101 protein-coding genes, 1 other RNA gene and 1 other annotated feature (2 of these 103 cut by a window edge) are annotated in these 115,343 nt (G+C 53.6%); of the genes, 54 read left to right on the forward strand and 48 right to left on the reverse strand.

All coding sequences use genetic code 11. The features are described from left to right. Window positions 1-236: the beginning of an AI-2E family transporter gene (locus J9880_RS02080; RefSeq protein WP_232770021.1), read on the reverse strand. It extends 829 nt beyond the left edge of the window; the window shows 236 of its 1,065 coding nt (coding positions 1-236); the start codon lies at window positions 234-236; its stop codon lies beyond the left edge, outside the window. Between the two features lie 260 nt (window positions 237-496). Here J9880_RS02080 and bepA point away from each other — a divergent pair, with 260 nt between their 5' ends. Together bepA and arsC are read left to right on the forward strand one after the other, a co-directional pair. After that, complete coding sequence (gene bepA, locus J9880_RS02085) at window positions 497-2,026, forward strand: beta-barrel assembly-enhancing protease (protein ID WP_195816804.1); 1,530 nt, start codon at window positions 497-499, stop codon at window positions 2,024-2,026. Window positions 2,027-2,054: 28 nt separating this feature from the next. Next, window positions 2,055-2,411 carry an arsenate reductase (glutaredoxin) gene (gene arsC, locus J9880_RS02090; RefSeq protein ID WP_131692675.1) on the forward strand — a complete coding sequence of 119 codons (357 nt, stop codon included), beginning with the start codon at window positions 2,055-2,057 and terminating at the stop codon, window positions 2,409-2,411. A gap of 50 nt (window positions 2,412-2,461) precedes the next feature. Here arsC and hda read toward each other — a convergent pair whose 3' ends face one another. The 3 genes from hda to upp form a co-directional block, all read right to left on the reverse strand. Continuing rightward, a complete protein-coding gene (gene hda, locus J9880_RS02095; RefSeq protein ID WP_013576559.1) occupies window positions 2,462-3,169 on the reverse strand; it encodes a DnaA inactivator Hda in 708 nt (235 codons plus the stop codon). 176 nt (window positions 3,170-3,345) lie between these two features. Then, window positions 3,346-4,638, reverse strand: coding sequence for a uracil permease (uraA, locus tag J9880_RS02100; protein WP_095925027.1), 1,293 nt, complete (start codon window positions 4,636-4,638; stop codon window positions 3,346-3,348). A gap of 202 nt (window positions 4,639-4,840) precedes the next feature. Beyond that, window positions 4,841-5,467 carry a uracil phosphoribosyltransferase gene (gene upp, locus J9880_RS02105; RefSeq protein ID WP_095925026.1) on the reverse strand — a complete coding sequence of 209 codons (627 nt, stop codon included), beginning with the start codon at window positions 5,465-5,467 and terminating at the stop codon, window positions 4,841-4,843. 340 nt (window positions 5,468-5,807) lie between these two features. On the opposite strand from upp, the gene purM reads away from it, so the two are divergent. The 5 genes from purM to ppx all read left to right on the forward strand — a co-directional run bounded on the left by purM (window position 5,808) and on the right by ppx (window position 12,275). After that, window positions 5,808-6,845, forward strand: coding sequence for a phosphoribosylformylglycinamidine cyclo-ligase (gene purM / locus J9880_RS02110; protein ID WP_095925025.1), 1,038 nt, complete (start codon window positions 5,808-5,810; stop codon window positions 6,843-6,845). 38 nt (window positions 6,846-6,883) lie between these two features. Further along, window positions 6,884-7,522, forward strand: a complete 639-nt coding sequence (gene purN, locus J9880_RS02115; protein ID WP_232770022.1) for a phosphoribosylglycinamide formyltransferase — start codon at window positions 6,884-6,886, stop codon at window positions 7,520-7,522. A gap of 220 nt (window positions 7,523-7,742) precedes the next feature. Further along, window positions 7,743-8,318 carry a spermidine N1-acetyltransferase gene (speG, locus tag J9880_RS02120; RefSeq protein ID WP_095925023.1) on the forward strand — a complete coding sequence of 192 codons (576 nt, stop codon included), beginning with the start codon at window positions 7,743-7,745 and terminating at the stop codon, window positions 8,316-8,318. Between the two features lie 320 nt (window positions 8,319-8,638). Further along, on the forward strand, window positions 8,639-10,708 hold the full coding sequence (gene ppk1 / locus J9880_RS02125) for a polyphosphate kinase 1 (RefSeq protein WP_095925022.1): 2,070 nt from the start codon (window positions 8,639-8,641) through the stop codon (window positions 10,706-10,708). Between the two features lie 22 nt (window positions 10,709-10,730). Beyond that, window positions 10,731-12,275 (forward strand): exopolyphosphatase, encoded by a 1,545-nt coding sequence (ppx, locus tag J9880_RS02130; protein WP_119826719.1) that lies wholly within the window; start codon window positions 10,731-10,733, stop codon window positions 12,273-12,275. 75 nt (window positions 12,276-12,350) lie between these two features. On the opposite strand, the gene J9880_RS02135 is transcribed toward ppx, so the two are convergent. Then, entirely contained in the window at window positions 12,351-14,582 is a 2,232-nt protein-coding gene (locus J9880_RS02135; protein ID WP_232770023.1) for a sensor domain-containing phosphodiesterase, read from the reverse strand. Window positions 14,583-15,012: 430 nt separating this feature from the next. Between J9880_RS02135 and J9880_RS02140 the strand changes: the two genes are divergently transcribed. The 3 genes from J9880_RS02140 (at window position 15,013) to J9880_RS02150 (ending at window position 19,091) form a co-directional block, all read left to right on the forward strand. Continuing rightward, complete coding sequence (locus J9880_RS02140) at window positions 15,013-15,207, forward strand: YfgG family protein (RefSeq protein WP_408637214.1); 195 nt, start codon at window positions 15,013-15,015, stop codon at window positions 15,205-15,207. 9 nt (window positions 15,208-15,216) lie between these two features. Then, the gene (mgtE, locus tag J9880_RS02145; RefSeq protein WP_119826721.1) at window positions 15,217-16,656 is read left to right on the forward strand and encodes a magnesium transporter; all 1,440 of its coding nucleotides are present in this window, start codon (window positions 15,217-15,219) and stop codon (window positions 16,654-16,656) included. 209 nt (window positions 16,657-16,865) lie between these two features. After that, complete coding sequence (locus J9880_RS02150) at window positions 16,866-19,091, forward strand: diguanylate cyclase (RefSeq protein WP_131692678.1); 2,226 nt, start codon at window positions 16,866-16,868, stop codon at window positions 19,089-19,091. A gap of 4 nt (window positions 19,092-19,095) precedes the next feature. Here J9880_RS02150 and alkA read toward each other — a convergent pair whose 3' ends face one another. Together alkA and cysS are read right to left on the reverse strand one after the other, a co-directional pair. Next, window positions 19,096-19,968: a DNA-3-methyladenine glycosylase 2 gene (gene alkA, locus J9880_RS02155; RefSeq protein ID WP_119826725.1), complete on the reverse strand. Its 873-nt coding sequence runs from the start codon at window positions 19,966-19,968 to the stop codon at window positions 19,096-19,098. Window positions 19,969-20,141: 173 nt separating this feature from the next. Then, window positions 20,142-21,533, reverse strand: coding sequence for a cysteine--tRNA ligase (gene cysS / locus J9880_RS02160; RefSeq protein WP_119826728.1), 1,392 nt, complete (start codon window positions 21,531-21,533; stop codon window positions 20,142-20,144). 227 nt (window positions 21,534-21,760) lie between these two features. Here cysS and ppiB point away from each other — a divergent pair, with 227 nt between their 5' ends. Both ppiB and lpxH read left to right on the forward strand, forming a co-directional pair. Further along, window positions 21,761-22,255, forward strand: a complete 495-nt coding sequence (gene ppiB, locus J9880_RS02165) for a peptidylprolyl isomerase B (RefSeq protein WP_095925014.1) — start codon at window positions 21,761-21,763, stop codon at window positions 22,253-22,255. A gap of 11 nt (window positions 22,256-22,266) precedes the next feature. Continuing rightward, window positions 22,267-22,989: a UDP-2,3-diacylglucosamine diphosphatase gene (gene lpxH, locus J9880_RS02170; protein ID WP_095925013.1), complete on the forward strand. Its 723-nt coding sequence runs from the start codon at window positions 22,267-22,269 to the stop codon at window positions 22,987-22,989. A 111-nt stretch (window positions 22,990-23,100) separates the two neighbouring features. Here the strand turns inward: lpxH and miaE are convergent, their stop codons facing one another. Further along, on the reverse strand, window positions 23,101-23,733 hold the full coding sequence (miaE, locus tag J9880_RS02175; RefSeq protein ID WP_095925012.1) for a tRNA-(ms[2]io[6]A)-hydroxylase: 633 nt from the start codon (window positions 23,731-23,733) through the stop codon (window positions 23,101-23,103). Window positions 23,734-23,913: 180 nt separating this feature from the next. Here miaE and purE point away from each other — a divergent pair, with 180 nt between their 5' ends. Beyond that, window positions 23,914-24,423: a 5-(carboxyamino)imidazole ribonucleotide mutase gene (purE, locus tag J9880_RS02180; RefSeq protein WP_095925011.1), complete on the forward strand. Its 510-nt coding sequence runs from the start codon at window positions 23,914-23,916 to the stop codon at window positions 24,421-24,423. Further along, on the forward strand, window positions 24,420-25,484 hold the full coding sequence (gene purK / locus J9880_RS02185) for a 5-(carboxyamino)imidazole ribonucleotide synthase (protein ID WP_232770024.1): 1,065 nt from the start codon (window positions 24,420-24,422) through the stop codon (window positions 25,482-25,484). The genes purE and purK overlap by 4 nt, the downstream gene beginning before the upstream one ends. Before the next feature lie 286 nt (window positions 25,485-25,770). Here the strand turns inward: purK and ybbP are convergent, their stop codons facing one another. After that, window positions 25,771-28,203, reverse strand: coding sequence for a putative ABC transporter permease subunit YbbP (gene ybbP, locus J9880_RS02190; RefSeq protein WP_119826733.1), 2,433 nt, complete (start codon window positions 28,201-28,203; stop codon window positions 25,771-25,773). Then, window positions 28,200-28,886, reverse strand: a complete 687-nt coding sequence (gene ybbA, locus J9880_RS02195) for a putative ABC transporter ATP-binding protein YbbA (protein ID WP_232770025.1) — start codon at window positions 28,884-28,886, stop codon at window positions 28,200-28,202. Before ybbA ends, ybbP begins: the two co-directional genes overlap by 4 nt. Between ybbA and tesA the strand changes: the two genes are divergently transcribed. The 5 genes from tesA to J9880_RS02220 all read left to right on the forward strand — a co-directional run bounded on the left by tesA (window position 28,857) and on the right by J9880_RS02220 (window position 32,936). Then, entirely contained in the window at window positions 28,857-29,492 is a 636-nt protein-coding gene (tesA, locus tag J9880_RS02200) for a multifunctional acyl-CoA thioesterase I/protease I/lysophospholipase L1 (protein ID WP_123902755.1), read from the forward strand. The genes ybbA and tesA overlap by 30 nt on opposite strands. Window positions 29,493-29,608: 116 nt before the next feature. Next, entirely contained in the window at window positions 29,609-30,385 is a 777-nt protein-coding gene (locus J9880_RS02205) for an SDR family oxidoreductase (RefSeq protein ID WP_095925006.1), read from the forward strand. 87 nt (window positions 30,386-30,472) lie between these two features. After that, window positions 30,473-31,324 carry a co-chaperone YbbN gene (locus J9880_RS02210; protein WP_232770026.1) on the forward strand — a complete coding sequence of 284 codons (852 nt, stop codon included), beginning with the start codon at window positions 30,473-30,475 and terminating at the stop codon, window positions 31,322-31,324. Between the two features lie 236 nt (window positions 31,325-31,560). Next, window positions 31,561-32,481, forward strand: a complete 921-nt coding sequence (locus tag J9880_RS02215) for an SPFH domain-containing protein (protein WP_095925004.1) — start codon at window positions 31,561-31,563, stop codon at window positions 32,479-32,481. Then, window positions 32,481-32,936: an NfeD family protein gene (locus tag J9880_RS02220; RefSeq protein WP_095925003.1), complete on the forward strand. Its 456-nt coding sequence runs from the start codon at window positions 32,481-32,483 to the stop codon at window positions 32,934-32,936. The genes J9880_RS02215 and J9880_RS02220 overlap by 1 nt, the downstream gene beginning before the upstream one ends. A gap of 9 nt (window positions 32,937-32,945) precedes the next feature. On the opposite strand, the gene cueR is transcribed toward J9880_RS02220, so the two are convergent. From cueR to J9880_RS02235, 3 genes are all read right to left on the reverse strand, one after another. Beyond that, on the reverse strand, window positions 32,946-33,347 hold the full coding sequence (gene cueR / locus J9880_RS02225) for a Cu(I)-responsive transcriptional regulator (protein WP_095925002.1): 402 nt from the start codon (window positions 33,345-33,347) through the stop codon (window positions 32,946-32,948). A gap of 62 nt (window positions 33,348-33,409) precedes the next feature. Continuing rightward, a complete protein-coding gene (locus J9880_RS02230; RefSeq protein WP_195816796.1) occupies window positions 33,410-34,195 on the reverse strand; it encodes a molybdate ABC transporter permease subunit in 786 nt (261 codons plus the stop codon). Further along, complete coding sequence (locus J9880_RS02235) at window positions 34,167-35,099, reverse strand: extracellular solute-binding protein (RefSeq protein WP_232770027.1); 933 nt, start codon at window positions 35,097-35,099, stop codon at window positions 34,167-34,169. Before J9880_RS02235 ends, J9880_RS02230 begins: the two co-directional genes overlap by 29 nt. Window positions 35,100-35,283: 184 nt before the next feature. Between J9880_RS02235 and copA the strand changes: the two genes are divergently transcribed. The 6 genes from copA to J9880_RS02265 all read left to right on the forward strand — a co-directional run bounded on the left by copA (window position 35,284) and on the right by J9880_RS02265 (window position 43,984). Continuing rightward, complete coding sequence (copA, locus tag J9880_RS02240) at window positions 35,284-37,827, forward strand: copper-exporting P-type ATPase CopA (protein WP_232770028.1); 2,544 nt, start codon at window positions 35,284-35,286, stop codon at window positions 37,825-37,827. A gap of 49 nt (window positions 37,828-37,876) precedes the next feature. Beyond that, entirely contained in the window at window positions 37,877-38,677 is an 801-nt protein-coding gene (locus tag J9880_RS02245) for a TraB/GumN family protein (protein ID WP_119826742.1), read from the forward strand. A 254-nt stretch (window positions 38,678-38,931) separates the two neighbouring features. Continuing rightward, window positions 38,932-39,411 (forward strand): Cys-tRNA(Pro)/Cys-tRNA(Cys) deacylase YbaK, encoded by a 480-nt coding sequence (gene ybaK / locus J9880_RS02250; protein WP_119826744.1) that lies wholly within the window; start codon window positions 38,932-38,934, stop codon window positions 39,409-39,411. Between the two features lie 43 nt (window positions 39,412-39,454). Further along, window positions 39,455-40,672 carry an MFS transporter gene (locus tag J9880_RS02255; RefSeq protein WP_095924996.1) on the forward strand — a complete coding sequence of 406 codons (1,218 nt, stop codon included), beginning with the start codon at window positions 39,455-39,457 and terminating at the stop codon, window positions 40,670-40,672. Window positions 40,673-40,903: 231 nt separating this feature from the next. After that, window positions 40,904-42,595 (forward strand): YbaL family putative K(+) efflux transporter, encoded by a 1,692-nt coding sequence (ybaL, locus tag J9880_RS02260; RefSeq protein ID WP_119826749.1) that lies wholly within the window; start codon window positions 40,904-40,906, stop codon window positions 42,593-42,595. 144 nt (window positions 42,596-42,739) lie between these two features. After that, a complete protein-coding gene (locus J9880_RS02265; protein ID WP_095924994.1) occupies window positions 42,740-43,984 on the forward strand; it encodes a GGDEF domain-containing protein in 1,245 nt (414 codons plus the stop codon). 55 nt (window positions 43,985-44,039) lie between these two features. Here J9880_RS02265 and J9880_RS02270 read toward each other — a convergent pair whose 3' ends face one another. The 4 genes from J9880_RS02270 to J9880_RS02285 form a co-directional block, all read right to left on the reverse strand. Further along, window positions 44,040-45,359 carry an inosine/guanosine kinase gene (locus J9880_RS02270; RefSeq protein ID WP_232770029.1) on the reverse strand — a complete coding sequence of 440 codons (1,320 nt, stop codon included), beginning with the start codon at window positions 45,357-45,359 and terminating at the stop codon, window positions 44,040-44,042. 38 nt (window positions 45,360-45,397) lie between these two features. Then, window positions 45,398-46,360: a ferrochelatase gene (gene hemH / locus J9880_RS02275; protein WP_119826755.1), complete on the reverse strand. Its 963-nt coding sequence runs from the start codon at window positions 46,358-46,360 to the stop codon at window positions 45,398-45,400. Window positions 46,361-46,604: 244 nt separating this feature from the next. Continuing rightward, window positions 46,605-47,249: an adenylate kinase gene (adk, locus tag J9880_RS02280; protein WP_095924991.1), complete on the reverse strand. Its 645-nt coding sequence runs from the start codon at window positions 47,247-47,249 to the stop codon at window positions 46,605-46,607. A 103-nt stretch (window positions 47,250-47,352) separates the two neighbouring features. Beyond that, entirely contained in the window at window positions 47,353-48,237 is an 885-nt protein-coding gene (locus tag J9880_RS02285) for a DMT family transporter (RefSeq protein WP_131693495.1), read from the reverse strand. Window positions 48,238-48,343: 106 nt separating this feature from the next. Between J9880_RS02285 and J9880_RS02290 the strand changes: the two genes are divergently transcribed. Continuing rightward, entirely contained in the window at window positions 48,344-49,219 is an 876-nt protein-coding gene (locus J9880_RS02290) for a LysR substrate-binding domain-containing protein (RefSeq protein ID WP_232770030.1), read from the forward strand. 61 nt (window positions 49,220-49,280) lie between these two features. Here J9880_RS02290 and htpG read toward each other — a convergent pair whose 3' ends face one another. The 4 genes from htpG to dnaX all read right to left on the reverse strand — a co-directional run bounded on the left by htpG (window position 49,281) and on the right by dnaX (window position 54,233). Further along, complete coding sequence (htpG, locus tag J9880_RS02295) at window positions 49,281-51,146, reverse strand: molecular chaperone HtpG (protein WP_162928694.1); 1,866 nt, start codon at window positions 51,144-51,146, stop codon at window positions 49,281-49,283. A gap of 167 nt (window positions 51,147-51,313) precedes the next feature. Further along, the gene (recR, locus tag J9880_RS02300) at window positions 51,314-51,919 is read right to left on the reverse strand and encodes a recombination mediator RecR (protein WP_095924987.1); all 606 of its coding nucleotides are present in this window, start codon (window positions 51,917-51,919) and stop codon (window positions 51,314-51,316) included. Continuing rightward, window positions 51,919-52,248, reverse strand: a complete 330-nt coding sequence (locus J9880_RS02305) for a YbaB/EbfC family nucleoid-associated protein (protein ID WP_013576599.1) — start codon at window positions 52,246-52,248, stop codon at window positions 51,919-51,921. Before J9880_RS02305 ends, recR begins: the two co-directional genes overlap by 1 nt. A gap of 41 nt (window positions 52,249-52,289) precedes the next feature. Continuing rightward, complete coding sequence (gene dnaX / locus J9880_RS02310; RefSeq protein WP_095924985.1) at window positions 52,290-54,233, reverse strand: DNA polymerase III subunit gamma/tau; 1,944 nt, start codon at window positions 54,231-54,233, stop codon at window positions 52,290-52,292. Beyond that, window positions 52,890-52,954, reverse strand: a sequence feature (DnaX frameshifting element). (Overlaps the previous gene by 65 nt.) 319 nt (window positions 54,234-54,552) lie before the next feature. On the opposite strand from dnaX, the gene J9880_RS02315 reads away from it, so the two are divergent. Then, on the forward strand, window positions 54,553-56,616 hold the full coding sequence (locus J9880_RS02315; protein ID WP_232770031.1) for an alpha-amylase: 2,064 nt from the start codon (window positions 54,553-54,555) through the stop codon (window positions 56,614-56,616). Window positions 56,617-56,682: 66 nt separating this feature from the next. On the opposite strand, the gene apt is transcribed toward J9880_RS02315, so the two are convergent. Next, window positions 56,683-57,234, reverse strand: a complete 552-nt coding sequence (gene apt, locus J9880_RS02320; RefSeq protein ID WP_013576602.1) for an adenine phosphoribosyltransferase — start codon at window positions 57,232-57,234, stop codon at window positions 56,683-56,685. A gap of 184 nt (window positions 57,235-57,418) precedes the next feature. Beyond that, complete coding sequence (locus tag J9880_RS02325; RefSeq protein ID WP_095924983.1) at window positions 57,419-57,787, reverse strand: DUF454 family protein; 369 nt, start codon at window positions 57,785-57,787, stop codon at window positions 57,419-57,421. Between the two features lie 115 nt (window positions 57,788-57,902). Between J9880_RS02325 and priC the strand changes: the two genes are divergently transcribed. Both priC and rsmS read left to right on the forward strand, forming a co-directional pair. Continuing rightward, entirely contained in the window at window positions 57,903-58,439 is a 537-nt protein-coding gene (priC, locus tag J9880_RS02330) for a primosomal replication protein PriC (RefSeq protein ID WP_095924982.1), read from the forward strand. 95 nt (window positions 58,440-58,534) lie between these two features. Beyond that, window positions 58,535-58,708 carry a pleiotropic regulatory protein RsmS gene (gene rsmS / locus J9880_RS02335; protein WP_015690305.1) on the forward strand — a complete coding sequence of 58 codons (174 nt, stop codon included), beginning with the start codon at window positions 58,535-58,537 and terminating at the stop codon, window positions 58,706-58,708. Window positions 58,709-58,768: 60 nt separating this feature from the next. On the opposite strand, the gene mscK is transcribed toward rsmS, so the two are convergent. After that, window positions 58,769-62,164 carry a mechanosensitive channel MscK gene (mscK, locus tag J9880_RS02340; protein WP_119826765.1) on the reverse strand — a complete coding sequence of 1,132 codons (3,396 nt, stop codon included), beginning with the start codon at window positions 62,162-62,164 and terminating at the stop codon, window positions 58,769-58,771. A gap of 171 nt (window positions 62,165-62,335) precedes the next feature. Continuing rightward, window positions 62,336-62,974: a multidrug efflux transporter transcriptional repressor AcrR gene (acrR, locus tag J9880_RS02345; RefSeq protein ID WP_095924980.1), complete on the reverse strand. Its 639-nt coding sequence runs from the start codon at window positions 62,972-62,974 to the stop codon at window positions 62,336-62,338. A 141-nt stretch (window positions 62,975-63,115) separates the two neighbouring features. Between acrR and J9880_RS02350 the strand changes: the two genes are divergently transcribed. The 4 genes from J9880_RS02350 (at window position 63,116) to ykgO (ending at window position 67,996) form a co-directional block, all read left to right on the forward strand. Next, window positions 63,116-64,291 carry an efflux RND transporter periplasmic adaptor subunit gene (locus tag J9880_RS02350; protein WP_095924979.1) on the forward strand — a complete coding sequence of 392 codons (1,176 nt, stop codon included), beginning with the start codon at window positions 63,116-63,118 and terminating at the stop codon, window positions 64,289-64,291. 16 nt (window positions 64,292-64,307) lie between these two features. Further along, window positions 64,308-67,460 carry a multidrug efflux RND transporter permease subunit AcrB gene (acrB, locus tag J9880_RS02355; RefSeq protein ID WP_095924978.1) on the forward strand — a complete coding sequence of 1,051 codons (3,153 nt, stop codon included), beginning with the start codon at window positions 64,308-64,310 and terminating at the stop codon, window positions 67,458-67,460. Window positions 67,461-67,580: 120 nt separating this feature from the next. Continuing rightward, the gene (locus J9880_RS02360; protein WP_095924977.1) at window positions 67,581-67,835 is read left to right on the forward strand and encodes a type B 50S ribosomal protein L31; all 255 of its coding nucleotides are present in this window, start codon (window positions 67,581-67,583) and stop codon (window positions 67,833-67,835) included. A gap of 20 nt (window positions 67,836-67,855) precedes the next feature. Continuing rightward, a complete protein-coding gene (ykgO, locus tag J9880_RS02365; protein ID WP_119826771.1) occupies window positions 67,856-67,996 on the forward strand; it encodes a type B 50S ribosomal protein L36 in 141 nt (46 codons plus the stop codon). A gap of 122 nt (window positions 67,997-68,118) precedes the next feature. Here the strand turns inward: ykgO and J9880_RS02370 are convergent, their stop codons facing one another. Genes J9880_RS02370 through J9880_RS02380 form a run of 3 tightly spaced genes read right to left on the reverse strand, consistent with a single transcriptional unit; the run spans window position 68,119 to window position 70,623 of the window. Next, window positions 68,119-68,997 carry a metal ABC transporter substrate-binding protein gene (locus tag J9880_RS02370; RefSeq protein ID WP_232770032.1) on the reverse strand — a complete coding sequence of 293 codons (879 nt, stop codon included), beginning with the start codon at window positions 68,995-68,997 and terminating at the stop codon, window positions 68,119-68,121. 43 nt (window positions 68,998-69,040) lie between these two features. Then, window positions 69,041-69,898 carry a metal ABC transporter permease gene (locus tag J9880_RS02375; protein WP_095924974.1) on the reverse strand — a complete coding sequence of 286 codons (858 nt, stop codon included), beginning with the start codon at window positions 69,896-69,898 and terminating at the stop codon, window positions 69,041-69,043. Beyond that, window positions 69,895-70,623: a metal ABC transporter ATP-binding protein gene (locus J9880_RS02380; RefSeq protein WP_232770033.1), complete on the reverse strand. Its 729-nt coding sequence runs from the start codon at window positions 70,621-70,623 to the stop codon at window positions 69,895-69,897. Before J9880_RS02380 ends, J9880_RS02375 begins: the two co-directional genes overlap by 4 nt. 365 nt (window positions 70,624-70,988) lie before the next feature. Between J9880_RS02380 and J9880_RS02385 the strand changes: the two genes are divergently transcribed. From J9880_RS02385 to J9880_RS02395, 3 genes are all read left to right on the forward strand, one after another. Continuing rightward, window positions 70,989-71,342, forward strand: coding sequence for a hypothetical protein (locus J9880_RS02385; RefSeq protein WP_119826777.1), 354 nt, complete (start codon window positions 70,989-70,991; stop codon window positions 71,340-71,342). A gap of 232 nt (window positions 71,343-71,574) precedes the next feature. Further along, entirely contained in the window at window positions 71,575-71,943 is a 369-nt protein-coding gene (gene tomB / locus J9880_RS02390) for an Hha toxicity modulator TomB (RefSeq protein WP_232770034.1), read from the forward strand. A 45-nt stretch (window positions 71,944-71,988) separates the two neighbouring features. Then, window positions 71,989-72,192 (forward strand): HHA domain-containing protein, encoded by a 204-nt coding sequence (locus J9880_RS02395; protein WP_056771138.1) that lies wholly within the window; start codon window positions 71,989-71,991, stop codon window positions 72,190-72,192. Window positions 72,193-72,284: 92 nt separating this feature from the next. Here J9880_RS02395 and J9880_RS02400 read toward each other — a convergent pair whose 3' ends face one another. After that, window positions 72,285-73,226, reverse strand: a complete 942-nt coding sequence (locus J9880_RS02400; protein WP_232770433.1) for a LysR family transcriptional regulator — start codon at window positions 73,224-73,226, stop codon at window positions 72,285-72,287. A 137-nt stretch (window positions 73,227-73,363) separates the two neighbouring features. On the opposite strand from J9880_RS02400, the gene J9880_RS02405 reads away from it, so the two are divergent. Further along, window positions 73,364-75,151 (forward strand): adenine deaminase, encoded by a 1,788-nt coding sequence (locus J9880_RS02405; protein ID WP_095924969.1) that lies wholly within the window; start codon window positions 73,364-73,366, stop codon window positions 75,149-75,151. A 76-nt stretch (window positions 75,152-75,227) separates the two neighbouring features. Further along, on the forward strand, window positions 75,228-76,577 hold the full coding sequence (locus tag J9880_RS02410; protein ID WP_095924968.1) for an NCS2 family permease: 1,350 nt from the start codon (window positions 75,228-75,230) through the stop codon (window positions 76,575-76,577). A 50-nt stretch (window positions 76,578-76,627) separates the two neighbouring features. Here J9880_RS02410 and ffs read toward each other — a convergent pair. Next, window positions 76,628-76,724: signal recognition particle sRNA small type (gene ffs / locus J9880_RS02415), an RNA gene on the reverse strand. 193 nt (window positions 76,725-76,917) lie between these two features. Between ffs and J9880_RS02420 the strand changes: the two genes are divergently transcribed. After that, the gene (locus J9880_RS02420; protein ID WP_095924967.1) at window positions 76,918-77,226 is read left to right on the forward strand and encodes an MGMT family protein; all 309 of its coding nucleotides are present in this window, start codon (window positions 76,918-76,920) and stop codon (window positions 77,224-77,226) included. A 74-nt stretch (window positions 77,227-77,300) separates the two neighbouring features. Here J9880_RS02420 and J9880_RS02425 read toward each other — a convergent pair whose 3' ends face one another. Then, on the reverse strand, window positions 77,301-77,879 hold the full coding sequence (locus tag J9880_RS02425) for a YbaY family lipoprotein (protein WP_232770035.1): 579 nt from the start codon (window positions 77,877-77,879) through the stop codon (window positions 77,301-77,303). A gap of 270 nt (window positions 77,880-78,149) precedes the next feature. Between J9880_RS02425 and tesB the strand changes: the two genes are divergently transcribed. Further along, window positions 78,150-79,016, forward strand: a complete 867-nt coding sequence (gene tesB, locus J9880_RS02430) for an acyl-CoA thioesterase II (RefSeq protein WP_095924965.1) — start codon at window positions 78,150-78,152, stop codon at window positions 79,014-79,016. Window positions 79,017-79,160: 144 nt separating this feature from the next. Here the strand turns inward: tesB and amtB are convergent, their stop codons facing one another. The 5 genes from amtB to J9880_RS02455 all read right to left on the reverse strand — a co-directional run bounded on the left by amtB (window position 79,161) and on the right by J9880_RS02455 (window position 85,373). After that, entirely contained in the window at window positions 79,161-80,450 is a 1,290-nt protein-coding gene (amtB, locus tag J9880_RS02435) for an ammonium transporter AmtB (protein WP_095924964.1), read from the reverse strand. An 85-nt stretch (window positions 80,451-80,535) separates the two neighbouring features. Beyond that, the gene (gene glnK, locus J9880_RS02440) at window positions 80,536-80,874 is read right to left on the reverse strand and encodes a P-II family nitrogen regulator (protein ID WP_009639071.1); all 339 of its coding nucleotides are present in this window, start codon (window positions 80,872-80,874) and stop codon (window positions 80,536-80,538) included. A gap of 342 nt (window positions 80,875-81,216) precedes the next feature. Then, a complete protein-coding gene (locus tag J9880_RS02445) occupies window positions 81,217-83,049 on the reverse strand; it encodes a SmdB family multidrug efflux ABC transporter permease/ATP-binding protein (protein WP_131693505.1) in 1,833 nt (610 codons plus the stop codon). Further along, window positions 83,009-84,781 (reverse strand): SmdA family multidrug ABC transporter permease/ATP-binding protein, encoded by a 1,773-nt coding sequence (locus J9880_RS02450; protein WP_232770036.1) that lies wholly within the window; start codon window positions 84,779-84,781, stop codon window positions 83,009-83,011. Before J9880_RS02450 ends, J9880_RS02445 begins: the two co-directional genes overlap by 41 nt. A 136-nt stretch (window positions 84,782-84,917) precedes the next feature. Next, window positions 84,918-85,373, reverse strand: coding sequence for an Lrp/AsnC family transcriptional regulator (locus J9880_RS02455; RefSeq protein ID WP_095924961.1), 456 nt, complete (start codon window positions 85,371-85,373; stop codon window positions 84,918-84,920). 120 nt (window positions 85,374-85,493) lie between these two features. Between J9880_RS02455 and J9880_RS02460 the strand changes: the two genes are divergently transcribed. Continuing rightward, entirely contained in the window at window positions 85,494-86,537 is a 1,044-nt protein-coding gene (locus J9880_RS02460; RefSeq protein ID WP_131693507.1) for a PLP-dependent cysteine synthase family protein, read from the forward strand. A gap of 166 nt (window positions 86,538-86,703) precedes the next feature. Here J9880_RS02460 and cof read toward each other — a convergent pair whose 3' ends face one another. Further along, on the reverse strand, window positions 86,704-87,522 hold the full coding sequence (gene cof / locus J9880_RS02465) for an HMP-PP phosphatase (RefSeq protein WP_131693508.1): 819 nt from the start codon (window positions 87,520-87,522) through the stop codon (window positions 86,704-86,706). A 191-nt stretch (window positions 87,523-87,713) separates the two neighbouring features. On the opposite strand from cof, the gene J9880_RS02470 reads away from it, so the two are divergent. Next, window positions 87,714-89,426, forward strand: coding sequence for an SgrR family transcriptional regulator (locus J9880_RS02470; protein WP_131693509.1), 1,713 nt, complete (start codon window positions 87,714-87,716; stop codon window positions 89,424-89,426). A gap of 109 nt (window positions 89,427-89,535) precedes the next feature. Further along, window positions 89,536-90,234: a 7-cyano-7-deazaguanine synthase QueC gene (gene queC, locus J9880_RS02475; protein WP_095924957.1), complete on the forward strand. Its 699-nt coding sequence runs from the start codon at window positions 89,536-89,538 to the stop codon at window positions 90,232-90,234. A gap of 69 nt (window positions 90,235-90,303) precedes the next feature. Here the strand turns inward: queC and J9880_RS02480 are convergent, their stop codons facing one another. From J9880_RS02480 to bolA, 9 genes are all read right to left on the reverse strand, one after another. After that, the gene (locus J9880_RS02480) at window positions 90,304-90,705 is read right to left on the reverse strand and encodes a YbgC/FadM family acyl-CoA thioesterase (RefSeq protein ID WP_013576634.1); all 402 of its coding nucleotides are present in this window, start codon (window positions 90,703-90,705) and stop codon (window positions 90,304-90,306) included. Between the two features lie 118 nt (window positions 90,706-90,823). Then, on the reverse strand, window positions 90,824-91,207 hold the full coding sequence (locus J9880_RS02485) for a ComEA family DNA-binding protein (protein ID WP_095924956.1): 384 nt from the start codon (window positions 91,205-91,207) through the stop codon (window positions 90,824-90,826). Window positions 91,208-91,346: 139 nt separating this feature from the next. Continuing rightward, complete coding sequence (gene ppiD / locus J9880_RS02490) at window positions 91,347-93,227, reverse strand: peptidylprolyl isomerase (protein ID WP_095924955.1); 1,881 nt, start codon at window positions 93,225-93,227, stop codon at window positions 91,347-91,349. 165 nt (window positions 93,228-93,392) lie between these two features. Beyond that, window positions 93,393-93,668 carry a nucleoid-associated protein HU-beta gene (hupB, locus tag J9880_RS02495; RefSeq protein WP_013576637.1) on the reverse strand — a complete coding sequence of 92 codons (276 nt, stop codon included), beginning with the start codon at window positions 93,666-93,668 and terminating at the stop codon, window positions 93,393-93,395. 216 nt (window positions 93,669-93,884) lie between these two features. Further along, the gene (gene lon, locus J9880_RS02500; protein ID WP_095924954.1) at window positions 93,885-96,239 is read right to left on the reverse strand and encodes an endopeptidase La; all 2,355 of its coding nucleotides are present in this window, start codon (window positions 96,237-96,239) and stop codon (window positions 93,885-93,887) included. A gap of 191 nt (window positions 96,240-96,430) precedes the next feature. Then, window positions 96,431-97,705, reverse strand: a complete 1,275-nt coding sequence (gene clpX / locus J9880_RS02505; protein ID WP_095924953.1) for an ATP-dependent protease ATP-binding subunit ClpX — start codon at window positions 97,703-97,705, stop codon at window positions 96,431-96,433. A gap of 205 nt (window positions 97,706-97,910) precedes the next feature. After that, entirely contained in the window at window positions 97,911-98,534 is a 624-nt protein-coding gene (gene clpP / locus J9880_RS02510; RefSeq protein ID WP_056771081.1) for an ATP-dependent Clp endopeptidase proteolytic subunit ClpP, read from the reverse strand. Between the two features lie 417 nt (window positions 98,535-98,951). After that, complete coding sequence (gene tig, locus J9880_RS02515; protein ID WP_095924952.1) at window positions 98,952-100,256, reverse strand: trigger factor; 1,305 nt, start codon at window positions 100,254-100,256, stop codon at window positions 98,952-98,954. A gap of 431 nt (window positions 100,257-100,687) precedes the next feature. Next, entirely contained in the window at window positions 100,688-101,002 is a 315-nt protein-coding gene (bolA, locus tag J9880_RS02520) for a transcriptional regulator BolA (RefSeq protein WP_095924951.1), read from the reverse strand. 328 nt (window positions 101,003-101,330) lie between these two features. Between bolA and J9880_RS02525 the strand changes: the two genes are divergently transcribed. The 9 genes from J9880_RS02525 (at window position 101,331) to J9880_RS02565 (ending at window position 111,768) form a co-directional block, all read left to right on the forward strand. Continuing rightward, complete coding sequence (locus tag J9880_RS02525; protein WP_232770037.1) at window positions 101,331-101,909, forward strand: lipoprotein; 579 nt, start codon at window positions 101,331-101,333, stop codon at window positions 101,907-101,909. Between the two features lie 148 nt (window positions 101,910-102,057). Continuing rightward, on the forward strand, window positions 102,058-103,536 hold the full coding sequence (gene ampG, locus J9880_RS02530) for a muropeptide MFS transporter AmpG (RefSeq protein ID WP_232770038.1): 1,479 nt from the start codon (window positions 102,058-102,060) through the stop codon (window positions 103,534-103,536). A 434-nt stretch (window positions 103,537-103,970) separates the two neighbouring features. Beyond that, entirely contained in the window at window positions 103,971-104,930 is a 960-nt protein-coding gene (cyoA, locus tag J9880_RS02535; RefSeq protein ID WP_095924948.1) for a cytochrome o ubiquinol oxidase subunit II, read from the forward strand. A gap of 3 nt (window positions 104,931-104,933) precedes the next feature. Beyond that, window positions 104,934-106,925, forward strand: coding sequence for a cytochrome o ubiquinol oxidase subunit I (cyoB, locus tag J9880_RS02540; RefSeq protein ID WP_013576646.1), 1,992 nt, complete (start codon window positions 104,934-104,936; stop codon window positions 106,923-106,925). After that, entirely contained in the window at window positions 106,915-107,529 is a 615-nt protein-coding gene (locus tag J9880_RS02545) for a cytochrome o ubiquinol oxidase subunit III (RefSeq protein WP_013576647.1), read from the forward strand. The genes cyoB and J9880_RS02545 overlap by 11 nt, the downstream gene beginning before the upstream one ends. Continuing rightward, window positions 107,529-107,861 (forward strand): cytochrome o ubiquinol oxidase subunit IV, encoded by a 333-nt coding sequence (locus J9880_RS02550; RefSeq protein WP_013576648.1) that lies wholly within the window; start codon window positions 107,529-107,531, stop codon window positions 107,859-107,861. The genes J9880_RS02545 and J9880_RS02550 overlap by 1 nt, the downstream gene beginning before the upstream one ends. 18 nt (window positions 107,862-107,879) lie before the next feature. Beyond that, entirely contained in the window at window positions 107,880-108,764 is an 885-nt protein-coding gene (gene cyoE, locus J9880_RS02555) for a heme o synthase (RefSeq protein ID WP_119826790.1), read from the forward strand. Between the two features lie 172 nt (window positions 108,765-108,936). Further along, window positions 108,937-110,301, forward strand: a complete 1,365-nt coding sequence (locus tag J9880_RS02560; protein ID WP_232770039.1) for an MFS transporter — start codon at window positions 108,937-108,939, stop codon at window positions 110,299-110,301. A 168-nt stretch (window positions 110,302-110,469) separates the two neighbouring features. Next, entirely contained in the window at window positions 110,470-111,768 is a 1,299-nt protein-coding gene (locus J9880_RS02565) for a Gfo/Idh/MocA family protein (RefSeq protein ID WP_232770040.1), read from the forward strand. Window positions 111,769-111,936: 168 nt separating this feature from the next. On the opposite strand, the gene J9880_RS02570 is transcribed toward J9880_RS02565, so the two are convergent. Beyond that, window positions 111,937-112,428: a YajQ family cyclic di-GMP-binding protein gene (locus J9880_RS02570; RefSeq protein WP_095924945.1), complete on the reverse strand. Its 492-nt coding sequence runs from the start codon at window positions 112,426-112,428 to the stop codon at window positions 111,937-111,939. 240 nt (window positions 112,429-112,668) lie between these two features. Between J9880_RS02570 and panE the strand changes: the two genes are divergently transcribed. Next, window positions 112,669-113,580 (forward strand): 2-dehydropantoate 2-reductase, encoded by a 912-nt coding sequence (panE, locus tag J9880_RS02575; RefSeq protein WP_232770041.1) that lies wholly within the window; start codon window positions 112,669-112,671, stop codon window positions 113,578-113,580. Continuing rightward, window positions 113,543-114,151, forward strand: a complete 609-nt coding sequence (yajL, locus tag J9880_RS02580) for a protein deglycase YajL (RefSeq protein ID WP_131693513.1) — start codon at window positions 113,543-113,545, stop codon at window positions 114,149-114,151. The genes panE and yajL overlap by 38 nt, the downstream gene beginning before the upstream one ends. An 84-nt stretch (window positions 114,152-114,235) precedes the next feature. On the opposite strand, the gene thiI is transcribed toward yajL, so the two are convergent. Beyond that, on the reverse strand, window positions 114,236-115,343 hold the 3' portion of the coding sequence (gene thiI, locus J9880_RS02585) for a tRNA uracil 4-sulfurtransferase ThiI (RefSeq protein ID WP_095924942.1). Its footprint extends 341 nt past the window's final position; only the last 1,108 of its 1,449 coding nucleotides appear in the window; the start codon falls outside the window, past its right edge — the gene reads right to left on this strand; it ends in the stop codon at window positions 114,236-114,238.

Consider the following 115,343-nt stretch of genomic DNA (forward strand, 5'->3'; position numbering starts at 1 on the left):
CCGGCAAAGATAATCAGCACCACGCTGACGGACAGCGTGCGCGAAAGCCCGAGGTGTTGCAGGCGCACGGTCGGCCATTCCAGCAAATACGCGAGCACAATCGCCACCAGCAGCGGCGCCAGAATGCCATTGAGAAAATAGAGAATGCAGAAACCGGCGACCAGGATCGCCAGCAGCGCGATGGCCTGAGGATCGGTAAAGCGACGGCGATACCACTGTAATAACATGTCCAACATCAGAGAATGCTCCTGTAATTTCCTGGTCTGGCGGGTGTGCGCTGTTCGTTCCCTGCGCGCTCAGACACAAGTAACTATCTTCATAATTCGTTGTCACACAACTGTAGCTGCACAGTGTTTTAAACTTTCACGAGGATAGCTACTATAGAGACCGGCGCAAAGAAAAGCGCCAGAAAATAACGGTCTGACGGACTGTTCACGGAAGAAAGGCTCTCAAAGCTCATGGGTCACGCGGTTAACTTATTGGGAAGCAAATGTTTATGGTAATGCGGTTGAAAAAAACGGTGATTGCTCTGTGTCTGGGCAGCCTGTTCGCTGGCCCCCTTCTGCCTGCCGTGGCGGATGACAGTTCATTCTGGTCAACACCGGTGAGTTCCGCGAAAACCAGTTCACCGTTAGCCCCGCCGGTGAGCGATCAGTTACCGGATATCGGCACCTCAGCGGGCGGCACGCTCAGTATTAATCAGGAATTACAGATGGGCGATTTTTATGTCCGTCAGATGCGCGCCAGCACGCCGCTGATTAACGATCCGCTGCTTAATCAGTACATCAACGAACTGGGACAACGTCTGGTGGCGCATGCCTATTCCGTGCGTACACCGTTCCATTTTTTCATCGTTAATAACGATGAACTGAACGCCTTCGCCTTCTTCGGCGGCAATGTGGTGCTTCACTCCGCGCTGTTCCGTTATTCCGATAATGAAAGCCAGTTAGCCTCGGTCATGGCGCACGAAATTTCCCACGTCACGCAACGCCATCTGGCGCGCGCGATGGAAGATCAGCAACGTAACGCCCCGCTCACCTGGGTCGGCGCGCTGGGATCGATCCTGCTGGCGATGGCCAGTCCGCAAATGGGTATGGCGGCGCTGACCGGTACACTGGCGGGCACCCAGCAAGGCATGATCAGCTTTACGCAAGGCAATGAACAGGAAGCGGACCGTATCGGCATTCAGGTGTTGCAGCGTTCCGGTTTTGATCCGCAGGCCATGCCAGCATTCCTGCAGAAACTGGCGGATCAGGCGAGCTACTCGACCCGTCCGCCGGAAATGCTGCTGACGCACCCGTTGCCGGACAGCCGTCTGGCCGACATCCGTAACCGCGCCAACCAGATGCCGCACCTGATTGTGCAATCTTCTCAGGATTACCTGATGGCAAAAGTGCGCATACTGGGGATGTACGGTTCCGAGAGTTTCCCGCTGACCGACGACTATCTGCAAAAACTGAGCAACGGCAATGTCCGTGAACAACTGGCGGCGAAATATGGCCGTGCGTTGCAGTTCTACAAGGCGAAAAAGAATGATCAGGCACGGGCGGCGCTGGATCAGCTCCTGACCCAGTATCCCGGCAACGAATGGCTGCTGGATTTAGCCACCGATAACGATATCGACAGCAAACGTGCGCCGCAGGCGATAGCGCGTCTGGAACAGGCCGGTGCGGCCAGCAGTTCCAACGCCGTGTTGCAGCTCAATCTGGCCAATGCCTATCTCGAAGGCGCGAAGCCTGCCAATGCCATGAAAATCCTCAACCGCTATACTTTCAATTATCCGGGTGATCCGAATGGCTGGGATTTATTGTCTCAGGCCGCCGCTGCGCAGGGATTACGTGCGCAGGAACTGGCCGCCCGCGCGGAAAGTATGGCGTTAGTCGGACGTCTGGATCAGGCGATTGAAATGCTGAGCAATGCCAGCGCATTACAAAAATTAGGCAGTCTGGAACAGGCCCGTTACGACGCGCGCATCGATCAGCTTCGTCAGCTGCAAGGGCGTTTCCGTCAGTATCAGAAAGGCTGATTTCAGTGCCACAATGGAGGACGTATTGATGCAACACGATGTCGCGATCTACCACAACCCGGCCTGTTCAAAAAGCCGTGAGACCCTGAAATTACTGGAAGCAGAAGGGATTGAGCCGCAAGTGATCCTGTATCTGGAAACGCAGCCGTCGGTGGATAAGCTGAAAGAATTGATCGGCCTGCTGGGGTTCAGCTCCGCGCGTGAACTGCTGCGCAAGGGCGAGCAGATTTACAAGGATATGAACCTGAAAGATACCAGTCTGAGCGAGGACGCGCTGTTACAGGCGATGGCCGATCACCCGCGGCTGATTGAACGTCCGATCGTGGTGGCCAACGGCAAGGCACGTTTAGGACGTCCGCCGGAACAGGTGAAAGAGATTTTATAATCCCGCCTTACGTTCGGGTTCGGCTGACGAACCCGGACATCCCCCGGCGCTTACAGCCCGAGAATTTCTTTCACGAACGGAATGGTCAGTTTGCGCTGTGCAGTAATGGACGCGCGATCGAGCTGATCCAGCGTCATAAACAGCGTACGCATTTCGCGATCCAGACGTTTGAGCAGGAAACGGCCCACGTCTTCCGGCAGTTCAAAGCCCCGCAGTTTGGCGCGAAGCTGTAATGCCTGAAGTTTTTCTTCGTCGGAAAGCGGCTGAAGTTTGTAGATTTGGCCCCAGTCAAGACGGGAAGCCAGATCCGGCAGGCTGAGATTCAGCTGACGCGGAGGACGATCGCCGGTAATAAACAGCCGCGTGCGACCGGTTTCAAGGATGCGGTTATAAAGATGGAAAACGGCGGCTTCCCACTCATCATCCCCGGCAATGCCTTCAATATTATCGATGCACACCAGCGCCAGATGCTCCATCCCGTCCAGCACTTCCGGCACGAAATAGGCGCGTTTATCTAACGGCACATACCCGACGGCTTCACCGCGCTGTGAGAGTTCGGCGCAGGCCGCATGCAGCAAATGACTGCGGCCGCCGCCTTCGCGTGACCAGAAATAAATATAGGTGCCGTGTTCCTGATGCAATGCGCTCTGAATGGCAGATAGCAGAGAAGGGTTTTCACCCGGATAAAAACTGGCAAAGGTTTCATCATCGGGAAGATAAAGTGGCAGGGAAAGCTGTGCCGGCGTATTCAGAAGCACCTCAACCAAAGCGGCATAATGACCGCAGATGTTGTCACGTCAATAAAAGGAACTGCCGAATTCTAGCAAGGATCCGTCCTGAAATGAACTGTGCCCGGTGCAACCGCTTGCGATCCGAGCACCTGACCGGCTGACACCACGCCCGCCGGTCAGGGTTTCAGACAAAAAAGTCTGCATCAGACGGGCGGATTTTCCCGCTCATCTTCCACATCAATGATCTGTTCTTCACCACGGAAAATCTCGATCACTTTGAACAGCAGGCTGAGGAAGATACCGACAATCGTCGCCAGCGCCATGCCTTTCAGCTCCGCCGCACCGATGTGGATCTTCGCACCGCTGACGCCGATGATCAGGATCACCGCAGTCAGGATCAGGTTCTGCGCCTTGTTGTAATCGACTTTCGATTCAATCAGCACGCGGATACCGGATGCGCCGATCACGCCGTAAAGCAGCAATGAAACGCCGCCCATCACCGGCACCGGAACAGCCTGAATGGCCGCCGCGAGTTTACCGATACAGGAAAGCAGGATCGCCAGAATGGCCGCGCCGCCGATCACCCAGGTGCTGTAGACCTTGGTGATGGCCATCACGCCGATGTTTTCGCCGTAAGTGGTGTTTGGTGTGGAACCAAAGAAACCGGACAATACGGTCGACAGCCCGTTCGCCAGCATCGAACGGTGCAGACCCGGATCACGCAATAAATCTTTCTTCACGATATTTGCGGTGACGACCAGATGCCCGACGTGCTCGGCAATGACCACCAGTGCCGCAGGCAGAATGGTGAGGATGGCGACCCATTCAAAACGCGGCGTATAGAAAGTGGGCAGCGCGAACCAGTGCGCGGTTTCGATAGCGGAGACATCCACCACGCCCATAAAGAACGACAGCGCGTAACCGACCAGCACGCCGATCAGGATCGGGATAATCGCCAGGAAACCCCGGAACAGCACCGAACCCAGAATGGTCACGGAGAGCGTCACCAGCGAAATGGTGATGGTGGTGGAATCCACTGCTGCGCCATCCGCAGGCAGCAGCCCTGCCATGTTCGCCGCCACACCCGCCAGCTCCAGCCCGATGACGGCAACGATTGCGCCCATCGCCGCAGGCGGGAACATCACGTTAATCCAGCCAATCCCGGCTTTCTTAACAATCAGCGCCACCAGACAGAACAACAGCCCGCAAACAATGAATCCGCCCAGTGCCGCCTCATATCCCATCGGCAATAACAACAGCACCGGAGAAATAAACGCAAAACTTGAGCCGAGGTACGCCGGTATCTTCCCTTTACACACAAATAAATACAGCAAAGTCCCTATGCCATTAAACAGCAGCACCGTTGCCGGGTTGATCTTGAACAGAATGGGTACCAGAACGGTGGCACCAAACATGGCAAACAGATGCTGGAAACTCAGGGGGATTGTCTGCAGCAATGGCGGACGTTCGCTTACCCCGATGACACGACGGGTCATGAATGTGATCCTCTCAAAGGTGTGATGTTGTGTTATTTACAGCCTTTTGCTCTAAATAATTCGGGTTGCAGGAAGGCGGCAAGTCCGTAAGTCCCCGGGAGCATAGATAACTATGTGACCGGGGTGAACGGGCGCAGCCAACGCATCTGCAGCCTGAAGTATGACGAGCAAAAAAAAGCCGACTGATTAGTCGGCTAATTGCTTACTTCGTACCAAATATCTTGTCGCCCGCATCACCGAGCCCCGGAATGATGTAGCCTTTCTCATTGAGCCCCTGATCCACCGAGGCGGTGTACAGCTCAACGTCCGGGTGGGCGGCTTCGAGAGCGGCGATCCCTTCCGGTGCGGCGACCAGCACCAGCACTTTAATGCTCTGGCAGCCGGCTTTTTTCAGCAGGTCGATGGTGGCAATCATTGAGCCACCGGTAGCCAGCATCGGGTCAACCACCAGCGCCAGACGTTCTTCGATGTTAGAAACCAGCTTCTGGAAATACGGCACAGGTTTCAGTGTTTCTTCATCACGGTACACGCCAACTACGCTGATACGCGCGCTTGGTACGTGTTCCAGTACGCCTTCCATCATGCCCAGACCGGCACGCAGGATTGGCACAACGGTAATTTTCTTGCCTTTGATCTGATCGATTTCCACCGGGCCATTCCAGCCTTCAATGGTCACTTTTTCAGTTTCTAAATCGGCAGTCGCTTCATACGTCAGCAGACTTCCCACCTCAGAAGCCAGTTCGCGAAAACGTTTCGTGCTGATGTCGTTTTCACGCATCAGGCCCAGCTTGTGTTTCACCAGCGGGTGTTTCACCTCGACGATCTTCATTATTTATTCTCCTAAGGTGGTTGAGCTGCAAAAAAAAATCGCGAGATTATAACGCCATTTTTTTTGAACGCCACAGCCAATTGCCTGATCCAGATCAACTTATCCTTCTTCACTGAAGCCGCAGCTGCGTTAGCGGCTCTCTCTCACCCGAATCACTGACTCAAGTCAGCTCATCGGGATTTGCTCGTTTGCTGCAACGCCAATGACTTCGGCTAAGTGTTGTATCTTTAAGTATAGATAGTGACTCTGAATAAGGCGCTCGCAAACGTTTGCTTCCACTGTTAGAATTGCCCCGCTTTATTCTTCAACCACCAACCCAAACCGCCGTGGGGACTTCGCAGTGACCGACAAAACCTCTCTCAGCTATAAAGACGCAGGCGTAGATATCGATGCCGGTAACGCATTGGTAGACCGCATTAAAGGTGTAGTAAAACAGACTCGCCGCCCTGAAGTGATGGGTGGACTGGGCGGTTTTGGTGCCCTCTGCGCGCTGCCGCAAAAATATCGTGAACCCGTGCTGGTCTCGGGTACCGACGGCGTTGGCACCAAGCTGCGTCTGGCGATGGATTTGAAACGCCACGATACCATCGGTATCGACCTGGTCGCGATGTGCGTCAACGATTTGATCGTTCAGGGCGCTGAACCGCTGTTCTTCCTCGACTATTACGCCACCGGCAAACTGGACGTCGATACCGCCGCCAGCGTGATCACCGGTATCGCAGAAGGCTGTAAGCAGTCTGGCTGTGCGTTAGTCGGCGGCGAAACCGCTGAAATGCCGGGTATGTACCACGGCGAAGATTACGACGTTGCAGGCTTCTGCGTCGGCGTGGTGGAAAAATCAGAAATTATCGACGGCAGCAAAGTGGCTGACGGCGATGTGCTGATCGGTCTGGCCGCCAGTGGTCCGCACTCCAACGGTTACTCGCTGGTGCGCAAAATTCTGGAAGTCAGCAAGACTGACCCGGAAACCACCGATCTGGCAGGCAAACCGCTGGCCGATCACCTGCTGGCACCGACCAAAATTTACGTGAAATCGATTCTGAACCTGATCGAAAATGTGGATGTTCACGGCATCGTCCACCTGACCGGTGGCGGCTTCTGGGAAAATATCCCGCGCGTCCTGCCGGACAACACGCAGGTGATTATCGATGAATCAAGCTGGCAGTGGCCGGATGTCTTTACCTGGCTGCAAACCGCCGGTAACGTCAGCCGTCACGAAATGTACCGCACCTTTAACTGTGGCGTGGGCATGCTGGTAGCACTTCCTGCCGGACTGGCGGATCAGGCGATTGCATTACTGAACGATAATGGCGAAAAAGCGTGGAAAATTGGCTACATTAAAGCCTCTGATTCCGCTGAGCGCGTCGTGATCAACTAAGTGTTCAGTAATACAACTCACTGAAAGCAGGGTAGAAGATGAAAAGGATTGTGGTTCTGGTATCGGGCGAGGGAAGCAACTTACAGGCCCTGATCGATGCCTGCCAGCAGGGACGGATCAACGCAAAAATCAGTGCAGTCTTCAGCAATAAAATCGCTGCCTACGGGCTTGAAAGAGCCCGTTTAGCGGAGATTCCGGCGCACGCGCTGGATGTCAAAGCTTACGAAGACCGGGCGGCATTTGACGTTGCACTGGCGGATGCCATTGAGACTTTCCATCCTGATCTGGTGGTGCTGGCCGGGTATATGCGCATTCTGACCGGCGAATTCGTCCAGCGTTTCGCCGGGCGAATGATCAACATTCACCCTTCCCTGCTGCCGAAATATCCGGGCCTGCTCACTCACCGTCAGGCGCTGGAAAATCAGGATGCCGAACATGGTACGTCCGTGCATTTTGTCACTGAACAGCTTGACGGCGGCCCGGTGATTTTACAGGCCAAAGTGCCGGTATTCGCTGACGATACAGAAGAAGAGCTGATTGCCCGCATACAAACGCAGGAACACAGCATATATCCGCTGGTGGTCAGCTGGTTTGTTGACGGACGTTTGTCGCTGCAAAACGGTCAGGCATTGCTGGACAACAATCCGCTTTCTGAACGCGGATACGCAGAAGATTAATCTACTTCCGCCTCACGTTTTCACTCTAAACCGGCCCTGTGCCGGTTTTTTATTTTCCGTCATTTGACAGTTGTTTACATTTCGCCCGATATAATGCACATCCCGGCGCACGTTTAAACGTCGTTTGTGCGCCGACCTTCATCTGAAACACGGTTGTTTCAGACCTCATATTTACGAAGGTTACCCTCATAAAACGGCTTTTATAGTTGAGGAACACCCCATGTTTAGCCATAACAGCGTCAGATTACGTCCACTGGAAAAGGACGACCTGTCGTTTGTTCATCGTCTTGATAATAACGCCAGCATCATGCGTTACTGGTTTGAAGAACCTTACGAGGCTTTCGTCGAACTGACCGATTTGTATCACAAACATATCCATGACCAGAGCGAACGCCGCTTTATCATCGAATTTGAAAGCGGGCCGGTCGGCTTAGTGGAGCTGGTGGAAATTAATCATATTCACCGCCGCGCGGAATTTCAGATCATCATCGACCCGCAGCATCAGGGCAAAGGTTTTGCCGGTGATGCAGTACGTCTGGCGATGGATTATGCGTTTTCCGTCCTGAACCTCTACAAACTGTATTTAATCGTCGATAAAGAAAATAAAAAGGCGATCCACATTTACAGCAAATTAGGGTTTGAGATTGAAGGCGAACTGAAACAGGAATTCTTTGTGAACGGCGAATATCGCAGCGCCATCCGCATGTGTATTTTCCAGCCGCAGTTTCTGGCGAAATACAAATCCAAACCTGTTCAGGTCAGGCCTGAATCCCTGATTGGCGCCAGCACGGTGTAATACTCCCGCGCCCTAAATCAGTAAAATAATGACCAGTGAGGGGCGCAGATGTCCCTCACCGGTAAGACTTTTCCCGCCTTTTCCTCCCATTTATTTCCCTGATATAAACTCTTCTGAAATCATCCTTTGTTATGTTGGACTTTCCTGTCAATCTTTCGCAATATTGTTAGCAGACACTAGGCCCCTCTCACAGAAAACTTCCTGCTGCGCTGGCCGTTTTAAAGGCAGGCAATACGGAGAATATGTTGAGCGACATCGCGGTGTTTTCGGGCAAATTTGCCTGTACGGGCCAGGTTGCAAGCTAAATGAACGGAGTGAAAATGGGTCAGGAAAAGCTTTATATCGAGAAAGAACTAAGCTGGCTGTCCTTCAATGAACGCGTGTTGCAGGAAGCGGCTGACAAAAGCAATCCCCTGATCGAACGGATGCGTTTTTTAGGGATCTATTCCAATAACCTTGATGAGTTTTATAAAGTCCGTTTTGCCGATTTAAAACGGCGCATCCTTATCAGTGAGGAACAGGGTTTTCTCGGCGCCTCCCGTCATTTGCTGAAAAAAATCCAGGCGAAGGTGCTGCGCATTGATCAGGAATTCGACAGCCTTTATAACGATTTATTGCTGGAAATGGCGCGTAATCAGATCTTCCTGATTAACGAACGTCAGGTCTCCGAAAATCAGCAAGCCTGGCTGCGTCAGTATTTCAAGCATCAGTTACGCCAGCACATCACGCCGATCCTGATTAACCACGACACCAATCTGGTGCAGTTCCTCAAAGACGATTACACCTATCTGGCGGTTGAAATTATCCGTGGCGAAGAAATTCATTACGCGCTGCTGGAAATCCCGTCCGACAAAGTGCCGCGTTTTGTGAACCTGCCGCCGGAAGCGCCCCGCCGCCGTAAGCCGATGATCCTGCTCGATAACATCCTGCGCTATTGTCTGGATGATATTTTCAAAGGCTTCTTTGATTACGATGCGCTGAATGCTTACTCGATGAAAATGACCCGCGACGCCGAATACGATCTGGTCACGGAAATGGAATCGAGCCTGCTGGAACTGATGTCTTCAAGCCTGAAACAGCGTCTGACCGCTGAACCGGTACGTTTCGTGTATCAGCGCGATATGCCCGATGAGATGGTCGAACTGCTGCGCGGCAAACTCGGAATTTCCAATTATGATTCGGTGATCGCCGGGGGCCGCTACCACAATTTCAAAGATTTCATCGGCTTCCCGAATGTCGGCAAAGCCAATCTGGTCAACCGTCCGCTGCCTCGTCTGCGCCATTTGTGGTTCGATAAATTCCGCAACGGCTTTGCGGCGATCCGCGAGCAGGACGTGCTGCTGTATTATCCGTACCACACCTTTGAACACGTGCTGGAACTGCTGCGTCAGGCGTCGTTCGACCCGAACGTGCTGTCGATCAAAATCAATATTTACCGCGTGGCGAAAGATTCCCGCATTATCGAATCGATGATCCACGCCGCGCACAACGGCAAGAAAGTCACCGTGGTGGTCGAACTGCAGGCGCGCTTCGATGAAGAAGCTAACATTCACTGGGCGAAACGTCTGACAGAAGCCGGTGTACACGTTATTTTCTCTGCCCCCGGTTTGAAAATTCACGCAAAACTCTTTCTTATTTCCCGCCGCGAAGGCGACGAAATTGTCCGCTATGCTCATATTGGGACCGGTAACTTTAACGAGAAAACCGCCCGCCTTTATACCGACTATTCGCTGCTCACCGCCGACGCGAGGATCACCAACGAAGTCCGCCGGGTCTTTAACTTTATTGAAAACCCGTACCGCCCGGTGTCGTTCGAACATCTCATGGTGTCACCGCAAAACTCCCGTGACATGCTTTACCGTCTGATCGACCGTGAAATCGCCAACGTTCAGGCAGGCGGAACCGGCAGTATTACGCTGAAAATCAATAACCTGGTGGATAAAGGGCTGATTGACCGTCTTTACGTGGCGTCGAACGTCGGGGTCAAAATCCGTCTGCTGATCCGCGGGATGTGCTCGCTGGTGCCGAATCTGCCCGGCTTTAGCGAAAATATTCAGGTCACCAGCATCATTGACCGCTATCTTGAACACGACCGCGTCTATGTCTTTGAAAACGGTGGCGATACTAAAGTCTTCCTCTCTTCTGCCGACTGGATGACGCGCAATATTGATTATCGCATTGAAGTGGCTGTCGCCCTGCTCGATCCGCGTCTGAAACAGCGCGTTCTGGATATCCTTGAACTGCTGTTTAGTGACACAGTAAAAGCCAGAGTGATTGATAAAGAACTGAGCAACCGGTATGTTCCACGCGGAAATCGCCGCAAAGTCCGAGCGCAACTGGCGATTTATGAATATCTGAAAGAGCTGGAACAACAAAGTCAGCAAGCCTGAACCCCTGGAGCGTTACACAACTATGCCCCTTAAAAACAGCCCACTGAATGCCAAGCCACAGGAAATTGCGGCGATCGATCTCGGGTCGAACAGTTTCCATATGGTGATCGCACGCGTCGTTAACGGCGCGTTGCAGGTCCTGGGACGCCTGAAACAACGCGTTCATCTGGCCGATGGCCTCGACAGTAAAAATGTGCTCAGTGAAGAAGCCATTCAACGCGGGCTGGATTGCCTGGCTTTATTCGCCGAACGCCTGCAGGGTTTTCCGGAAAACAACGTCACCATCGTCGGGACGCACACCTTGCGTCAGGCAGTGAATGCCGAGGAATTCCTCAAGCGCGCCAAAGAAGTGATCCCCTATCCGATTGAGATCATTTCCGGGCAGGAAGAAGCGCGCCTGATTTTTATGGGTGTTGAACATACCCAGCCGGAAAAAGGCCGCAAGCTGGTGGTGGATATCGGCGGCGGTTCGACGGAGCTGGTTATCGGTGAAGATTTCGAGCCGTTGCTGGCCGAAAGCCGCCGTATGGGCTGCGTCAGTTTCGCGCAGATGTTTTTCCCGAACGGCGAAATCAGCCGCAGTAATTTCAAACGCGCGCAGCTTGCTGCCGCGCAGAAACTGGAAACGCTGGCGTGGCAATATCGTCTGCAGGGCTGGCAGTATGCGCTGGGCGCTTCGGGCAGTATCAAAGCTGCGCATGAAGTGCTGGTGGCGATGGGTGAAAAGGACGGGTTAATTACGCCGGAACGTCTGGAAATGCTGACCGAAGCGGTACTGGACTTTAAACATTTCAGCGCACTGGATTTACCGGGCCTGTCGGAAGACCGGCAATCGGTGTTTGTGCCGGGTCTGGCGATTCTGCGCGGCGTATTCGATGCGCTGGCGGTCAAAGAGCTGCGACTGTCTGACGGCGCGCTGCGTGAAGGTGTGCTGTATGAAATGGAAGGCCGTTTCCGCCATCAGGACATCCGCACCCGAACCGCGAAAAGTCTGGCCGAGCATTACAATATCGACCGTGAACAGGCGCGCCGCGTGCTGGACACCACCGAGCAATTGTATGCGCAGTGGCTGGCGCAAAACACCAAACTGGTGCAGCCACAGCTGGAATCCCTGCTGAAATTCAGCGCCATGCTGCATGAAGTCGGTCTGAGCATTAACCACACCGGCATGCACCGTCATTCCTCGTATATCCTGCAAAACACCAATTTGCCGGGATTCAATCAGGAACAGCAAACGCTGCTGGCGACGCTGGTTCGCTTCCACCGTAAAGCCATCAAGCTGGAAGAACTGCCGCGCCTGAACCTGTTTAAGAAAAAGCATTACATTCCGCTGATCCAGCTTCTGCGTTTAGGCGCGTTGCTCAATAACCAGCGCCAGTCGACGACCACGCCGGAATCCCTGCGGTTATCGACCGATGATAATCACTGGACGCTGCGGTTCCCCGCCGGCTATCTGGCGCAGAACAACCTGGTTCAGCTGGATTTCGAAAAAGAACAAAGTTACTGGGAAGACGTCACGGGCTGGAAACTGATGCTCGAAGAAGAAGACGGTATCGCAGAAAGCTGACCGTTATCGGCATGAAAAAAGCCCTCCCGCAGTCTCTGCGCGGAGGGCTTTTTCTTTTTACGGACTCACAGACAATCAGGCGAGCGGGAATTCCAGCAGTTTGTTTAACGGTTCCGGTTTCCCCACCAGATACCCCTGCATGTAATCCACGCCCAGCGCGTGCAGCGCGGTTTTCTGTTCTTCCGTCTCCACATATTCCGCCACAATCGACAGATGCTTCATACGCGCCACCTGACAGATGGACTGCACAATGTAGGCATCCAGCGAATCGGTGAGCATATTGCGCACGAAGCTGCCGTCAATCTTCAAAATATCGGCCTGAATGGCTTTCAGACGGCCATAGCTGGCATACCCGGTACCGAAATCATCAATGGCAATCCGGCAGCCGTAGGACCGGAGTTCCCGCATCGCAAAATCGGCATATTTCATGTTCTGAAGTAAGTGAGATTCCGTCACTTCCAGCACGATCTGGAACGGCTCAATTTCATACTCCAGCATCAGCGTTTTAAAATCGCGGGTAAACGTCGGGCGGCACAGCGTCGACGGCGTGAAATTCACCGCAAAGCGCAGGCTCGGCAGTCGCACGCGGTTCTGATTAATAAACATCAGCGTGTGTTTCAGCACCCACATATCCAGCTGATACGACAGCCCGAACTCATGCACCACCGGCAGGAATTTATCCGGTGTGATCATCGTCCCTTCTTCGCCGTCAGACATGCGCAACAGAATTTCATGATAACTGTCGCCACGCACGCCGAAGATCGGCTGCGCCATCAGCACAAAGCGGTCGTCATCCAGCGCACGCTGGATTTTATGCAACATGTCGACCTTCTCTCTGATTTCCAGCTGCACCTGACTGTGATCGTTTTTATTCGATTCCGGCTGTCCGGTGGTCAGGGAAACCTCGGCAATCCCGCTCAGTTCGCCCAGCAAAATCGGCAGATGCTCTACCGGCGAATACACCGTGCAGTAGGATAAACCGATATTAGGATGCAGCGGCAGGCCGTTCCAGATCAGGCGGAAATCTTCCAGATGCTCGTGCAGTTCCTGCAGTTTCTTATCTGCATCCTCACAGTTCAGGCGCAACACCAGATCGTAACCCGGCAGATGATAAACCCGTTCGCCCGCCTGCAGATAAGGCTTCAGCCCGAGTGCCAGTTGTTGTTTGAACTGGATGCGCAGTTGCATGCCGTAATTACGGCTCAGCACGTCCATATCAGAAACCCGGATGAAGCACAGCATGGAACGCGGGTAACGCGCAAGATCGCGGTTAAAGGCGCGCAGATTGGGTAAACCGAATACCGGATCCTGCAACGCGGCGGCGCTGGTTCTTTTCATCAGCAGACGCTGGCGGGACGCAATGGCCGCCATCAGCAGCAGCGTAACGGTATACACCAGCATCAGGGCGGAGACGAACACCAGGTTATGGATAAACCCGTGTTCGGAGATAAAGCCCTGATAATAATTGAATAAAATTGTCAGGGTGAAGGTCCAGACAATGCTGATAAAGTAATAGCCGTAACGCCATGCCCCGAACAGCAATACCGGGAACAGCAGCGTCAGCGTGTAATCACTGAGTAAAATCTTCATGAAAGGCTCGCTCAGCCCCGGCAGGCAGAGCAGCGTCACCATGGCACCCAGCACCATAAACCACACGACAATTTCAGCGAACTTCACACCCGGTGCCAGCTGTTTACGCAGCTTGGTGTACACCACGCAGAAATAACGCGGCTTACGGATAATGCGTAACACCAGATAAATCACATGGGAGTTGAGCAGGATCCCCAGAATCATCGCCTGCATATTGACCAGCGTTCTGAGCGTGACAAAGTCCCGCGTCGCCATGCCCAGATAACCGGGCAGCAATCCGCTTTCAACCACAATCTGCAAGACGATGATGAAGAATAACGTCAGGAAAATCAGTAACCAGCCTACCCGCGCTTTCGCCAGATTCATCAGCCCGAGCGGCGCTGACCAGCGGCTTCCCGCCTGCCATCGGTATCCGAGCCAGGCCAGCGTGAGTGCCGTGAAGTAAATCACCGTCATCAGCATGCCCATCTCGGCACCGACCCGCAGGTAATAGCGCAGGAACAGGGTCAGCACAATGCCGGGCAATGCGGCCCAGTCGAACACCATCAGCAAGGCGACGCAGGTCGCCATCGGCATATAAATAAGATAGGTACGGCCATCCGGCAGGAAGATGATCGGCGAAAGCCAGGAGGTCACCGGGATCAGCACCAGCGCACAAATCGCAGGCAGTCCCCACCATTTATGACGCACGTCATGCCAGGAAAAATGTTTACGCATCAAGTCCATCTAAGTTTTTGCGCATGAACTTCATGCCGCGGTGAATGATTCAGGGTGTAACGGACGTCCGGCAGGCAGTCCGGCGACAGCAGCGAAAGGCTCTGTCCTCAATTATCGTCGTAAAAACGCCATTTCACAGAAAAGTACGGAGAAAAGAGAATACAGCGGAGGCCCGGGCACAATTGTATAAAATATGGCTGAATTCTAATCTGCCTTATCTTAAATCCCATGATGCAGATCAATAAACAGAATCTTTATGTTTATCGCGAAAAAACACTTAAAACAAATACCGCCTATTTTTTGCGTTTCTTAGCAGCCTGTTTAGATGTGCTATATAGTGTAACCGTTATTCTGAGCACGCCATCCTCAAGCTTACCGGAGCAAAATTCATTTAAGTGACTTTATTATGTCTCGAAAAATAAACATAAAAATGACCAAAATCGTTTTAGCGATCAGCTTCATTATTTTGTTCGGGCGTCTGGTCTATTCCGCCATCGGTGCGTATTCCCATCATCAGAATCAAAAACAAAGCCAGACTGATGCGCAAACCGTCACTCCTCAGGAAAAGACCCCCGAAAAAACCTGTACCGGCACCCTGAAAACCTGCCGTTACGCTAAGGACTAAGGATCCCCAATGTCTGCCGAAAAACCTAAAAATTACGGACAAAAACTGGCGGAAAGCCGCAGCAGGATCCTCGATCTCCTTCTGAACACCGATGACCTCGCAGACAGTATTCTGGGCGAGGAACCGGATGTTGATGACGCCACGCGCGCGCAACTGATGGACAACACCGCCGAGCTGACCTCGCGGGTACAAAATCTCCACGCGGCGGACGTCGCGGACGTTCTGGAAGCCTTGCCGATCCGCGAGCGTCTGGCGCTCTGGCGGCTGGTGGAACCGGCCGCACGCGGTAAAGCGCTGGTGGAAGTGTCAGAAACGGTCTGGGACAGCCTGATCGAAGAGATGAGCGACAAAGACCTGTTGAAAACCATGTCGCTGCTGGACGTGGATGATCAGGTCTATCTGGCGGAATATCTGCCGCGCGACCTGATTGGCCGGGTACTGACCTCGCTGGATCCGCGCCAGCGCGAGAAAGTCCGCGAGGTCATGAAATTCAGTAAAGAGTGCGTGGGTCGTATCATGGATTTCGAGCTGCTGACCGTGCGCCCGGACGTCACCCTCGGTACCGTTCAGCGTTTTCTCCGCTCGCGCAAAGCCATTCCGCAGGCCACCGACAAAGTCTTTATCACTGACCGGAAAAATACCCTGCTCGGCGAACTGCCGCTGACCACCATTTTGCTCAATTCACCGCATACGCTGGTTTCCGACGTGATGGTGACCGATCTCACCAGTTTTGAGCCGGAAGACAAGGCCGAGGACGCCGCCAGTGCGTTCGAACGTTATGATCTGATCACCGCGCCCGTGGTGGATAAAAAGGGCAAACTGATGGGCCGTCTGACCGTCGAAGAAATCGTCGATTTCGTCAACAACGACACCGACAGCAATTTACGCCGGATGGGGGGCTTAAGCCCTGAAGAAGACGTTTTCTCGCCGGTGACCAAAGCCGTCCGTAACCGCTGGGCATGGCTGGCCATCAATTTGTGTACCGCCTTTGTCGCGTCGCGCGTTATCGGTCTGTTCGAACACACCATTTCGCAACTGGTGGCCCTGGCCGCACTGATGCCGATCGTCGCCGGGATCGGCGGCAATACCGGTAATCAGACCATCACCATGATCGTCCGCGGGCTGGCGCTGCACCATGTCCAGCTCGGCAACCTGAAATTCCTGATGTTCAGGGAGCTGGGCGTTGCGCTGATCAACGGTCTGGTGTGGGGCGGACTGATGGGCATCGTCACCTGGCTGCTGTATGGCGACTGGGAAATGGGCGCCGTGATGACGCTGGCGATGGTCCTCAATTTACTGCTGGCCGCGGTGATGGGCGTGGTGATCCCGCTGACCATGGTGCGCCTTGGCCGCGACCCGGCGGTCGGTTCCAGCGTGATGATCACCGCCCTCACCGATACCGGCGGTTTCTTCATTTTCCTCGGCCTTGCCACCATTTTCCTGCTTTAACTGACGAATACCGGCTTACGGGCCGGTTTTTCGTTATTTATTACAGCGTAATGGCAAATTTATATTAATAATTAGCTGTGACCTTCCGATACTGATCACGCAACAGCGTGCTGCACACCTGTGGCAACTGCATGACAAGAATATAAAAATAAATGTCACTGTCTGCCTTTTACCGTCAGCCAGAATAAGGTTTCACTGTGGAAAATAGCATGTCGCCCTTCGACGATGACGAGCGGGCAAACTGGAAAACACCGCTTCTTACAGGCATCTCAATCTGCCTGCTGGCTCTGGTGTGCATGAAAATCATCCAGAACTCGTCTACGCTGGCGGGCCTGTGGCTGCCGACGTCATTGTTGATCCCGGTGTTATTCCATCACAACTTCCGCCACTGGATCCCGCTGCTGTGTGCGGCCGCACTGGGTATCGCTGCCGCGCATACGCTGGTGGGCACGCCCTTTCTGCGCTATCTGCCTTATCTGCTGAACAATCTGCTGGAAGCCTCGCTGTGCGCGGCGCTTTTGCGGCGCATGCTGTCGCGGCAGGATCCGCTTTCCGGCCTGAACCAGTGGATGAAATTTCTGCTTATCGCCGTGATTTTCTGCCCGCTGGTCAGTTCGGTGATCATGATGCTGTTTATTCTGCATGTGCATTCGCCGGAGGAATTGCAGAACCGTTTTGCCACCTGGTACATGTCAGAAGCCGTGGCTATTCTGGCACTGACGCCGCTGGGGCTGGTGTATCAGCGGGGTTATCTGACTAAGCTGCTCGCCTCACCGCATTTTTTCGGGCTGCTGCTGACCTTAATCCTGACGCTGGTCGCCGGTTTTCTGGCACTGAAATGGCTGCCTTACACCTTTGCGTTTATCACCATCCCGTTGTTGTGGTGCGCTATCCGCCTGCCCCGTGTGGAAGCGTTTATTGTTTTTCTGTCGATGACGCTGATGATCGCCCTGCTGCACACCAGCGGGATCATCACCGTGCAACCGCATACCATGCAGGTGCCGCAGGGATTAATCTTCCTGCCGTTACTGCTGATCCTGTTACCGGCGAACGCCATGGCGATGGCCATGCATGCCCTGCGCGCTGAAAAATCGCACATTACCCAGAGCGAAAATCGTTTCCGCAATGCGATGGAATATTCCGCCATCGGCATGGCGCTGGTGTCACCGCAGGGGCAACTTTTACAGGTCAATAAAGCCCTGTGTAACCTGCTGGGCTATGAATCGGATTACCTGACCACCTTGAATTTTCAGGAAATTACCTATCACGAAGACCTGAGTAATGACCTTGCCTTACTGAATCAGTTACTCGCCGATGAAATTCAGAGCTACACCCTGGAAAAACGCTACCTGCGCCGCAACGGGGAAACTGTCTGGGCATTTCTGGCCGTTTCACTGGTGCGCGACGAACAGCATAATCCGCTGTATTTCATCTCACAGATTGAAGATATCAACGAACTCAAGCACACCGAGATGACCAACAAGCGCCTGTCGGAAGCGCTGCATGAAGAAAAAGAACTGCTGCACATCACCCTGAATTCCATCAACGAAGCGGTGATTTCAACCGACCGGAATATGAACATCACCTTTATGAATCCGGTCGCCGAGAAGATGACCGGCTGGAAGGAGCAGCAGGCGCAGGGGCAGCCGGTCAACCGCATTGTGGTGATCAGCAAAGGCCCGGATGGCCCGCTGATCGACAACCTGCTGCACTTTGATATCAACGAAAACCTGCACTCTTCCGTCGAGCGGTCGCTGGTGCTGCACGGTTATCACACCGGTTTGTTCGATGTACAGCTGGCCGTTTCCCCGCTGCGTACCCTGAAAGATGAACCGATCGGCATTGTGCTGGTGATTCAGGACGTCAGTAAATCCCGCGAACTGATGCGTAAGCTCAGCCACAGCGCGTCACACGATTTATTAACCGGACTGGCAAACCGGGGCAGTTTCGAATCGAGCCTGAAAAAAGCCCTGAATCTGACCGCCACACAGCATCAGCCTCACGGTCTGGCCTTTATCGATCTGGATCACTTCAAGGCCATTAATGACACCGCAGGTCACGCGGCCGGGGATGAATTACTGCGCCAGATCAGCGCACTGATGCAGGAACATATCCGCAACAGCGACCGGCTGGCGCGGCTGGGCGGCGATGAATTTGCGCTGATCCTGTTTGATTGTCCGCTGGAACAGGGGCTGGCGATGCTGACGCAACTGATCGATAAAATTAACGGCTTCCCGTTTATGTGGGAAGGCAAAATCTACCGCATCGGTGCCAGTGCCGGGCTGACGGAAATAAACGATGCGAATGTCAGTGGCAGTGAATATATGGCGCAGGCGGATATGGCCTGTTATACCGCCAAACATCACGGACGCGGGCGGGTATTTCGTTACGAGCCGGGGCAGAAAACCGCAAAAGCGCATCTGACAGGCGAATAACCGGTCACGGCGTATCGGGCTGCCAGTCGTTGTTGAACCACAAATGCAGCGTGGCGTAGGTGCGCCACGGTTTCCACACTTCGGCATAGCGGGCGATTTTTCCCGGCGTCATGCCCGGAAAACGCTGTTTAATCAGATAGTCACCGCCGAGAAACACGTCTGGCGCGGACCAGGCCCGCATCGCCACATAACTGGCGGTCCAGCTGCCAATGCCCGGCATCGCCAGCAGCCGTTTTATGCCCTCCTGCACATCCGTGATGTCATCAAGCGGTAAACGCCCTTCTGCCACCGCCTGCGCAAAACCAATCAGCCCGGCTGCGCGTCTGGCCTGCACGCCGATACCGCGCAAATCCTCCACCGTTAACTGCCCGACAACCGCCGGAGACGGGAACAAATGCGTCAGCGCCGCAAACGGCGTACTGACCGGCTCGCCCCATTTTTCAGTCAGCCGCGTCGCCAGTGTCGCCGCCATTTTTACGCTCACCAGTTGCCCGAGGATCGCCCGCACCACCAGTTCAAAACGGTCAGCACATCCCGGCAGGCGCAATCCCACGGCATTTTCCGCCAGCGCCCCCAGACCTTCGGCGATAAGCTGTGGCTGCGCGTCCAGATCCAGCAGACGTCGAACCTGCGCAGCCACCTTCTCCGCCACCGGCGAGAGTGACGGCGACACCTCCAGCTCGACGCCGTCGCGCTCAGGTAACGGCCGCAGCCGCAGCCAGCCGGTCAGGCGCTGGTCATTGTGCATCACCGCCAGCGTACGCTGGTAATATTCGCCATCCTGCTGCTCCACGCCCTGCAAGGCACGCGCGCCGAGAAACGCCGTCATCCATTGCCAGTCATACGGAGGCTGATAGGTCAGAAACAGAGTGGTCACAGGAGGCTCCTTATAAAAAAGCCTCCCGGAAGGAGGCTATATGTCTCGCATCTCCAAAATAACCGGAGTTGCAGCAAGGCGGCAAGTGAACGAATCCCGGGGAGCTGACATAAGTCAGTGACCCGGGTTCGCGAACGCAGCCAACGCGGCGGCGGTTTCAGCTATGAAGGAAATTATTTGCGACGCCAGGTGGTACCGGCCGGTCCGTCTTCTAACACGATGCCCATTTCATTCAGACGATCGCGCGCTTTATCCGCCATGCCCCAGTCTTTGCTGGCGCGGGCATCGTTACGTTGTTTGATCAACGCTTCGATTTCAGCGACTTCATCATCGTTATCCGCCTGCGCGCCTGATTTCAGGAACTGCTCCGGATCCTGCTCCAGCAGGCCAAGCACGCCCGCCAGCTGACGCAGTTCCGCCGCCAGACCGTTGGCCGCAGACAGGTCTTCCGCTTTCAGACGGTTGATGTCACGCGCCATATCGAACAGCACGGAATAGGCTTCCGGCGTGTTGAAATCGTCGTCCATGGCCGCACGGAAACGCGCAACAAACGCGTCGCCACCGGCTGGCGCGGCACTGACGTCAGTCCCGCGCAGCGCGGTATACAGGCGTTCCATCGAGGTACGCGCCAGTTTCAGGTTCTCTTCACTGTAGTTCAGCTGGCTGCGGTAATGACCCGACATCAGGAAGTAACGCACGCTTTCGGCATCGTAATATTTCAGCACATCGCGCACGGTGAAAAAGTTATCCAGCGATTTGGACATCTTTTCGCGGTCGATCATCACCATGCCGGAGTGCATCCAGGTGTTGACGTACGGGCCGTCGTGCGCGCAGCTTGACTGTGCAATTTCGTTTTCGTGGTGCGGGAACATCAGATCAGAACCGCCGCCGTGAATGTCGAAATGCGCACCAAGTTGTTTGCAGTTCATCGCCGAACATTCGATGTGCCAGCCCGGACGGCCTTCGCCCCACGGAGAAGTCCAGCTCGGTTCGCCCGGTTTGGACATTTTCCACAGCACGAAATCCATCGGATTGCGTTTGACGTTAGCTTCTACTTCCACGCGAGCACCGGCCTGAAGCTGGTCCAGATCCTGACGGGATAACACACCGTAATCAGGATCGCTTTCCACCCAGAACATCACGTCGCCGTTCGATGCGACATAAGCGTGATCGCGGTCGATCAGCTTCTGTACGATATCGATAATTTCATGAATATGCTGCGTGGCGCGCGGTTCGGAGTCGGGCGGCAAAATGTTCAGGGAGGCGAAATCCGCGTGCATTTCCGCGATCATACGCTCTGTCAGCGTCATGAACGTTTCGCCCTTTTCAGCCGCACGTTTAATGATTTTGTCGTCGATATCGGTGATGTTACGCACGTATTTCAGGTCATAACCGAGGTAACGCAGGTAACGCGATACCACGTCGAAAGACACAAAGGTGCGACCGTGGCCGATATGACACAGGTCGTAAACAGTGATCCCACACACGTACATCCCGACTTTACCGGCATGAATTGGCTTGAATTCCTCTTTTTGGCGACTCAGGGTATTAAAAATCTTCAGCATCAGGCTATTCCGTGTGTTGGGCGTAGAAAATGACGTTGGCGCATTTAAGCGACACTAACGGCCATAATATAACGAAAATGATTTCACCGAAACGGCATAAGGCCGCCGGACGGGCTTTAGTGGTCACAAAGGCGCTGCTGACGGCAACTTTTGAGTTATGGTATAAGAAAAGGCTATAGTAGCCGCTCTGACAGAGAGCACACATCAACATTAGCAGGATGATAATTATGGTCACTTTACACACCAACCACGGCGACATCGTCATTAAAACTTTCGCAGACAAAGCGCCAGCCACGGTTGAGAACTTCCTGAACTATTGCCGTAAAGGCTTCTACGACAACACCATTTTCCACCGTGTGATTAACGGTTTCATGATCCAGGGCGGCGGTTTTGAGCCTGGCATGAACCAGAAAAACACCGATGCACCAATCGATAACGAAGCAGACAACGGCCTGAAAAACACCAAAGGCACGCTGGCGATGGCCCGTACCAACGATCCGCACTCTGCCACGGCACAGTTCTTCATCAACGTCACTGACAACGATTTCCTGAACCACAGCGGCAAAAACGCACAGGGTTGGGGTTACTGCGTATTCGCAGAAGTGGTTGAAGGTCAGGACGTGGTTGACGCGATCAAAGCGGTGAAAACCGGTCGCAGCGGCATGCATCAGGACGTTCCACAAGAAGATGTTGTGATCAAAAGCGTCACAGTCAGCGAATAATCAACGTCGGGATGACCACGTTTTTTATCGCAGATATCCATCTTTGCGCACAGGAACCGGCAATCACTGCCGGTTTTCTGCGTTTTCTGCGTGAAGATGCGCCGCAGGCCGACGCCCTGTACATCCTCGGCGACCTGTTCGAAGCCTGGATTGGCGACGACGATCCGCAACCGCTTCACGCTGACATCTCCGCCGCACTCAATCAGTTACACCAGCAAGGCGTACCGTGCTTTTTCATTCATGGCAATCGCGATTTTCTGCTCGGCAGACGTTTCGCCCGCGACAGCCTGATGACGTTGCTGCCGGAGAAAAAAGTGCTCGAGTTGTACGGACGCCGCGTGCTGATCCTGCACGGCGACACGCTGTGTACCGACGATGTCGCGTATCAGAACTTCCGCAAAAAAGTGCACAATCCGTTTATCCAGAAACTGTTCCTGATGCTGCCGCTGAAATGGCGACTGGCGATTGCTGCCAGAATGCGCGCCAACAGCAAAGCGTCTAATCAGGGCAAATCCATGGACATTATGGATGTGAACCCGCAGGCGGTGGTCAGTGAAATGCAGATGGCGGGCGTCGAATGGATGATCCACGGTCACACCCATCGGCCAGCCATTCACGATGTCCCGCTCGGTAACAAAACCGGCCATCGTGTGGTACTCGGCGCCTGGCACGAAGAAGGCTCAATGGTGAAAGTCACCGCCGATAACGTCGAGCTGATAAGATTCCCGTTTTGAGTCACCTCAACGTTACCCGAAATAATTTGAGTTGCTGGAAGGCGACAAGCTCATGAATCCCCGGGAGCTTAGCTGACTAAGTGACCGGGGTGAATGAGCGCAGTCAACGCATCAGCAGCTCGAAGTATGAAGGGTAACGGGTACGCCTGAATGGAAGCGGAACTGCTCGTCCGGGGTTAAGATCAGTTCCGCTTCAATCCTGCCAAACTCCTCCACACGCTCGCTGATATCCGTCCCGGCGTATTGCTCTGCCAGTGCCAGATAGTCGGCAAAATGCCGTGATTCTGAACGCAGCAACGAGGTGTAAAAGCGCGACAAGGTTTCATCGAGATGCGGTGCAATCTTGGCAAAACGCTCGCAGGAACGCGCTTCGATGTAGGCCCCGATAATCAGCCGGTCGACCAGAATATTCAGATCATCGTGATGGCGGGTATGTTTAATCATGCCGCTGGCGTAGCGCGACGGGGAAAGCTGGGTATAGGTGATATTGCGCTTTTGCATGATCTCCACCACTTGTTCGAAGTGATGAAGTTCTTCACGCGCTAGACGCGCCGCGCAAAACAGCAGTTCGGTGCGCTCAAGGTATTTGGTCATCAGGCTCATCGCCGTGGCCGCCGCCTTCTTTTCACAGTTAGCGTGGTCGATCAGCATCACCGTCTGATTTTCCAGCGCCACATCCACCCACAGCGCGGGCGTTTCACAGTGAAGAAAATCATAAATCGGTGCCAGTAAAGCCTGCGTCATAAATCAGTTTCCAGTCAGGTGTGTCATCAATATCGTGGTGTGGATTATACAAATCTGCCGCCCACTTCTCACCAAAAATGCACCGTTTTGCGGCGACGCAACCGTTTTCCTCCCTCACGGAGCATGCTATCATTTGCGCCCTCGCAGTTTCTATTTCCGAATCACAGGAGCTTTACAGACATGTCATCCAACGTTACCCCGGCAAAAATCGCCATCGTTATGGGGTCTAAAAGTGACTGGGCGACCATGCAGTTCGCCGCAGAAGTTCTCACAACGCTGAATATTCCTTTCCATGTCGATATCGTCTCCGCTCACCGTACGCCGGATAAATTGTTCACTTTTGCTGAGCAGGCTTCCGCCAACGGCTTTGATGTGATCATTGCGGGTGCCGGTGGCGCAGCGCATTTACCGGGCATGCTGGCGGCAAAAACGCTGGTGCCGGTGCTCGGTGTACCGGTGCAAAGTGCTGCACTGAGCGGCATCGACAGCCTGTATTCCATCGTGCAAATGCCGCGCGGCATCCCGGTCGGTACGCTGGCGATTGGTAAAGCCGGTGCGGCAAACGCTGCATTACTGGCTGCACAAATTCTGGCGCTGCACGATGCTGAGATTGCCAAAAATCTGGCCGCGTGGCGCATCGCACAAACCGACGAAGTGCTGAACAATCCCGATCCGCGGGAGGAAGCATGAAGCCGGTTTGCGTACTCGGAAACGGTCAGTTAGGCAGAATGCTGCGTCAGGCCGGTGAACCGCTGGGCATCGCCGTTTATCCTGTGGGTCTGGATGCCGAACCGGAAGCCGTGCCGTATCAGCAAAGCGTGATCACCGCTGAAATCGAACGCTGGCCGGAAACGGCACTGACCCGCGAACTGGCGACGCACAATGCGTTCGTTAACCGCGACATATTTCCGCGTCTGGCCGATCGCCTGACGCAAAAACAATTGCTCGACCAGCTCGGTCTGACGACCGCGCCGTGGCAGTTACTGGCTGATGCCGCCGAATGGCCGCAGGTCTTCTCCCAGCTTGGCGAACTGGCGATTGTTAAACGCCGCGTCGGCGGCTACGACGGCCGTGGTCAGTGGCGTCTGCGTTCCGGCGAAGAACATACCCTGCCGCAGGATTGCTACGGCGAATGCATCGTTGAACAGGGCATCAACTTCTCCGGCGAAGTTTCGCTGGTCGGCGCACGGGGTCACGACGGCAAAACCGTCTTTTATCCGCTGACCCACAACCTGCACCAGGACGGCATTCTGCGCACCAGCGTTGCGCTGCCGCAACCTGACGCTGCCCTGCAACAGCAGGCGGAAAGCATGCTGTCGGCGATCATGAACGAACTGAATTATGTCGGCGTAATGGCGATGGAATGTTTCGTGGTCAGCGAAGGTTTACTGATCAATGAACTGGCTCCGCGTGTCCACAACAGCGGGCACTGGACGCAAAACGGCGCATCTTACAGCCAGTTTGAAATGCATCTGCGCGCCATTCTGGGTCTGCCGCTGCCGAAACCGGTCGTCAGCACGCCGTCGGTGATGGTGAATCTGATCGGCACAGATGTCTCAGAAGAATGGCTGAGCCTGCCGCTGGTCAATCTGCACTGGTACGAGAAAGAGGTGCGTCCCGGCCGTAAAGTCGGACACCTGAACCTTAACGACGCCAGCGCCAGCCTGCTGAAAGCCAACCTCAACGCACTGGTTCCGATGCTGCCGGAAGAATACGCCAGCGGCATTGAATGGGCAGTTGAAAAGATTTGATTTGATCGGCTCCCTCCCCTGCGAAGGGGAGGGTTGGGGTGGGGTATTAAGGTCAAAATCCAATAGTTAAAGTGCGCTTTGACAAAGAGTTAGCCCTTAAAACCCCCTCCCGCCCTCCCCCTTCGCAGGGGGAGGAGAAAAGCTCGATCGGCTCCCTCCCCTGCGAAGGGGAGGGTTGGGGTGGGGTATTAAGGTCAAAATCCAGTAGTTAAAGTGTGCTTTGACAAAGAGTTAGCCCTTAAAACCCCCTCCCTGCCTTCCCCTTCGCAGGGGGAGGAGCAAACCATTAACTATCGTATTGCCGGAACAACGCCCGCCCCCGCAGCAACCGCACGCCCAGCCATCCCCCGCAGACGGACAACAGCACGGCGCTGACAACCGGCACCGCAATCCACATCAGATAATTGGGTTCCCACGGGAAATCGAACACTTTGCGTTGCAGCAGCCATAATGCGGCTTCCGCGCCGATCGCCGCCGCAATACCCGCCACCAGCCCGAGCACGGCAAACTCACACCACAGTGTGCGGTGCAGCATTTTTTTGCTGGCACCCAGCGTGCGGTACACAATCAGTTCCTGACGTCGCTGACGCATACCGACCTGAATCTGCGCCAGCAGCAGCAATCCGCCGCACAGCATCACCAGGATCACCATCACTTCCAGCGCCCTGCTCACCTGCTGCAACACCTGTCCGACCTGACGCAGGATCGAACCGATATCCAGCAGACTCAGCGTCGGGAACTGGCGGTTAAGCTGCGTGATCGTGCGGTCATCACCGTGATAGCGGAAACTGGTCAGCCAGCTTTGCGGCTGTGCATCCAGCGCCCCCGGCGGGAAGATGAAGTAGAAATTCGGCTTCAGGCTGTCCCAGTCCACTTTTCGCAGGCTGGTAATTCTGGCGCTGAACTCCTGCGTATCGCCGCTGAAGGTCACCGTATCCCCGAGTTTCAGTCCCAGACGTCCCGCCAGCCCTTCATCAACCGACACTTCACCGGCTTTTGGCGGCCCGTTACCGGCGACCAGCGGATTATGATCCGGCAGCCCTGCCATCCAGGTCAGATTCAGCTCACGGTTCACCGCTTCGCCGCCTGCGTCATCCGGCTTAATGATGTCGGTGGCAATCTGGTCGTTAATTTTGGTCAGACGAACCCGCACAATCGGATAGAAGGTTTCCGGCGCGGCGTTATGCTGATGCAGGAAATCCGTCACCTGCGGAATTTGCTCTTTGGTGATATTGAGCAGGAAGTAATTCGGGCTGTCCGGCGGCAGTTGTTGTTCCCAGCGATCCAGTAAATCCCCGCGCATCACCAGCAGCAATGCCAGCAACATAAACGACATCGAGAATGCCGCCAGCTGGCTGAGTGTCACCCACGGCTGGCGCAGCAGGCGGTTTACCGCCAGACGCAGCGGCAACTGACGGAACGTCAGCTTGCGTAACAGCAGCAGTGCGCCCCAGCCAATCACGCCGAGCAACAGTGACAGCACCAGCACGCCCGCCAGCAGCGACCAGAGCAACGAACTGCCGCCCATCAGCGCCGCCAGCAAACCGACCACCACCACAACCATCACCGGCAGGAAATAACGCAGCGGCCAGACGTTCGCCACCACATCCTGACGCAGCACCCGCAGCGGCTGGGTTGCCAGCAACTGACGATACGGACGGATGCCGATCAGCAGAGAAATCACCACCATCGCGCCCATCGACCACACCCACGGCCAGCCACCGGCAGGCGGCAACGCCGCGGGCAGAACAGGCGCCAGCACCTTCATCAGGATGGCTTCGAATACCAGCCCGACCACGCTGCCGCACAATCCTGCCAGCACCAGCACCGCCAGCCACTGTCCGATAATCAGTTTTTGCAGCGCCTTTTTCCCGGCACCCAGCGTTTTCAGTACGGCAACCAGATCGTAACGGCTGCGGCAGTAATGCCCCATCGACACCGCGATCGCCGCAATCGACAACATCAGGGTCAGCAGCGCCGACAATGTGAGGAATTGCTGTGAACGCTGTAATGATTTGCCCAGCGCGCCATCGGAATCTTCCATGCCGGTCCAGCGTTGATCCGGCTTGAGCAGCCCTTTGATCGCATCGCCATAGGTCTGAATGGCCTGCGGCGAACCGGCAAACATATAGCGATAGGTCAGACGGCTGCCCGGCTGAACCGCGCCGGTTTTCGCCACATCGTCCAGATTCATGATCACGCGTGGCGCAGTCTGGAACGGGTTAAAGCCCGAATCTGGTTCCTGCACCACCACACCGGCAATTTTCAGCGTGGTATCGCCAACATCCAGATTGTCGCCGACTTTCACGTTCAGCAGCGCCAGCAGACGCGGCGCAACCAGCACGGTGCCCGGCTCAGGTTTCAGCCCTGCCGGTTCGGTTTGCAATGTGCCATACAGCGGATACGCCAGATCGGTGGCTTTCACCGCCGCCAGTTGCGGGGTTTCGCCCGCAAAGGTCATGGTCATAAACGACAGCTGACGGCTGACGTTCAGCCCCTGCGCCTGCGCATCCTGCAACCAGGCTTCGGTAATCGGATGCGCGGACCGCAGCACACGATCCCCGGCGATAAACTCGCGGCTTTGCTGACTCAGCCCTTTGTCCATGCGGTCGCTGATACTGCCGAGCGCCAGCACACAGGCCACCGCCAGTGTCAGCGCCAGCCAGACGATCAGCAGCGAAGGCGAGCGCCATTCCCGCCAGAACCAGCGCCAGATCATGCTTCCTCCCACAATTTCCCGTCGCGCAGACGCAACCGCCGCTGACAGCGCGCCGCCAGCTGTTCATCATGCGTGACCAGAATCAGCGTCGTCGCCGCATCGCGGTTCAGGGAAAACAGCAGATCGACAATTCGTTCGCCGGTCGCGCGATCCAGATTGCCGGTCGGTTCATCGGCAAACAGTAATTTCGGTTTGCCGATGAACGCCCGCGCCAGCGCCACACGCTGCTGTTCGCCGCCGGAAAGCTGCGCCGGAAGATGATGCAGACGACCGCCCAGCCCGAGACTTTCCAGCAGCTGCACCGCCTGCTGACGGCTGCTGCTGTCGCTTTCGCCACGTAACAGCGCGGGAAGCTGGACGTTCTCCAGCGCGTTAAGCGTCGGCACCAGCATGAAAGACTGGAACACGAACCCGACATTTTTTGCCCGCAACGCCGCACGCCCTTCCTCGTTGAGATCGCGGAGGGATTTGCCCAGCAATTTCACATCACCGTCGGTGCCGTCATCCAGCCCGGCAAGAATGCCCAGCAAAGTGGATTTGCCGGAACCGGATTCGCCAATCAGGGCAATTGTCTGGGCAGGTTTGACAACCAGCTCCACACCGGACAGGATGGTGAGCTGACTTTCACCCTGACCGACGTGCTTACTTAGATGATGAACTTCAAGAACATTTTCCGCTGGCATCTCCCCTTCCTTATGTTGTTAGGATTATTGAGTTTTCGCGCCGTGGCTGCTGATAACTTACTGATTATTGGCGACAGTTTGAGTGCTGTCTATCGTCTGCCGGTCGCCGAATCCTGGCCGACATTACTGAATAACAAATGGCAAAAAGAAGGCGGAAAACCCGTCATTATTAACGCCAGCATCAGCGGCGATACCGCTGAACAGGGGCTGGCGCGTCTGCCGTCCTTGCTGCAACAGCATCATCCGCGCTGGGTACTGATTGAACTGGGGGCCAACGATGGCCTGCGGGGTTTTCCGCCACAAGCCCTTTCCCAAACCCTGACGAAAGTGATCGCACAGGTTAAACAAGCCGGTGCGCAGCCGCTGCTGATGCAAATCCGCCTGCCGCCTAACTATGGCCGCCGCTACGGTGACGCGTTCTACGCCCTTTATCCGGCGCTGGCGAAGCAGGAAAATATCCCGCTGGTGCCGTTCTTTATGGAGCAGGTCGCCGTCAAACCCGAATGGATGCAGGACGACGGTTTACACCCGGCACTGGCGGCACAACCGTTTATCGCCGACTGGATGTCAGAAAAACTCACACCGCTGCTGACGCATCAGGGTTAACATACGGCATATAAAAATAATAACGGGACGTGAGTAAAACCAAGACGTTACCTTTTTCACCCGACTCCCTAGTAAATCACAGTCATAAAAAATAGGGACACCTCACAGGTAAAGTTATGCAAAAAGCAGTATTAATTACCGGTTGCTCCAGTGGTATCGGGCTGGTTGCCGCCCAGGATTTGCGCACACGCGGTTATCGGGTACTGGCGGCGTGCCGTAAACCACAGGATATCGACACGCTGCAACAGATGGGTTTTGAAACTGTTCAGCTGGATCTGGATGATCCGAAGAGCGTTGAACAGGCAGCCGATGAGGTGATTGCGCTGACCGGCAACCGCCTGTACGGCCTGTTTAACAACGCCGGTTTTGGCGTTTACGGGCCGCTCAGCACCATCAGCCGCGGGCAGTTCGAAAAGCAATTTTCCACCAATCTTTTCGGCACACATCAGCTGACACAATTGTTACTGCCCGCCATGTTGCCGCACGGCGAAGGCCGTATTATCCAGACCAGCTCGGTGATGGGGCTGATTACCACGCCGCGCCGGGGCGTCTATGCCGCCAGTAAATTTGCGCTGGAAGCCTGGTCGGACACCCTGCGCATGGAGCTGCACGGCACCGGCATTCAGGTCAGCCTGATAGAACCCGGCCCGCTGACCAGCAATTTCACCGCCAATGTGAATCAGTCACAGGCCGATCAGCCGGTCGAAAATCCGGGCATTGCCCGTCGTTTTACACTGACGCCGGAGGCAGTTTTGCCAAAACTGCACCATGCTTTAGAAAACCCGCGCGCGCGCCTGCGTTATCCGGTCACGCTGGTCGCCCATGCCCTGACCGTGCTGAAACGCCTTTTACCCGCGCGCGTACTGGACAAATTATTACGCGGAAACAGCTAAGTAAAAGCGATAAGGGGTTGAAGCGGCACGAGTCGCCCCCATTTCATTTTTAATGCTTTTAACGCCTTAGTCAGAGAGACAGAATTCATGCTTCCTACAATTATCGATATCAACGAAACCAACCTGCACCAGACGCTGGAACAATCCATGTCCGTGCCGGTGATGTTCTATTTCTGGTCTGAGCGCAGCCAGCATTGTCTGCAACTGGGGCCGATCCTCGACAAACTGGCTGCGGAATACGCCGGTCAGCTGATCCTGGCGAAAGTGGACTGCGACACCGAGCAGATGATTGCTCAGCAGTTTGGTCTGCGTTCAATCCCGGCGGTGTACCTGTTTAAAGACGGTCAGCCTGTCGATGGTTTCCAGGGGCCGCAGCCGGAAGAAGTCATCCGTGAACTGCTGCAAAAAGTGTTGCCGAAAGAAGAAGAGCTGAAACTGGCTCAGGCGCAGGAACTGTTGCAGGCGGGCAACGTCGCGGAAGCCCTGCCGTTGCTGAAAGATGCCTGGCAGCTGAGCAATTACCGCAGTGATATCGGCCTGCTGCTGGCGGAAACGCAAATTCACCTCAACCGCTCCGACGACGCTGAAGCCGTACTGGCGACCATCCCGTTACAGGATAAAGACTCCCGTTATCAGGGATTGATCGCGCAGATCGAGTTGCTGAAACAGGCCGCTGACACGCCGGAAATTCAGCTGCTGCAACAGGAACTCCAGCAGGATCCTGAAAACGCCGAGCTGGTGGTGAAACTCAGCCTGCAACTGCATCAGGTCGGGCGTAACGAAGAAGCGCTGGAACTGCTGATGGCACCGCTGAAAAAAGATCTGGGTGCGGCAAATGGCGCGGCGCGTAAAACGCTGATGGATATCATGGCGGCACTGGGCACCGGCGATGCGCTGGCTGCCAAATATCGCCGTCAGTTATATTCTCTGCTGTATTAATTCATCAGATTTACCGCTGAATCAGGCTACGCACGTCACTTCACCGGACGTGCGTTTTTTTTGGCTTTTTCCCCGTCTTTTATCCCCTGAACTATCCTTTATTAATACGATGACTTAACGATTTGTGCGACAATTGAGCACGCGCCTGACCGGTCGGTGAGTGCGCCAGGGACATGTTTTTATTCGATTATTCCCTCAGGAATAATCAGGACACAGTTTTACAGGAGTTTCATACTATGTTTGACCTCATTCCCATTCCTATCCTCATTCTGATCGTGCTGGCGCTACTGGTGGTGTACGCCGGGATCAAGATCGTGCCACAGGGCTATCAGTGGACAGTTGAACGCTTTGGCCGTTATACCAAAACCCTGATGCCGGGGCTGAATCTGGTCGTGCCGTTTGTTGACCGCATCGGCCGCAAAATCAATATGATGGAACAGGTGCTAGACATTCCTTCTCAGGAAGTGATTTCCCGCGATAACGCCAATGTCGCCATCGATGCCGTGTGTTTTATTCAGGTGATTGATCCGGCGCGCGCCGCCTATGAAGTCAGCAATCTGGAGCAGGCGATCGTCAACCTGACCATGACCAACTTCCGTACCGTGCTTGGCTCGATGGAACTGGACGAGATGCTATCACAACGCGACAACATCAACGCACGTTTGCTGCATATCGTCGATGAAGCCACCAATCCGTGGGGCGTGAAAATCACCCGTATCGAGATCCGCGATGTGCGCCCACCGGCTGAACTGATTTCCGCGATGAATGCGCAGATGAAAGCCGAACGCACAAAACGTGCCGATATTCTGGAAGCCGAAGGCGTGCGTCAGTCCGCTATTTTGCGTGCTGAAGGTGAAAAACAGTCACAAATCCTGAAAGCGGAAGGTGAACGTCAGTCTGCCTTCCTGCAGGCAGAAGCGCGTGAACGTGCGGCGGAAGCGGAAGCGCAGGCAACCAAAATGGTATCTGAAGCCATTGAAGCGGGCAGCGTCCAGGCGATTAACTACTTCGTCGCGCAAAAATACACGGATGCGCTGACCAAAATTGGTTCTGCGAATAATAGCAAAATCATCATGATGCCGCTGGATGCCACCAGCCTGATGGGGTCTATCGGCGGGATTGCTGAGCTGCTGAAAGAAACCAAAGGCGGCAAATAATGCTGCATGATTTCATGGCAAATCCGCACGTATTCTGGCTGTCTCTGGGCGGCCTGTTGCTGGCGGCTGAGCTGGTCGGTGCGAGTGGTTACTTGCTGTGGAGCGGCGTGGCAGCGGCCTTAGTGGGCGCTGTCACCTGGATCCTGCCGTTGCCGTGGGAATGGCAGGGCACGGCGTTCGCGCTGCTGACCATTCTGGCGGCGTGGTTGTGGTGGAAATGGCTGAATCTGCGTGCCGATAAACCGGCCGGTAATTCAGCCCTGAACCAGCGCGGCCAGCAGTTAGTGGGTACTTACGCCACCGTGCTGGAACCGGTAACCAATCAGTTTACGCGGGTACAAATCGGTGACAGCAGCTGGCGCGCAATCTGCACCTCGCCGCTCAATGTCGGTGACAAAGTGATGATCACCGGCGTGGAAGGCGCCACGCTGCGCGTGGAACCTGAGGTTCGCTAAAACCCCCTCTCAGTGTTTGTGACAACAGCCACTGAGATTGTCGATGATCGGGCAATCCGCGCCATCGTCACCGGGGCAGGATTCCGCCAGCGTCAGTAAGCGCTCACGCATGGCTTTAAGCTCTTCAATGTGCCGCGCAATTTCGGCGGCCTTTTCTAACGTCCGCGCTTTAACATCCGCACTGTGCCGGTCAGGATTGTGGAACAACGCCACCAGCTCCTGACACTCTTCCAGCGTGAAACCGACCTGTCGTGCCTGACGCAGTAAGGTCAGTTCTTCGATATGTTTTTGTGCATAACTGCGGTAGCCGTTTTCGCTGCGAGCCGGTGCGGTGACCAGCCCTTTCTCTTCATAAAAACGGATGGCTTTACTGGTCAGCCCGGTTTTTTTCGCCACATCACTGATGTTCATTTCGCCTCCACGACAACCTGATTTTTGCGCATGATACGGACATCATACGCCATCAGAAGCGATCAGCTGTAATGGACGGTTTGTTTTTTGGTACGCAGAAGCAGCCACATCGGCAACGGCAGGGTCACGATCAGCAGGATCCACAACAGCGAATACACCGAGGTCACGCCGTCATTTTGCAGATTGATAAACATTTTTACCGGTATGCCCTGCGGGAAATAGCAGAACACCATCACAATGCCGAATTCACCGATGGCGCGCACCCAGGCGATCGCCACGCCTGCGGCAATGCCGCGTGACGCCAGCGGAAGTGTCAGCCGGATAAACACCTGAAACGGCGAAGCGCCGAGGGTTTTCCCGGCTTCTTCAACGTCTTTCGGCACCGCTTCCAGCGCACCTCTGGCGGAGATAATGAAATACGGCAGTGCGCCATAAATCTGCGCCAGCACGAACGCGGGCGCATTGTTGTTGAGCGTCATGCCTGTAGCAGACAGGATTTCGCCGACCGAACCGTACGGCCCGTACACTGACACCAGTAAAATGCCCATCGCCAGCGGCGGCGTCAGCAACGGGATCAGCACCAGCACTTCCACCACATTGCGCCAGCGTGACGCGGTTTTCGCCAGCCAGAAGGCCACCGGCAGACCGAGTAAAATAATCAGGCCCACCGACACCAGACTCAGCCCGAGCGACACCGCGACCGCATGGCTGTCGCCGTAAGCCAGATGAAAATCTGACCACGGCGTCAGGAACAGCAGCGTGACAAACGGCACCATTAACAGTGCCAGTGCGGGAACCGCCATGCCTGACGCGCGCAACTTAAAGGTTTCCGCCTTTCGGTTTGTCATAACCATTTTGTTCAAACAGTTGCTGACCTTTGGCACTTTGCATGTAGCTGATAAATGCTTTCGCCAGTTCCGGATGCGGCGCGTTGTTCAGCACCACCGCGTAAAACACCAGCGGCTGAGTGCTCAGCGTTTTCTCTTTGCCGCTGGCATCTTTCACATTGAACGTGACTTTGCTGTACCAGTCTTTGCTCATCTGCGGATTGCTCAGGTTAATTTCATCCGGCAATTTGATGTACGGCAGATGGGCGGAAATCGTGGCGCTTTCGTAACCCGACGCCGCATCAACCTGACCGGCTTCCAGACGGGTCAGTAAACCGCCTTCGCCGGAAATCTGTTTAGGATTTTGTATGTCGCCCAGCACCGCTTTTTCCAGCCCCGGTTGTTTGTAGTAATTTTCAGCCAGCATCATGGTGAAAATGATGTTCTGACCCTGCGGATCGCTGACCGGATCGGTACGGCCAAATTGCAGCCCCGGCGTTTGCAGCACTTTCCACCACGGCTCAGCGCCCGCCTTACCGTCTTTAATCGCGGCAAACTGCTCAGCGTATTTGCCTTTCGGATTGTAGGCAATCACCATGCTGGTGCTGGCGACCGGGATCGCCTGCCCGGCCAGTCCGGCTTTTTGCAGGATTTCAACCGGCCCCGGCGTGATCGACACGAACACATCCGCCACCACTTTTTTCGATGCCAGCAGATTTGCCATGCCGTAAGCGCCCTGCCCCTGCCCCTGATAATTCACGTGTTTTTGCTGCGCGAAATCCGGCCCCAGATATTTATCCATCACCACGCCCATCGAACCGGCGTAAGTCACGCGAAAATCGTCTGCCGCCTGTGAACCCTGTGATGCTGCCAGACCCGCCAGCAATAATGCCGCCGTCAGTCCGGTTTTCTGAATCTTGCCCATACATGTTATCCCTGATTTACCGCTATATAGTTGTGGGTATAACGATAAGGCAATTTCAAGCCAACTTTCTAAATAAAGTGTAAATGGAAAAGATTTGCAGGCAGAAGAGACTGGGGCTTGACCTTCCCCTTGCTGGAAGGTTTATCCTCTGTCCTGAGTGAAGTTAACCCTGAGGAAATTCATCATGACGACTACCGTATTATCCCTGCAAGGCTTGTCCTGCGGGCACTGTGTCGCTTCAACACGTAAAGCACTGGAAGCGGTCGAAGGCACCACCGCGGTGGAAGTGTCTCTGGATAAAGCCATCGTTAAAGGCGAGGCCAGCAGCCAGAGCCTGATCGACGCCGTGGTCAACGCCGGTTACGACGCGCAGGTCGCGGGAGACACATCCCCAAAATCTGAGCCGCTGACCGATAAGGCGAGTGTTTTGCCGGAACCCCTGTCAGCGGCCGCGTCACCTGTTCCGGCTGAAACTTCCGCCCCGCAGACCGCCGGTGACAGCGTGCAGCTGTTACTCAGCGGCATGAGCTGCGCCAGTTGTGTCAGTAAAGTGCAACGGGCGCTGGAAGGCGTGGAAGGCGTCGCGCGGGCGCGGGTCAATCTGGCGGAACGCAGTGCGCTGGTCAGCGGCGATGCTGACCAGAACGCGCTGATTGCCGCCGTTGAACGTGCCGGTTACGGCGCTGAAATTATTATCGACGAAACCAAACGCCGCGAGCGCCAGCAGCAAACCTCGCGTAAAAGCATGATCCGTTTCAGCTGGCAGGCGGCGGTGGGTCTCGCAGCCGGTATCCCGATGATGTTATGGGGACTGCTCGGCGGCGAAATGATGGTCACCGCCAGTAACCAGACCGGCTGGCTGATTGTCGGGTTGCTGACGTTGCTGATCATGGTGGTCGCGGGCGGGCATTTCTACCGCAGCGCGTGGAAAAACCTGATGCACGGCAGCGCCAACATGGACACGCTGGTGTCACTCGGTACCGGCGCGGCGTGGGTATTCTCGTTCGCGGTCAGCCTGTGGCCGGACGCGTTCCCGATGCAGGCACGCCATCTTTATTATGAAGCCAGCGTGATGATTATCGGCCTGATTAACCTCGGTCACGCGCTGGAACAACGGGGACGCCAGCGTTCCTCTCAGGCGCTTGAACGCCTGCTGGATCTGACGCCGCCGACCGCGCGCGTTGTCACCGGTGAAGGAGAGAAAACCCTGCCACTGGCGGACGTTCAGCAAGGCATGACGCTGCGTCTGACCACCGGTGACCGCGTGCCGGTTGACGGTGAAATTCAAAGCGGCGAAGCCTGGATGGATGAAGCCATGCTGACCGGCGAACCGATCCCTCAGCAGAAATCGCAGGGTGAAAAAGTCCATGCAGGGACGCTGGTGAAAGACGGCAGCGTGCTGTTCCGTGCCGACGCTATCGGCAGCCAGACCACGCTTTCCCGCATTATCAAACTGGTGCGGGAAGCTCAGGGCAGTAAACCGGAAATCGGCAAACTGGCGGATAAAATCTCTTCTGTCTTCGTGCCCGCCGTGGTGCTGATCGCCCTGTTCAGCGGCGCAATCTGGTACTTCTTCGGCCCGCAGCCGCAACTGATGTATACGCTGGTGATCGTCACCACCGTGCTGATTATCGCCTGTCCTTGTGCGTTGGGGCTGGCGACGCCGATGTCGATTACCGCAGGCGTAGGCCGTGCGGCAGAATTCGGTGTGCTGGTGCGTGATGCCGATGCATTGCAAAAAGCCAGCACGCTTTCCACGCTGGTGTTCGATAAAACCGGGACGCTGACCGAAGGCCAGCCGAAAGTGACGGATATCCACACCTTTGGCGGCATCCCTGAACAGCAGGCGCTGCGCTATGCGGCCGCACTGGAAAAAGGGTCGCATCATCCGCTGGCGCAGGCGATTGTGGAAAAAGCCGAAGGGCAGGATATCCTTGACGTACTGAATTTCCGCACCCTCGGCGGGCTGGGTTTGCGCGGCGAGGCGGAAGGCACCGCGCTGTTGCTGGGTAATCTGGCGCTGATGCATGAAAACCGCATCGATACCGGCGAGGCGGATGCCCTGCTGGAAAGCCTGGCAGGTGAAGGCGCGACGCCGGTTTTACTGGCGGCTGACGGTCAGCTGGCGGCGCTGTTTGCCCTGCGCGACCCGTTACGCGAAGACAGCAAAAGCGCCCTGCAACGCCTGCACCAACTGGGTTATCAGCTGGTGATGCTGACCGGGGATAATCCGCGCACAGCACAGGCGATTGCCGCGCAGGCAGGGATCGATCAGGTGATTGCCGGCGTGCGTCCGGAGGGCAAAGCCGATGCCATTAAACGCTTGCAGGCAAAAGGTCAGCAGGTGGCGATGATCGGCGACGGCATCAATGATGCCCCGGCGCTGGCGCAGGCGGATGTCGGCATTGCGATGGGCGGCGGCAGTGATGTGGCGATCGAAACGGCGGCAATAACGCTGATGCGCCCGAGCCTGCACGGTGTGGCGGATGCGCTGGCGATGTCACAGGCCACGCTGCGCAATATGAAACAGAACCTGCTGGGGGCGTTTATTTATAACGTGATTGGTATCCCGGTCGCGGCGGGTGTGCTTTATCCGCTGACCGGCACACTGCTCAGCCCGGTGGTGGCGGGTGCAGCGATGGCGCTGTCTTCGATTACCGTCGTCGCCAATGCAAATCGTCTGTTGCACTTTACGCCGAAAAAACAAGACGTTTCCCCTGTTCGCTAAAACGCTGACGCGTTAGCATGGTCTCTCATTTTTCGGGAGACCATGCACTATGGCGCAGTTTTTCAACCGGGTATTACGCGGTTTCCGCAGGCTGTTCCCTGTCGAGTATGCCTATCCCGCCATTGATATTCAGCTTCCCGGCAACCGTTCCCTGCATCTGGTGGGCAGCATTCATATGGGCACGCAGGATATGCAACCGCTGCCTGCGCCACTGTTACGCCGTCTGCAAAAAGCCGATGCCCTGATTGTCGAAGCCGATATCAGCGGCACGGAATCCCCTTTCAGCATGACCGGCGAATTTCCGCCGCTGGCCGAACGCCTGCCTGAATCCCAGTATCTGCACGTCGAACGTTTATGCGAAGAACTGGGCGTCTCCATGTGGACGCTCAATCCGCTGCCGTCGTGGCAGATTGCGCTGATGCTCCAGGCCACACAGGCGCAGCGCCTCGGGTTGCGTGGCAATTACGGCATCGACTATCAGCTTTTGCAGACTGCCAAAAATCAGGACACAAAAATCATTGAACTGGAAGGCCCGCAGGAACAGTTTGCCCTGTTGCAGCAACTGCCGGACGATGGCCTGACGTTGCTGGAAGACACCCTGACGCACTGGCACACCAACGCCCGCCTGCTGCAAACCATGATCAGCTGGTGGCTGGATACCAAACCGGGGGTGTCGGCCGAACCACTGCCGAATACTTTCAGCAGCGATCTGTACGACATTCTGATGAATCAGCGGAACCTGCGCTGGAAGCAACTGCTGCTGGATCTCCCGCCGGGAGACTACGTGGTCGCCGTCGGCGCGCTGCATTTGTATGGCGAAGGGAATCTGCCTGATTTGCTGAAAGGATAAAAAAATGGCCGGTTTTAAGGCCGGCCAGTCAAAGAGGAATTTCATTTTATTAGTTATAGCTTCAGTGCCAGCCCTTACGGACGCAGCACCGGCGGGCACAGGGTAGCAATCTGTGTTGGGTCTTGGCAATAACCATTCATTGCTCTACTATTTCTCCCTCGCTTAATAATCGCACTTTATTGTTTAATTTCATCAGATTGAACGACTGATGAAATTTCGAACAAAAACCTAAAATAACACTGAGGAGACAGGCTATGACCCCTGCCGTATTACTCCTGGAAAAGAATAAGGTCCGCTTTACCCTTCACCCGTACGAACACAGCAGCGATGAAACTCATTTTGGCGATGAAGCCGTAAAAAAACTCGGTCTGGATGCGCGTCAGGTTTATAAAACATTGCTGGTGTCGCTGAACGGCGATGCCAAAAATCTGGCCGTGGCGGTGACGCCGGTCGCCTCGCAGCTGGATCTCAAAAAAGTCGCGAAAGCCCTGGGGGCGAAAAAAGCCGATATGGCGGATCCGGTGATTGCGCAGCGGGTGACCGGCTATCTGGTCGGCGGCATCAGCCCGCTCGGGCAGAAAAAGCTGCTGCCAACGGTGATCGACAGCCCGGCGCAAACATTCGACACCATTTATGTTTCCGGGGGTAAACGCGGTCTTGATATTGAACTGTCCGCAGGCGATCTTTGTCGCTTACTGAAAGGCCGGTTTGCTGAGATCGCAAAAATCGGCTGATAGCCATCATATCTGTACCCTAAAATAATAAGGTCTACCCGCTATGACAGACACCACGTCAACGTCTGAAAGCCCGCAGAAAGACGCAGTCAAAAAGACTGCGTTTTCTATTCTGGCGGCGATCAGCGTTTCCCACCTGCTTAATGACATGATCCAGTCGCTGATCCTGGCGATTTATCCTTTGCTGCAAAACGAATTTTCGCTGAGCTTCACGCAAATCGGGCTGATCACCCTGACCTACCAGATCACCGCTTCGCTGTTGCAGCCGCTGATCGGCTCTTACACCGATAAACATCCGCAGCCGTATTCTTTGCCGATCGGTATGGGCTTCACGCTTTCCGGGCTGTTGCTGCTGGCGGTGGCGCAGAGTTTCCCGGTGGTGCTGCTGGCGGCGGCGCTGGTCGGCACCGGTTCCTCGGTGTTCCATCCTGAATCGTCGCGCGTGGCACGCATGGCTTCCGGCGGACGTCACGGGCTGGCGCAGTCACTGTTCCAGGTCGGCGGCAACTTCGGTTCCTCGCTGGGTCCGCTGCTGGCGGCGCTGATCATTGCGCCTTATGGCAAAGGCAATGTCGCGTGGTTCTCACTCGCGGCGCTGCTCGGTATCGTGGTGTTACTGCAAATCAGTAAGTGGTATCGCCAGCAAAACCAGCTCGCCAAAAAGCGCGGACCGGTGAACACTCAGGTGACGCTGCTGCCACGCAAAACGGTGGCGATGTCGATGGGTATCTTGCTGATCCTGATTTTCTCGAAGTATTTCTACCTGACCAGCCTGAGCAGTTATTACACCTTCTACCTGATCCATAAATTTGGTGTATCGGTGCAGAGCGCGCAAATCCATCTGTTCGTTTTCCTGTTCGCCGTGGCGGCGGGTACGATTATCGGCGGACCGGTGGGCGATAAGATTGGGCGCAAATACGTCATATGGGTGTCAATTCTCGGCGTTGCGCCATTTACGCTGCTTTTGCCTCACGCCAATCTGATGTGGACCAGCGTACTGAGCGTGATTATCGGCGTGATCCTTGCCTCGGCATTTTCGGCCATTCTGGTGTTTGCGCAGGAGCTGATGCCGGGGAAAGTCGGCATGGTTTCCGGCCTGTTCTTTGGTCTGGCCTTTGGTATGGGCGGGCTGGGCGCGGCGGTGCTGGGCTACGTGGCGGATAAAACCAGCATCGAGCTGGTGTATCAGATTTGTGCCTTCCTGCCGTTGTTAGGCATCCTGACCGCATTCCTGCCGAATATTGAACGTAAACACCGCTAAACTTCCTGCCTGACGCTGCCGATATTCTTTTAACGGCAGCGTCAAACCCCTTATGCCCTTGATATCTGCCCGATAAAACCCATTTAAATCGTCCGTTGGGATTTTTTTTACGGCCTGCGGGCGATTTCGTACAAAAAAGGCCAAAATTCCCCAACGCGATAACGATTTTTGCCATAAACTTAGAAACAATCTGCAACACATTTGCTTTGTGCATAACCAGAAGGAGTCTGAATGCATCATTCTACGCCTCTCATCACTACCATCGTCGGCGGTCTGGTCTTAGCGTTCCTGTTAGGAATGCTCGCCAACCGCCTGCGAATTTCCCCTCTGGTGGGCTATCTCGCCGCTGGCGTGCTGGCCGGTCCGTTTACACCGGGCTTTGTTGCAGACACGTCGCTGGCCCCTGAACTGGCAGAAATCGGCGTCATCCTGCTGATGTTTGGCGTCGGCCTGCATTTTTCGCTGAAAGATCTTCTGGCCGTAAAGTCGATAGCCATTCCCGGCGCTGTAGCGCAAATCGCGGTAGCGACGCTGCTTGGGATGGGGTTATCGAGCCTGATGGGCTGGGATCTGGCCACCGGCCTGGTGTTCGGGTTATGCCTGTCCACCGCCAGTACCGTGGTGCTGTTGCGTGCGCTGGAAGAGCGGCAACTGATTGAAAGCCAGCGCGGGCAAATCGCCATCGGCTGGCTGATTGTGGAAGATCTGGTGATGGTGCTGACGCTGGTTCTGCTGCCGGCGTTCAGCGGCATGCTGGAAAGCCATCACTCCAGCCCGGTCGAACTGCTCACCGGGCTGGCGGTGACTATCGGTAAAGTGATCGCGTTTATGGTGCTGATGATGGTCGTCGGCCGCCGCGTGGTACCGTGGATTTTGGCCAAAACCGCCAGCACCGGTTCACGCGAACTGTTTACGCTGTCAGTTCTGGCGCTGGCACTGGGCATCGCCTACGGCGCCGTCGAGTTCTTTGACGTGTCGTTCGCACTCGGCGCGTTCTTCGCCGGTATGGTGCTGAACGAGTCCGAACTCAGCCAGCGTGCCGCCCATGACACCCTGCCGCTGCGCGATGCGTTTGCGGTGCTGTTCTTCGTCTCGGTCGGTATGTTATTCGACCCTATGATTCTGGTGCGCGAGCCGCTGACCGTGATTGCGACGCTGGCGATTATCGTGTTCGGTAAATCGATTGCCGCCTTCTTACTGGTGAAGATGTTCGGGCATTCCAAACGCACCGCGCTGACGATTTCCGTCAGTCTGGCGCAGATCGGTGAATTCGCCTTTATTCTGGCAGGCCTTGGGATTTCACTGGGGCTGCTGTCTGAACATGGCCGCAATCTGGTGCTGGCGGGCGCGATCCTGTCGATCATGTTTAACCCGCTGCTGTTCACGTTGCTGGAAAAGTATCTGACGAAAACGGAAACCATCGAAGACCAGAGTGTTGAAGAAGCCGTTGAAGACGAGAAGCAAATCCCGTTCGATTTGTGCAATCACGCGCTGCTGGTCGGTTATGGTCGCGTGGGCAGTCTGCTCGGTGAAAAACTACAGGCCGCCGGTATCCCGCTGGTGGTGATTGAAAACTCAAGACCGCGTGTCGAGGCGCTGCGCGATCAGGGCATCAGCACGGTGCTGGGCAATGCCGCCAATCAGGAAGTGATGGATCTGGCGCGGCTCGACTGCGCCCGCTGGCTGCTGGTGACCATTCCCAACGGGTATGAAGCGGGAGAAATCGTCGCCTCCGCCCGCACCAGGCGGCCTAATATCGAAATTATTGCCCGTGCGCATTATGACGATGAAGTCACCTACATCATGGAACGCGGCGCGGATCGCGTGGTGATGGGCGAGCGGGAAATCGCCAACAGCATGCTGGATATGTTGCAGATCGATGTCATGACCGAAGACGAAAAACGGCCATTCTGTCCGATCTGACGCCTGCTGAACTCCGGGCGCAGTGTGTTTGCTGCGTCCGTTTCCCGCCCTTTCCCCTCCGTTAAAATTTGCGCAACATTAAAAAACCAAATCAGATCAATTCGCGGTATTCTGTGCTCATGCCAAATATTGATCGGTACTGCGATGTTGCTATCCCAACTGGAAACGTTAAACATATTGAGCACGCCGGTCTGGGTTGTCTCAACGCATAACCAGCATATTCTTTTTGCCAATACGGCCGCCAGAGTGCTCGCCGGTAACAGCCTGTTAGGCCCGTTGCGCAATGGTCAGTTCTCTGTGCATTCCCAGCAATCCCTCGACTCTTACCTGCCGAACCTGAAGAAAGGGGATCAGATCATTGAGATCTGGACCATTCACAAGGAAGGCCGCGCTTTTCCGCTCAGTTGCCGTCTTTCACTGGCGCAGTTTGGCATTCAGGAACCGGCGATTGTCTTTGAGGGCGCACATACCTCGGCGGCAAATGTGCCCGTCCCCGGCCCTTTCCCGGATAACGCCAGACCTTATCGCCGCGACGAAAGTAGTTTCTATGAACGTTTTTTCCAGACCAACAGCGCGCCGATGTTGCTGATCGACCCGGCCAATAACGGACAAATTGTGGATGCCAATCTGGCCGCAACCCGGTTTTATGGCTACTCACGTGATGACATCTGTATGAAACACACATGGGAAATCAACGCGATGGGTGAGGATGTGTTGCCGGTGATGCACGAAATCGCCCGTCTGCCCGGCGGTCACAAACCACTGACCTTTGTGCATAAACTGGCAGACGGCAACTTGCGCCACGTGCAGACGTACGCCGGACCGGTGGATCTGGAAGGCGTCCGGCTGATGCTATGTATTATTCACGACATTACCGAACAGAAACGCCTCGAGCAGGAACTGGAACATGCCGCCCTGCGCGACCCGCTGACAGGACTGGGAAACCGCCGCCAGTTCATGCAACTGGTGGAAAATGCGCGGACGCAAAACCCGCAACGCACGCACAATTTCAGCCTGATGCTGGTGGATGCCGATCATTTCAAGGCGATTAACGATCAGCACGGACACAACAAAGGTGATGACGCGCTGGTGATGCTGGCGCGAACGCTGGAAACCGGCATCCGCGAGAGCGATACCGTATTCCGCTGGGGTGGCGAAGAGTTTTTGATTTTGCTGCCGCTGACCGGTCTGGAAGGCGCGCTGCATGTCGCGGAAACACTGCGTACGGCCGTAGAACGGTTTGCCCGCCCTGATCTGCCGTCGGTCACGGTCAGCGTCGGAGTGGTGCAATACGAAACCGGTGAAGATTTTACCAGCCTGTTTAAACGGGTGGATGACGCGCTATACCGCGCAAAAACGTCGGGCAGGAATCAGGTACAGGCGGGCTGAAAAAAAGGGCGGGGATTCAATTTCCCGCCCTTTTCACTTTTCGTTCCCGGTGAGTTTATCGTTCCCAGTAACTTTCTTCCAGACTGTCTTCGCGTTCCGGCAGACCACGCGTCAGACGCGGTGAATGCTGGTTCAGCACCTGATAACTCACGCGGTTGGCGTATTTACACACCTGCGCCAGTGAGGAATAGGTCAGATACTCGCGGGCATGTTTGCTGGAGTTGGGCACTGAGGTGCGGTGGAAACCGTTGGCGGCGATATCATGCAGCAGCGCAGACAGTGCGCCATCACCCGCTCCGTTGGTGTTCATGATTTTTTCCGGCCCGCCCATGTAAGGTGCGATGTGGGAATAAATCTTCAGCGGTTGCTGGCAACAGTCACGGCGCATTGCGCGGCTGAATTCGTACTGATTGAATTCGGCAATCGCCCCCGGCAGCAGCGGATGCTGGGTGGTGCGTTTGAATTCTTCTTCGGTATAACTCGCCATAAACAGACCGTTCGGTCCGGCGGTACACAGCACCAGATCGACCCAGTCCAGCGCCTTATCTGCCGCCATCAGCGGATCTTTCAGGCCCGTCAGCGCAAAACCTTCATCTTCGTTCATCGCCAGAATCGACACGTTTTCACGGATGAAATCACGCCATGCCTGCGGATCTTCCGCGATAACGTATTGCGTGCCCAGCGTTAAGACCACCGGTACATGATACTTTTTCGCGTATTCAATCGCCTGCATGGTGGCTTCCGGCATCGGTTCGCCCGGCTTGCTGCGCAACAGATACGAAGTCAGCAGCAGCGCAGAGGCACCGGCTATCACATCTTCCGGCACGCTGTGCGCCTGTAACTCATTCATCTTGCCCGGACTGATGGCAAACGTACGCTCGCCGGTGTCACTGATCAGCGTGAAGCAACGCCCGATGGCGCCGTCCACACCCTGCAGGAAGTTGAGATCCACGCGGCTGGAGGTATTGCATAAATAGCGGTACGCGTAATCACCGATTTTGACGTTGTTACACATCACGCCCAGCAGCACCGAACGGTCGTCGGCCAGCACGGAATAGTTATGCAGCGTATTGCCGACGGTGCCACCGGCAAACTGATGGCTGATCAGCGCGTGGCTCATCAGTTCCTGATACAGCGCTTCCGACATCTCATCATCAAGAATGTTGGATTCGCCGGGTGTCAGCCCGTAACGGGACACAAAATTTTCATCCACACGCGCTTCGATATCGACCATGGTCTGATCGATGCCAACGATATAAGACGCCCCTGCTTCCGATTCCGGCTGCATCGCCTGCAACATAGAATCACGCAATAAAGGGTCACGTGCGCTGACCGGAAAATAGTGTTTGGACTTACGTTTACCAGGAAATTTCATTCAGTTTTCTCGGGAAATTCAACAGGCTCAGGCTTCATTCAGAAGTGCTGAGTGACCAGCTGTTGCAGCAAATCGATATGCTCCGGCTGGTCGTTTAAGGCGTCAATATATTCGAAGCGCTCGCCGCCTGCATGAATAAAAATTTCACGGTTCTCGCCTTTGATCTCTTCCAGCGTCTCCAGACAGTCTGCCGCAAAGCCCGGACACAGGATCTGAATATGCTTAACTCCCTGAGCCGGAAGACCTTTCAGCGTTTCATCGGTGTACGGCGTCAGCCATGGCTCGCGGCCAAAGCGTGACTGGAAGGTCAGCATAATTTTGCCTGAAGGCAGTTGCAGCGCGTCGGTCAGCGCCTGCACGGTATCGCGGCAACGCTGTTCGTAGTCATCGCCTTCAGCGACAAAACGCTTCGGAATGCCGTGGAAAGAAAGCACCAGACGATCCGGTTCGCCGTGCTGTTCGAACGAGCGCAGGATGCTGGCTTTCAGCGCGGAAATGTACGCCGGATGGGTGGCGTAATCGCGGATAAAACTCAGTGAAGGCAGGCGACGCTGGGATTTAAGCACCCGCGCCACACCGTCAAACACCGCCGCACTGGTCGAGCAGGAATATTGCGGATACAGCGGCAGCACCACCATTTTGGTGACGCCCTGCGCCAGAAGTTTTTCAATGGGGTCTTTCATGCCCGGTTTACCGTAGCTCATCGCCAGTTCCACCGGCGTTCCCGGCAGGCGTTCTGCCAGCGCTTTTTGCTGACGGCGGCTGTACACCATCAACGGCGAACCTTCGTCCATCCATACCGCTTTATACAGTTTCGACACGCGCGGAGAACGCAGCGGCAGGATCACAAAATTCAGGATCGGCCACCACAGCAGACGGGGCGTATCAACCACGCGGATATCACTCAAAAATTCAGCCAGATATTTTTTAACGGCCTGCGGGGTCGGAGCGTCCGGTGTCCCGAGGTTGACCAGGAGAACACCGAATTTGGTCTGCGTCATGCTGAATTTCCTAAATTGAAGGCACCGAAGTCAGTGCGAAAAATGATGGGCGCCCCCGTTTATTTGTGATGCAGCAAAGAGGCGCAGGCCATTGTAACGAAAACAAAGGCGATGGGAACAACGGCATAAGCTATCAATGCGAACAGTTATTAATCCCCTTCATACTTCAAGCTACAGATGCGTTGGCGCAGAAAAACAAACGGGGCGACCGAAGTCACCCCGTGATCGCGCGCAGAACAGACGATCAGCTCAGGATTGCAGCCAGTTCGTCACGCACAGCGGAAACCTGCTGTGTGCCGTCAATTTTGACGTATTGAGTGTTGCCCGCTTCCGCTTCTTTGCTGTAGTAGGACACCAGCGGCTCAGTCAGCTCATGGTATTCCACCAGACGTTTACGCACGGTTTCTTCCTGATCATCTTTACGGGTGATCAGGTCTTCGCCGGTGACATCGTCTTTACCTTCCACTTTTGGCGGATTGTACTGGATGTGGTACACGCGGCCAGAGCCCGGGTGTACGCGACGGCCAACGATGCGATCGACGATCAGTTCGTCAGGCACGTCGAATTCCAGCACGTAATCCACTTTAATGCCCGCGTCTTTCATGGCATCAGCCTGCGGAATGGTGCGAGGGAAACCGTCTAACAGGAAACCGTTGCGGCAATCTTCCTGCTGAATACGTTCTTTCACCAGTGCGATAACCAGTTCATCGGTCACCAGTTTACCGGCATCCATAATCTCTTTTGCTTTCTTGCCGAGCTCACTTCCGGCCTTCACAGCGGCGCGCAACATATCACCGGTAGAAATTTGCGGAATGCCAAATTTCTCCATGATGAATTGAGCCTGAGTACCCTTACCTGCGCCCGGAGCGCCCAGCAGAATGATACGCATTGCGTAAATCCCCTTGCATGTAATTTTTATGAATCTCGAAAAACGGTCAACCATACCATTCTGAGCCATTTTGCTCAAGGAACTCCCCCTGCTGAAATTGGGGTTAAGCCTGTCCGGGTTGGCGCTTTATCCACCAGGTCTGGGAGACCACCGCCAGCACAATTATCGCCCCGCCAACCAGGGCCTGTGGGGCAGGATTTTCGTGTAAAAACAAGGCGATCCATAACGGTGCCAGCGCGGTTTCCAGCAGTAAAAAAAGCCCGGCATTAACCGGAGAAACAAAGCGGGTTGACAGCGCAATCAGCCCCATCGCCAGCGGCATGATAACCGCCCCTTCAAGCGCCACCCATCGCCATTGTTCCCCGGCTAACGCGGGCAAACCCTGTAAAACATGACCTCCTGAAAACATCACCGCACAACATGACGCCAGAATACCGCCGAGCGAAGGCAGCCCGACGGTGCCGGTTTCGACCTTCGAGGCGAAGATAAACGCCAGTGCCATTGAGATGGCGGTGGCCAGCGCGAAATAATTCGCCAGAGGATCGCGTCCGGCAGGGTGTCCGCTCATCACCACGGCAACGCCCGCCATACCGGCCAGCGCGGCCAGCATCAGCGTTTTATCCATACGGATACCGAAAAAGCAGCGCGAGATAATGGCGGAGACAAAAGGCGTGGAAGAGATGATCACCAGCACCGTGGCGATACTGCCGCGATTGAGCGCATTGACGAAACAGGCGGAGGCGATACAGAAAAACAACGTTGATAGCGCATTTTTACGGGTGATCCACGGCACGCCCAATGTGGAACGCGATGCAGGCCAGAACAACCAGACCAGCGCCACCAGTGCCCACATAAATACCCCGCGCAGCACCACAATCAGCCATGAATCTTCGATCGCCATCAGGCGGATAAAAACGGAATCGGTACTGAGGATCACCCCGCCGAGAATGCCGATCAGATTGCCGTTCACCGGCGCAGTTTGACGCATGTTTCACTCCTGTCATTCACTTTGCGGCAAGACTAAAGGGCTTCCGGCGGTAAAAAAAATGATATAAACAGACACAGAGGATGAAAAAAACTAACAAGGTACACGCATGAATGACCTTCCTTCCCTGCGCGCCCTGCACTATTTCAAACAGGCGGCGCAATTCGAGAGCTTCAGTTCAGCGGCAGATTCCCTGAACGTGACGCACAGCGCGGTCAGCCATCAGATAAAGAATCTGGAAGGCTGGCTGGGTACAGTGTTATTTAATCGCACAGGCGGGCGTGTTTATCTCACCGCCGACGGCGTCCGGCTGAAAGCCTGCTGCGATCAGGTGTTCAGTGAGATTGAAAAAACCTGTCATCAGATGCGTCACCGCCGTGAACATCACCTGACGATTGCCTGTTCTGCCAGCTTTCTGGCGCAATGGCTGTTACCTCGTATCAGCCGGTTTTCGCTGCAACACCCGCAGATCACCTTGTCGTTTCAGACACAAACCGACATCAGTTTGCTGACGAACCAGCGCGCCGACGTGCTGATTAAAAGCGATCATCACGTCACGCATGAAGAGTTTGAAGCCACGTTAATCGGTTCTGATTTTATCGGCCCGGTCTGCGCGCCGGGCGTATGCGGGACACTGTCCTCACCGCCGGATTTCACGTCGCTGCCTTTACTGCACGCCCGGACGAAAATAAATGCCTGGCAGGAATGGGCGAACGTCACGGGTGCGCGCGGGGATTTCAGCGCAGGCAAGCACTTCGATAATCTGATGCTGGCGATTCAGGCGGCAAAAACCGGGTTAGGGTTCAGCATGACGCCCAAAATGCTGGTCAAGAAAGAGCTCGCGGAAGGCTCGCTGCTGGCACCTGCGGGCTTTTGCAAAGCTGACCGAGCCACCGCCATGCTGGTGAGTCATTTGCGCAGTGACGAGCCGGAGATCCGCGTTTTCAGGGACTGGATACAGGAAGAGGCAGAAACGGAGCAATAAAAAAGGGTGTCGCGTAAACGACACCCTTTCTGTTACATCAGATGACTAGTACATCAGACGATTACGCCTGCAACAGCGTGTTCATACGGCGGATAAACAGGTTTGGATCTTCCAGCGTGCCGCGTTCGGCGAACAGCGCCTGATCCAGCAACAGCTCGATCCATTCGCTGAACTGATCTTCGTCAGCCACATCAGAAGCACGTTTCACCAGCGCGTGTTCCGGGTTCAGTTCAAAGATGTATTTCACTTCCGGCGCGTCCTGACCGGCTGCGGCAAACAGTTTTGCCATCTGCGTGGTCATTTCGTCGGCGCCGGTGGTGACGATGGCTGGCGTGTCGGTCAGGCGATGCGTCAGACGCACGTCTTTCACACGTTCACCCAGCAGCGTTTTCACGCGCTCAACGAACGGTTCCAGCGCTTTTTCGGCTTCTTTCTGCTCTTCGCTTTCGTCAGCCAGTTTGTCCAGTGTGTCATCGGCCTTGCTGACGGACTGGAAGACTTTGCCATCAAACTCAGTCAGATAGCTCATCATCCATTCGTCGATGCGGTCAGACAGCAGCAGAACTTCAATGCCTTTTTTGCGGAACAGTTCCAGATGCGGGCTGCTCTTCGCGGCGGCATAGCTGTCGGCTGTGATGTAGTAAATTTTATCCTGGCCTTCGACCATCGACGCCACATACTCTTCCAGCGACAATGTCTGCTCGCTGCTGTCGTTGCGGGTGCTGGCGAAACGCAGCAGTTTGGCGATCGTTTCTTTGTTCGCGCCGTCTTCTGCCGGGCCTTCTTTCAATACCAGACCAAACTGTTTCCAGAATTGCAGGTATTTTTCGTTGTCGTCTTTCGCCAGTTTTTCCAGCATTTGCAGAACACGTTTGGTCAGCGCACTGCGCAGGTTCTGGGTAATACGGCTGTCCTGCAGAATTTCACGGGACACGTTCAGCGGCAGATCGTTGGAATCTATCAGACCACGAACAAAACGCAGGTAGTTCGGCATGAACTGCTCGGCTTCGTCCATGATGAACACGCGCTGAACATAGAGTTTCAGGCCATGCTTGTGATCACGGTTCCACATATCCCACGGTGCCTGTGAAGGGATATACAGCAGGCTGGTGTATTCCTGCTTACCTTCAACGCGGTTGTGGCTCCAGCTCAGCGGATCGCTGAAATCATGGGAAATGTGTTTGTAGAACTCTTTGTATTCTTCGTCGGTGACTTCCGCTTTACCGCGGGTCCACAAAGCCTGCGCCTTGTTGATCTGTTCCCAGGTGACGGTACCGTCTTCTTCGTTGCGGGTTTCCACTTCAACCGGCAATGCAATATGGTCAGAGTACTTGCTGATGATGGAACGCACGCGCCAGTCATCCAGGAATTCGTCCTGATCTTCGCGCAGATGCAGGGTGATTTCCGTTCCGCGATCGGCTTTCTCGATATCTGCCAGGGTGTACTCGCCTTCACCGGCCGATTCCCAGAATACGCCTTCTTCGGCGCTGGCACCGGCTGCACGGGTGCGCACGGTCACTTTATCCGCCACGATAAAGGCAGAATAGAAACCGACACCGAACTGACCGATCAGCTGGCTGTCTTTCGCCTGCTCGGAACCGACGGATTGCAGGAAGGCTTTGGTGCCGGATTTGGCGATTGTCCCGAGGTTATCGATAACTTCGTCACGGCTCATGCCGATGCCGTTATCGCTCAGCGTCAGGGTGCGTTTTTCTTTGTCAAACGCCAGACGCACATGCAGTTCGCCGTCACCTTCATAGAGTTCAGGGGCTGACAGGGCGCGGAAACGCAGTTTATCCGCCGCATCTGAGGCGTTGGAGATCAGCTCGCGCAGGAAAATTTCTTTGTTTGAATACAGGGAGTGGATCATCAGATGAAGAAGTTGTTTTACTTCAGACTGGAATCCGCGTGTCTCTTGTCCTTTCATACTCATCAAATTACCTCAATCCAGATACTGTTATTGACCAAATCAGACGTTGAGGAATAAGTGGGGTTAGGCGTCGTGCTTTTCAAGCACAGGGACAAATTTTTAGGAAGAAATGCAGAGGGATAGCGGAAGAAAACGGGGCGCAGAAGACCGCGCCCGCATAACAGTCAGAACCGGAAGGGATTACGCCCGGCAAGGGAATGTGACAGCGTGGTGCCGTCCACCATATCCAGTTCGCCACCGACCGGCACACCGTGCGCGATGCGGCTCGCCAGCACGCCGTACTGGCCGCACATTTCAGCGATGTAGTTGGCGGTCGCTTCACCTTCGACCGTCGGGTTAGTCGCGAGGATCACTTCCTGAATGTTTTCACTTTCAAGACGCTCTTCCAGACGGCCTAAACCGATGTCGTCAGGCCCGATGCCATCAAGCGGTGACAGGTGGCCCATCAGCACAAAATAGCGACCGGAGAACTGACCGGTTTGTTCTATCGCGTGAATGTCCGCCGGGCTTTCCACCACGCAAATCTGGCCGTTTTCTTTACGCCGTGGATTGGCGCAAATGGTACAGATTTCCTGCTCGGTAAAAGTACGGCAATCGGCACAGTGGCCGATTTCAGACATGGCACGCGTTAAAGACTGCGCCAGCCGCATTCCGCCGCTGCGATCACGTTGCAGCAGCTGAAATGCCATACGTTGCGCGGACTTCGGGCCAACGCCCGGCAGGCAACGCAACGCCTCCATTAAAGATTCAAGGAGAGGGCTGGTTTGCATCAGAACGGCATCTTAAAGCCTGGTGGCAATTGCATGCCGCCAGATACGGCTGCCATTTTTTCTTTCTGAGTTTCATCGATACGACGTGCGGCATCGTTGAACGCCGCAGCGATCAGGTCTTCCAGCATGTCTTTATCGTCTTCCAGCAGGCTTGGATCAATTTCAACGCGACGCACGTTGTGCGCACCGTTGATGGTGATTTTCACCAGGCCAGCGCCTGACTCACCGGTCACTTCCAGCTGAGCGATTTCCGCCTGAGCCTGTTGCATTTTTTCCTGCATTTGCTGGGCCTGTTTCATCAGGTTACCAATGCCGCCTTTTCCAAACATAGTCTTCTCTCTCAGCAATGGCCGCGTCACAATCGCGGCGTTTAAATTGGGCGGATACTTTCTTCATCCAGCTCCGCATCGAAGAAACGACGCAGGGTCTGGATGTTGTTATCCGCAATAATAGACTGACGCGCCTGCGCCAGTTTTTCTTCATAAATGGCCTGTCGCCATTCCAGCGGCGTCTTCACCGCCAGATTATCATCTTCCAGCACGGTCAGTTCAACCGGCGTCTGATGCAATGCCGACAAGGCATCCGTCAGCACTTTCTGCGCGGACGGCGAATTCAGATGTTTTTGCGATGAACGCAGATGCAGGCAGATTTTTCCCGGCTCCGGTTGCTCGCGGTAGGCATTCAGCGCCAGTTGCTGCACCAGTTTCGGAATGGTCATCCGGCTGATGTCAGCCGCCCATTCATCGCGTTCAATCGCTTCTTCCGCCAGACGGGAAGCCAGTTCCGGCGATTTTTCATGTTCCAGCGCGGTACGCAACGCTTTCGGTGTCGCCACCGGTTCAGGCGCAGCTTCCGGTTCCATCATCGCTTTCCAGCGATAGGCTTCTTCTTTTATCGGCGCGGCAGGTTCTTTCTTCACCGCCAATGTCTGCGCACGTTCAGTCACCGAAGCGAGGCGCTCCAGTGCTGAGGTTGCCGGCCGCGCTTTTCCTGGCGCTGCCGGCTCAGCTTTTTTTGGGGTGGTACTCCCCTGCCTGAGCAATTGTGTTCGCGCCTGTAAAAGTTGCGCGGTGGAATCTGGCATCGCCGCCGGTTCGGTACTTCCCTGCGGCGGCGGGGCATTATAATTTTGCGGTGTTGGCTGTTGCGGCGGCGCCTGATGTACGGGCTGGGGTGCCACATACGCCGGTGCGGCTGCCGGTTGCGGTGCCGGTTCAGCAATGATCACTTTCGGGTGGAAGGCCAGCGCGCGCAGCAGCGTCATTTCAACGCCCATGCGTTTGTCCGGCGCGTACGCCAGCTCTTTGCGGCCAATCAGCAACGTCTGGTAATAAAGCTGCACGTCAGCTGGCGGAATGACACGCGCCAGCTCACGCAGACGTTGTTCAATCGCGGCGTAATGATTATCGAGAACGGACGGCAGGAGCTGAACCATCGCAATGCGGTGCAGCAGCGCCAGCGTTTCTATCAGCAGGTTTTCCCAGTCCACGCCTCGCGACGCGGCCTGTTCGACCTGCGCCATCATCTGACCGCCATCGGCGCTGACCAGCGCTTCAAGCATCGCCAGCGGCTGTTCATCGTCAAGCGTACCGAGCATTTGTGCCACGGTGTCGGTAGTGACCGCACCCTGCCCCATCGCGATCGCCTGATCGGTCAGGCTCAGGGCATCACGCATACTGCCGTCGGCCGCGCGGGCCAGCAGCTGCAAGGCGCGCGGTTCCGTGGTGATGGTTTCCTGCGTTAATACGTGTTCGAGCTGTTTGCGGATCTGTTCAGCGTCCAGCGCTTTCAGATGGAACTGCAAACAACGCGATAAAATAGTGACCGGCAGTTTTTGCGGATCTGTCGTTGCCAGCAGGAATTTGACGTGCGAAGGCGGCTCTTCCAGCGTTTTCAACAGCGCGTTAAAGCTGTGACGCGAGAGCATGTGCACTTCGTCAATCAGGTAAACTTTGAAGCGGCCACGCGCCGGTGCGTATTGCACGTTATCAAGCAGTTCGCGGGTGTCTTCCACTTTGGTACGGGAAGCGGCGTCGATTTCAATCAGATCGACAAAGCGGCCCTGCTCGATTTCGCGGCAGTTATCGCATACGCCACAAGGTGTGGACGTAATGCCGGTTTCGCAGTTAAGCCCTTTCGCCAGCAGACGGGCGATGGTGGTTTTCCCTACGCCACGGGTACCGGAAAACAAGTAGGCGTGATGGATGCGCCCGAGCGACAGGCCGTTGGCCAGCGCGGTCAGCACATGTTCCTGTCCGACGACGTCGGCAAAAGTTTGGGGGCGCCACTTACGGGCAAGAACCTGATAGCTCATTAACACTTCATCGTTGATTTATAATGAATAATTTGACGATACACGAAAAAACATCGTTTAACCCGTCTTTCTGCGCTGGTCTGCGAAACGGAGACTGAAGACTCAGCATAATGATGCCGGAGCCAGACTGCCACTTCTTAGTGTACCAGCAGGGTCGCCATCATTCCTATTACTTTACTTTTTGCCCGGCACGCCGCCGTTTCTCCGCCTTCCTCCTCCTCCTGACAATTCGCCCCGGGGGATGAGGGCAAATTTTGCACACGGATTACACTGAATCCCCTCTGTTCTGATAATGCTTTCTGCCCCGTCAAGGAGAGCCATGAAACGCCTGACACTGCCTTTATTACTGCTCGTATCCCCCGCCGTACAGGCCAGCTGGACGCTGCAAGGTTTCCCTGCGTTTGCCGAACCTGTCAGCGGAATATTCACCAGCAACGCCGCGTTACCTAAAGGACAGCGCACGCTGGAATTACATCAGGATAATCAATGCTGGCAGCCTTCGGGTGCGGTAAAGCTTAACGAAATGCTGTCGCTGCAACCCTGTGAAAACAACCCGCCGGCGCACTGGAAACAGTTCCGCGCCGGTGATTATCAGGTGCGGATCGATACCCGCAGCGGCACCCCCACGCTTCAGCTGAGCCTGAAAACGGCGCAGGAAGCCGTCGCGGCGGTAGCAAAAACCTGTCCGCGACGGGACGGCAAGCCACTGACGGTTGACGTTTCCGGCACCTTTGCCGAAGGAGAAACGGTCCGCGATTTTTATTCTGGTCAGAGCGCACAGGTCAGCGGCGGCCACATCACGATGCTGCCGGCTCCGGCCAGCGGCGGTTTATTGCTGCTGGAAGCGGCAGCGCGTAAAAAACCTGCGGCGTTCAGTTGGAAAAACGCCACGGTGTATTTCGTGCTGACCGATCGTTTTGAAAACGGCAATCCGGATAACGATCACAGCTATGGCCGTCACCGTGACGGAATGCAGGACATCGGCACTTTCCACGGCGGCGATCTGGCCGGACTGACCCGCAAGCTGGATTATCTGCAAAAGCTCGGCGTGAACGCGCTGTGGATAAGCTCGCCGCTGGAGCAAATCCACGGCTGGGTCGGCGGCGGCACCAAAGGCGATTTCCCGCATTATGCCTATCACGGCTATTACACCCTCGACTGGACCAAACTCGATGCCAATATGGGTACCGGCGAAGATTTGCAGAAACTGGTCAGCGAAGCGCATAAGCGCGGGATCCGCATTTTGTTTGATGTGGTGGTCAATCACACCGGCTACGCCACGCTGGCGGATATGCAAACCTTCCATTTCGGTGCCTTGTACCTGAAAGGCAACGACATCGAAAAAACACTCGGTAAAAACTGGACGGACTGGCAACCCGGCCCCGGCCAGAACTGGCACAGCTTTAATGATTACATCAATTTTGGCGACAAAGAGGGCTGGAGCACCTGGTGGGGAAAAAAATGGATCCGCACCGATATCGGCGATTATCACCCGCCGGGTTATGACGATCTGACCATGTCGCTGGCGTTCCTGCCGGACATTAAAACCGAATCCACGCAAGCCAGCGGCCTGCCCGTTTTCTATCGCCACAAGCCCGATACCGCCGCCAGAGAGATTGCCGGGGCGACACCGCGCGACTATCTGGTCACCTGGCTCAGCCAGTGGGTGCGGGATTACGGCATTGACGGATTCCGCGTCGATACCGCCAAACACGTGGAGAAACCGACACTGGCATTACTCAAAACCCGTTCCGCAGAAGCCCTGAAACAGTGGAAAGCGGCCCATCCTGAACAAGCACTGGATGATGCGCCGTTCTGGATGACCGGTGAAGCCTGGGGTCACGGCGTAATGAAAAGCGATTATTACGACAATGGCTTCGACGCCATGATCAACTTTGATTTTCAGGATCAGGCTGCGGCGGCGCTGAGTTGTTTTGCAAATATCGATGCGACGTATCAGCAGATGGCAGAGAAAATGCAGGATTTCAATGTGCTGAGTTATCTGTCGTCACACGATACGCGGCTGTTTTTTGCGGCCGATGCCAAAGGTTCTCTGCCCTTACAACAGCGTGCAGCCGATTTGTTACTGCTGGCTCCGGGCGCGGTGCAGATTTATTACGGCGACGAAAGCGGGCGTCAGTCCGGCCCGACGGGCTCCGATCCTTTGCAGGGCACCCGCTCTGACATGAACTGGAATGAACTGACCGGCGCGAAACAGGCGTTACTCACGCACTGGCAGACGTTGGGGAAATTCAGGGAGCAGCATCCGGCGGTGGGCGCAGGGGTGCAGAAATCGCAGCAGACAGCGCAATATTACGCCTTCAGCCGTCAGCGGGATGACGATAAGGTGATGGTGGTCTGGGCAGGAGATAGCGGAAAATAGCGGCGCAGAAAGCAAATGGCCTCGCGTTTAACGGCGAGGCCAGTTCACATCAACTTTTTACATCAATCAGTGGCCGTCGAAACAGACCAGGCTGTAGCAGTTGATATTTGAATCGTTCAGGCGTTTTTCACCGCCCAGTTCCGGCAGGTTGATGATGAATGCCGCATCGGTCACTTCCCCACCCAGACGGCGGATCAGTTTCGCAGTGGCTTCAATCGTGCCACCCGTTGCCAGCAAATCGTCGATCACCAGGATTTTTTCGCCAGGCTGAATGGCATCAACGTGGATTTCAAGGCTGTCAGTGCCGTATTCCAGATCGTAGGTTTCGCTGATGGTTTCACGCGGTAACTTGCCCGGTTTACGCACGGGAACAAAGCCCACGCCCAGAACCAGCGCAACCGGTGCGCCAAACAGGAAGCCACGTGCTTCAGTGCCCACCACTTTGGTGACACCGGCATCGCGGTAACGATCGGCCAGTAACTGAATGCTTGCAGCGTAAGCTTTTGGGTCTTCCAGCAAGCTGGTGACGTCACGGAACAGTATGCCTGGCTTAGGATAGTCAGGGATGGTTTTGATACTGTCTTTAATAAACTGTAGCTGCTGTGCGGTAGCGGTCATAATGTTAATTGCCTGATAAAGCTGCTGTTCATACTTAAACGCGGGCGGTCAAATGTCCCCCGTCATGCCCTGATAAAGCATGTCGTTCAAGGAAGGAAATTGGGAGCGCACCGACGTACGAGATGCCCAAATCTATGCAAAGCTGCTTTAAAAAGCAACCCGCAGCCGGACATGATCGCCTGTTTTATTGCTCAAGGTCAACCACTGGTAATCGCCACATCATGATCAGCAACGCAAACATCATGCAAACCAATAAAATACGCACCCATAATAACGGCACGAAATAGATCGAAATCGCGAAGGTTACGACGATCAGCGCGACCGCTTTAGGTTTCGCCCCTTTCGGTAACGCGCGGTATGTCTGCCAGTGTCGCAGATAGCTGCCAAACCAGGAGCGGTGCAAAAGCCAGTGATGAAAACGCGGCGACGAGCGGGCGAAGCACCAGGCGGCCAGCAATAAAAACGGCGTGGTCGGCAACAGCGGTAACACCACGCCAAGCGTCGCCAGCACCACGCACAACCAGCCAACAGTAATCAGTAGTATGCGTTTCATGCATTTCCTTCGGTTTAAAACAGGCACCTTGCCCGGTTTGCGGTTTCTCAGTGTAAACAAGTGCGCAGAGGCTGTCATACCGGTAAGCTACGCCGGAGTTTAAGGGAGATTATCGGTGAGCACTGAACGAATTTTACATGTCCTTGATCAGCAGATCGAAACACTGGCGCGGGAAATTGAACCGATAGGTCACGTTTCCGCCTCGCAGGCCCGGTTTGATGTGGCACTTTTTTCCACCAAAGGCACCCGTCTGCGCGATTATCTGGCAGAAATTAAGACCAATTTGCAGCAACTGAATCAGGAAGTCGTCGAAAAACGTTCTGCGCAGGTGGCTTTTATTGCCGAACGTCTGGTGGCCCAGATTACCGCCATGCAGCGTGAACTGGCGACCCAGACGCTGCGTAAAACGCACCAGACTCCGGAGCGTAAAAGCCATGATAATTATACCAAACTGGCGGAAACACAGCAGTTCGAGCGACGTCTGATTGCGATGATTGAAGACCGCGAAACCACGCTCGGTCAGCTGGCGACGTTCAGCGATCAGCAGCGGGTACAGAAGGAACTTGCGGCACTGGAAGGGCGTTTAATGCGCTGTCGTCAGGCGCTGGCTAAAATAGAGAGACAAATCGAGCGTCAGGAAAAAGGTTTTTGAATCTTTATCACATTTTTTTAATCCGGCATTCAGAGCCGGGCTTTTCTTATCTATAATGGTAAGTCCAAAACCTGCTAATCATAATGTTGGCCAATATGTCCGTAGAGAATGCGCCCCCCGAACTTCAGCTTGCTGTCGATTTGATTTACCTGCTTGAGTGCAATGAAATTGCCCCGGAAACGGCTCTTGCAGCACTGGAAATCGTTCAGCGCGATTATCAGGAAAAGCTGAAAAACAGCAAAAGCACCCTGTCGATCAGTTACCTTTAAGCCGTCCGGCTGCCTGTTTCAGGGGAACTTATCGCATTCCCCTGAATGGCACGAACAGGTTCAGCTCTGTGGCATCGCATCCGGTTCATCGCCCGGCTGCCGCATGACCCGTTTGACCTCCTGCACGTCGTGACCGTCCTGGTTATGCAGGTACACTTCCAGCTGATTGAACGCAATGTTGATGCCGTTTTCACGGCACAACTTATCAATGCTGCGGTTAAGCTCGTCCACGGTATAACTGCGGTCGCCCAGCTCACGCACATACACCCGCAATTCATGATCGAGCGTACTGGCACCGAAATTCAGGAAGAACACCAGCGGCGCCGGATCACTCATCACGCGGGTATTTTCATGCGCCGCCTGCAACAGAATCTCTTTCACTTTGTCGAGATCAGATCCGTAGGCCACGCCGAGTTTGATCAGCACACGGGTGACGGTATCACTCAGTGACCAGTTGATCAGCCGCTCGGTCACAAAGGCTTTGTTCGGGATGATCACTTCCTTGCGGTCGAAGTCGATAATCGTGGTCGCGCGGATACGGATACGGCTGACCGTGCCGGAGAAGGTGCCGATCGTCACGGTATCGCCGATACGCACCGGGCGTTCGAACAGGATAATCAGCCCCGAAACAAAGTTGGCGAAGATTTCCTGCAAGCCAAAGCCCAGCCCGACCGACAGCGCCGCCACCAGCCATTGCAGTTTATCCCATGAGACACCGAGCGATCCGAGTGCCGTCACCGCACCAATTACCGTGATGGAATAAGTCAGGATGGTGGTGATGGCGTATGACGTCCCCTGCCGCAGTTGCAACCGCGACAACACCACCACTTCCAGCAATCCCGGCAGGTTGCGGGTTAAGACGTACGCCACAATCACCGCAAGGAAACCGAGCAGTAAATTCCCCAGAGTCACGGTTTGCTGAATGGCTGCGCCCGCCACCGTGCTGGAGTAATGCCATAACGTGATGCTGTCGAGATACGAAATCACCGTCAGTAAATCTGACCAGATCCAGTAAAACACGGTGGCGAAAATAAAGAACAGTCCCATGGTGGTCAGACGCAGCGATTGCTGGTTGATCTGATCCAGCCCGATCTGCGGTTCTTCAACCGGTTCATTGCCTTCCAGGCCATCTTTCACCGCCGCGGTCTGGCGGCGTGCCAGCGCACGACGGTAAGCCAGACGCCGCGCGGCCACGCTCAATCCCCGCAACGCGGTGAGATAAATGACATTCCAGAAAATCAGCAGGTAAAGGCTGTCAATCCAGCGCCCCGCCAGCCGCAGCGTGGTATAGAAGTAACCGGTGACCACCAGTCCGACCATAAACGCCGGGGCCAGCGCGATAGCGGTGACCACCACCAGACGGATGCTGTGCGAGTCTTTTTCGCGCCAGCCATCGCGGGCAATCGGAAACACCAGCACGGTCAGGGCGAGCAACGTCAGGAAAATCACCACCTGCCCGATAATGTCATCCACCAGCCCGAGCGGCGCTTTTTCGCCCCGCACCGACCAGAAAATCAGCGGCAACATCACCAGACTCAGTCGGATCACAGAACGGCGGTAATGCGCGCAGGTGGTGGCTGGCATACTGAAATGCCGCTCATTGATGCCACCCGGTTTAAGAATGCGATAGCAGAAGCCCATCACCATCTGGAAGACCGCCAGCCGCTGCGCCAGCGTCCACAAAAAGTCGCTTGGTTCGATATCGCACTGGGAAAGCCAGTAACCAATTCCCAGCGTCAGCAGCACGCCCGGCAGCACATTCAGCGCCACCAAAAGCAGCGCCTGCGGCGTATGCAGCTGGCTGTCACGTTTGAGCTGTCCGACATCGTTGCTCAGCATGTCGATCCGCTGGTTGATGTATTTCCTGCGCCACCACAGCAGCAGAATGGCGCAAAGCAGCGGAACCGTCACCGGCAGAGAATGCAGCGCCCCGAGCATCAGTTCGCCCGGAGGAATACTGACGTGCAGACCGCTGAGCTGACTTTTCACTTCACCGGGCAGAGATTTCAGAAACTCCCAGTTCATCGGTTTGTTACTGCTGACCCAGAATATCTGCTGCGTCAGCGTTTCTGTCAGCGACTGGTTGATGCTCAGCAACTGCTGCTGGTTAATCTGTAAATTGATGGCCAGAGAAAGCTGATTGCCGAGTTGCTTGTTCAGCTGATCCAGCAGTTCACGGCGCATATCAACAATCTGGTCGAGCGCATCACTGATGTCGTCATTGATCGTCTCTTTGCTGTTGCTCACCACGCCCTGAATGTAACTGTCGCCCTGAAATAAGGCGTCACGTTGCTGGTTAATGGTGAACTGCTCCAGGCGCAAATCAGCAATCCGCGTGCTCATATCGGTCATCAGGCCGGACGGCGGAATGGTATTTTGCTGTTGCTGATACAAAATGCGTGACAGCAATAAGCTGCCTTTCAGCACGGTGATTTGCTCCTTCAGATCGTGCTCAGCCTGCGCCGAGCGGTCGAGCCAGTTTTTCACCGTGATATTTTTTTGTACCAGCTGATTGCCCTCTTCTGTTGCGGCAATCAGGCGTTCGCTGAGCTGGCGGTTAATCCCCAGTTCCTGCGCCACCAGCGGATCATTTTGGATATCCGAGGTGTCGTCCGGCGTTTGTGCCTCTTTCGCCGTGCGTTCAGACAAAATCAGCCGTTTGCCGTTCACCACTTCCTGCAGCAACTGCGCGGTATGCTCCAGCTGGTTGATGTGCGCATTGGTGTAATCACGTTGTTTTTGCAGCAAATCCTGCAAGGTAGTGTTGGCCTCCAGACTCTTGCGCTGGAGATCAATCTGCGCGCTCAGCAGCGCCTGCTGGGTGACCAGCATATTTTGCTGTGAGTTGCGTAAATCCTGCTGGCCCGGCGACATCCCGTTGAGCTGATTACGAATTTTCTGGATCGCCAGCGAATAGGTGTACATCGCGTTCTGCACGCGTTCGGGCTGGGTTTGCAGCGAAATCAGCTGGGTGTTGTACGTCGATAAATCTTCCTGAGAAGACTGAAGATCGTCGAGGGTATCGTTAAGACGGTTTTCCAGCTGACGCAGGGATAACGCGGCAAGCTGCGCTTTATTGACGTCATCTTTGGGGTTGTTTTTGATCTGGTCGAGACCTTCCATCGCCACCCGCAGTTTTTGCGGCGCTTCGGCGACCTGTTTTTGCAACTGACTGGCATCCTGTTTCACCCGTTCTAGCGCATCCAGATATTCCAGCGTGTGGATCAAATCCTGCTGCGAAAGCTTATCAACCGGTGTCAGGTTTTTTTGACGGTTGAGTGCATCAAGCTGATTCTGGATTTCATTGCGGCCCGGCACATCATTACTGGCGGCATGACCGGAAAACGAGAAAAGGAATAAAGTCACGCACAGCATAAAGGTGAAAATGCGCAGTATTTCCCTTCTTTGCAGGAGTGAAATCTCATGGGAAGGTGCGGCCAGAAACCGGATAAACATACGTCAGCGTCGACTCATTTACTGAATGAATAATATGCTGACGACAATAGCAGCGTTGGTGATGAAAGAAAGGAGAAAAGCGTATCTGAATACAACACTGCCGTGGTGATTTTATCGCCACAAAAACACTCAATTTGCAGACTTATTAATTGCGGGAAAAGTATTACAGCGTTATTTGGCGAGGGTCAGAAAGGCAGAATGGCGCAGCATATCAATATAGGTATCAACAAACTTTCCGGCATTCCCTTCCAGATCAAAGCTTTCGGGAATAAATAGCCAGTTTTCCATCAGGCCGGTGAGATAAGCGCGTAAAATAATGGCGGCCTGACGGGTATCGAGATCGGCAGGCAGCTGTTTTTCTTCAATACAGCGCACAAGAATACGTTCGATTTTGCCGTATCCCTCCATGTATAACGCTTTGCGCGCTTCATGAACGGACGTCATCTCCCCAACAAATTCACATTTATGGAATATAATCTCCATCAATGCTTTACGTTGGCTATCGGTGACAGTGGCGACCAGAATGTAAATTAGGATTTCACGTAAAATACGCAGTGGATTATTCGGAAACTTTGTCTGATACTCTACTTCGAGCACTTTTATCCGCGACTCATAGGCTTCCCAGATCGCGTTAAACAGTTCCACTTTGTTCCTGAAATGCCAATAAATTGCGCCCCGCGTCACACCGGCTGCATTCGCAATATCAGTCAGTGATGTCGACGATACCCCACGGGCAGAAAACTCACGCACAGCAGCATCCAGAATCTGTTGTCTGGTTTCCAGCGCCTGTGATTTGGTTTTTCGTGCCATAGGTTTATCTTTAAGGGGAGTTTGATTTACATACATTCTTGAATGTATGTAACATAGCACGCACATACTAAAAGCGCAGCAATGGATTTGGAATGTTGTGATCCATTGGACAATTTGAAATCGGACACTTGAGGTTTATTTATGAACAAAAACAGAGGGTTAACGCCTCTGGCGGTAGTTCTGATGCTATCCGGAAGCTTAGCACTTACAGGATGTAACGATAAAGAAGCTCAACAAGGTGCGCCACATGCTCCGCAGGTTGGCGTCGTTACCCTGAAAACAGAACCGCTTAATGTGACTACCGAACTTCCTGGTCGTACTGCTGCTTTCCGCATTGCTGAAGTACGTCCGCAGGTTGGCGGCATCATTCTCAAACGCAACTTCGTTGAAGGCAGCGACATCAAAGCCGGGACCTCGTTATATCAAATTGATCCGGCCACTTATCAGGCCGCGTATGACAGCGCTAAAGGCGATCTGGTAAAAGCTCAGGCCAATGCCCAAATTTCCCGTCTGACGGTAACCCGTTATAAGCCACTGCTCGGCACTAACTACATCAGTAAACAAGATTACGATACGGCTGTTGCCACTGCCGCACAGGCTGATGCCGCCGTGGTCAGTGCAAAAGCGGCGGTTGAATCTGCCCGCATCAATCTGGCTTACACCAAAGTGACCTCCCCTATCAGCGGACGTATCGGTAAATCGTCGGTGACAGAAGGTGCGCTGGTATCTAACGGCCAGACCACGGCACTGGCGACCGTGCAACAACTCGACCCTATCTATGTTGACGTTACCCAGTCCAGCAATGATTTCCTGCGTCTGAAACAGGAACTGGCTGACGGTTCACTGAAACAAGCCGACGGCAAAGCGCAAGTCAAACTGCTGATGGATAACGGTAAAGAATATTCACAGCCGGGTACATTAGAATTCTCTGATGTCACTGTGGATGAAACCACCGGTTCCATTACGTTACGCGCTATCTTCCCGAACCCAAATGATGCACTGCTGCCAGGTATGTTTGTGCGCGCGCGTCTGGATGAAGGGATTAACAACAACGCTCTGCTGGTTCCTCAGCAAGGGATCACCCGTAACCCACGCGGTGATGCCACAGCGATGGTGGTTGGTGCGGATAACAAAGTTGAACTTCGTACAGTGACCACAACGCAGGCAATTGGCGATAAGTGGGTTGTGACCGACGGTCTGAAAAGTGGCGATAAAATTATCGTGACAGGTCTGCAAAAAATTAAGCCAGGCGTACAGGTTACTGCACAGGAAGTCGATCAAAACGCAGCAGCGCCCGCTACAGCGACGAAGTCTTAATAGGAGCCGGTAATTCATGGCTAAGTTTTTTATAGATCGTCCCATCTTTGCATGGGTAATTGCGATCATCATCATGTTGGCAGGGGGATTGGCAATTCTTAAATTGCCAATTGCACAGTATCCCACCGTTGCGCCACCGGCTATCCAGCTGACCGCAACCTATCCGGGCGCAGATGCGCAGACGGTACAGGATACCGTCACCCAGGTTATCGAACAGAACATGAACGGTATCGACAACATGATGTACATGTCGTCGACCAGTGATTCGTCCGGTACGGTTCAGATCACCCTGACCTTCGCTTCCGGTACTGATGCGGATATCGCACAGGTACAGGTTCAGAACAAACTGCAGCTGGCAACACCGTTACTGCCGCAGGAAGTTCAGCAACAGGGTATCTCCGTTGAGAAATCGAGCAGCAGCTTCCTGATGGTAGCGGGCTTTATTTCCAATAACGGTTCCATGACGCAGGATGACATCGCCGACTACGTCGGGTCCAACATTAAGGATCCGATCAGCCGTACTTCTGGTGTGGGCGACGTTCAGCTGTTTGGTGCTCAGTACGCGATGCGTATCTGGATGGATCCGAACAAACTGAACAACTTCCAGCTGACGCCGGTAGATGTCATCAACGCCATCAAAGTACAGAACAACCAGATCGCAGCAGGCCAGCTCGGTGGTACACCACCGGTTCCGGGCCAGCAGCTGAACTCATCCATCGTGGCGCAGACCCGTCTGAAGTCACCGGATGAATTCGGTAAAATCATTCTGAAAGTGAATCAGGATGGTTCTCAGGTTCGCCTGAAAGATGTGGCTAAGATTGAACTGGGTGGTGAAAACTACGACGTTATTGCCCGTTTCAACGGACAACCCGCGTCTGGTTTAGGTATCAAACTGGCGACCGGGGCGAACGCCCTGAATACCGCGGCGTCTGTAAAAGCGACACTGAACAAACTTGAGCCATTCTTCCCGGCTGGCTTAGAAATTGTTTACCCGTACGACACCACGCCGTTCGTAAAAATCTCGATTAAAGAAGTAGGTAAAACGCTGTTCGAGGCCATCGTCCTGGTATTCCTGGTGATGTTCCTGTTCCTGCAAAACTTCCGCGCAACCCTGATCCCGACCATTGCGGTTCCGGTGGTTCTGCTCGGTACCTTTGCAATTCTGGCAGCGTTTGGCTATTCGATAAACACCCTGACGATGTTCGGGATGGTGCTCGCGATAGGCCTGCTCGTCGATGACGCCATCGTCGTCGTCGAGAACGTTGAACGCGTGATGGTCGAAGAGGGTCTGCCGCCAAAAGAAGCCACCAAAAAATCTATGGAGCAGATCCAGGGTGCTCTGGTGGGGATCGCGATGGTGCTGTCTGCAGTATTCATCCCGATGGCCTTCTTCGGCGGTTCAACCGGCGTTATCTACCGTCAGTTCTCCATCACCATCGTTTCCGCCATGGTGCTGTCTGTTCTGGTGGCGATGATCCTGACGCCTGCTCTTTGTGCGACCATGCTTAAGCCGGTTGCCAAAGGTGAGCATCACGAGAAGAAAGGTTTCTTCGGCTGGTTTAACAAAAAATTCGACCAGAGCACGCACCACTACACCGACAGCGTAGGCAACATTCTGCGCAGCACCGGTCGTTATCTGGTGATTTATCTGCTGATCGTGGTCGGTATGGCATTCCTGTTTATCCGCCTGCCAACTTCATTCCTGCCGGAAGAAGACCAGGGTGTATTCCTGACCATGGCACAGTTGCCAGCAGGTGCATCCCAGGAACGTACGCAGAAAGTGCTCGATGAAGTCACCGATTACTACCTGACGAAAGAAAAAGCGAACGTGAACTCCGTGTTTACCGTTAACGGCTTTGGCTTCGCCGGTCGGGGTCAGAACACCGGTATCGCGTTCGTCAGTTTGAAAGACTGGTCAGAACGTAGCGGCGCTGAGAACAAGGTGCCTGCGATTGCAGGCCGTGCGATGGGCGCGTTCAGCACCATTAAAGATGCACTGGTGTTCCCGTTCAACTTACCGGCGATTGTTGAGTTAGGTACGGCGACGGGCTTCGACTTCCAGCTGATCGACCAGGCTAACCTTGGTCATGACAAACTGACACAAGCGCGTAACCAGTTGCTGGGCATGGTGGCTCAACATCCGGACTTGCTGACTCAGGTTCGTCCGAACGGTCTGGAAGATACTCCACAGTTCAAGATTGAAATTGATCAGGAAAAAGCAACGGCATTGGGTGTTTCGATTTCCGACATCAACACCACTCTGGGTGCATCGGTGGGGGGTAGCTACGTCAATGACTTCATCGACCGTGGTCGTGTGAAGAAAGTGTACGTCCAGGCTGAAAATAAATACCGTATGTTGCCATCAGACATCAACAATCTGTATGTCCGTGGCAGCGCAGGCCAGATGGTGCCGTTCTCAGCGTTCTCGAGCGCGAAATGGGAATACGGCTCACCGCGTCTGGAACGTTATAACGGTCTGCCATCAATGGAAATTCTGGGTCAGCCAGCACCGGGTAAAAGTTCGGGTGCTGCAATGGAGATGATGGAATCTCTGGCTTCCAAACTGCCAAGCGGTATCGGCTATGACTGGACCGGTCTGTCCTATCAGGAACGTTTGTCAGGTAACCAGGCTCCGGCCTTGTATGCTATCTCCCTGATCGTCGTCTTCCTGTGTCTGGCAGCGTTGTACGAGAGCTGGTCAATACCGTTCTCCGTTATGCTGGTTGTTCCGCTTGGGGTAGTCGGTGCGCTTCTGGCGGCCACAATGCGCGGGCTGAGTAACGACGTTTACTTCCAGGTAGGTTTGCTGACCACCATCGGGTTGTCCGCGAAGAACGCCATATTGATTGTTGAGTTCGCCAAAGACCTGATGGACAAAGAAGGTAAAGGTCTTATCGAGTCAACACTCGAAGCGGTTCGTATGCGTCTGCGTCCGATCCTGATGACCTCACTGGCGTTTATCCTCGGTGTAATGCCGCTGGTTATCAGCTCAGGTGCAGGTTCCGGCTCACAGAACGCCGTCGGTACGGGCGTAATGGGCGGGATGATCACGGCGACACTGCTGGCGATCTTCTTTGTTCCGGTCTTCTTCGTGGTGGTTCGTCGCCGCTTCGGTAAGAAGAATGAGGACATTGAACATACACACAAAACAGAGCATCCGACGTTGTAACCGGATCACCTGTTCAGACCAAAGGCCGCTTATGCGGCCTTTTTTTCGTCTGCGACTTGAACATGAAAACGGATGGGTGCATAATTATTGTTATAGTATAACATAACATTTAGAGGCATTATGAAACCCGCTATCCATCCTGCGTATCGCACCGTGGTTTTTCACGACACCAGTGCTGATGAATACTTCAAAGTCGGTTCCACCATTTCGACGGATCGCACCATTGAACTGGAAGGGGCAACCTACCCGTATATCACGATTGAAGTCTCCTCATCCTCTCATCCTTACTACACCGGTAAGCAAAAAGAGTACTCAAAAGAAGGCAGTACCGCGCGCTTCAACCAGCGTTTCGGCAGCTTCCTCGGTAAGAAATAAACAACATCAGGGAAATCGTTATGCAGGTTCTGAGTTCATTACGTTCCGCGAAAAATCGTCATCCGGATTGCTGTGTTGTCCGCCGTAAAGGCCGGATTTATGTGATTTGTAAAAGCAACCCGCGCTTTAAAGCCGTACAGGGTAAGAAGAAAAAGCGTTAATGACGCCCCTTCCCGACCTGATATACAAAAAATAAAAGCCCCGCCGCTTGCCCGACGGGGCTTTTTCTTATGTTAAGACATGATGTAAACCTCCCCACCGTTTCATGGTGAGGAGGGAGTTCTTATTTCATGCTGGCGACAATCGTTTCCACATTGTGTCTGAACGCTTTGACGTAGGTTGTCGCCGGGCCTTGTGGTCCTGACAACGCTTCCGGATACAGCTCACCACCAGGCTCAGCACCGCTGGCCGCCGCAATCTGCTTAACCAGGCGTGGATCAGTCTGGTTTTCGATAAAGTAGGTTTTCACCTTCTCCGCTTTGATTTGTTTGATCAGAGAAGCGACACCGCTGGCACTGGCTTCTGCTTCCGTTGAAAAACCGACCGGTGCCATAAAGCTGACGTGATATTCCTGACCAAAATAACCAAAGGCATCATGGCTGGTCAGCACTTTACGTTTTGACTGCGGAATACCGGTAAATTCAGTTTTCGCCCACGCGTCAAGCTTCTGCAATTGTTCAATGTAAGCCGTTCCACGCTGACGGAAGTAATCCGCATCTTCCGGATCGGCTTTGATCAGTGTATTCATCACATTGGTCGCATAAATCACACCATTCGCCATGCTGTTCCAGGCGTGCGGATCGGTGATTTGCTTACCGTCTTCTTCCATCTTGCGGGAGTCCACACCTTCCGATGCCGTCACCAGATGGCCTTTATAACCGGAAGCCGTCACCAGACGGTCAATCCACCCTTCCAGCCCCAGACCGCTGACAAACACAACGTCAGAGGCGTTAATGGCTTTGCTGTCTTTCGGCGCAGGTTCAAAACTGTGCGGATCGCCGTCCGGGCCGACTAACGTGGTGACATTCACATGTTCGCCACCGACTTCCTGAACGATATCCCCGAGGATGGAAAAACTGGCCACCGCTTCGACCGTTTTTGCCATAGCCAGCGGGCTCGACAGCAGGGCAGCTACTGCGAGTGATACAGGTAATACTTTCATCATGTCCCCTTAATGGTGGTACTGCTTATTAACATACAACGGCTTAACATCGCGAGGCGGTTAACATGCCGCCACGCTTTCCAAATAAAACGGAAATAAAGAAAATAACGGTGGCACTGAGCACAATGGCCGGGCCAGCCGGTAGTGAGGCGTAGTAAGACCAGATGAGGCCGACGACGCTGGCGATCACGCCAATGATCATGGCACTCAGCAATGTATGAGGCAGATCCTGCGCCCAGAAACGGGCACTGGCGGCGGGCAACATCATCAGCCCTACCGACATCAGTGTGCCAAGGATCTGAAAACCGGCGACCAGATTAATTACCACCAGCGCCAGAAAAATACCGTGGATCGCCGCCAGCCATTTTCCGGCACTCACGCGCAGGAACAACGGATCAAAGGATTCAATCACCAGTGCGCGATAGATACAGGCCAGCACCAGCAAGGACAGGCTGGTAATGATGCCAACCATGATCATGGCGGAAGAATCAATGGCGAGAATGGAGCCAAACAACACATGCAAAAGATCCACACTGGAACCGCGCAGGGAGACCAGCGTGACACCCAGCGCCAGCGAGCCAAGGTAAAATCCGGCGAAACTGGCATCTTCTTTTAATTGCGTACGGCGACTGACGAGTCCGGATAACATCGCCACCGCCAGCCCCGCGATAAAACCGCCGATTCCCATCGCCACCAGAGACATACCCGAGATCAGATAGCCGATGGCTGCCCCGGGTAAAACGGCGTGCGACAGGGCATCCCCGACCAGACTCATCCGGCGAAGTAACAGGAAAACCCCCAGCGGTGTGGCACTGATGGATAACGCGATGCAGGCGATTAATGCCCGGCGCATGAAACCGAATTCAATAAAAGGATCGGCCAGTAAATGAAAAAGCATCATGAATTGGCGACTCCCGTCGTCAGGGAGAAAGGTTCGCTCGAAATACAGGCATGCGCCTGATGCGGGAAATGCCCCAGCACATCGCGGGCACTTCCCCATAAATTTTGCTGTGCGCTGAGATACAACACATGCGGAAAGTGACGGGACACCATCGAGATATCATGCAAAACAGCAATCACGGTTTTGCCTTCCTGATGCCACTGCGCAATAACGTTCAGCAGCAGATCCGTCGTCTGCGTATCGATGCCGGTGAAGGGTTCATCCAGCATAATGAGCGGTGCCTGCTGAACCAGCAAACGCGCGAAAAGCGTGCGTTGCAATTGGCCGCCGGAAAGTGAACCGACCGGTAAATGCGACATTTCCGTCATCCCGACGGTCTCAAGTGCCTGACCGACAGCCACTGCGGACTGACGACTGATACCGCCAAATAACCCGCTCTGAGGCCAGCATCCCATCGCCACCAGATCAAACACGCTGATAGGAAAACTGCGGTCCAGTTCGGCCTGCTGTGGCAGATACGCAAGACGCGGGCGCTTACCGCCTGTAAATGAAATGTTTCCCGCCACCGCCTGCTGAAGCCCAGCCAGCGTTTTGAGAAACGTGGATTTTCCCGCGCCATTGGCACCAATAACTGCGGTCAGTGAACCTGACTGAAATTGCCCGTTAAGCGGCATGGCAACGGCCTGCCGGTCATAGCCGACTTCGACATCGTTTACAAAAATCATGGTAGAGAAATTGCCCAGTAAATCGCAGCCCACAAAACGGCAAGCACGGCCAGTACCGCAAGACAGCGGACTGGCGAAGAAAGTGTAAAGAGTGTTTTGGTCATGACCCCTCCGATCGTTACAATATAACATCACAACTTGCATCAGGTATCAATACGTCAACTGTGTCAGTTTTTTTCACCGTGTTTGAGGTCGCGGTGGCAGGAGAACTGTTAGAAAAGGGTAAAAATTAATGAATAGATAGTAAATTGCATTACAATCAGAAAGTTACGATTTTTGTGCCCGGAATTTTTTTTCTCCGCTCAAAACACATCCTGATAAAAGTATGCAATAATGAAAAGGAATACAGTTAAGAGGTCAACGCGTTGAAAAAAATCATCCCTTACGATATTAATGGGGAAACTCTGACTGCTCAGGATTTACAACAGATTATTGAGCCTGCGTTATCTGAAATTGAAGAACCGTTAATTGGTGATTTAACTTATTTCTCAGAAAATGCGCGTTATGAACCTAATTCTTTGCAAATCGTGTCAATAAGACAAATTGACAAAAACTATTATTCAATGACTTACCAGTTCCGATGGACGATTTTCAATGGTTGTCTGGACATAAATGCGCAGGAATTCACGACGCAAAGTGTCACATTCCAGGTTAAAGCGGACGGACTGGAGTTTGATATTATTGAATTATCGAAAGGCACTATGGCGGAAGAATTGTAAGTTTGAGTAATACGTTTGCACAGCTTTCCGAAAATGAATTATATTTAAAATGCTGACTGTATATTAAACAGTGTAGCCCTCCATTCAAAGAGGGATTCATTGTGATTATCTTTGAAGTTGTAAGCCAGTTCATAGCGTCAGAAGTGAGAGCCGTTTCCTGTAAGCCATTAAGTTTTGTTGTTTACTCACAGAGTGTTATCAACACCGAATAAACCATTACGGAGGGGATGATATGGATGAGTACTCGCCTAAGCGGCACGACATCGCTCAGTTACGCTACCTGAATGAAATGCTGTACGACGAAGGAATTGCGACACTGGGTGACAGCCATCACGGTTGGGTTAATGACCCGACTTCAGCGGTTAACCTGCAGCTCAACGAACTGATTGAACACATTGCATCTTTTGTGATGAGTTTTAAAATAAAGCATCCCGACGATAACCATTTAACTGATCGGGTTGAAGAGTATCTGGATGATACCTACACCCTGTTCAGTAATTATGGAATTAACGATTCTGATTTGCGCCAATGGCAGAAAACCAAGAAGCGACTATTCAGAATGTTCTCAGGGGACTACATCTGTACCCTAATGAAGACTTGAGTAATAATTTATATGCAGTCATCAGATAAAAATGAAAAGGCTAAGATGAACAAAATCGACTATTTGATGCGTTTAAGAAAATGCACCACTATTGATACACTTGAACGTGTCATTGAAAAGAATAAGTACGAACTCTCCGACGACGAACTGGAATTGTTTTACTCGGCGGCTGACCATCGTTTAGCGGAGCTAACGATGAACAAGCTGTACGATAAAATCCCGGTAGCGGTCTGGAAATTCGTACGCTGATCGTCAGGGCTGGGCCGAAATACACTTCGGCCTAATGCCTGTTATTTAAGCGACATCACTTAAGCGTTATTTAACGATTTTCTGCCATCCGGTTACTCTGCTTTCTCTTTGATTTGCCGATGAAATGTCTGTAACAGAAACTGGAAACACTGTTCCGTTTTTGGCGATCGCAGCGGTGCAGGTTTGCGCATCATTGCCACAGTTCGGCTTAATGTCGGCTGCTGCAAATGAATCACGGTTAATTCATTATCATTGAGCGTTGCAGTATATAGCTCAGGCAAAATAGCCACGGCCAGACGCGAACGCACCAGTCCGTATAATGTCTCCTGAAAATCCACCCGATAACCAATTTGCAAATTTAGCCGATGACTTTCAATCAGTGACGTCACCAGTCTGCTGACATTTCCTTTTGAAAACAATGCAATATCTCTTTTTACCAGTTGCCGCCACGGCACATTATGGCCTTCCGCCAGCGCATCGTCACGCCGGATCACCGCCACAAAAGGGTCTTCAAGCAACGGATACACGGCGATTGTTGCCGGTACCGTACTGTCTGTGGCTCCGATACCAAAATCCACCGAACCATTTTCCAGTTCCAGTAATAATGCATCATTAGTGAGGTCGTGGAATTCCACACGCATATCAGGGAAATATTCGGATAATAACTGCGGAACCGCCGGAAATAATAATGTACTCACCGAAGGGACTAATCCGATACGTAATGTCCCGTCCCCACCCTGCCGCATAATTTGCTGCATATCATCGAAGACACTGTGCGCGGTATTCAATAAGCGTTCTGCATATGGCAGGACAGCTTCTCCCTGCTCAGTCAGGCTCACACCCTGTGCGGTACGGTTGAGTAATTTTCCCCCGAGTACAGATTCAATTTGCCGCAACGCGCTGCTCAGGGCAGGCTGGCTGATGGCCAGACGATTGGCCGTTTCGGTGAAACTGCGCAATTGCGCCAGCGTCACAAAATATTGAATTTGCTTAAGGGAGAGAGCAGGCAACCGGCGCCAGGGTTCAGACATAATCAGCAGCTATTCCGCAAAAAATAGAAAACGTTTGCTCAGCATAACCGCATCTTATAAACGGATAAAATAATTCATCTGTGCAAAGCCTTCGCCTCTCCCTACATTAGCCCAATCACTGTGTAAATCCGGATACTGAAATGACCGATAACCTCGCTTCCCTGCCCCAGCGCCAGCGGGCTGTGAATGCTGCTCTGGGCAAAATCCCGTTTGACCGCCTGCTGATAAACGCCCGTGTGATCGACATGGTCACCGGAGAGCTACGAGAAGCCGACGTCGGTATCACCGGCAATATGATTGCCAGCGTGCACCCGCGTGGGAAATTCACTCAGAAAGAGAATGTCGATGATTTATCAGGCAGCTACCTTTCCCCCGGCCTTATCGATACACATGTACATATCGAAAGCTCACACCTGCCCCCGGAAAAATACGCGGAAATCGTCGTCGCGCAGGGCACGACCACTGTATTTTGGGATCCGCATGAACTGGCAAATGTGCTCGGTGTGGCCGGTGTTCGCTATGCCGTGCAATCGAGCCGTAATCTGCCTTTGCGGGTGATTTGTGCCGCGCCCTCCAGCGTCCCTTCAACGCCCGGATTAGAAATGTCCGGTGCGGATTTCAAGGGGCAGGAAATGCAGACCATGCTGAGCTGGCCGGAAGTGGCTGGCGTTGCTGAAGTGATGGATATGTACGGCGTGCTCAACGGCAGCGAACGCATGCTGGAGATCCTTGAAGCCGGATTAAACAGCGGTAAATTGATTGAAGGACATGCCAGGGGTCTGAAAGATGAGCAATTGCAGGCTTATCTCGCCGCTGGCGTAACCTCCGATCACGAGCTGACGTCTGCCGAAGATGCGCTTGAAAAACTGCGTGCCGGGCTGACGTTGCAGATTCGCGGCTCGCATCCTTATCTTCTGCCTGACATCGCGGCCACATTGCTGAAGCTTCCGCACCTTTCCTCACAAATCACGCTGTGTACCGATGACGTCCCGCCGGATCATTTGCTGGAAAAAGGCGGCCTGATTGCCTTAATCAGACTGCTGATGGCCTGCGGTCTGCGTGCGGAAGACGTGCTGAGAATGGCGACGTTCAATGCGGCTATCCGTATGCAACGTCACGATTTGGGTCTGATTGCCGCAGGGCGCACGGCGGACATCATCGCGTTTGACTCGCTGGAGACGCTGGATCCACGCGCGGTTTACGTCGCAGGCACCTGCGTCGCCCGACACGGCAAACTTCTGTTTACGCCTTCAGCCGCCAGCGGCGTGACGCCTCCGCGCGATACCATGCGATTAAAAGCATTGAGTGCGGCGGATTTCAGGCTGCACATTCCCGGACTGAACAACGGCAAAGCGCGTCTGCGCAATATCAAAGGCGCGCGCTTTACGCAATGGGGTGAAGTGGTCGTCAATGTGCGCGACGGAGCGGCAGAGATCCCTGACGGCTTCAGTCTGATTTGGGTACAACACCGTCATGGCCGTCACGATGCCACGCCGAAAATGGCGCTGCTGGAAGGCTGGGGGGAATTACGCGGCGCAATTGCCACATCGTATTCGCATGACTCCCACAATCTGGTGGTTATCGGACGCGAGCCTGCGGACATGATGCTGGCCGCCAATCAGCTGATCGCCAGTGGCGGCGGTATGGCGCTGAGTCAGCATGGCAAACTGCTGGCAAAAGTGGATATGCCGATTGCCGGAATGCTTTCCGAATTACCGGCGGCAGAATTAGCCGAACAGTTTAAAAATCTGCGCGACCTCAGCGCGCGTATCGCAGACTGGGAGCCGCCATATAGGGTTTTCAAGGCCATCGAAGGCACCTGTCTGGCCTGTAACGCCGGGCCACATCTGACCGATTTAGGGCTTACAGATGGCGGTTTACGTGAAATCGTCAACCCGGTTCTGGAAATTTGGCCGGAAGAAAGCTGAGACACACCTCGCCACACCCGTCGTAAAAATGATAGCAAACACAACAAGATAAAAATTATTTCAGGGGAATGTAAGCATGTCCGAAAGTTCTGTGAAAAATGTGACGGCGTCATCTGAGGAAAACGCGCTGCTGCGCCGTTTCCAGCTTCGCCAGCGCCAGACCAACGTCAAAACGGAATGTCTGGCAGGGATCACCGGCTTTCTGGCCGCGGCGTATTTGCTGGTGGTGATCCCGGGTTTACTGGCGGTCAGCGGTATGGATAAAGGCGCGGCCACCACCGGCGTGATCCTGGTGTTTGTGCTGGGTTCTCTGCTGATGGCATTTTACGCCAACCTGCCCTTTATGGTCGGGCCGGGGATTGGCGGCTCCGTTCTGGTCGGTATCACACTGGCGGGGGATGGCATTTCATGGCCCATCGCGCTGGGTATCGCCTGCTGGTCGGGGATTTTGTTTTTCGTGATGACCGTATTCGGGTTGCGTGAAGTGGTCACCCGTTCGGTGCCCCAGTCGATCAAGCTCGGACTGACCGCCTCCATCGGTATTTTCGTTGCCCTGCTGGGTTTTCGAAATGCCGGGCTGGTCATGGCAAATGCCAAAACCCATGCGCTGGCTTTGGGTGATTTTACCGCGCCCGGCGCATTGATCGCGCTGCTCGGTTTGCTGGTCGCCGTGGGTTTACAGGCGCGCAAAGTACCCGGTGCCATTTTGTGGGCCATCTTACTGGCGACGGTTGCGGGCATCCCGTTTGGTGTCACGCATTTGCCCGCGCAATGGATATCCCTGCCACACTCCGTGGCCCCGCTGCTGGGCAAAGTCGATCTGACCGGCGCCATGAATATCGCCTTCCTGCCGTTCCTGTTTATCTTCTTCGCTTCGGAATTTTTCTCGACGATGGGTACCACACTGGCAGTCGGCGGCGAAGCCGGATTGCTCGATGAACACGGCAATATGAAGCACATCAACCGGCCATTCATGGTGGATTCTATTGCGGCGGCGCTGGGTCCGGTTGTCGGAATTCCTGCGGCAACCGCATTGATCGAATCTTCCGCTGCCGCTGAAGCAGGCGGAAAAACCGGCCTGACCGCGCTGGCTGCTGCCGTGATGTTCCTGCTGATGCTGTTATTCACGCCAGTTGCGCTGATGATCCCGAAAGAGGCGACCGCGCCCGCGCTGATTCTGATTGGCCTGAACATGTTCAGTAACCTGCGGAAAGTGGATTTAGCGAATTTCACCGATGCGCTGCCGGTGCTGATGATGGTGATGATCACGTTGATTTCAAACAGCTTCGGTACGGGTATCGCCGGCGGACTGCTGTTTTACGTGGTCATTAAAGCGGTGGCAGGGAAAGCGCGCGAAGTGCCGGTTGGCCTTTATATTCTGGCGATCCCGCTGGTGTATTATTTCGCCACACTGGTGCATCACTAAGACGGGCTGATCGGGAGAAGGTAAAACGGGAGGGCCTGAAATGGTGGAGGCCCTGCCAGCTACATCCCGGCACACACGACACCTGCCATGGCTGCTTCCTTCCGGACCTGACCAAGTTGACAAGTTAGCGTTGCGGGAGAACCAACAGGGCCCCCATTGACGTTGTCGGCTTCATTTCTCTGCTAAGAGAATCGAAGCGGTGGGCATTATCTGTGATGCCCGAAGCAAAAGCAAGTTAACGGCCGACAACCGTTGTTTTCTTAAACAATACGCCTGATTCAGGCCGGACAGAACCCCAATTTTTGCGTCATACTGTGCGCAAATCACTGAGGAGGATGTCATGTCGGAACCCGATAACTTTCGCCAGCGCGTATTTCAGATCATCGCCGCCATCCCGGCCGGACACGTCACCACCTACGGCAATGTCGCGCAACTGGCCGGTTCGCCACGGGCGGCGCGTCAGGTTGGCGGTGTACTGAAAAAGTTACCTGAAGGCAGCACACTGCCATGGCACCGGGTCATTAACCGTCATGGCGAGATTTCCCTGCAAGGTGAGGATTTTAAACGTCAGCGTCAGGCGCTACTGGCAGAAGGCATCATTTTTAAGAAAGGCAAAGTGGATTTAGAGAAATACGGCTGGAAATGGTAGTTGCTTGTGCGAACGTGCCATTAAAAAGCACCGCCGGAGCGGTGCCTGATACCTGCAATAACAACGCGATTACGTTAATAGGTCGGTTGCGTTGGCACTGCGCTGATTGGCGCCTGTGAAGACTCCATCCCCGGATTTGCCGGATTACTCATCGGCCCTAACGCCGTCGGCTTCGTGGCGACCGGTACAGCAACGACCGGGACCAGCTGCAGATCGGCACGGGTGCCCTGACCGTTGTTAATCACCTCTTTAATTGAATCGGTGACGAAGGTCATCTGGCCGTTAACTGTCACGGCGGCGCTCAACAGAACGCGGGCATTGGGGGCAATTTCCTGCGGGTTATACGGCAGGATAAAGCTGAATGGTGCCTGCTTGCCCTGGGTTCTCGCCACTTTCTGCGAAATCACACGCGACGGCGCATCGGACACTGACGCATCAGACAGGGTTACCGTCAGAACCGCATCCGGTGGCAACGCCACACGCTGATTGATAAACACGCTACCCGACATATTCGGGCCGGTGATCGCAGGTTCAGTGGCCGGACTGGCCGCCGTATTAACAGGGGGTTGCTGCGCTGGTGCCTCATGATGCTGAGCGCACCCGGCAAGAGTCAGAGACAGCGCGGTTCCACCTACTATCTGCCAAAGTTTCATTGATCGTACTCCCTTTTTATTAGTCGCTTGTCGACAAGCTGTAATAAACGCCGACGATGAATTTAGTGACTTTAACCAGCTTACCCATTAATCATGGCACAAAAGTCTGAGGTTTTCCTGTCCGCGGGTAAACAGATCTTCAGGGCAAACGGAAGATCCACTATGATTAACAGGTTAGACCTGTCGGTGAAGGTGTATTTCAGAGGATTCCTGCCTGCACTACCCTGAGTCACTGAGGTCGATATCACCGGTAACTTTCATGAGGCCACTATGAGTCAGGCATTAAAAAATCTGCTGGATCTGTTAGATCTGGAAAAAATTGAAGAAGGGCTGTTTCGTGGTCAAAGTGAAGATTTGGGTTTACGTCAGGTCTTTGGAGGTCAGGTAGTCGGGCAGGCATTGTATGCCGCCAAACAAACCGTGCCGGTTGACCGTGGGATCCACTCCTTCCACAGCTATTTCCTGCGTCCGGGCGACAGCAGCAAACCGATTATCTATGACGTGGAAATCTTGCGCGACGGCAACAGCTTCAGCGCCCGCCGCGTGAAAGCCGTTCAGCACGGTAAGCCAATTTTCTATATGACGGCCTCGTTCCAGAGTCAGGAAAGCGGTTTTGAACATCAGAACACCATGCCGGACGTGCCGCCGCCGGAAACGCTGGTCTCAGAATCAGAGATTGCTAAAAATCTGGCTCATCTGATCCCGGAAAAATTCCGCGAAAAATTCATCGGCCATAAGCCGATTGAAATGCGTCCGGTGAAATTCCACAACCCGCTGAAAGGCAGTAAAGAAGAGCCACACCGTGCAGTCTGGTTCCGTGCCAATGGCGATATGCCCGATGATTTGCGGATCCATCAATATTTGCTGGGCTATGCGTCGGATTTCAACTTCCTGCCAACGGCGCTGCAACCGCACGGTATCGGGTTCCTTGAACCCGGCATGCAGGTCGCGACCATTGACCACTCGATGTGGTTCCACCGCCCTTTCCGCATGGATGACTGGCTGTTGTACGCCGTGGAAAGTACGTCTGCTTCGGGCGCGCGCGGATTTGTGCGTGGTCAGTTCTATACCCGTGATGGCGTGCTGGTCGCCTCAACGGTGCAGGAAGGCGTCATCCGCCAGCGAACGCCTGAATAACACCGGACACTCGCTGAATAAGGCGCATTAAAAAGGGGCGATATCAATATCGCCCCTTTTGCATATCATCATTATTTTATTGTTTTTAACGGCTTAGTAAGAGAATTAGCGCACTACTTTCTCTGAAATCTTATGACTGCCGGATTACTGGTTATACGCGTTTTCGCCGTGGCTGTTAACGTCCAGACCTTCGCGCTCTTGTTCTTCCGGAACACGCAGACCGACGATCATGTCAGCCACTTTGTAGCCGATGAAGGCCACAACGCCAGACCACACCAGAGTCACGCACACGCTGAAGAACTGAACCCAGACCTGATGGCCCATTGTCACGCCTTCTGCGTAGCCTACGCCGCCCAGTGAGCTGGAAGTGAACACACCCGTCAGCAGACAACCTACGATACCGCACACGCCATGCACACCGAACACGTCACAGGTGTCATCCACACGCAGCCATTTTTTCAGGGTAACCACACCCCACAGGCCAGTCACACCGCCAACCAGACCGATGATCAGAGCACCACCCACACCGACCGTACCACATGCCGGGGTGATAGCCACCAGACCCGCGATAGCACCGGAGCTTGCGCCTAACAGTGACGGCTTACCACGAACCATCCACTCAACCAGTGTCCAGGACAGGATTGCGCCAGCAGTTGCAATCACAGTGTTCAGGAACGCCAGCGCGGCAATGGAACTTGCTGCACTTGCAGAGCCGGCGTTAAAGCCGAACCAGCCGACATACAGGATAGCGGCACCCGTGAAGACCATTGGCAGGTTGTGGGGTTTGAAGGCTTCTTTACCGAAACCGGCACGTTTACCCAGCAGGTAAGCACCGACCAGACCCGCGATTGCCGCGTTGATATGAACAACCGTACCGCCCGCAAAGTCCAGCGCGCCGTCAGCGGCCAGGAAACCACCGGCCCATACCATGTGTGCCATCGGGATGTAGGAGAAGGTCAGCCAGATCACAGTGAAAATCAGTACTGCCGAGAAGCGGACACGTTCAGCGATGCCACCCACGATCAGTGCCACTGTGATACAGGCAAACGAGCACTGGAATGCAACGTGGATCATCTGGGAGAAGGTGCCGGTGACAGAATCCAGGCCGATGCCTTTCATCATGACGTTACCGAAACCGCCGAAGAAGGCGTTACCTTCGCTGAATGCCAGGCTGTAACCGTAGAGGATCCACAGTACGCAGACCAGTGCAAAGGTGACAATAACCTGTGTCAGCATGGATAAAACGTTTTTAGAACGCAGCAAACCGCCGTAGAACAACGCCACGCCAGGCACGGTCATAAACAATACCAGCGCGGTACAAATCATCATAAAGGCGTTATCAGCGCCGTTGGCGGCGGCTGGTGCTGCTGCCATGGCAAGCGAAGGCAGCAATGCGACTGCGCCAAGCCCCATCATGGATAAAAGTTTTTTCATTATTAACCCACCCCTGTTTCTCAAAACTGTTTTTTCTAATCTGATTTATCTCAAACCGAATGGCTGGAGAGATAAAAGCCTGAAATTACAGTGCTGCTTCGTCGGTTTCACCAGTACGAATACGGATAACACGTTGCAATTCAGCAACGAAAATTTTGCCATCGCCGATCTTGCCGGTGTAGGCCGCTTTGCTGATCACGTCGATCACTTCATCAAGCTGATCGTCAGCGATAGCAATGTCGATTTTTACTTTTGGAAGAAAATTCACGCTGTATTCCGCGCCACGGTAAAGTTCGGCGTGACCTTTCTGACGGCCAAAACCTTTAACTTCCGTTACGGTCAGCCCCTGAATTCCAACAGCAGACAGCGCTTCACGCACGTCTTCCAGCTTAAAAGGTTTGATCACCACAGTAACCAGCTTCATTTTGCCACTCCTCGAATTAAGGGCTTGCCGCGAGAGGATTCGCGCCCGATACCGAATGGTTAAAGCAAAGGGTGTGCCAGAGTTGAAATTCCACAGAGATTCATGCCATTCCCGCGCAATACGGCATTTTCAGAATAATCGTGACCCGGCGCACAGTTGCCGCGCCATATTCAGGGTTGCAGTACACGCACCATTAAAGTGCTTATCGCTGCTTTTTAGTGCAATAAGATCGGAGGACGTCTTTGGGGTGCATGAATAAGGTGCGCGAGGGAGTAAATGCGGGAAAAGAATACTTCTGCTGAAAGAGGGCTGGCGTAATGTGGACACTACGCCAGCGGGTGGTCAGGCATTTTCCGTTGCAGATATAATCTGACCGCCGGAAGCCAGTTCCTGTCCGGCAAGTTGCAACTGATACATCTGATAATACCGGCCTTTTTCTGCCAGCAACTGCAGATGGTTACCCTGCTCCACGGATTGCCCGCGGTGCAATACCAAAATATTATCCGCATCAACAATCGTCGATAACCGGTGAGCAATCACCACCAATGTAGTTTGCTGACGAATTGCCCGTAATGCACGCTGGATCGCCTGCTCTGTTCCCGAATCTATATTGGCCGTTGCCTCGTCAAGGATCAGAATTTCCGGTGCCTGCACCAAAACGCGCGCCATCGCCAGTAATTGCTTCTGCCCGACAGACAGATTATTGCCCTGCTCACCGAGTCGCGTATTCAGCCCTTCCGGCATTTCTCGTACCAGCGGCGAAAGCTGCACAATGTCCAGCGCGTGCCAGACCTGTGCCTCATCAATATCACGGCCTAAGGTCACATTGGCGAATACCGACTCCGCAAGAACAACAGGATCCTGCTGAACCATCGCAATCCCTTTTCGCAGACTGGTATGCGACAGATCCGCGAGGTTGCGACCATCGACCCTGATCTCGCCTTTATTGAGCGGGTAATAGCCCATCAGCAGATTCGCCAGCGTACTTTTGCCACTGCCGGTGTGCCCGACCAGTGCCACAAATCCACGCGAAGGGACATGCAGGGAAATGTTTTCCAGCACCCATTTATCCGGGCGATAGGCAAAACTGACGTCGCGAATATCAATCTCGCCGCTGGTCAGTAATTTGTCATCCGGCCCGTATTGCTGCTGGGTTCTGTCCATCAGGTCAAAGATACGCTCACCCGCCACAACGGCCTGTTGCATAATCGACTGCTGCGATGTCAGTTCTATCAGCGGTTCGTTAAGCCTGCCAAGGTAGTTAATGAAAGCGTACAACACCCCGACACCGACTGACCCTTCAGCACTGAATCCAAACAACAGCAACAACCCGCAGAGAATCAGCGAAGAAAACAGGCTGAGCAAAGGACGCAGCAGAAAGCCTTCCAGACGTAGCGTTTGCATACGCGCCAGATAATGAGACTGACTGGCGCGGGCAAGCCGTTCACCAAACCGTTTCTGCTGACGGAATTGCTGAATTACATTCATGCCGTTGATGACTTCGTTGAAACCATCATTAATATCCGCCAGATACGCACGCACCTTGCGAACCACCGGCGTACTGTAAATCTGATATAACCCCATCACGACAAACACCGCCGGGAAGATGCAAATTGCGACCGACGCCAGCCGCCAGTCAAGGCTGAACATCGCCACCAGCATCGCGCCGATCAGGGCAATGCTGCGCAAAACCGTCGACACCACGGTCACATACAAGTCACGGATCACTTCCGTGTCGTTGGTCACGCGGGAAATAAGCTGGCCGACGGGCTGGGTATCAAAGGCGCTTAACGGCTGACGTAATGCCGCATCCATGACATCCGTACGCAGACGCTGGACCACGCCCACCGCTGCACGGTTGAACAAAAGCGCCTGAAAATAGTGCAGACTGGCCGCCAGAAACTGCAGGAAGATAAAACTCAGCGCGAGCAGGCTGACTTTACCCCACGGCATTTCGCCTTTGGCGACATAATGATCAATGAAGAAACTGATCAGAATAGGCCCGGTCACTTCGGCAGCCGCTGCGACCCATAGCATCAGTACCGCAAAAGATAATGGCCTGCTGTAAGGTTTTCCGTATTTCAAAAGACGTTTCAGCGTGGGCCAAAGCTTCTGAATTTTATTAGTTTTCTGTTCAGCCACGAGGTTCCGGCTCCTTTTCCTGCGGCACATCATCCAGCGCGGCTTCTAACTGCTGATAACGGAACATGTCACGGTACCAGCCCGGCTTCGCAGCAAGCTGGTCATGATTGCCACGCTGCGAAATACTTCCCTGCCTGAAAACCAGAATTTCACTGGCTTCGGTCAGGGCAGACAGGCGATGCGCACTGATGATCACTGTCCGGTCACTGCCCCACTGGCGCAGGTTATGCAGGATCTGGTGTTCAGTACGCCCATCGACGGCGGATAAGGCATCATCCAGGATCAGGATTTCCGCTTTCAACAACAGCGCCCGCGCAATCGAAATACGTTGCTTCTGACCGCCGGAAAGCATGACGCCCCGCTCACCGACCTCCGTTTCGTAACCCTGCGGTAAACGCAAAATGTCTTCATGAACACTGGCAAGACGTGCCGCTTCTTCAATTTCTTCCTGCGTGGCCTCCGGCCTTCCGAGCGCAATATTCTGCGCCACGGTGTCAGAGAACAGGAACGGCGTCTGGCTGACCACTGCCAGCCGGGCGCGCCAGTCATCGAGGCGGATCTCTTTCAGGGACAGCCCGTGATAACGCACTTCGCCTTCGGTCATATCAAACTGGCGCTGCAGCAGAGCCAGCAAAGTACTTTTACCGGAACCCGTCGGGCCGCATAACCCCAGCATTTGCCCCGGTTGCAGGGAAAAGGCAACCGAGGTTAACGCTGCGTGACGGTTCTCCGGATAATGGAAACCGGTGATATCCGCGTCGAGTACCGCGCGCCCCGCCGGTAGTGGTGTGGTGCCGTCCGCGACGGCCGGCGCTTCCTGTAACAGGCTGCGGATACGACTGTAAGCCGCGCTGCCACGTTCCACGATGTTAAACATCCAGGCAAGGGCCAGCATCGGCCAGATCATCAGGCCAAGGTACATCACGAAACTGGTGAGTTCACCGAGGGTCAGGTGGCCGTTGACCACCATCCAGCTACCGCCGCCAATGGCCAACAGGTTTGCCATGCCGATGGACACATAAATTGTCGGATCGAAACGCGCATCAACGCGGGCGACCCGCATGTTTTTCGCACCGGTATCTGCGGCCACATCAGCAAATTGCGATGACTGGTGATTTTCCAGACCAAAAGCTTTGATCATGCGGATGCTGGTCAGGCTTTCCTGCGCCTGATCGTTGAGTGACGAAAACGCCGCCTGCGCGGTTTTGAAGCGGGAATGCAACTGGTCGCCATAACGCTTGATGATGATGGCCATCACCGGCATCGGCACCAGTGACAGTAAGGTCAGTTCCCAGCTGATTTGCGTTGCCATGACGATCAGTACCGCCAGCCCCATAACCAGAGAATCGACCAGCGTCAGCACGCCCTCACCGGCCGCAAACACCACGCGATCCACGTCATTGGTGGCACGGGCGATCAAATCGCCGGTACGATGGCGCAGATAAAAAGCGGGATGCTGGCGGCTCAGCTGACGGAAAAAATCCTGCCGCAGTTCGACCGCAAGCTGATAAGACGCCCCGAATAACAGCACGCGCCAGACGTAACGCAGCAGATAGACGACAACGGCCGTGCCGATCATCAGACCGAGCCATGCAAAAAGCACGCGGTAAGACATTTGTTTTGACGTTACGCCGTCAATAATGACGCCTACCAGTTTCGGGGGCAGCAATTGCAGAACGGCGATAATGATCAGTAAGGCTACAGCACCCAGATACCGGCGCCATTCGCGTCGGAAGTACCAGCCTAATTGTGCAAACAATCTCACGCAGCGTTTTCCATACCAAAATTCATGATTTTATTGAGTTAAACGGGCATCTGAATGGCCCGTTTACTCTTCAGGATGACAAGGATACCAGACTTAACCGGCGTTTCTGATGAAACTTTTTACTGCAACTTTTGCATTAAATCGGCAATGCAGTGGTCGATTTAATGCGTTCCATCGCAAAACTGGAGGTCACATCGTTCAGTCCCGGAATGCCGTTCACAAGTCGCTTGTAAAAGTTATCGTAGCTTTTCATATCGGAGACCTGTACCTGGAGCAAATAATCGTACTCCCCTGCCATCCGGTAGAAACCCAGCACCTCCGGAAAGGCTTCGACCTGCTGAACAAATCGCTGATACCACTCGCTGTTGTGGTGTTGCGTTTTAATCAGGACGAATGCGGTCAGGCTCAACCCCAGTTTTTCCCCATCAAGTAATGCCACCTTTCCGCAAATAATGCCGTCATCTTCCAGACGCTTAATGCGTTTCCAGCAAGGCGTGGTGGTGAGGTTGACAGCCTCGGCCAGTTCATTGAGCGACAGCGTGCAGTCTTGCTGCAGCAGGGATAACAGTTTGAGGTCAGTTTTATCTACCATCAGGCACTCCGGGAGAAAATAATGCTACGAAAGCGGCATCTCATGGGCTAAAGAGTAACTTATTTCTCTGGTGATTACGTTATTCTTACTCTCATCAAAACACTTTCATGAGCCTGCAACATGCGCAATGCCTGGGTTACCCACGCGATTAAAGAAATCGACGCTGATTTTCAACGTTCTGCCGATACACATTTGATTCGTCTCGCGCTGAACGACTTCCCGGGGATTTCGTTGTATCTGAAGGATGAAAGCACTCATCCTTCCGGCAGCCTGAAACACCGTCTTGCGCGCTCACTGTTTTTATATGGCCTGTGTAACGGCTGGATCCGCGAAAATACGCCGATCATTGAAGCCTCTTCGGGCAGCACCGCGATCTCTGAAGCCTATTTCGCACGTCTGCTTGGCCTGCCTTTTATTGCTGTGATGCCTTCCTGCACCGCGCCACGCAAAATTCAGCAAATTGAGTTTTACGGCGGCCGCTGTCATTTTGTCGAAAACTCCGGCCAAATCTATGCCGCTTCAGAACAGCTCGCCAGAGAACTAAACGGTCATTATATGGATCAGTTTACGTATGCTGAGCGTGCCACCGACTGGCGCGGAAACAACAATATTGCCGACAGTATTTTCCGTCAGATGTCTCGCGAGCCACATCCTGTACCGCGTTATCTGGTGATGAGCGCCGGTACCGGTGGAACCTCTGCGACACTCGGACGTTACATCCGCTATCTGGGGCACGATACTGAACTGGTGGTGGTAGATCCGGAAAACTCGGTCTTTTACGAATACTATCAGCAACGTAATGCCAGCGTCACCGCGCAGTGCAGCAGCCGGATAGAGGGCATTGGCCGTCCGCGCGCCGAACCTTCATTTATCCCGGACGTCATCGACAGCATGATGCAGGTGCCTGATGCGGCCAGTGTCGCGACCGTTCGCTGGCTTGAGCAGGTGCTGGGCCGCAAAGTCGGCGGCTCCACGGGTACCAATATGTGGGGAGCGTTACAGCTGGCAAAACAAATGCGTGAGAAAGGCGAAACCGGTTCGATCGTTACCCTGCTTTGCGACAGCGGCGAACGGTATCTGAATACCTATTTTGACGACACCTGGGTGGCGAACAATATCGGGGATATTTCGGGTTACGCTGCACAACTGGAAGGACTTAACTAATATTTTTCGAAAATAATTCGAGTTGCAGGCAGGCGGCAAGTTTGTGAATCCCGATGAGCTTACATGATTAAGTGATTCGGGTGAGCAAACGCAGCCAGCGCATCAGCAGCTTGAAGTATGACGGAAAAAAGCCGGGACAGAATGGCCCGGCTTGCTGCAATACCTTTTATTCGGGGGAATAGGTGAGGTGTGGAGTGTGCAGCCAGTGTTGCAAAAAGTGAGACACAGCCTGATTGCGGCAATGTCCGATAATTTGTAGATGCGCCGACTGGGCTTTTAAGGCCGGTAAGGCGTTGCCCATAATCAGCCCCATCCCGACCCCTTCCAGCATTTCTTTGTCATTCATCGCATCACCGAATGCCATGCATTCGGCCATCTCTATCCCGAGACCTGCGGTTAGAAGCGCCAGTGCGCTGCCTTTATTACTGCCTGCGGGCTGAACATCCAAACAATCTGCCGCTGAAAAACACAAATCAAGCCGCGGGCCGAAGTGCGCTTCAAGCTGAGGCACCAGCGCCAGCAGGGTTTCGTGAGGAGCGCAGAAACAAACTTTGCTGTTCCCCGAATCCGGCAATAAACGCAGATCCTGCAACTGATAGCGGAAGCCACTGAACTGATGCGGGATTAGCAAATCCGGGTCGTCGAGGGCGGTGAACCAGCCATCATCGCGGAAGACATGCAGGCTTGCAGGCGTATCCCAGACGGTATGCAGAAGTTCATGCGCGCAATCTTCCGATAAATCACTGGCATGCAGCCGGTTGCCTGACAAATCATGAATACGTGTGCCGTTACCGGTGATCAGAAAACCATCCAGCCCGATATTCGCCAGAATATCTTTCATTTCGAGATAATGACGGCCCGTCGCAAAGGTCAGTTTCACCGGCTTTTCCGCCAGCTGTCTCAGCGTCGCCAGCGTTTTTTCGCCCAATGTGTGATCAGGTAAAAGCAGTGTGCCATCCATATCAAATGCAGCTAAACGGAACATATTTTCTCTCTGAGCAGGGGTGTTTTTCACGTTCAAAGTATGGACTGCTATTTGCGGAACTAATAGTGAACAGTTTATGAATACTGTTCCGGTTTTAGATCACACTTTCAGATTCACCTTCAGCCAGCGCGCCAGACGTAAGATATGCTGAACGGATTAATCCATCCGCAAAATGAGGTTCCGTATTTACCGTGCGTCTGCAAAACCGGCTCAATCAGTTTCAGCGTCTCTACCTGAAAACCGGACAACTTCCGGCGCAGTTTACCGTGGCAGAACTGGCGGAGATTTTCTGCTGCAGTGAACGTCATACCCGCACCTTGCTGTCTCATTTTCAGGATGCGGGCTGGATAGACTGGCAGTCGCAGGCTGGCCGGGGAAAACGTGCGTCACTTTGCTGCCTGAAAGCGCCGGAAGAATTACGGGGCGCCTATCTGCAGGATTTGCTCAACCACGGGGAACACTCTGCCGCATTACAGCTGAGTCAGTTGGATCCGTCACATCTGAATGCCCTGCTTTCTCCCCATCTTGGCGGGCAATGGCAGGAGGATGCCCCTACGCTGCGCATCCCTTATTACCGCCCGCTCCAGTCATTGGATCCGCTGGCGCTGACCGGCCGCGCCGAGCAGCATCTGGCGCACACCATTCATGCCGGTCTGACACGTTTTGTTCCGGGGAACCAGACCCCTCAGCCGGATCTGGCTCATCACTGGCAAATCAGTAATAACGGCAAAACCTGGCAGTTTTTTCTGCGCAGTCAGCTGTTCTGGCATAACGGCGAACCCTTGAAAACAGCACAACTGATGACCCGTTTTCAACAGTTGCGGGATTTCCCGCGGGCTAAGCACAATCTGGCGTCAGTGATCAAAATATCTCAGCCGCATGCGCTATGCCTGCAATTTGATCTTGATAAACCAGACTACTGGCTGGCGCACCGCTTTGCCGATCTCAATTGTCTGCTTTCTCATCCTGATGATCCGCATATTGGCGCGGGGCCGTTCCGGCTGACGACGTTTTCCCCTGAACTGGTCAGGCTCGAACAGCACACGCTGTACGCGTTGCAGCATCCTTATCTGACGGCCATTGAGTTTTGGATCACGCCGCAACTGTTTGCGCAGAAGAATAACGTCAGCTGCCAGCATCCGGTGAGGATCATTCTGGGTGAGCAGGAAGAATTATCGCGGGTGAAGCCGGTCAGACGCAGCACCAGTCTGGGATTTTGCTATATCGCCGCCAACCTGAAACGCGGTGTTTTAAACGCCTCTCAGGCGCAAAAAATTGTCCGCTTAATCCAGCGCAGCGGCATGCTGGATAATTTACCCATCGATCATGATCTGGTGAAAGCCAGCAAGGAGATGCTGCCGGGCTGGCCGATCCCCTTACATGACGATGCTGATGTTCCGTTACCACAAAAACTGAGACTGCTGTTTCATCCGCCGGTTGAATTTGAACTGGTGGCACAAGCGCTGCAGGAAAAACTGGCAGAAGAAGGCTGCGTACTCGAGGTGGTTTACCATGCCGGACGCCTTTGGGAAGACGGCGAATTGCTGGGGTCCGCTGATCTGCTGCTTGGCGATCGTCTGATTGGTGAATCTCCGGAAGCCACACTGGAAAACTGGCTGCAACAGGATCCGCTCTGGCCGGGGATCCTGGGCGAAAAAGAGCATACCCGTCTGCAAAAACGGCTGACCCGTATTCAGCAAATTCCGCAGGAGAACCGCCGGTCGGACGAACTGCGCGAACATTTCTATCAGTGGATGCAATCCGCCATCGTCACTCCTCTGTTTAACTATCAGTATCAGGTCAGCGCACCGCCGCGCATCAGCGGTGTACAACTCACTGCCTGGGGCTGGTTTGATTTCTGTCAGGCATGGGTTCCTCCTCCCCTGCAAACGGAAAGTGCCTGAAGAGCTGTTTCACTACACTCTGGCGATAAAGGAAAGTACCATTAGGGCAGTTTTGCTGCCCTGAGCGCAGTGGATTTCAGTCAATGGTTTTACACAACAGGTAATCAGAATGAAAAGAGCAGTGGTGGTTTTTAGCGGCGGACAAGACTCAACAACCTGTCTGATTCAGGCTCTGAAGCAGTATGACGAAGTCCACTGTGTCACTTTCGATTATGGTCAGCGCCACCGTGCAGAAATTGACATCGCCCAAACGTTGTCAGTGAAACTGGGCGCGCGTGCCCATAAAGTACTGGATGTCGGGTTGCTAAACGAACTGGCGGTCAGCAGCCTGACCCGCGATAACATTCCTGTTCCTAATTTCGGCGACGAAAATAATGGCGGTCTGCCAAGCACGTTCGTTCCCGGCCGTAATATTCTGTTCCTGACACTGGCGGCTATCTATGCTTATCAGATCCAGGCAGAAGCGGTGATCACCGGTGTCTGTGAAACAGATTTCTCCGGCTATCCGGATTGTCGCGATGAATTCGTCAAGGCGCTGAATACGGCGGTTTCACTGGGTCTGGCGCGTGATGTTCGTTTCGAAACGCCGCTCATGTGGCTGAATAAAGCCGAGACCTGGGCACTGGCCGATTATTACCAGCAACTGGATTTGGTTCGTCATCAAACGCTGACCTGCTACAACGGCATTGCCGGTGATGGTTGTGGCGAATGTGCAGCCTGTCATTTACGCGCCAATGGTCTGCAACAGTATCAACAGGATAAAACGGGCGTAATGGCCAGCCTGAAGAAGAAAACCGGACTGCGCTGATTACCCCCTTCTGAAGTCAGTGACGGGCGGCTAACACTCCGCCCGTTTTATTCTCTGTGCGCGAAAACATTAATCGTTTTCCAGTTCCAGTTCGCGTAACCGCTCCAGCAATTCTCCCTCCAGCGGCAGTGCTTTTTGTGTACGCAAATCAATACACACGAACGTCAGCGTCGCATCGGCGACCACATCGCCTTCACAGGTAACGACCTGTTCCAGCACACCGCTGCGCCCGTTTAACTGTTGCAGGCTGCTGTCGATGCGCAACACATCGCCCAGCACGGCCGGCTTGCGGTAATTGATATTGATATTCACCACAATGAAAGCAATCTTGTTCTGGCTCATCCACTGGAAACCTGACTGATTATCGAGCCATTCCCAGCGCGCTGTTTCAAGAAACTCCAGATAACGCGCGTTGTTAACGTGCTGATATACATCGATGTGGAAACCGCGAACTTTAATGAACGTATGCATAATCGTTAAAAAACTCCTGATAATCGTCTGAGGCATACAACCAAACTGGTCAGATGTCTTTAGAGATTAGCAGAAGAAAACGGCGGCAACCGTTAAGGGATCACCGCCGCGACATCCGTCACAATTTCAGACGGTCCTTGTTACGTTCAAACAGTGCCGCGCCAATTCCCGGCACTTCCCGCAGCTGTTCGATGTCGGTAAATTGCCCCAGTTCTTCACGGTAGCTGACAATGGCCTGCGCCTTTTTCATGCCGACGCCGTTCATGACTTGGGCAAATTCCTCGGCCGTGGCGGTATTAACACTGACCGTACCTTCATCAGTCGCCACCGGCTGTTCCTTTTTCACTTGCGGACCGGCCACTTTGCTGGCCGTTGTCGCCGGCGCAGCCGTCGTGGTTGCCACGGTACTGCTCGCATTCGGTGCCGCCTGCAACATAACCGGCAGAGTAGAAAGTCCCAGCGCGAGAGCCAGTGAGAGTGAAGTAATGCCTAATTTTTTCATGCTGTATCCTCCATGTGTTTGACAGCACGGAGAGAGTGCATCAGGCAGAAAAAGCGAACAATGGGCAACTTTCAGATATGGAAAAGGCCGCGAAAGCGGCCTTTTGTTTGTTGCAACGCGTTGCAAAACTTTGCGGCGTTTACTGGTTTTGTGCAGCAGAACCGTATTTGATTTTCGCTTCCTGACGCAGGTTGGTCAGCAGCGCATCAAAGGTCACATTCGAGGAGGTCTGTTGCATCTCCTGATTGAAACGTGCGGCATCGGCTTCAGGAATGACACCCGGCGTCACGGCGTTCAGTTTGACCAGCATACTGTTACCTTTGTCGTCCTGAGTCAGACCATACACCGGTTTATCTTTCTGCGGGTGCGGCAGTGCGTAGACGTTTTCTTCGAATGCAGAAGGCTGCTGGCTGCGTTGCACTTTCTGCACGTCGCCAAAGGTCAGACCGGCGGCTTTCATGGCCTCGTCGCCTTTACCTTCTTTCAGCGCGGTCAGCAATTTCTCACCGTCCATACGCGCCTGATCCTGTGCCTTGCGGTTTTTCACCAGCGTCGTCACCTGATCCTTCACGTCAGCGAAAGGTTTAACGCCTTCGGCTTTATGTGCATCCACACGAACGACAAACGCACGATCACCATCCACAGTGATGATGTCGGAGTTGCTGCCCGGAGAACCTTCCTGACCAATCAGCCCCCCTTCAAAAATCGCCTGCACAACCGGTTTAAAGTTGATTGCTGCCGGGATTTGATTCTGTGAGAACCAGTCAGTGTGCACCGCTTTCGTACCGGCTACGTCTTCGGCAGTTGCCAGAGATTCGTTGTCATTGGTCGCGGCTTCGCTGACTTTCTGTTGCAACGCGTAGTACGCATCCAGTGACTTCTCTTGCTTAAGCTTGTCAGTGATCGCGTTGCGAACATCAGCTAACGGTTTGACCTGCTCAGGCGTCACGTCATCAAGACGCAGGATGAAGAAACCGCTGTCAGACTTAATCACACCGGAAACCTGACCTTTGGTGGTCAGATTAGCGTTTTTGAATTCTGGCAACGTCGTCTCAGGTTCCATCCAGCCCAGATCACCGCCCTGCTTCGCACTCAGCGTATCGGTCGATTTGGTTTTGGCCAGTTCAGCAAAGTCGGTTCCTTTTTTCAGCTCGGCAACCACGGCGTCAGCATCGGCCTGAGATTTCAGGACGATCACGCTGTAGCGACGGCGTTCAGGCTGGCCGAACTCGCTTTTATGCTGGTCGTAATACGCGCTGATATCCGCATCAGTCACCTCAGTTTTGCCCTGCATCGCCGCCGCATCCATTTCGATGTAGCTGACTTTCACCTGTTCAGGCGTGAGGAAACTGTTTTTGTTCTGGTCGTAGAAGGCCTGCAATTCAGCATCCGTTACCTGCTGTTTAGCGGCTAACGCTGCGGTATCCAGCGTGGCTGTCTGCACGTCACGGCTTTGCAGGATCAACGCACCCAGTGATTTGCTTTCCACTGGCAGAACGAAATCAGACTGGCCGTAGGCTTGCTCAAGCTGCTGACTGATTAGCTGCTGCTTCATTAACTGCGCAAAATTATCGGCGGTGTAACCCATACCCTGGATACTTTGCAGATATTTGGTGTTATCGAAACGACCATCAGTCTGGAATTGAGGGGTGGCAAAAATCGCGTCTTTGATCTGCTGATCGCTGACGGTGATGCCTAATTTTTTGGAATACTGATCCAGCAAAGTGACGTCAATCAGGTTGCTCAGGGATTCCTGGCGTAACTGCTGCATATAGCCTTCGCTGCCCGCCAGCGCAGAGAATTGATCTCCAAGCTGCTGCTGCAACCGGCTGCGCTGGTTTTGCACTGCCTGTTCCAGCTGAGCACGTCCTATTTCCTGACCATTCACTTTCGCTGCATAGTCGCCTGAACCGCCGATCAGGTAGTTGCCCACCCCTGTCAAAATAAAGGACAGAATAATCAGGGCCAGAATGATTTTGAGCACGACGTGATTGGCGGCCGCGCGTAAATTGTCCATCATAGTGTGGCAACACTCCGCTGTAATAAAAAAAGCGCACCGTTTTCGATGCGCCTTGTATCTTACCTTACCAGCCCGATGACGTCAGGTTATTGTTTAACAACCAGACCTGAGTGAGAAAGCATCAGTGATGCCTGTCACACAGTTTCGACGTCAGTCTGCGGGTAATTAACCGTTAACGGCATCTTTCAGCGCTTTACCTGCACGGAAGCCAGGTACTTTAGCCGCTGCAATACTGATTTCTTTGCCGGTCTGTGGGTTACGACCGGTACGTGCTGAACGCTCACGCACGGAGAAAGTACCGAAACCAACCAGAGCTACTTCATCCCCCGCTTTCAGGGTGTCAGTGACAGATGCAAGAACAGCATCTAAAACACGTCCCGCTGCGGCTTTAGAAATATCAGCACCGGCAGCAATTTTGTCGATCAATTGTGACTTATTCACTCTTATCATCCCCTCTTAAAATTCGTTCATCACGGCGCATTTTCCCTACGGACGTGACCGCGCTGCTGTTATATCAATCTTGTCAGGGCGATGCAAGCGACTGAAAGCAGCCTGAAACCCTCTGACCGTTGACTAACTTAACGGCACAAAAAAAAGCTGGCAAGTGAGATTTCACCTGCCAGCCTGAGTTTTATTCAACTGTGTAAGCTGAAGTCACTATTTTGCCGCCACCGGCAACGCGCCGTAAGCCGGATTTTGCAATGCGATGTTCAAAACATCATCAATGCGTTTAACCGGGTGGATCTCCAGATCAGCCAGCACGTTTGCCGGAATCTCTTCCAGATCACGTTTGTTGTCGTCCGGGATCAGAACCACTTTGATGCCACCACGATGGGCCGCCAGCAGTTTTTCCTTCAGACCACCAATGGGCAGAACCAGACCACGCAGCGTGATTTCACCGGTCATCGCGACATCAGCACGCACCGGGTTACCGGTCAGACAAGACACCAGCGCCGTACACATGGCGATACCCGCACTCGGACCATCTTTCGGCGTTGCCCCTTCCGGTACGTGAACGTGAATATCACGTTTTTCGTAGAAGTCAGGGTTGATGCCCAGTTTGTCCGCACGTGAACGTACCACGGTCAGTGCAGCCTGAATGGATTCCTGCATCACTTCACCCAACGATCCGGTGTAAGTCAGCTTACCTTTGCCCGGTACGCAGGCCGTTTCGATGGTCAGCAATTCACCGCCCACTTCGGTCCACGCCAGACCAGTGACCTGGCCCACACGGTTTTCGGTATCGGCACGGCCATAATCGACCTTCTGCACGCCGAGGAAATCTTTCAGGTTGTCGCCGTTGATTTCAATGTGCTTGATGTCTTTATCCATCAGCAATTGTTTGACTGCTTTTCGGCAAAGTTTAGACAACTCACGTTCTAAACTACGCACACCCGCTTCACGGGTATAGAAACGGATAATGCCGATAATCGCGCTGTCATCAACGGTCAGTTCGTTCTTCTTGAGCGCATTGCGTTCAAGCTGTTTCGGCAACAGATGCTGTTTGGCGATGTTCAGTTTTTCGTCTTCGGTATAACCGGAAAGACGGATCACTTCCATACGGTCCAGCAACGGCGCCGGGATGTTCATCGAGTTCGAGGTCGCCACAAACATCACATCTGACAGATCGTAATCGACTTCCAGATAGTGATCGTTGAACGCCACGTTCTGTTCCGGATCCAGCACTTCCAGCAGAGCAGAAGCCGGATCACCGCGCATATCCGATGACATCTTGTCGATTTCATCGAGCAGGAACAGCGGGTTTTTCACCCCGACTTTGGCCATTTTCTGGATCAGTTTGCCTGGCATGGAACCGATGTAGGTACGACGGTGACCGCGGATTTCCGCTTCATCACGTACGCCACCCAGCGCCATACGCACATACTGACGGCCCGTCGCCCGTGCGATTGACTGACCCAGTGAGGTTTTACCCACACCCGGAGGCCCGACCAGACACAGGATTGGCCCTTTAATTTTGCTGACGCGGCTCTGCACGGCGAGGTATTCCAGAATGCGGTCTTTGACACGCTCCAGACCGTAATGGTCGGTATCCAGAACTTCCTGTGCTTTGCGCAGGTCCTTTTTCACTTTGCTGCGGGCATTCCACGGCACCTGAAGCATCCAGTCGATATAACCACGAACAACCGTGGCCTCGGCGGACATCGGCGACATCATTTTCAGCTTTTGCAGCTCAGCTTCGGTTTTTTCACGCGCATCTTTCGGCATTTTGGCCGCTTCGATTTTGCGTTTCAGCGCCTCATGCTCGTCAGGCGTATCGTCCATCTCGCCCAGTTCTTTCTGAATCGCTTTCATTTGCTCATTCAGATAGTACTCGCGCTGGCTTTTTTCCATCTGTTTTTTGACACGATTACGAATGCGTTTCTCAACCTGTAACAGGTCGATTTCCGATTCCATCATCGCCATCAGATATTCCAGACGCTCGGTGATATCAAACATTTCCAGCACGGATTGTTTGTCAGCGAGTTTCAATGGCATATGCGCGGCAATGGTGTCAGCCAGACGTGCAGCATCTTCAATGCTGTTCAGGGACGTCAGCACTTCCGGCGGGATTTTTTTGTTCAGTTTGATGTAGCCTTCAAACTGATTAATCGCCGTACGCACCAGAACTTCCTGCTCGCGTTCATCCACGGCCGGAGATTCAAGGTATTCCGCCTGGGCAGCAAAATGCTCGCCACTGTCGGAAAGTGTCGTAATGCGCGCGCGTTGTAACCCTTCCACCAGCACTTTGACCGTGCCGTCCGGGAGCTTCAGCATTTGTAATATTGAGGCAACCGTACCCACGGAGAAGAGATCATTAACGCCCGGCTCATCTGTTGAGGCTTCTTTCTGCGCCACCAGCATGATTTTTTTGTCGTGATCCATCGCGGCTTCGAGGCACCGAATCGATTTTTCCCTGCCAACAAACAACGGGATCACCATGTGCGGATAAACCACCACATCGCGCAGAGGCAATACGGGGATTTCTATGCGTTCAGAACGCTCAGGGTTCATAGAGCTCTCTCTTAGTTTAGCTTCCGCCAGGTTAAGGAAATCTCGTGAAACACGAGTCAGACGGGTTTCAGCAAGTCGTTAACTGAGTATATGGGGATGAATGTCTGACATTCAACGATAAGAATGTGCGAAAAAAAAATGGGGGACTAAATCCCCCATTTCGTGGCTAACTCTCTGGATAGATTGGCTAATTATTCGCCAGATGCCTGTTGAGCTTCCGGTTTGCCATAAATCATCAGAGGTTCTGACTGACCCGCAATCACGGATTCATCAATTACCACTTTCTCGACATCTTCGAGAGACGGCAGATCATACATCGTGTCCAGCAATGCGGCTTCTACGATCGAACGCAGACCACGGGCACCGGTTTTACGGACCATGGCTTTTTTGGCGATCGCCGTCAGCGCTTCATCACGGAATTCCAGTTCAACGCCTTCCAGATTGAACAATGCCTGATATTGCTTAGTCAGGGCATTTTTCGGCTCTTTCAGAATTTGAATCAGTGCTTCTTCGTTCAGTTCACTCAGGGTCGCGACCACTGGCAGACGACCGATGAACTCAGGGATCAGACCAAACTTGATCAAATCTTCTGGCTCAGCTTGCGCAAGTAACTGACCTTCCGTCGCTTTCTGCTCTTTGCCTTTCACTTCAGCACCGAAACCGATGCCGGTATTCGTGTTGATACGCTGACCAATCACTTTATCCAGACCGGCAAACGCGCCGCCACAGATAAACAGGATTTTCGACGTATCAACCTGCAGGAATTCCTGCTGCGGGTGCTTACGTCCACCTTGCGGAGGAACGGCAGCCACGGTGCCTTCAATCAGTTTCAGCAGCGCCTGCTGGACACCTTCACCGGACACATCACGGGTGATCGATGGGTTGTCAGACTTGCGGGAAATCTTGTCGATTTCATCAATGTAAACAATACCGCGTTGCGCTTTCTGAACGTCGTAATCACATTTCTGCAGCAGTTTCTGAATGATGTTTTCAACGTCTTCACCCACATAACCGGCTTCGGTCAGCGTGGTGGCATCGGCCATCGTGAAGGGCACATCCAGGAAACGCGCCAGGGTTTCAGCCAGCAGCGTTTTACCGCTACCGGTCGGCCCGATCAGCAGAATGTTGCTCTTGCCTAATTCGATACCGTTGCTGGTATCGCCATTACGCAGGCGCTTGTAGTGGTTGTAGACCGCCACGGCCAGCACTTTCTTCGCCGGTTCCTGACCGATAACATAATCGTCAAGGTGCTGACGAATTTCATGCGGCGTCGGTAAGGCACTGCGTTCACGGTGTGGCGCGACTTCTTTGATCTCTTCGCGAATAATGTCATTACATAAGTCGACACATTCATCGCAGATATACACTGACGGCCCGGCAATCAGCTTACGCACTTCATGCTGGCTTTTGCCGCAAAAAGAGCAGTACAGCAGCTTTCCTGAACCGTCTTTGCGCTTATCTGTCATCAGTAAACCTCTTCTCTAGTATCAGTCCCGCAGCGTAACAATAACACCACGGCACGACCATATTACACAACAGCCGCATGGTTGGCTGATGTCTGTTCATTCCTGTTATTACTCATTGCTGGCAGAGCCATCAGGATCCAGGCTCTGCCTCTGAGACGTCCGTATGAGTATAACTATAGACCATCAGCCCGGCAGAAATAAGCCGTCAGGCGCGATGGGTAAATACGGAGTCCACTAAACCGTACTGTACAGCCTCATCAGCAGACAGGAAACGGTCGCGCTCAGTGTCACGCTCTATTTCTTCAAGAGTTTTGCCCGTATGTTTCGCCATCAACTCATTCATACGAGATTTCACTTTCAGGATTTCTTTGGCGTGGATCTCAATATCCGTCGCCTGCCCCTGGAAACCACCCAGTGGCTGGTGGATCATCACCCGTGAATTCGGCAGACAGAAGCGTTTGCCTTCTGCGCCAGCGGTCAACAGGAATGCCCCCATTGAACATGCCTGCCCCATACAAATGGTGCTGACATCCGGTTTGATGAACTGCATGGTGTCGTAAATCGACATCCCGGCAGTGATCACGCCACCTGGTGAGTTGATGTACAGGTAAATGTCTTTTTCCGGGCTCTCTGCTTCCAGGAACAGCATCTGGGCAACAATCAGGTTAGCCATATGGTCTTCAACCTGGCCGGTCAGGAAGATGATACGTTCCTTAAGCAGACGGGAGAAGATGTCGTATGAACGCTCGCCCCGTGAAGTTTGCTCAACCACCATGGGTACCAACGCCATGTTTGGTGCAAATTGCTCTCTTTCACCACTGTATGACATAACCGTCTCCTAATAGATTCTGTTTGGCGCTCTTTAAAACCGATTCTACTTGAGATAGGCACACATGACTATGCTCAAGCGGCCAAGTCGCCATTTACACGCCTGACGGTCTTTATCAGTCAGATTTTAACTACAAATTTACCTGGGATCGTTCTTATCAATTGGGGGATTTAGCCCCCTTTTTCAAGCCTGCAGGGATATTTCTTTTTCATACACTCCCCAAAATAGCGAGATACGCCATATTGAGGGGGTCAGTGAACGGTTTCTACGTGGGCTGTGCCTTATAGTGATAAATATAGTGCAAAAACAACAGCCAAAAACAAAAAATACCTGATTTTCAGGAAATAAAAAGCCCGCAGTAAAAACTGCGGGCTTGGGAAGCAAACCTGTAAACAGGTTCAGCAACGTGCAAATCAATTATGCAGGTTGAGTCTGGTTCATCAGTTCAGTAAAGGTCGTGGCTTTTTCAGTCACTTTTGCTTTAGACAACAGAGTTTCGACCGCTTGTTCTTCCAGCGCGACGTTACGCATGTTGTTCATCAGCTCTTTATTTTTGCTGTAGAACTCAACAACTTCCTGTGGATCTTCGTACGCAGAAGCCATTTCTTCGATCAGCGCTTTAACGCGATCTTCATCAGCTTTCAGTTCGTGCTGGCTGATCACTTCACCCAGCAGCAGACCTACAACGACGCGACGTTTAGCTTGCTCTTCGAACAATTCGCGTGGCAGTTCCAGCGCTTGTTTTTCGTTGCCGCCAAAACGTTGTGCAGCCTGACGACGCAGCACATCAATTTCGCCGTCGATCAGTGCAGATGGCACGTCGATTTCGTTAGCGCTGACCAGACCGTCGATAGCCTGAGTTTTGATGCGGTTACGAACAGCACCTTTCAGTTCGCGCTCCATGTTTTTACGCACTTCAGCACGCAGACCTTCAACAGACCCATCAGCCACGCCGAAACGTTTGATGAATTCAGGTGTCAGTTCTGGCAGTTCACGCACTTCAACTTTCTTCAAAGTAATCGCGAACTTAGCCGCTTTACCTTTCAGATTTTCAGCGTGGTAATCTTCAGGGAAGTTTACGTCGATGGTGAATTCTTCACCGGCTTTGTGACCGACCAGACCTTCTTCGAAGCCTGGGATCATGCGGCCCTGGCCCATAGCCAGTACGAAATCAGAGGCTTTACCGCCTTCGAATTCTTCACCGTCGATAGAACCGGAGAAATCAACGGTCACGCGATCTTCAGCAGTCGCTGCAGCGTCAGTTTCTTTCCAGTCAGCTTGTTGCTTACGCAGAGTTTCCAGCATGGTATCAACATCAGCGTCGTTCACTTCAACGACAGGTTTTTCAACTTCGATGTTTTCCAGATCTTTCAGCTCAACTTCCGGGTACACTTCAAATTCTACGGAGAAGTTGAAGTCTTCACCCTGCTTGTACTCACCCGGGATGTAGTTAGGTGCGCCAGCTGGATTGATTTTTTCTTTGATGATCGCATCAACGAAATTGCGTTGCATCAGATCACCCAGTACGTCCTGACGTACTGACGCGCCGTAACGCTGTTCGATGATGTGGCTTGGTACTTTGCCTTTACGGAAGCCGTCAATACGTACTTTTTTAGAGACGTTGATCAGTTCACTGCTCACTGCTTTTTCAATGCTTTCAGCAGGAACAGTAATCGTTACGCGGCGCCCAAGGCCTTGAGTGGTTTCAACAGAAACTTGCATCTTGTTACCTCAAAAAAAAATCACAGTGCTCGGTCAACTCCAGAAGTCGTTCTCAAGATGAGCGCAAACTTACCTTGAAAACGACTTCTAAGAACCGGGACAGTTCTGTATCAGAACGTAGCCCTGTATTCGAGAGCGTCCGAAACCATTCCGGAAAAATTAGACGCGACATTATAGCGGCGCATGGGCATTGAGTCGAGGACGGTATCTGTTGCGCGGGAGGAAACTCACACGGGACTCGATCCTTCGAAAAATGCGGCCATTCAGAGGCATAAACCTCTTACCGTCAGTCCGTCAGAAGAAAAACAAAAACGGCCCGCAGGCCGTTTCTTGAAATTCGCATCTACTAATACCGCATTAGACAAGGAAAGTTCCAGTGTTACCGTGTCAAACGGCGATATTTATGCCTTTTGTGAAACAGATCGCGACGATCAGGCCAACGTGCCTGCGCCGCGACAAGGTGGAGAGGCCGGAACCGTGTCCTGTAAGCCTTCCCATTCTTTCAGGGTGTAAGTATGCAATGCCAGAGCATGCACGCTGCCAGCCAGCTCTTCGGTTAATCTCCCATAGATGGCGCGATGGCGCGCCAGGAAACGTTCCCCGATAAACTTATCGGACACCATGACCACTTTAAAATGGCTCTCGGAGCCTGCCGGGACATTATGACGATAGCTTTCGTCAGTCACTTCCAGAAACGCAGGTTCGAATGCCTCAACTAATTTTGCTTCTATTTGCTCACGAATCATAGCAATCTCCTTACACCGCATCAGCAGAGAACTGCGCCTGTCTGGTACACCTATCTCTTTATAATGATAGGCTGCTTTCCAGATTCTTCGCACGCCAGAACAATAAATTTCTGCTGCGGATTGATAAAAATGCCGCTCAGTCTGTCAAAGAAAGTGCCGCTTCGCTACGGCTGACCGCAGCGGCCTGCAGCTTTACTGCGACTTTGCTGAAAAAAAACGCGAAAAACACGCTTTTCCAGATTGTTGGGACTTCCCCCGGCAAATGGCAATGTTATGATGTCGGCAAATTTTTGAGCACTATTCCCTTATTAATATTGAGAAAATACACATGCTGAAGAAAATTCTATTCCCCGTTCTGGCCATGTTCATGCTGGCCGGTTGCGCCACCAGCACCAACACCCTGGACGTTTCGCCGAAAATTGTCCTGCCTTCACAGGACCCTACCCTGCAGGGCATCACCATCAGCATCAACGGTGCTGACCAGCGTCAGGATCAGGCACTGGCAAAAGTGAACCGCGACGGTCAGCTGATTTCCCTGACGCCATCACGCGATCTGCGTTTCCTGTTGCAGGAATCTCTGGAAAAACAAATGACCGCCCGTGGCTATATGATCGGTGCTGACGGTGCAGTCGATCTGCAAATCGTCGTGAACAACCTGTATGCAGACGTTCAGGAAGGCAATCTGCGTTACAACATCACCACCAAAGCCGATATCTCCATCATCGCGTCGGCTCAAAACGGCAGCAAGCAGGTGAAAAACTACCGCTCGACATATAACGTTCAGGGCGCGTTGTCTGCAACTAACGCCAAAATCACCAACGCGGTTAACACCACGCTGGGCGATGTCATCAGTGACATGGCGTCAGACACCAGCATCAGTGACTTCATTAAAGCGAACGCCCGTTAAGTTCGGCTGAAGTTTGCATGATGAATTCTGCCCGGCTCGTCCGGGCAGAATGCTTTTTTAAGCCAGTGATTCGCTTTCCCGATCTGTCTCCCTTCCTTTATTATGTGTATGCGTCACTCTCTCACCGGTTCGCAGGAACACAATCTTCATGATCAGTCAGTACTTTAAAATTTTCACGCAACGCAATACGGTCATTTTACTGCTTCTTGGCTTCGCTTCCGGTTTACCTCTGGCGCTGACCTCCGGCACATTGCAGGCGTGGATGACGGTCGAAAATGTCGATCTGAAAACCATCGGCATTTTTTCGCTGGTGGGTCAGGCTTATGTGTTCAAGTTCCTGTGGTCGCCGATGATGGACCGCTACACGCCCTCTTTTCTCGGACGCCGTCGCGGCTGGCTGATCCTGACGCAGTTGTTACTGGTCATGGCGATTTTCGCCATGGGATTCATGGATCCGTCAAAAGACTTATTCTGGCTGGCGGCACTGGCCGTGCTGATTGCCTTCGCCTCGGCGTCGCAGGACATCGTTTTCGATGCCTATAAAACCGATTTACTGCCACCGGAAGAACGCGGGAACGGGGCTGCCGTCTCGGTACTGGGTTACCGTCTGGCGATGCTGGTTTCGGGCGGACTGGCGTTATGGCTGGCTGACCGTTACCTCGGCTGGCAGCACATGTACTGGCTGATGGCCGTGTTAATGCTGATGGGCGTTTTCGCCACCCTGCTGTCACCGGAGCCGGAAAACTCGCAACCTGCGCCGCGTACTATTGAAATGGCCGTCGTCGCACCGCTGAAAGACTTTTTTGGCCGTAACAATGCCTGGCTGATTTTGCTGCTGATTGTGATGTACAAAATGGGCGACGCCTTTGCGGGCAGCCTGAGCACCACATTTTTAATCCGTGGCGTCGGGTTTGATGCTGGGGAAGTGGGACTGGTGAACAAAACACTGGGGCTGATGGCGACCATCATCGGCGCATTGTTTGGCGGCATGTTAATGCAGCGGCTGAGTCTGTTCCGCGCATTAATGCTGTTTGGCATTTTGCAGGCCGTGTCCAATGCGGGTTATTGGATCCTCGCCATCACCGATAAAGATTTAACCACCATGGGCGCCGCGATTTTCTTCGAAAACCTGTGCGGCGGGATGGGGACGGCGGCGTTCGTGGCGTTACTGATGACGTTATGTAACCGTTCATTCTCTGCCACCCAGTTCGCCCTGCTCTCCGCACTGTCTGCCGTGGGCCGCGTGTACGTCGGGCCGATTGCCGGATGGTTTGTGGAAGCCTATGGCTGGCCGTGGTTTTACCTTTTCTCGATTGTGGCGGCCATTCCCGGATTGTTTCTGCTGGCGGTTTGCCGTCAGACGCTGGAATACACTCAGAAAACCGACAGTTTCCTGCCGCGCATCCACTTCGCCACCCCGTATCGCTGGGCGTTACGTTGCATGCTGACGGGCAGCTTACTGCTGGTGCTCTGGCTGATTACTCTGGTTGTGGACAGCCTTGGCTGGGCGTCATGGCAAAGTCTGGCCACGGCATTGCTTGAAACGGGCGCATTGATTTGTCTTGCTGGTGTTATTTTAGGCAGTCTGCTCGACTTTTTATCACTGCGACGGACCGCACGTTCCTGATTTATCGCCATTCATGTGAAAATGAATGGCGCATTCGATTTAACAAATGATCTATAAATATCGCTCACTAAATTAAATTCAGAAAAAATAATATTTTCCGCGATGATTTTTCTTTCGCGCTTTCGGTGCGTTTTATTTCACCTGATTTCTACATTAATTTAACATTAATTAAACCTATCGCTGAGATAACGAACGACAATAATAATGTCAAAATCTGTCACCCCTTGTTTTTCATCACTATAGAAAAAAATCTATACGCAACATATTGTTGCCCACTGTAAATTGTCACGATCCGTGACATGTGTGACTGCGTTAACATAAAGTGTCAACAGCGCTTTGACACTTGTTTAAGCGTGTTTACAGTCCTGCAACCTTCCCGTAAAATGCCCGCACACCTGAAGCGACAATAGAGCCCTAGTTATTGAGGTCGTTAGATGAGACTTAAGAAATACAATAAAAGTATTGGGATGTTGTCCTTATTTGCCTCCGCGGTAATGTTGAGCGGTTGCAATACGGCATTGATGGATCCCAAGGGAGCAATTGGACTTGAGCAGAGAACGCTGATTTTAACGGCGATCGGTTTAATGCTGATCGTTGTTATACCAGTTATTATCATGGCGTTTGCCTTTGCGTGGAAGTATCGTGCTTCCAACACAAAAGCAAAATACAGTCCTGATTGGTCCCACTCCAACAAAATTGAAGCCGTCGTCTGGACAGTTCCAATTATTATCATTGCCATTCTGGCAACGATTACCTGGAAAACCACCCACTCGCTTGATCCGTTCAAGCCTATCGTGACTGACGAAAAACCGATGACGGTTGAAGTCGTTTCTCTGGACTGGAAATGGTTGTTCATTTATCCGGAACAGGGCATCGCGACCGTTAACGAACTCGTCATTCCTAAAGATGTGCCGGTTCAGTTCAAAGTCACTTCAGACTCTGTGATGAACTCGTTCTTTATTCCTCAGTTAGGCGGGCAGATTTATGCGATGGCCGGTATGCAAACTCAGCTGCATTTGATTGCAAATGAAGCGGGTACGTATAAAGGCATCTCAGCAAGCTTCAGCGGCCGCGGCTTCTCAGGTATGAAATTCAACACAATTGCGACTCCAACCCGTGCCGATTTCGACACCTGGGTAGCGAAAGTGAAAAGCGCACCGAACCAGCTGGCCACCACTGATGACTTTAACAAACTGGCTGCACAGAGTATCGACAACCCGGTCGAATACTTCTCTGTTGCAAAACCAGGCCTGTTCAAAGAAATCATTGGCAAATACTCCATGCATGACATGAAGGCAGCGCCAGAAGGTCACACCATGCCAATGCCTGCTGGCAGCGACATGAAAGGCATGGATATGGGTGGACAGTCTCACGCAGCCGGAGCCGAGGAATAAACGATGTTCGGAAAATTAACGCTTGATTCGGTTCCGTATCATGAACCGATTATCATGGTCACAGTTGCCGCGATTATTATCGGTGGCCTGGCAGTGGTTGCCGGCATCACCTATTTCGGTAAGTGGAAGTATCTGTGGACCGAGTGGCTGACCTCCGTCGACCACAAAAAATTAGGTATCATGTATATCATTCTGGCTTTCGTCATGCTTCTGCGTGGCTTTGCCGATGCGATCATGATGCGTAGCCAGCAGGTGCTTGCCTCTGCGGGCGAGCCGGGCTTCCTCCCTCCTCATCACTACGACCAAATCTTTACCGCGCACGGCGTGATCATGATCTTCTTCATGGCGATGCCTTTCGTAATCGGTCTGATGAACGTGGTTGTTCCTTTGCAAATCGGTGCGCGCGACGTTGCGTTCCCGTTCCTGAATAACGTGAGCTTCTGGTTTACCGCCGCTGCGGTTGTATTGATCAACATCTCTCTGGGTGTCGGTGAATTCGCGCAGACCGGCTGGTTGGCCTATCCGCCACTGTCAGGTAAGGAATACAGTCCGGGGGTTGGGGTAGATTACTGGATCTGGAGTCTCCAGATATCCGGTGTCGGGACCTTGCTGACCGGTGTTAACTTCTTTGCGACCATCCTGAAGATGCGCGCTCCTGGTATGCCGCTGATGAAAATGCCGGTATTTACCTGGGCCGCACTGTGCACCAACGTGTTGATTATCGTGTCCTTCCCGATTCTGACCGTCACTGTTGCACTGCTGACTTTAGACCGTTATCTGGGCACCCATTTCTTCACGAATGATATGGGCGGCAACATGATGATGTACATCAACCTGATTTGGGCCTGGGGCCATCCGGAAGTGTACATTTTGGTTCTGCCAGTCTTTGGTGTGTTCTCAGAAGTTACCGCAACCTTCTCCAAAAAACGTCTGTTCGGTTACACCTCGCTGGTATGGGCAACCATCGCCATCACCGTGTTGTCGTTCATCGTTTGGTTGCACCACTTCTTCACCATGGGTTCAGGCGCAAACGTCAATGCCTTCTTCGGCATCATGACGATGATCATTTCTATCCCGACCGGGGTAAAAATCTTCAACTGGCTGTTCACCATGTATCAGGGTCGTATCACGCTGAACGCAGCCATGCTGTGGACCGTTGGCTTCATCATCACCTTCTCTGTGGGTGGGATGACCGGGGTTCTGCTGGCGGTGCCGGGTGCTGACTTCGTGCTGCACAACAGCCTGTTCCTGATTGCCCACTTCCACAACGTCATCATCGGTGGTGTGGTCTTCGGTTGCTTCGCGGGTCTGACTTACTGGTTCCCTAAATCCTTCGGCTTCACGCTGAACGAAAAATGGGGTGTGCGTTCATTCTGGTTCTGGATCATCGGCTTCTTCGTTGCGTTCATGCCACTGTACGTACTGGGCTTCATGGGCATGACCCGTCGTGTCAGCCAGAACATCGATCCTGAGTTCCACCCGCTGCTGGTTGTTGCGGCATGCGGTGCTGCACTGATTGCCTGCGGTATCCTCTGCCAGCTGATCATGATCTTCGTTTCCGTTCGCGACCGCGACCAGAACCGTGATCTGACCGGTGACCCATGGGGCGCACGTACTCTGGAGTGGTCAACTTCTTCTCCTCCTCCGTTCTACAACTTCGCTATCGTGCCGCAAATTCACGACCGTGATGAGTTCTGGGACATGAAAGAGAAAGGTACCGCTTACAAGCAGCCTGCTAAATATGAACCGATTCATATGCCACGTAACAGCGGCGCCGGTTTCATCATCGCTATGCTGAGTCTGGTTTGTGGTTTCGCCTTAATCTGGGATATCTGGTGGCTGGCAGCAGTGAGCTTCATTGCCCTGGCTGCGACCTGGATTGCGAAAAGCTTCGACGAAGATGTTGATTACTACGTGCCAGTTGAAGAAGTGGAACGTATTGAAAACCAACATTATGAACAAATCCGTAAAGCAGGTGTGAAACATGGCAACTGATACTCTGACTCACCACGATGAGGCCCATGCTGAGCATGGGCACCACGATGCAGGTGCAACCAAAGTCTTCGGCTTCTGGATCTACCTGATGAGTGACTGCATTTTGTTCGCGAGCCTGTTCGCAACCTATGCAGTACTGGTAAACGGGACCGCTGGCGGTCCCTCTGGTAAAGACATTTTTGAACTGCCGTTCGTGCTGGTAGAAACCTTCTGCCTGCTGTTCAGTAGTATCACTTACGGCTTTGCGATGCTGGGCATGAACAAAGGCAACAAAGCTGCGGTTAACGGCTGGTTGTTCCTGACTTTCCTGTTCGGTTTAGGCTTCATCGGGATGGAACTCTATGAATTCCATCACCTGATTGCTGAAGGCTATGGCCCGCAGCGCAGTGGTTTCCTGTCTGGCTTCTTTGCGCTGGTCGCCACCCACGGTCTGCACGTGACCTGTGGTCTGATTTGGATCCTGACCATGATGGTTCAGGTTTCACGTCGCGGTCTGACTGAAGTCAACAAAACCCGTCTGATGTGTCTGAGCCTCTTCTGGCACTTCCTGGACGTGGTGTGGATCTGCGTGTTTACCGTTGTTTATCTGATGGGAGCGATGTAATGAGTCATTCTGCTACTTCCCATGGTGGCGCAAGCCACGGCAGCCTGAAGTCATACGCGATTGGCTTCATCTTGTCGGTTATCCTGACGGTGATCCCGTTTGCCATGGTCATGACCGACACGGCATCACATTCACTGATCCTGGGTACCGTGGTTGCGTCCGCAATCATCCAGATCGTTGTCCATCTGGTGTTCTTCCTGCACATGAATACGTCGTCGGAAGAGCGCTGGAACCTGGTGGCACTTCTGTTCACCGCTGTGATTATCTTTATCGTCGTTGTGGGCTCATTGTGGATTATGTATAACCTCAACCTCAATATGATGGTCAGTTAAAGAGCCGAGCTGCACGTGATGATTAAGCAATACCTGCAAGTAACGAAACCAGGAATTATTTTCGGCAACTTAATTTCTGTCATCGGGGGATTTCTCCTTGCTGCCAAAGGCAGCATCGACTTCCCACTCTTTCTCGCCACTTTGGTGGGTGTTTCGCTGGTTGTCGCATCGGGTTGTGTATTTAACAACTTTATCGACCGCGACATCGACCGGATCATGGAAAGAACGAAGAACCGGGTCCTGGTGAAAGGGCTTATTCCGCCGAAAACAAGCCTGGTTTATGCGACCCTTCTGGGTATTGCAGGCTTTGCGCTGTTGTATATCGGAGCAAATCCGCTGGCCATGTGGCTGGCAGTGATGGGCTTTGTGGTTTATGTCGGCGTTTACAGCCTGTACATGAAACGCAACTCGGTATACGGCACGTTGATCGGCAGCTTGTCTGGCGCAGCGCCACCGGTTATTGGTTACTGTGCCGTTTCAGGCCAGTTCGATACCGGTGCGCTGATCCTGCTTCTGATTTTCAGCCTGTGGCAGATGCCGCATTCGTACGCGATTGCCATCTTCCGCTTCAAAGATTATCAGGCAGCAGGCATCCCGGTTCTGCCAGTGGTTAAAGGCATCTCCGTCGCCAAGCATCATATTATCGTCTACATCCTGGCGTTTATGATTGCGACACTGATGCTGACCCTGAGCGGTTACGCAGGTTACAAATACCTGATTGTTGCCGCTGCTGTCAGTATCTGGTGGCTGGGTATGGCACTGAAGGGTTACAAAACGGAAAACGACGTGTTGTGGGCGAGAAAACTGTTTGGTTTCTCCATCATCACGATCATGTCGCTGAGCTTCATGATGTCCGTGGATTTTAATTCTGCACCGACATCGTTGCTGACCTACGTTTGGTAACGCAAACTTCCAGTGTAACTCACTGAGATCACAGCTAAAGGCCAGTAGCAATACTGGCCTTTTCTTTTGCTCCGTCTCACGGGCAAATCCCGTAATATCTGCTAAAGATCCATCGTTTTACCCAGACCGGCTTAATCATTAAAATGTCGGATTGTTATTTTGAGGTAGTAATGTGAACGATAACCAGATGACCCCGCAGGAAAGTCGGGCGACATGGGGACTAGGGACAGTATTTTCTTTGCGCATGCTTGGCATGTTCATGGTTCTGCCGGTGCTGACCACCTATGGCATGAAATTATCCGGCGCCAGCGAAACGCTTATCGGCATCGCCATCGGCATTTACGGGCTGGCACAGGCTGTTTTCCAGATCCCATTTGGACTGCTTTCTGACCGCGTTGGCCGCAAACCACTAATCGTCTTCGGTCTGGTCATCTTCTGCATCGGCAGCATTGTGGCTGCTTCCACCGACTCTATCTGGGGCGTGATCATTGGTCGTGCCCTGCAAGGCTCCGGCGCGATTGCTGCCGCCGTGATGGCCCTGCTTTCTGACCTGACCCGCGAACAAAACCGCACCAAAGCGATGGCGTTTATCGGTATCAGTTTCGGTATTACCTTTGCGATTGCGATGGTGCTCGGCCCGATCATTACCCACGCCTGGGGTTTACACGCCCTGTTCTGGGCAATCGCCGCGCTGACCATTCTCGGCATCATCATTACCGTCGCCGTGGTCCCCTCCCCTGCCACGCATATCCTGAACCGTGAATCGAGCATGGTAAAAGGCAGTTTCGGCAAAGTGATGGGCAACCCCAAATTGCTGAAGCTGAATTTCGGCATTTTATGTCTGCACGTATTGCTGATGTCGAGCTTCGTGGTGTTACCGCAAGTCATGGAACACGCGGGCTTCCCGCCGAGTGAGCACTGGCGCGTGTATCTGATCACCATGCTGACGTCATTCGTCGCGGTGATCCCGGTGATTATCTACGCCGAGAAAAAGCGTCACATGAAGCAGGTTTTCATGGGCTGCGTGGTGGTGTTGCTGCTGGCAGAAGTCGTGCTGTGGGCAGCGGGTCTGCATTTATGGGCCGTGATTGCCGGTATTCAGCTGTTCTTCCTGGCCTTCAATGTGATGGAAGCGATTCTGCCTTCGCTTATCAGTAAAGAATCGCCTGCGGGCTACAAAGGCACGGCGATGGGGCTTTACTCCACCAGCCAGTTTATCGGCGTAGCGATTGGCGGCAGCTTGGGCGGTTACGTCTACGGTCACGCCGGTGCCGGTGCGGTATTCCTGGTGTGTGCGGCGATTGCCATGGTCTGGCTGCTGGTCAGTTCCACCATGACCGAACCGCCGTATGTCAGCAGTCTGCGTATCACGTTATCTGAGCTGGCAGTGAAAGATTCCGCCCTGCAGGCGCGCATTCTCGCCCAGCCGGGCGTGGCAGAAGCGGTTGTCGTACCGGAAGAATTCAGTGCCTATGTGAAAGTAGATACCAAACAGACCAACCGCAAAGCACTCGAGCAACTGGTCAGCGCCGCCTGACATCTCCCTGCTTAAAAACGCTGTACCGGGAAACTGGCACAGCGTTTCATTTTTATCCCCACCGCGTGACCTCCCTCACTTAAAAAACCTCAATAATCATTATCCTCAGGAATTCCTTAACAAAAATTTTTGTCAGTGATGACGGCTTTCGGGCCTTTTGAGGATCTCATGAAAACATATGCTCTCGTTGGCACCGGCGGACGCTCGGGTTTATACATTGAAGCGATCACCGGCAAGTACCGCCACAACGCAAAATTTGTGGCCTTCTGTGATACAAACCAGACGCGAATGGATTATGCGAACCGGCAACTGGAGCAGAACGGCGTCGCCCCGGTATCCACCTGGAAAGCGACTGATTTCAATGCGATGCTCGATGAAACTAAACCCGATATCGTGATTGTCACCAGCATGGATCGCACGCATGACGATTACATCGTTCGCGCCCTGCACGCCGGTTGCGACGTCATTACTGAAAAACCGATGACCATTGATGAGCCGCGAGCTTTGCGCATTCTCGATGCCGTCGATGCCACCGGCTATCAGGTGCGGGTAGCGTTCAATTACCGCTACGCCCCGCATCACAGCAAAATGCGCGAACTGCTGATGCAGGACACCATTGGGGAAGTGCTTTCCGTGCATTTTGAATGGCTGCTGAATACCGAACATGGCGCCGATTATTTCCGCCGCTGGCACCGCGAAAAACGAAATTCCGGCGGTCTGCTGGTGCATAAATCCACCCATCATTTTGACCTGATGAATTTCTGGCTCAACAGCACGCCGGAGAAAGTCTATGCCCAGGGCGATCTGCGTTTTTACGGTAAAGAGAATGCCGAGAAGCGGGGCGTCACTCAGTTTTATCCACGGGCGCATTGTTATCCGCAGGCACAGAACGATCCGTTTGCTCTGCATATGGCCGATAACGCCCAGCTCAAAGCGCTGTATCTGGATGCGGAGCATGAAGATAACTACTTCCGTGATCAGAGCGTATTCAGCGACGGTATCAGTATTGAGGACACGCTCTCAGTGCTGGTGAAATATCAGAACAAAGTGCAGCTGACCTATTCGCTGAACGCCTATCTGCCGTGGGAAGGCCTGAACGTGGTATTCAACGGCACCCGGGGCCGCATTGAAATGAAAATCGTCGAGATGTCTTACGTGAATGCCGGGGGTAAACGCGAAAACGAAGGCAGCATTGAGAAAGCTGAAATCACCGTTTATCCGTTATTTGCCGAACCCTGGAAGGCCGAATTCCAGCTGGGAGAAGGCGGTCACGGCGGCGGCGATAACGCCATGCTGGAGGATCTGTTTGGCGAACGTAAACACGATCCGTTACAACGCGCCGCCGATCACCGCGCCGGAGCGATGTCGATCCTGACCGGTATCGCCGGAAATCTGTCGATGCAGCATGATAAACCGGTTTACTTTAAAGACTTCGAACTGGTGAAAAGACTGCGCCAACGGAAGTAACCGCCATAAAAAAGGGACGCATTTGCGTCCCGATCTTAATTGCAAAGAGCCAAGTAATTTGAGCTGCAGGAAGGCGGCAAATGAAGGAACCCGATGAGCTTACTGGAGTAAGTGATTCGGGTTACTGAATGCAGCCAACGCATCTGCCGTTCAAAGAACGAAGGCTATTTAGTCGCGGAAATTCTTGAACTGGAAGGGCTGGCCAAGATCACCTTTCTTAACCAGCGCCATCACGGCCTGCAAATCATCACGCGCTTTACCGGTGACGCGCACTTCGTCGCCCTGCACCTGCGCCTGCACTTTGATTTTACTGTCTTTAATCAGCTTGACGATTTTCTTCGCCAGCGCGGATTCAATGCCGGAATGCAGTTTGGCGTCAACGCTGTAGGTTTTACCGCTGTGATCCATCTGCTCAGGAATTTCCAGCGCCCCGCCTTCAATACCCCGTTTGGCCAGTTTCTCACGCAGAATATCGACCAGCTGGTTTACCTGAAAATCTGATTCGCTGGCCACTTTGATGCTCTCGTTTTTCTCATTGAGATCGAAGCTGGCAGGAATGTTGCGGAAATCCCAGCGGGTTTGCAGTTCACGGCTGGCATTTTCCACGGCATTGCGCACTTCCTGCATGTCGATTTCGGAAACAATGTCAAAAGACGGCATAATCGCTTCTCCCTGTAGTTTTTGTATTGCACGTTATATGGCGTGCATAATACCGCCTTCAACCGTCGATGCCAAACAACAGCAAAGCACCGAACATAAAATGCCCCGATGGTCAAAAAGTGCAGGTGAAAATGTGATGCGCAGCACAAATGTCTATACTAATAAGATAACCGGACAGCAGAATATTCTTTCTACAACCGGTCTGGTGGGCGGATTTCGCCACAACTCCCGGGAGGCACAATGAAAATAACAGTACTGGGTTGCGGTGCACTGGGACAACTTTGGCTTTCTGCTCTTTATCAGCAAGGCCACGACGTTCAGGGCTGGGTGCGTATTCCGCAGCCTTTTTGTGCCGTCAACGTGATCTCACCGGAAGGCATGGCTTTCAACCGCAATATGCCGACTAACGACCCGGAACATCTGGCACAAAGCGAATTACTGCTGGTCACGCTCAAGGCGTGGCAGGTTTCCGGCGCGGTCAGCGCCCTGATGCCAATGCTCAATGATAATTGCGCCATATTATTGCTGCATAATGGCATGGGCACCGTTGATGAGTTACCGGCGAACCGGCTGGCCATTTTACAGGGTGCCACGACCCACGCGGCACGTCATGAAGGCAACGCCATTGTCCATGTGGCGGCCGGTGCGACACACATCGGGCCGGTGACACCGCGCGGTGCGGCACTGAGTTCGCTGGCCGACACGCTGCACAATGCCTTACCCGACGTGGCGTGGCATGACAACATTAAACCGTCGCTGTGGAACAAGCTGGCGGTGAACTGTGTCATCAATCCGCTGACCGCGTTATACGACTGCACCAATGGCGATTTGCTGGCGTATGCCGGTCAGATTGAGCAGATCTGTCAGGAAGTGGCGCAGGTGATGGCGATTGAAGGCGTTGAAATTCACAATGAATCGCTGCTCAGTTTTGTGTATCAGGTGATTGATTCCACCTCGGCCAATCATTCCTCGATGTTGCAGGACATCCGCAGTCAGCGTCATACCGAAATTGATTACATCACCGGCTATGTCTTGCGTCGCGGGCGAAAATTCGGCCTGAGTCTGCCGGTCAATACCCGTTTATTTGAACAGATTAAGAGAAAGGAAAACGATTATGAGCGCATCGGTTCTGGTCTGCCTGGCACCTGGTAGCGAAGAAATTGAAGCCGTCACCGTGATTGATTTGCTGGTGCGAGCGGGCATTAACGTGACCACCGCCAGCGTCGCAGGCGATGGCAATCTGGAGATCCGCTGTTCTCGCGGCGTGCGTATTCTGGCTGATACTGCGCTGGTGGATGTTGCGGATGACGAACATGACGTGATCGTGCTGCCCGGGGGGCTGGGCGGCGCAACCTGTTTCAGTGACAGTCCGCTGCTGGTGGAAAAAGTCCGTCAGATGCACGTCAGCGGTAAAATCGTCGCGGCCATCTGCGCTGCAACTGCGCTGGTGCTCGAGTACCACGACCTGTTCCCGGTCGGGAATATGACCGGTTTTCCGGGCTTAAAAGATAAAATCGACCCGAACAAATGGTCTGATCGCCGGGTGATCTTTGATCCGCGCGTCAATCTGCTGACCAGTCAGGGGCCGGGCACGGCGATGGAATTCGCCCTGAAGATTATCGATTTGTTGCTGGGCAAAGCCAAAGCCGCAGAGATTGCCGCACAGCTGGTGCTCGCGCCGGGAATTTATAACTATACCGATGAAGGCGCACGGGAATCCTGAGCCACAAGATCCCGACAATAATTTGAGCAAACAAAAAGGGGCTCAGCATTGCTAAACCCCTTTTTTATATATAAGGACCGCGTGTTACGGGCGATACACTTTCACGTTATCGAAGCCCTGTTCTTTCAGATACAGCGCCTGCAAACGGCTCATTACGCCACGGTCGCAATACAGCAGATACGTTTTGCTCTGGTCCAGATCGCCAAACTGCGTCGCCAGCTTGTAGAACGCTAACGGCTTCACTTCGACGTTCTCCAGTGCCAGCGGCTGCGCTTCCACTTCATCCGGTGCGCGCACATCCAGAACGATGTCAGTTGAAGTGAACTCCGCGACAGTTTCCACTTCCGGCACCACTTCTGCCGCCTGGGTGGCAATTTCACGGATATCGACGTTTCGCGCTTCGCTGACCACTTTATCCAGAACATTGAAATCGAACATGGCTTCTTCGGCTTCAATCTTCGCTTTCACCGCTTTCACCGTCGGGCTTTTCGAAATCACACCGCAATATTCCGGCATGGTTTTCGCAAAATCTTCCGTACCGATCTCACGGGCAATCTTGATGATGTGCTCTTTATCGTGAGAAATCAGCGGACGCAGGATCAGCGTGTCAGAAACGTTATCAATCAGACGCAGGTTAGTCAGCGTCTGGCTGGAAACCTGTCCCAGCGCTTCGCCGGTCACCAGCGCCTGCACGCCATAACGCTCAGCAATGGCTGACGCCGCACGCACCATCATGCGTTTCAGCACCACGCCCATCTGACCGTCTTCGATTTTTTCGAGGATTTCACCCACGACCGGCTCAAAATCCACGGCGATAAAACGCACACGGTGCGAGCTGCCAAACCGGTTCCACAGATAATGCGCGACCTGTTTCACACCGATTTCATGCGCCGCACCACCGAGGTTAAAGAAGCAGTAATGCACACGACAGCCGCGACGCATCAGCATATAACTGGATACGCCGGAGTCGAAACCGCCGGAAATCAGTGACAGTACATCTTCCTGCGTGCCAATCGGGTAACCGCCCTGACCTTCGAGACGGCTTTTCACCAGCACCAGCTGATCGTCATTAATTTCCAGTTTCACCGTCACCTGCGGATCTTTCAGGCTGACTTTTGCCGATTCGATGTGCTGATTCAGGCCGCCGCCGACGTAACGTTCCACTTCCGTGGACGTGAAGTCATGTTTACCG

Source organism: Rahnella victoriana (assembly GCF_021276285.1).
GTDB classification, from domain to species: Bacteria; Pseudomonadota; Gammaproteobacteria; order Enterobacterales; family Enterobacteriaceae; genus Rahnella; species Rahnella victoriana.

Coding starts and splice junctions, on each gene's coding strand:
- bepA (WP_195816804.1), top strand. CDS start 497: ATGGTAATGCGGTTGAAAAAAACGGTGATTGCTCTGTGTCTGGGCAGC.
- arsC (WP_131692675.1), top strand. CDS start 2,055: ATGCAACACGATGTCGCGATCTACCACAACCCGGCCTGTTCAAAAAGC.
- uraA (WP_095925027.1), bottom strand. CDS start 4,638: ATGACCCGTCGTGTCATCGGGGTAAGCGAACGTCCGCCATTGCTGCAG.
- upp (WP_095925026.1), bottom strand. CDS start 5,467: ATGAAGATCGTCGAGGTGAAACACCCGCTGGTGAAACACAAGCTGGGC.
- purN (WP_232770022.1), top strand. CDS start 6,884: ATGAAAAGGATTGTGGTTCTGGTATCGGGCGAGGGAAGCAACTTACAG.
- speG (WP_095925023.1), top strand. CDS start 7,743: ATGTTTAGCCATAACAGCGTCAGATTACGTCCACTGGAAAAGGACGAC.
- ppk1 (WP_095925022.1), top strand. CDS start 8,639: ATGGGTCAGGAAAAGCTTTATATCGAGAAAGAACTAAGCTGGCTGTCC.
- ppx (WP_119826719.1), top strand. CDS start 10,731: ATGCCCCTTAAAAACAGCCCACTGAATGCCAAGCCACAGGAAATTGCG.
- J9880_RS02135 (WP_232770023.1), bottom strand. CDS start 14,582: ATGCGTAAACATTTTTCCTGGCATGACGTGCGTCATAAATGGTGGGGA.
- J9880_RS02140 (WP_408637214.1), top strand. CDS start 15,013: ATGACCAAAATCGTTTTAGCGATCAGCTTCATTATTTTGTTCGGGCGT.
- mgtE (WP_119826721.1), top strand. CDS start 15,217: ATGTCTGCCGAAAAACCTAAAAATTACGGACAAAAACTGGCGGAAAGC.
- J9880_RS02150 (WP_131692678.1), top strand. CDS start 16,866: ATGTCGCCCTTCGACGATGACGAGCGGGCAAACTGGAAAACACCGCTT.
- cysS (WP_119826728.1), bottom strand. CDS start 21,533: ATGCTGAAGATTTTTAATACCCTGAGTCGCCAAAAAGAGGAATTCAAG.
- ppiB (WP_095925014.1), top strand. CDS start 21,761: ATGGTCACTTTACACACCAACCACGGCGACATCGTCATTAAAACTTTC.
- lpxH (WP_095925013.1), top strand. CDS start 22,267: ATGACCACGTTTTTTATCGCAGATATCCATCTTTGCGCACAGGAACCG.
- miaE (WP_095925012.1), bottom strand. CDS start 23,733: ATGACGCAGGCTTTACTGGCACCGATTTATGATTTTCTTCACTGTGAA.
- purE (WP_095925011.1), top strand. CDS start 23,914: ATGTCATCCAACGTTACCCCGGCAAAAATCGCCATCGTTATGGGGTCT.
- purK (WP_232770024.1), top strand. CDS start 24,420: ATGAAGCCGGTTTGCGTACTCGGAAACGGTCAGTTAGGCAGAATGCTG.
- ybbP (WP_119826733.1), bottom strand. CDS start 28,203: ATGATCTGGCGCTGGTTCTGGCGGGAATGGCGCTCGCCTTCGCTGCTG.
- tesA (WP_123902755.1), top strand. CDS start 28,857: ATGAACTTCAAGAACATTTTCCGCTGGCATCTCCCCTTCCTTATGTTG.
- ybbA (WP_232770025.1), bottom strand. CDS start 28,886: ATGCCAGCGGAAAATGTTCTTGAAGTTCATCATCTAAGTAAGCACGTC.
- J9880_RS02205 (WP_095925006.1), top strand. CDS start 29,609: ATGCAAAAAGCAGTATTAATTACCGGTTGCTCCAGTGGTATCGGGCTG.
- J9880_RS02210 (WP_232770026.1), top strand. CDS start 30,473: ATGCTTCCTACAATTATCGATATCAACGAAACCAACCTGCACCAGACG.
- J9880_RS02215 (WP_095925004.1), top strand. CDS start 31,561: ATGTTTGACCTCATTCCCATTCCTATCCTCATTCTGATCGTGCTGGCG.
- J9880_RS02220 (WP_095925003.1), top strand. CDS start 32,481: ATGCTGCATGATTTCATGGCAAATCCGCACGTATTCTGGCTGTCTCTG.
- cueR (WP_095925002.1), bottom strand. CDS start 33,347: ATGAACATCAGTGATGTGGCGAAAAAAACCGGGCTGACCAGTAAAGCC.
- J9880_RS02230 (WP_195816796.1), bottom strand. CDS start 34,195: ATGACAAACCGAAAGGCGGAAACCTTTAAGTTGCGCGCGTCAGGCATG.
- J9880_RS02235 (WP_232770027.1), bottom strand. CDS start 35,099: ATGGGCAAGATTCAGAAAACCGGACTGACGGCGGCATTATTGCTGGCG.
- copA (WP_232770028.1), top strand. CDS start 35,284: ATGACGACTACCGTATTATCCCTGCAAGGCTTGTCCTGCGGGCACTGT.
- J9880_RS02245 (WP_119826742.1), top strand. CDS start 37,877: ATGGCGCAGTTTTTCAACCGGGTATTACGCGGTTTCCGCAGGCTGTTC.
- ybaK (WP_119826744.1), top strand. CDS start 38,932: ATGACCCCTGCCGTATTACTCCTGGAAAAGAATAAGGTCCGCTTTACC.
- J9880_RS02255 (WP_095924996.1), top strand. CDS start 39,455: ATGACAGACACCACGTCAACGTCTGAAAGCCCGCAGAAAGACGCAGTC.
- ybaL (WP_119826749.1), top strand. CDS start 40,904: ATGCATCATTCTACGCCTCTCATCACTACCATCGTCGGCGGTCTGGTC.
- J9880_RS02265 (WP_095924994.1), top strand. CDS start 42,740: ATGTTGCTATCCCAACTGGAAACGTTAAACATATTGAGCACGCCGGTC.
- J9880_RS02270 (WP_232770029.1), bottom strand. CDS start 45,359: ATGAAATTTCCTGGTAAACGTAAGTCCAAACACTATTTTCCGGTCAGC.
- hemH (WP_119826755.1), bottom strand. CDS start 46,360: ATGACGCAGACCAAATTCGGTGTTCTCCTGGTCAACCTCGGGACACCG.
- adk (WP_095924991.1), bottom strand. CDS start 47,249: ATGCGTATCATTCTGCTGGGCGCTCCGGGCGCAGGTAAGGGTACTCAG.
- J9880_RS02285 (WP_131693495.1), bottom strand. CDS start 48,237: ATGCGTCAAACTGCGCCGGTGAACGGCAATCTGATCGGCATTCTCGGC.
- J9880_RS02290 (WP_232770030.1), top strand. CDS start 48,344: ATGAATGACCTTCCTTCCCTGCGCGCCCTGCACTATTTCAAACAGGCG.
- htpG (WP_162928694.1), bottom strand. CDS start 51,146: ATGAAAGGACAAGAGACACGCGGATTCCAGTCTGAAGTAAAACAACTT.
- recR (WP_095924987.1), bottom strand. CDS start 51,919: ATGCAAACCAGCCCTCTCCTTGAATCTTTAATGGAGGCGTTGCGTTGC.
- J9880_RS02305 (WP_013576599.1), bottom strand. CDS start 52,248: ATGTTTGGAAAAGGCGGCATTGGTAACCTGATGAAACAGGCCCAGCAA.
- dnaX (WP_095924985.1), bottom strand. CDS start 54,233: ATGAGCTATCAGGTTCTTGCCCGTAAGTGGCGCCCCCAAACTTTTGCC.
- J9880_RS02315 (WP_232770031.1), top strand. CDS start 54,553: ATGAAACGCCTGACACTGCCTTTATTACTGCTCGTATCCCCCGCCGTA.
- apt (WP_013576602.1), bottom strand. CDS start 57,234: ATGACCGCTACCGCACAGCAGCTACAGTTTATTAAAGACAGTATCAAA.
- J9880_RS02325 (WP_095924983.1), bottom strand. CDS start 57,787: ATGAAACGCATACTACTGATTACTGTTGGCTGGTTGTGCGTGGTGCTG.
- rsmS (WP_015690305.1), top strand. CDS start 58,535: ATGTCCGTAGAGAATGCGCCCCCCGAACTTCAGCTTGCTGTCGATTTG.
- mscK (WP_119826765.1), bottom strand. CDS start 62,164: ATGTTTATCCGGTTTCTGGCCGCACCTTCCCATGAGATTTCACTCCTG.
- acrR (WP_095924980.1), bottom strand. CDS start 62,974: ATGGCACGAAAAACCAAATCACAGGCGCTGGAAACCAGACAACAGATT.
- J9880_RS02350 (WP_095924979.1), top strand. CDS start 63,116: ATGAACAAAAACAGAGGGTTAACGCCTCTGGCGGTAGTTCTGATGCTA.
- acrB (WP_095924978.1), top strand. CDS start 64,308: ATGGCTAAGTTTTTTATAGATCGTCCCATCTTTGCATGGGTAATTGCG.
- J9880_RS02360 (WP_095924977.1), top strand. CDS start 67,581: ATGAAACCCGCTATCCATCCTGCGTATCGCACCGTGGTTTTTCACGAC.
- ykgO (WP_119826771.1), top strand. CDS start 67,856: ATGCAGGTTCTGAGTTCATTACGTTCCGCGAAAAATCGTCATCCGGAT.
- J9880_RS02370 (WP_232770032.1), bottom strand. CDS start 68,997: ATGAAAGTATTACCTGTATCACTCGCAGTAGCTGCCCTGCTGTCGAGC.
- J9880_RS02375 (WP_095924974.1), bottom strand. CDS start 69,898: ATGATGCTTTTTCATTTACTGGCCGATCCTTTTATTGAATTCGGTTTC.
- J9880_RS02380 (WP_232770033.1), bottom strand. CDS start 70,623: ATGATTTTTGTAAACGATGTCGAAGTCGGCTATGACCGGCAGGCCGTT.
- tomB (WP_232770034.1), top strand. CDS start 71,575: ATGGATGAGTACTCGCCTAAGCGGCACGACATCGCTCAGTTACGCTAC.
- J9880_RS02395 (WP_056771138.1), top strand. CDS start 71,989: ATGAACAAAATCGACTATTTGATGCGTTTAAGAAAATGCACCACTATT.
- J9880_RS02405 (WP_095924969.1), top strand. CDS start 73,364: ATGACCGATAACCTCGCTTCCCTGCCCCAGCGCCAGCGGGCTGTGAAT.
- J9880_RS02410 (WP_095924968.1), top strand. CDS start 75,228: ATGTCCGAAAGTTCTGTGAAAAATGTGACGGCGTCATCTGAGGAAAAC.
- J9880_RS02420 (WP_095924967.1), top strand. CDS start 76,918: ATGTCGGAACCCGATAACTTTCGCCAGCGCGTATTTCAGATCATCGCC.
- J9880_RS02425 (WP_232770035.1), bottom strand. CDS start 77,879: ATGAAACTTTGGCAGATAGTAGGTGGAACCGCGCTGTCTCTGACTCTT.
- tesB (WP_095924965.1), top strand. CDS start 78,150: ATGAGTCAGGCATTAAAAAATCTGCTGGATCTGTTAGATCTGGAAAAA.
- amtB (WP_095924964.1), bottom strand. CDS start 80,450: ATGAAAAAACTTTTATCCATGATGGGGCTTGGCGCAGTCGCATTGCTG.
- glnK (WP_009639071.1), bottom strand. CDS start 80,874: ATGAAGCTGGTTACTGTGGTGATCAAACCTTTTAAGCTGGAAGACGTG.
- J9880_RS02445 (WP_131693505.1), bottom strand. CDS start 83,049: ATGATGTGCCGCAGGAAAAGGAGCCGGAACCTCGTGGCTGAACAGAAA.
- J9880_RS02455 (WP_095924961.1), bottom strand. CDS start 85,373: ATGGTAGATAAAACTGACCTCAAACTGTTATCCCTGCTGCAGCAAGAC.
- J9880_RS02460 (WP_131693507.1), top strand. CDS start 85,494: ATGCGCAATGCCTGGGTTACCCACGCGATTAAAGAAATCGACGCTGAT.
- cof (WP_131693508.1), bottom strand. CDS start 87,522: ATGTTCCGTTTAGCTGCATTTGATATGGATGGCACACTGCTTTTACCT.
- queC (WP_095924957.1), top strand. CDS start 89,536: ATGAAAAGAGCAGTGGTGGTTTTTAGCGGCGGACAAGACTCAACAACC.
- J9880_RS02480 (WP_013576634.1), bottom strand. CDS start 90,705: ATGCATACGTTCATTAAAGTTCGCGGTTTCCACATCGATGTATATCAG.
- J9880_RS02485 (WP_095924956.1), bottom strand. CDS start 91,207: ATGAAAAAATTAGGCATTACTTCACTCTCACTGGCTCTCGCGCTGGGA.
- ppiD (WP_095924955.1), bottom strand. CDS start 93,227: ATGATGGACAATTTACGCGCGGCCGCCAATCACGTCGTGCTCAAAATC.
- lon (WP_095924954.1), bottom strand. CDS start 96,239: ATGAACCCTGAGCGTTCTGAACGCATAGAAATCCCCGTATTGCCTCTG.
- clpX (WP_095924953.1), bottom strand. CDS start 97,705: ATGACAGATAAGCGCAAAGACGGTTCAGGAAAGCTGCTGTACTGCTCT.
- clpP (WP_056771081.1), bottom strand. CDS start 98,534: ATGTCATACAGTGGTGAAAGAGAGCAATTTGCACCAAACATGGCGTTG.
- tig (WP_095924952.1), bottom strand. CDS start 100,256: ATGCAAGTTTCTGTTGAAACCACTCAAGGCCTTGGGCGCCGCGTAACG.
- bolA (WP_095924951.1), bottom strand. CDS start 101,002: ATGATTCGTGAGCAAATAGAAGCAAAATTAGTTGAGGCATTCGAACCT.
- J9880_RS02525 (WP_232770037.1), top strand. CDS start 101,331: ATGCTGAAGAAAATTCTATTCCCCGTTCTGGCCATGTTCATGCTGGCC.
- ampG (WP_232770038.1), top strand. CDS start 102,058: ATGATCAGTCAGTACTTTAAAATTTTCACGCAACGCAATACGGTCATT.
- cyoA (WP_095924948.1), top strand. CDS start 103,971: ATGAGACTTAAGAAATACAATAAAAGTATTGGGATGTTGTCCTTATTT.
- cyoB (WP_013576646.1), top strand. CDS start 104,934: ATGTTCGGAAAATTAACGCTTGATTCGGTTCCGTATCATGAACCGATT.
- J9880_RS02545 (WP_013576647.1), top strand. CDS start 106,915: ATGGCAACTGATACTCTGACTCACCACGATGAGGCCCATGCTGAGCAT.
- J9880_RS02550 (WP_013576648.1), top strand. CDS start 107,529: ATGAGTCATTCTGCTACTTCCCATGGTGGCGCAAGCCACGGCAGCCTG.
- cyoE (WP_119826790.1), top strand. CDS start 107,880: ATGATTAAGCAATACCTGCAAGTAACGAAACCAGGAATTATTTTCGGC.
- J9880_RS02565 (WP_232770040.1), top strand. CDS start 110,470: ATGAAAACATATGCTCTCGTTGGCACCGGCGGACGCTCGGGTTTATAC.
- J9880_RS02570 (WP_095924945.1), bottom strand. CDS start 112,428: ATGCCGTCTTTTGACATTGTTTCCGAAATCGACATGCAGGAAGTGCGC.
- panE (WP_232770041.1), top strand. CDS start 112,669: ATGAAAATAACAGTACTGGGTTGCGGTGCACTGGGACAACTTTGGCTT.
- yajL (WP_131693513.1), top strand. CDS start 113,543: ATGAGCGCATCGGTTCTGGTCTGCCTGGCACCTGGTAGCGAAGAAATT.